The organism is Olsenella sp. An285 (assembly GCF_002159625.1).
In the GTDB taxonomy this organism is placed as follows: domain Bacteria; phylum Actinomycetota; class Coriobacteriia; order Coriobacteriales; family Atopobiaceae; genus Thermophilibacter; species Thermophilibacter avicola.
In genome coordinates, this window is sequence record NZ_NFIZ01000011.1 from 1 (window position 1) to 90,380 (window position 90,380).

At 68.9% G+C, this 90,380-nt stretch carries 84 protein-coding genes, 2 tRNA genes and 1 pseudogene; 68 read left to right on the forward strand and 19 right to left on the reverse strand.

Going from position 1 to position 90,380, the window contains the following annotated elements; genetic code table 11:
* The 25 genes and pseudogenes from infB to holA form a co-directional block, all read left to right on the forward strand.
* The coding region (gene infB, locus B5F79_RS07820; RefSeq protein WP_143786274.1) for a translation initiation factor IF-2 at positions 1 to 2,041 on the forward strand (2,041 nt) is incomplete at its 5' end.
* Positions 2,042 to 2,054: 13 nt separating this feature from the next.
* Positions 2,055 to 2,471 (forward strand): 30S ribosome-binding factor RbfA, encoded by a 417-nt coding sequence (gene rbfA / locus B5F79_RS07825; RefSeq protein WP_087219846.1) that lies wholly within the window; start codon positions 2,055 to 2,057, stop codon positions 2,469 to 2,471.
* An 8-nt stretch (positions 2,472 to 2,479) separates the two neighbouring features.
* Positions 2,480 to 3,547, forward strand: coding sequence for a DHH family phosphoesterase (locus tag B5F79_RS07830; protein WP_241147282.1), 1,068 nt, complete (start codon positions 2,480 to 2,482; stop codon positions 3,545 to 3,547).
* Between the two features lie 2 nt (positions 3,548 to 3,549).
* Entirely contained in the window at positions 3,550 to 5,721 is a 2,172-nt protein-coding gene (truB, locus tag B5F79_RS11300) for a tRNA pseudouridine(55) synthase TruB (RefSeq protein ID WP_342632982.1), read from the forward strand.
* Positions 5,718 to 7,637, forward strand: coding sequence for a DNA primase (gene dnaG, locus B5F79_RS07840; protein WP_206391083.1), 1,920 nt, complete (start codon positions 5,718 to 5,720; stop codon positions 7,635 to 7,637). Before truB ends, dnaG begins: the two co-directional genes overlap by 4 nt.
* Before the next feature lie 52 nt (positions 7,638 to 7,689).
* Positions 7,690 to 9,054, forward strand: coding sequence for an RNA polymerase sigma factor RpoD (gene rpoD / locus B5F79_RS07845; protein ID WP_087219852.1), 1,365 nt, complete (start codon positions 7,690 to 7,692; stop codon positions 9,052 to 9,054).
* A 421-nt stretch (positions 9,055 to 9,475) separates the two neighbouring features.
* A tRNA-Asn gene (locus B5F79_RS07850) sits at positions 9,476 to 9,550 on the forward strand.
* Positions 9,551 to 9,672: 122 nt separating this feature from the next.
* A complete protein-coding gene (locus B5F79_RS07855) occupies positions 9,673 to 10,497 on the forward strand; it encodes an ABC transporter permease (RefSeq protein WP_158094867.1) in 825 nt (274 codons plus the stop codon).
* A gap of 13 nt (positions 10,498 to 10,510) precedes the next feature.
* Positions 10,511 to 11,260 (forward strand): annotated as a pseudogene (locus tag B5F79_RS11230) (ABC transporter ATP-binding protein); the annotation flags it as partial.
* Positions 11,261 to 11,497: 237 nt separating this feature from the next.
* The gene (locus B5F79_RS11235; RefSeq protein WP_241147289.1) at positions 11,498 to 12,265 is read left to right on the forward strand and encodes an S-layer homology domain-containing protein; all 768 of its coding nucleotides are present in this window, start codon (positions 11,498 to 11,500) and stop codon (positions 12,263 to 12,265) included.
* A 173-nt stretch (positions 12,266 to 12,438) separates the two neighbouring features.
* Complete coding sequence (gene pyrR, locus B5F79_RS07865) at positions 12,439 to 13,008, forward strand: bifunctional pyr operon transcriptional regulator/uracil phosphoribosyltransferase PyrR (RefSeq protein ID WP_087219861.1); 570 nt, start codon at positions 12,439 to 12,441, stop codon at positions 13,006 to 13,008.
* 1 nt (position 13,009) lies between these two features.
* Positions 13,010 to 13,945 (forward strand): aspartate carbamoyltransferase catalytic subunit, encoded by a 936-nt coding sequence (locus tag B5F79_RS07870; RefSeq protein ID WP_087219864.1) that lies wholly within the window; start codon positions 13,010 to 13,012, stop codon positions 13,943 to 13,945.
* Positions 13,929 to 15,242, forward strand: a complete 1,314-nt coding sequence (locus B5F79_RS07875; RefSeq protein WP_087219867.1) for a dihydroorotase — start codon at positions 13,929 to 13,931, stop codon at positions 15,240 to 15,242. Before B5F79_RS07870 ends, B5F79_RS07875 begins: the two co-directional genes overlap by 17 nt.
* Positions 15,239 to 16,030 (forward strand): dihydroorotate dehydrogenase electron transfer subunit, encoded by a 792-nt coding sequence (locus B5F79_RS07880; RefSeq protein ID WP_087219869.1) that lies wholly within the window; start codon positions 15,239 to 15,241, stop codon positions 16,028 to 16,030. Before B5F79_RS07875 ends, B5F79_RS07880 begins: the two co-directional genes overlap by 4 nt.
* A complete protein-coding gene (locus B5F79_RS07885) occupies positions 16,030 to 16,959 on the forward strand; it encodes a dihydroorotate dehydrogenase (protein ID WP_087219872.1) in 930 nt (309 codons plus the stop codon). Before B5F79_RS07880 ends, B5F79_RS07885 begins: the two co-directional genes overlap by 1 nt.
* Entirely contained in the window at positions 16,953 to 17,675 is a 723-nt protein-coding gene (gene pyrF, locus B5F79_RS07890) for an orotidine-5'-phosphate decarboxylase (protein ID WP_206391085.1), read from the forward strand. The genes B5F79_RS07885 and pyrF overlap by 7 nt, the downstream gene beginning before the upstream one ends.
* Before the next feature lie 305 nt (positions 17,676 to 17,980).
* Complete coding sequence (gene mihF / locus B5F79_RS07895) at positions 17,981 to 18,289, forward strand: integration host factor, actinobacterial type (protein ID WP_087219875.1); 309 nt, start codon at positions 17,981 to 17,983, stop codon at positions 18,287 to 18,289.
* A gap of 1 nt (position 18,290) precedes the next feature.
* Positions 18,291 to 18,890 carry a guanylate kinase gene (gene gmk / locus B5F79_RS07900; RefSeq protein WP_087219878.1) on the forward strand — a complete coding sequence of 200 codons (600 nt, stop codon included), beginning with the start codon at positions 18,291 to 18,293 and terminating at the stop codon, positions 18,888 to 18,890.
* Positions 18,871 to 19,155 (forward strand): DNA-directed RNA polymerase subunit omega, encoded by a 285-nt coding sequence (locus B5F79_RS07905; RefSeq protein ID WP_087219881.1) that lies wholly within the window; start codon positions 18,871 to 18,873, stop codon positions 19,153 to 19,155. Before gmk ends, B5F79_RS07905 begins: the two co-directional genes overlap by 20 nt.
* 8 nt (positions 19,156 to 19,163) lie before the next feature.
* Complete coding sequence (thiI, locus tag B5F79_RS07910; RefSeq protein ID WP_087219884.1) at positions 19,164 to 20,411, forward strand: tRNA uracil 4-sulfurtransferase ThiI; 1,248 nt, start codon at positions 19,164 to 19,166, stop codon at positions 20,409 to 20,411.
* A 196-nt stretch (positions 20,412 to 20,607) separates the two neighbouring features.
* A complete protein-coding gene (locus B5F79_RS07915) occupies positions 20,608 to 21,351 on the forward strand; it encodes a helix-hairpin-helix domain-containing protein (protein ID WP_087219887.1) in 744 nt (247 codons plus the stop codon).
* A complete protein-coding gene (locus B5F79_RS07920; protein WP_087219890.1) occupies positions 21,341 to 23,683 on the forward strand; it encodes a ComEC/Rec2 family competence protein in 2,343 nt (780 codons plus the stop codon). The genes B5F79_RS07915 and B5F79_RS07920 overlap by 11 nt, the downstream gene beginning before the upstream one ends.
* A gap of 53 nt (positions 23,684 to 23,736) precedes the next feature.
* Positions 23,737 to 24,006 (forward strand): type II toxin-antitoxin system prevent-host-death family antitoxin, encoded by a 270-nt coding sequence (locus tag B5F79_RS07925; protein ID WP_158094868.1) that lies wholly within the window; start codon positions 23,737 to 23,739, stop codon positions 24,004 to 24,006.
* Entirely contained in the window at positions 23,996 to 24,301 is a 306-nt protein-coding gene (locus B5F79_RS07930) for a type II toxin-antitoxin system RelE/ParE family toxin (RefSeq protein WP_087219896.1), read from the forward strand. The genes B5F79_RS07925 and B5F79_RS07930 overlap by 11 nt, the downstream gene beginning before the upstream one ends.
* An 18-nt stretch (positions 24,302 to 24,319) precedes the next feature.
* The gene (gene holA / locus B5F79_RS07935; RefSeq protein ID WP_087219899.1) at positions 24,320 to 25,282 is read left to right on the forward strand and encodes a DNA polymerase III subunit delta; all 963 of its coding nucleotides are present in this window, start codon (positions 24,320 to 24,322) and stop codon (positions 25,280 to 25,282) included.
* A 342-nt stretch (positions 25,283 to 25,624) separates the two neighbouring features.
* Here holA and rpsT read toward each other — a convergent pair whose 3' ends face one another.
* A complete protein-coding gene (gene rpsT / locus B5F79_RS07940) occupies positions 25,625 to 25,888 on the reverse strand; it encodes a 30S ribosomal protein S20 (RefSeq protein WP_087219902.1) in 264 nt (87 codons plus the stop codon).
* Between the two features lie 109 nt (positions 25,889 to 25,997).
* On the opposite strand from rpsT, the gene lepA reads away from it, so the two are divergent.
* The 31 genes from lepA to hflX all read left to right on the forward strand — a co-directional run bounded on the left by lepA (position 25,998) and on the right by hflX (position 63,004).
* Positions 25,998 to 27,809, forward strand: a complete 1,812-nt coding sequence (gene lepA / locus B5F79_RS07945; protein ID WP_087219905.1) for a translation elongation factor 4 — start codon at positions 25,998 to 26,000, stop codon at positions 27,807 to 27,809.
* Positions 27,806 to 28,798 carry a tRNA dihydrouridine synthase gene (locus tag B5F79_RS07950; protein ID WP_241147283.1) on the forward strand — a complete coding sequence of 331 codons (993 nt, stop codon included), beginning with the start codon at positions 27,806 to 27,808 and terminating at the stop codon, positions 28,796 to 28,798. The genes lepA and B5F79_RS07950 overlap by 4 nt, the downstream gene beginning before the upstream one ends.
* Before the next feature lie 228 nt (positions 28,799 to 29,026).
* Entirely contained in the window at positions 29,027 to 30,205 is a 1,179-nt protein-coding gene (locus B5F79_RS07955; RefSeq protein ID WP_087219908.1) for a coproporphyrinogen-III oxidase family protein, read from the forward strand.
* 412 nt (positions 30,206 to 30,617) lie between these two features.
* Positions 30,618 to 32,627: a bilirubin reductase, long form gene (gene bilR, locus B5F79_RS07960; RefSeq protein ID WP_087219911.1), complete on the forward strand. Its 2,010-nt coding sequence runs from the start codon at positions 30,618 to 30,620 to the stop codon at positions 32,625 to 32,627.
* A gap of 132 nt (positions 32,628 to 32,759) precedes the next feature.
* Positions 32,760 to 33,230, forward strand: a complete 471-nt coding sequence (locus B5F79_RS07965) for a deoxycytidylate deaminase (RefSeq protein ID WP_087219914.1) — start codon at positions 32,760 to 32,762, stop codon at positions 33,228 to 33,230.
* 133 nt (positions 33,231 to 33,363) lie between these two features.
* Positions 33,364 to 34,470, forward strand: coding sequence for a DnaJ domain-containing protein (locus tag B5F79_RS07970; RefSeq protein ID WP_087219917.1), 1,107 nt, complete (start codon positions 33,364 to 33,366; stop codon positions 34,468 to 34,470).
* Between the two features lie 163 nt (positions 34,471 to 34,633).
* The gene (gene dnaJ / locus B5F79_RS07975) at positions 34,634 to 35,893 is read left to right on the forward strand and encodes a molecular chaperone DnaJ (protein WP_087220072.1); all 1,260 of its coding nucleotides are present in this window, start codon (positions 34,634 to 34,636) and stop codon (positions 35,891 to 35,893) included.
* Positions 35,890 to 37,173 (forward strand): MiaB/RimO family radical SAM methylthiotransferase, encoded by a 1,284-nt coding sequence (locus tag B5F79_RS07980; RefSeq protein ID WP_087219920.1) that lies wholly within the window; start codon positions 35,890 to 35,892, stop codon positions 37,171 to 37,173. Before dnaJ ends, B5F79_RS07980 begins: the two co-directional genes overlap by 4 nt.
* Positions 37,174 to 37,286: 113 nt before the next feature.
* A complete protein-coding gene (locus B5F79_RS07985) occupies positions 37,287 to 38,285 on the forward strand; it encodes a PhoH family protein (RefSeq protein WP_087219923.1) in 999 nt (332 codons plus the stop codon).
* Positions 38,275 to 38,802 carry an rRNA maturation RNase YbeY gene (gene ybeY, locus B5F79_RS07990; protein WP_342632984.1) on the forward strand — a complete coding sequence of 176 codons (528 nt, stop codon included), beginning with the start codon at positions 38,275 to 38,277 and terminating at the stop codon, positions 38,800 to 38,802. The genes B5F79_RS07985 and ybeY overlap by 11 nt, the downstream gene beginning before the upstream one ends.
* Positions 38,799 to 39,173, forward strand: coding sequence for a diacylglycerol kinase family protein (locus B5F79_RS07995; protein ID WP_087219929.1), 375 nt, complete (start codon positions 38,799 to 38,801; stop codon positions 39,171 to 39,173). Before ybeY ends, B5F79_RS07995 begins: the two co-directional genes overlap by 4 nt.
* Before the next feature lie 26 nt (positions 39,174 to 39,199).
* On the forward strand, positions 39,200 to 40,159 hold the full coding sequence (gene era / locus B5F79_RS08000; protein WP_087219931.1) for a GTPase Era: 960 nt from the start codon (positions 39,200 to 39,202) through the stop codon (positions 40,157 to 40,159).
* Positions 40,160 to 40,161: 2 nt separating this feature from the next.
* A complete protein-coding gene (recO, locus tag B5F79_RS08005) occupies positions 40,162 to 40,917 on the forward strand; it encodes a DNA repair protein RecO (RefSeq protein WP_087219934.1) in 756 nt (251 codons plus the stop codon).
* Between the two features lie 240 nt (positions 40,918 to 41,157).
* Complete coding sequence (locus tag B5F79_RS08010) at positions 41,158 to 41,877, forward strand: gamma-glutamyl-gamma-aminobutyrate hydrolase family protein (protein WP_087219937.1); 720 nt, start codon at positions 41,158 to 41,160, stop codon at positions 41,875 to 41,877.
* 344 nt (positions 41,878 to 42,221) lie between these two features.
* Positions 42,222 to 42,500: a 30S ribosomal protein S15 gene (gene rpsO, locus B5F79_RS08015; RefSeq protein ID WP_087219940.1), complete on the forward strand. Its 279-nt coding sequence runs from the start codon at positions 42,222 to 42,224 to the stop codon at positions 42,498 to 42,500.
* Positions 42,501 to 42,635: 135 nt separating this feature from the next.
* Complete coding sequence (locus B5F79_RS08020; RefSeq protein ID WP_087219943.1) at positions 42,636 to 44,888, forward strand: polyribonucleotide nucleotidyltransferase; 2,253 nt, start codon at positions 42,636 to 42,638, stop codon at positions 44,886 to 44,888.
* Positions 44,889 to 45,257: 369 nt separating this feature from the next.
* Positions 45,258 to 46,922, forward strand: a complete 1,665-nt coding sequence (locus tag B5F79_RS08025) for a ribonuclease J (RefSeq protein WP_087219946.1) — start codon at positions 45,258 to 45,260, stop codon at positions 46,920 to 46,922.
* Complete coding sequence (locus tag B5F79_RS08030; protein ID WP_087219949.1) at positions 46,922 to 49,483, forward strand: FtsK/SpoIIIE family DNA translocase; 2,562 nt, start codon at positions 46,922 to 46,924, stop codon at positions 49,481 to 49,483. The genes B5F79_RS08025 and B5F79_RS08030 overlap by 1 nt, the downstream gene beginning before the upstream one ends.
* Position 49,484: 1 nt before the next feature.
* Positions 49,485 to 51,086 carry a helix-turn-helix domain-containing protein gene (locus B5F79_RS08035; protein WP_087219951.1) on the forward strand — a complete coding sequence of 534 codons (1,602 nt, stop codon included), beginning with the start codon at positions 49,485 to 49,487 and terminating at the stop codon, positions 51,084 to 51,086.
* Positions 51,087 to 51,124: 38 nt separating this feature from the next.
* Positions 51,125 to 51,622 (forward strand): YajQ family cyclic di-GMP-binding protein, encoded by a 498-nt coding sequence (locus B5F79_RS08040; RefSeq protein WP_087219954.1) that lies wholly within the window; start codon positions 51,125 to 51,127, stop codon positions 51,620 to 51,622.
* Entirely contained in the window at positions 51,588 to 52,955 is a 1,368-nt protein-coding gene (gene rimO, locus B5F79_RS08045; protein ID WP_087219957.1) for a 30S ribosomal protein S12 methylthiotransferase RimO, read from the forward strand. Before B5F79_RS08040 ends, rimO begins: the two co-directional genes overlap by 35 nt.
* Position 52,956: 1 nt before the next feature.
* Entirely contained in the window at positions 52,957 to 53,553 is a 597-nt protein-coding gene (pgsA, locus tag B5F79_RS08050; protein WP_241147284.1) for a CDP-diacylglycerol--glycerol-3-phosphate 3-phosphatidyltransferase, read from the forward strand.
* A gap of 5 nt (positions 53,554 to 53,558) precedes the next feature.
* Positions 53,559 to 54,074: a CinA family protein gene (locus tag B5F79_RS08055; RefSeq protein ID WP_087219960.1), complete on the forward strand. Its 516-nt coding sequence runs from the start codon at positions 53,559 to 53,561 to the stop codon at positions 54,072 to 54,074.
* 211 nt (positions 54,075 to 54,285) lie between these two features.
* Positions 54,286 to 55,368: a recombinase RecA gene (gene recA / locus B5F79_RS08060; protein WP_087219963.1), complete on the forward strand. Its 1,083-nt coding sequence runs from the start codon at positions 54,286 to 54,288 to the stop codon at positions 55,366 to 55,368.
* Entirely contained in the window at positions 55,368 to 56,024 is a 657-nt protein-coding gene (locus B5F79_RS08065) for a regulatory protein RecX (protein ID WP_158094869.1), read from the forward strand. The genes recA and B5F79_RS08065 overlap by 1 nt, the downstream gene beginning before the upstream one ends.
* Positions 56,025 to 56,266: 242 nt before the next feature.
* Positions 56,267 to 57,817 (forward strand): ribonuclease Y, encoded by a 1,551-nt coding sequence (gene rny / locus B5F79_RS08070; RefSeq protein WP_087219969.1) that lies wholly within the window; start codon positions 56,267 to 56,269, stop codon positions 57,815 to 57,817.
* Positions 57,818 to 57,826: 9 nt separating this feature from the next.
* Positions 57,827 to 58,912 (forward strand): ATP-binding protein, encoded by a 1,086-nt coding sequence (locus B5F79_RS08075; RefSeq protein ID WP_087219972.1) that lies wholly within the window; start codon positions 57,827 to 57,829, stop codon positions 58,910 to 58,912.
* 112 nt (positions 58,913 to 59,024) lie between these two features.
* Entirely contained in the window at positions 59,025 to 59,336 is a 312-nt protein-coding gene (locus B5F79_RS08080) for a stage V sporulation protein S (RefSeq protein WP_087219975.1), read from the forward strand.
* Positions 59,333 to 60,703 (forward strand): tRNA (N6-isopentenyl adenosine(37)-C2)-methylthiotransferase MiaB, encoded by a 1,371-nt coding sequence (gene miaB / locus B5F79_RS08085; RefSeq protein WP_446723462.1) that lies wholly within the window; start codon positions 59,333 to 59,335, stop codon positions 60,701 to 60,703. Before B5F79_RS08080 ends, miaB begins: the two co-directional genes overlap by 4 nt.
* Positions 60,700 to 61,638, forward strand: a complete 939-nt coding sequence (miaA, locus tag B5F79_RS08090) for a tRNA (adenosine(37)-N6)-dimethylallyltransferase MiaA (RefSeq protein WP_087219977.1) — start codon at positions 60,700 to 60,702, stop codon at positions 61,636 to 61,638. Before miaB ends, miaA begins: the two co-directional genes overlap by 4 nt.
* Positions 61,625 to 63,004 (forward strand): GTPase HflX, encoded by a 1,380-nt coding sequence (gene hflX / locus B5F79_RS08095; protein WP_087219980.1) that lies wholly within the window; start codon positions 61,625 to 61,627, stop codon positions 63,002 to 63,004. Before miaA ends, hflX begins: the two co-directional genes overlap by 14 nt.
* Here the strand turns inward: hflX and B5F79_RS08100 are convergent.
* Both B5F79_RS08100 and lexA read right to left on the reverse strand, forming a co-directional pair.
* Positions 62,909 to 63,658 carry a heparan-alpha-glucosaminide N-acetyltransferase domain-containing protein gene (locus B5F79_RS08100; protein WP_241147285.1) on the reverse strand — a complete coding sequence of 250 codons (750 nt, stop codon included), beginning with the start codon at positions 63,656 to 63,658 and terminating at the stop codon, positions 62,909 to 62,911. The two genes, hflX and B5F79_RS08100, sit on opposite strands and share 96 nt — an antisense overlap.
* 50 nt (positions 63,659 to 63,708) lie before the next feature.
* Positions 63,709 to 64,362, reverse strand: coding sequence for a transcriptional repressor LexA (gene lexA, locus B5F79_RS08105; RefSeq protein WP_087219982.1), 654 nt, complete (start codon positions 64,360 to 64,362; stop codon positions 63,709 to 63,711).
* Between the two features lie 191 nt (positions 64,363 to 64,553).
* On the opposite strand from lexA, the gene B5F79_RS08110 reads away from it, so the two are divergent.
* The 6 genes from B5F79_RS08110 to B5F79_RS08135 all read left to right on the forward strand — a co-directional run bounded on the left by B5F79_RS08110 (position 64,554) and on the right by B5F79_RS08135 (position 69,727).
* Positions 64,554 to 64,997 (forward strand): LysM peptidoglycan-binding domain-containing protein, encoded by a 444-nt coding sequence (locus tag B5F79_RS08110; protein WP_087219984.1) that lies wholly within the window; start codon positions 64,554 to 64,556, stop codon positions 64,995 to 64,997.
* A 95-nt stretch (positions 64,998 to 65,092) separates the two neighbouring features.
* Complete coding sequence (nrdR, locus tag B5F79_RS08115) at positions 65,093 to 65,542, forward strand: transcriptional regulator NrdR (RefSeq protein ID WP_087219987.1); 450 nt, start codon at positions 65,093 to 65,095, stop codon at positions 65,540 to 65,542.
* Complete coding sequence (gene dut / locus B5F79_RS08120) at positions 65,535 to 65,981, forward strand: dUTP diphosphatase (RefSeq protein ID WP_087219990.1); 447 nt, start codon at positions 65,535 to 65,537, stop codon at positions 65,979 to 65,981. Before nrdR ends, dut begins: the two co-directional genes overlap by 8 nt.
* Before the next feature lie 46 nt (positions 65,982 to 66,027).
* The gene (locus tag B5F79_RS08125) at positions 66,028 to 67,338 is read left to right on the forward strand and encodes an NCS2 family permease (RefSeq protein WP_087219993.1); all 1,311 of its coding nucleotides are present in this window, start codon (positions 66,028 to 66,030) and stop codon (positions 67,336 to 67,338) included.
* A 68-nt stretch (positions 67,339 to 67,406) separates the two neighbouring features.
* Complete coding sequence (locus B5F79_RS08130) at positions 67,407 to 68,684, forward strand: uracil-xanthine permease family protein (RefSeq protein WP_087219996.1); 1,278 nt, start codon at positions 67,407 to 67,409, stop codon at positions 68,682 to 68,684.
* 95 nt (positions 68,685 to 68,779) lie between these two features.
* Entirely contained in the window at positions 68,780 to 69,727 is a 948-nt protein-coding gene (locus B5F79_RS08135; RefSeq protein WP_087219999.1) for an NAD(P)/FAD-dependent oxidoreductase, read from the forward strand.
* Between the two features lie 418 nt (positions 69,728 to 70,145).
* Here B5F79_RS08135 and B5F79_RS08140 read toward each other — a convergent pair whose 3' ends face one another.
* The 13 genes from B5F79_RS08140 to B5F79_RS08200 all read right to left on the reverse strand — a co-directional run bounded on the left by B5F79_RS08140 (position 70,146) and on the right by B5F79_RS08200 (position 81,630).
* Positions 70,146 to 71,753 (reverse strand): ClC family H(+)/Cl(-) exchange transporter, encoded by a 1,608-nt coding sequence (locus B5F79_RS08140; protein WP_087220002.1) that lies wholly within the window; start codon positions 71,751 to 71,753, stop codon positions 70,146 to 70,148.
* Between the two features lie 19 nt (positions 71,754 to 71,772).
* The gene (locus B5F79_RS08145; RefSeq protein WP_087220005.1) at positions 71,773 to 72,984 is read right to left on the reverse strand and encodes a C40 family peptidase; all 1,212 of its coding nucleotides are present in this window, start codon (positions 72,982 to 72,984) and stop codon (positions 71,773 to 71,775) included.
* A gap of 99 nt (positions 72,985 to 73,083) precedes the next feature.
* Positions 73,084 to 73,620: an adenine phosphoribosyltransferase gene (locus B5F79_RS08150; RefSeq protein WP_087220009.1), complete on the reverse strand. Its 537-nt coding sequence runs from the start codon at positions 73,618 to 73,620 to the stop codon at positions 73,084 to 73,086.
* A 20-nt stretch (positions 73,621 to 73,640) separates the two neighbouring features.
* Positions 73,641 to 74,402: a transcriptional regulator FtsR gene (gene ftsR, locus B5F79_RS08155; RefSeq protein WP_087220012.1), complete on the reverse strand. Its 762-nt coding sequence runs from the start codon at positions 74,400 to 74,402 to the stop codon at positions 73,641 to 73,643.
* Positions 74,403 to 74,408: 6 nt separating this feature from the next.
* A complete protein-coding gene (locus B5F79_RS08160) occupies positions 74,409 to 74,834 on the reverse strand; it encodes an FHA domain-containing protein (protein WP_087220015.1) in 426 nt (141 codons plus the stop codon).
* A 44-nt stretch (positions 74,835 to 74,878) separates the two neighbouring features.
* Positions 74,879 to 75,259, reverse strand: a complete 381-nt coding sequence (locus B5F79_RS08165; RefSeq protein ID WP_087220018.1) for a RidA family protein — start codon at positions 75,257 to 75,259, stop codon at positions 74,879 to 74,881.
* A gap of 37 nt (positions 75,260 to 75,296) precedes the next feature.
* Positions 75,297 to 76,148, reverse strand: a complete 852-nt coding sequence (locus B5F79_RS08170) for a hypothetical protein (protein ID WP_087220021.1) — start codon at positions 76,146 to 76,148, stop codon at positions 75,297 to 75,299.
* A complete protein-coding gene (locus B5F79_RS08175; RefSeq protein ID WP_087220024.1) occupies positions 76,138 to 76,875 on the reverse strand; it encodes a CDP-alcohol phosphatidyltransferase family protein in 738 nt (245 codons plus the stop codon). Before B5F79_RS08175 ends, B5F79_RS08170 begins: the two co-directional genes overlap by 11 nt.
* Positions 76,876 to 77,017: 142 nt before the next feature.
* Positions 77,018 to 78,190, reverse strand: coding sequence for a phosphoglycerate dehydrogenase (locus B5F79_RS08180; protein ID WP_087220027.1), 1,173 nt, complete (start codon positions 78,188 to 78,190; stop codon positions 77,018 to 77,020).
* Positions 78,191 to 78,266: 76 nt separating this feature from the next.
* Positions 78,267 to 79,349, reverse strand: coding sequence for a 3-phosphoserine/phosphohydroxythreonine transaminase (gene serC, locus B5F79_RS08185; protein WP_087220030.1), 1,083 nt, complete (start codon positions 79,347 to 79,349; stop codon positions 78,267 to 78,269).
* Positions 79,350 to 79,881: 532 nt separating this feature from the next.
* Positions 79,882 to 79,958, reverse strand: a tRNA-Pro gene (locus B5F79_RS08190).
* Between the two features lie 86 nt (positions 79,959 to 80,044).
* Positions 80,045 to 80,935, reverse strand: coding sequence for a DUF3737 family protein (locus B5F79_RS08195; protein ID WP_087220033.1), 891 nt, complete (start codon positions 80,933 to 80,935; stop codon positions 80,045 to 80,047).
* A gap of 134 nt (positions 80,936 to 81,069) precedes the next feature.
* Positions 81,070 to 81,630 (reverse strand): cysteine hydrolase family protein, encoded by a 561-nt coding sequence (locus tag B5F79_RS08200; protein WP_087220036.1) that lies wholly within the window; start codon positions 81,628 to 81,630, stop codon positions 81,070 to 81,072.
* Between the two features lie 72 nt (positions 81,631 to 81,702).
* Here B5F79_RS08200 and B5F79_RS08205 point away from each other — a divergent pair, with 72 nt between their 5' ends.
* Together B5F79_RS08205 and bilS are read left to right on the forward strand one after the other, a co-directional pair.
* A complete protein-coding gene (locus B5F79_RS08205; protein WP_087220039.1) occupies positions 81,703 to 82,017 on the forward strand; it encodes an MGMT family protein in 315 nt (104 codons plus the stop codon).
* Positions 82,018 to 82,067: 50 nt separating this feature from the next.
* Positions 82,068 to 82,541, forward strand: coding sequence for a flavodoxin family protein BilS (gene bilS / locus B5F79_RS08210; protein ID WP_087220042.1), 474 nt, complete (start codon positions 82,068 to 82,070; stop codon positions 82,539 to 82,541).
* A 37-nt stretch (positions 82,542 to 82,578) separates the two neighbouring features.
* On the opposite strand, the gene B5F79_RS08215 is transcribed toward bilS, so the two are convergent.
* Genes B5F79_RS08215 through B5F79_RS08225 form a run of 3 tightly spaced genes read right to left on the reverse strand, consistent with a single transcriptional unit; the run spans position 82,579 to position 85,732 of the window.
* Positions 82,579 to 82,968 (reverse strand): DUF1667 domain-containing protein, encoded by a 390-nt coding sequence (locus tag B5F79_RS08215; RefSeq protein ID WP_087220045.1) that lies wholly within the window; start codon positions 82,966 to 82,968, stop codon positions 82,579 to 82,581.
* The gene (locus tag B5F79_RS08220) at positions 82,968 to 84,233 is read right to left on the reverse strand and encodes an NAD(P)/FAD-dependent oxidoreductase (RefSeq protein WP_087220084.1); all 1,266 of its coding nucleotides are present in this window, start codon (positions 84,231 to 84,233) and stop codon (positions 82,968 to 82,970) included. Before B5F79_RS08220 ends, B5F79_RS08215 begins: the two co-directional genes overlap by 1 nt.
* Positions 84,230 to 85,732 carry an NAD(P)/FAD-dependent oxidoreductase gene (locus B5F79_RS08225; RefSeq protein ID WP_087220048.1) on the reverse strand — a complete coding sequence of 501 codons (1,503 nt, stop codon included), beginning with the start codon at positions 85,730 to 85,732 and terminating at the stop codon, positions 84,230 to 84,232. Before B5F79_RS08225 ends, B5F79_RS08220 begins: the two co-directional genes overlap by 4 nt.
* Positions 85,733 to 86,272: 540 nt before the next feature.
* Between B5F79_RS08225 and B5F79_RS08230 the strand changes: the two genes are divergently transcribed.
* The 4 genes from B5F79_RS08230 to B5F79_RS11240 all read left to right on the forward strand — a co-directional run.
* Positions 86,273 to 87,799, forward strand: a complete 1,527-nt coding sequence (locus B5F79_RS08230) for an NAD(P)/FAD-dependent oxidoreductase (protein ID WP_087220052.1) — start codon at positions 86,273 to 86,275, stop codon at positions 87,797 to 87,799.
* On the forward strand, positions 87,799 to 89,037 hold the full coding sequence (locus B5F79_RS08235) for an NAD(P)/FAD-dependent oxidoreductase (RefSeq protein ID WP_087220055.1): 1,239 nt from the start codon (positions 87,799 to 87,801) through the stop codon (positions 89,035 to 89,037). Before B5F79_RS08230 ends, B5F79_RS08235 begins: the two co-directional genes overlap by 1 nt.
* Positions 89,031 to 89,393, forward strand: a complete 363-nt coding sequence (locus B5F79_RS08240) for a DUF1667 domain-containing protein (RefSeq protein ID WP_087220058.1) — start codon at positions 89,031 to 89,033, stop codon at positions 89,391 to 89,393. Before B5F79_RS08235 ends, B5F79_RS08240 begins: the two co-directional genes overlap by 7 nt.
* Positions 89,394 to 89,864: 471 nt before the next feature.
* On the forward strand, positions 89,865 to 90,380 hold a 516-nt coding region (locus B5F79_RS11240; protein ID WP_241147286.1), incomplete at its 3' end, for a helix-turn-helix domain-containing protein.

Sequence of the window (90,380 nt, forward strand, 5' to 3'; positions counted from 1 at the left end):
GTCCCAGCCCGCCCCCGCCACCGACGGCGACTCCGCCGGCCGCGGGCGCCGCGGCAAGAAGGGCCGTCGCGGCGGAGAGGGCGGCGAGGACCGCTACAGCCGCATGGCGCGCGAGGCCGAGGCCTACAACAGGAGCCGTGTCCTCGAGGAGGCCCGCGTGGCCGTCGAGGAGGCGTCCCGCGAGTCCACCGGCCGCCGCAAGCGCCGCAAGGAGCGTCGCCAGAAGCAGGCCGCCGAGGCCGCGATGGAGCAGCGCATCGAGGAGGCCATTGCCAACGACCAGGACCTCTCCCAGCTCGACACCGTCAAGGTGCCGCAGGGCTCCACGGTCCAGGAGCTGGCCGAGCTCCTCGGCGTGCCAGCCAACGACATCATCAAGCGCCTCTTCCTCCTGGGCACCCCGCTCACGCTCACCGAGTCCATGTCCGACGAGCTCATCGAGCTCGTGGCCGACGACCTCGGGCGCGACGTCAAGGTCATGACCAAGGAGGAGGAGAACTCCTTCACCTTCTACGACGACCCCAAGGACCTCAAGCCCCGTCCGCCGGTGGTCACCGTCATGGGTCACGTCGACCACGGCAAGACGTCGCTGCTCGACGCCATCCGCCACACGGGCGTGGCCGAGGGCGAGGCCGGCGGCATCACCCAGGCCATCGGCGCCTCCCAGGTCCAGGTGGGCGACCGCACGATCACCTTCATCGACACCCCGGGCCACGAGACCTTCACGGCCATGCGCGCCCGCGGCGCCAAGGTGACCGACATCGTCATCCTCATCGTCGCGGCCGACGACGGCGTCATGCCGCAGACCATCGAGTCCATCAACCACGCCAAGGCCGCCGGCGTGCCCATCATCGTGGCCGTCAACAAGATCGACAAGCCAGGCGCCAACCCCGACAAGGTGCGCCAGGAGCTCACCGAGTACGGCATCATCCCCGAGGAGTGGGGCGGGCAGAACATGTTCGTCAACATCTCCGCCAAGCAGAAGATCGGCATCGAGGAGCTCCTCGACACCGTCCTGCTCCAGGCGGACGTCCTCGAGCTCAAGGCCAACCCGGACACCTTTGCCTCCGGCAACGTCCTCGAGGCCAAGCTCGACCGCGGCCGCGGATCGGTTGCCACCGTGCTCGTGACGCGCGGCACCCTGAGGATCGGCGACGCCCTCGTGGCCGGCCTCTCCTACGGCCGCGTCCGCGCCATGCTCGACCCCAAGGGCAACTCCGTCACCGAGGCCGGACCCTCCGACGCCGTCGAGATCCTGGGCCTGCAGAGCGTGCCCATGGCAGGCGACGAGTTCCGCGTCTTCCAGGACGACCGCGACGCCCGCGACCTCGCGGACCAGCGCGCCCTCAAGGCCCGCATCGAGGAGCAGAACCGCGTCAAGCACGTCACGCTGGAGAACCTCTTCGACACCATGGCCGACGCCGACGTCAAGGAGCTCAACCTCATCATCAAGGCGGACGTCCAGGGCTCCATCGAGGCGCTCCAGGACTCCCTCGACAAGATGGACCAGTCCGAGGTTCGCATCAACACGATCCACTCCGCCGTCGGTGCCATCACCGAGACCGACGTCGTCCTCGCGGACGCCTCCAACGCCATCATCATCGGCTTCGGCGTGCGCCCGGAGGCCAAGGCCCGTGCGGCCGCGGAGCGCGACGGCGTGGAGATCCGCACGTACAGCGTCATCTACAAGGCGATCGAGGAGATCGACGCCGCCCGCATCGGCATGCTCAAGCCCACCGAGATCGAGGTCCAGACCGGATCTGCCGAGGTCCGCGACACCTTCAAGGTGCCCAAGGTCGGCATCGCCGCGGGCTGCATGGTCCAGGAGGGCGAGATCTCCCGCGACGACCAGGTGCGCCTCGTGCGCGACGGCATCGTGGTCTACGACGGCAAGATCGCGTCCCTGCGCCGCTACAAGGATGACGTCAAGAGCGTCAAGGCCGGCTTCGAGTGCGGCATCGGCCTGGAGAACTTCCAGGACGTCAAGCCCGGCGACGTCATCGAGGGCTACCGCATCGACGAGGTCGCTCGCACGGAGTAGCGAAGGGGCGCAGATGAAGCAGAACCAGTACTCGAGGAGGACCAACGAGCTCGCGCGCGTGAAGCTCGCAAACATCCTGCTCTTCGAGGTCTCCGACCCCGACCTCGCGCTCGTGACCATCACGGGCGTGGAGGTCTCGGTGGACAAGTCCTACCTCAGGGCCTACGTGAGCTGCGACGCCGACCGCTACGAGGAGGTCAGCGCCGCGCTCGCGCGGGCCAAGGGCCGCATCCGGTCGCTCCTGGGCCGAGCGCTCAACTGGCGCGTCACCCCCGAGCTCGACTTTCGCATCGACACCACGACCGACGAGGCCGAGCGCATCGCCCGCGCCCTCGAGGTCGTGCCGCCCACGCTGGGCGTCGAGAAGGACGAGTTCGGCTACCCGGTGGAGTCCGAGGAGGACGAGCAGACGCCGGGGGACGAGGAGTAGGGGGGCTCATGTCGCTCAGGGCAGAGAAGCTCATGGCGCGGCAGCGGCCGAGCTTCGACGAGATCACGCGCCTGGTGGAGCGCGCCTCCACCATCGCCGTGTGCGCGCACACGTCCCCCGACGGGGACGCGCTGGGGTCCGAGCTCGCGCTGGTCGAGCTCATCGAGAGGACGTGGCCGGAGAAGCGGGTCTGCGCCCTGCTGGCGGACGACGACGTGGTGCCGAGGATCTACGAGTTCCTCCCCGGGGCCGAGCGCCTCGTGCGCCCCTCTGACTACCAGGAGGACCCCGACCTCTTCTTCTGCGTCGACCTCTCCGCCCCGGACCGGCTCGCCGGTGCCCGTGCCGTGCTCGAGCGCTCCTCGAGCGTGGCCGTGATCGACCACCACCCCTCCGCCGAGCGGTTCTGGGACGCCGGCGTGGTGCGCACGGAGGCCGCGGCCGCGGGCGTCATCGTGTCCGAGTACGCCCTCCACGTGGCGGGCGGGCTCACGCCCACGATGGCCCAGTGCCTGCTCTGCGCCCTCGTGACGGACACCGGACGCTTCCAGTACCAGAACGCCAACGGCGAGGCCTTCGAGGTGGCGAGCCTGCTCGTGGACTCCGGTGCCTCGCCCTCCGAGGTGGCGCTCCACGTCTACCAGAGCGACCGCGTGGCGTACCTGCACCTCTGCGCCACGGTGATGGGCCGCATCACCACGTTCGAGCAGGGCAAGATTGCCTACAGCTACGCCACGGGCGCGGACTTCGAGGCCACGGGCGTTCCCGTGGCGGAGTGCGACGGCCTCGTTGACATCGTGCGCCGCGTGGACGGCTGCGAGGTGGCGCTCTTCCTCAAGGAGGTGCCGGGCGGCAAGGTGCGCGGAAACCTCCGTGCCAAGTCCGACCGCGACATCTCCGCCATCGCGCGCGAGATGGGCGGCGGCGGTCACCCCGCAGCGGCCGGCTTCACCGTTGAGGGCGACATCGACCAGGCCCTCTCCGCCGTCCTGCCCAAGCTCCGCGACCTCTACGCACCTGACAAAGGGACAGTCCCTTTGTCATGTTATGTCGGCGACAAGCCGGCGGAGGGCTGACGTTGGCCCGCCGACCGAGCGCCTTCTCCGCGCTCATCGCCGTAGACAAGCCCGCTGGCATGACGAGCCACGACGTCGTCTCCCGCGTCCGTCGCGCGGTGGGGGAGCGGCGCGTGGGTCACGCCGGCACGCTCGACCCCGCTGCCACTGGCGTGCTCGTGGTGGGCATAGGCCAGGCGACCAAGCTCCTGGGCCTGCTCACCCTCGACCGCAAGGGCTACCGCGCCACGTTCCAGCTGGGTGCTGAGACCACCACCGACGACGCCGAGGGCGAGGTCACCCGCACCGCCGAGGTGCCCGACGAGCTCCTCGACGGTCGCGCCCACCCCATCATCGCCGGCCTCGTGGGCTGGCACGACCAGGTGCCGCCCCAGTACTCCGCCGTCTCCGTTAACGGTCGCCGCGCGTATGACGCGGCCCGCGCGGGCGAGGAGGTGGAGCTCGCCGCCCGGAGGATCCGCATCTACGACGCCAGCTGCTGCGGCGTGGACCCGGAGGCGCGCACCTGGGAGCTCGACCTCGACGTCTCCAAGGGCACCTACGTGCGCAGCATCGCGCGCGACCTGGGACGCGACCTCGGCTGCCTCGCGCATGTGAGCGAGCTCACCCGCACCTTTGCCGGGCCCGTCACGCTCGCGGACTGCGTGAGCCTCGCTGAACTCCAGGCCGGCGGCGCAGACCTCGTGCGCGAGCGCTGCCTCGACCCGGCAGCCGTGCTCGGGCTCGCCGCGCGCGAGCTTACGCTCGGCGAGATCTCCGACGTCACCAACGGACGGCGCATCCCGCTTGGCACCGTCCGGCAGGGCGTGGTCTCCCGCGAGCCCGCGCAGGGCGAGCGCGTGGCCCTCACGCTGGGTGGGGGCCTTGCGGGCATCTGGCGCCGCGACGGTCGCCACCTCGTGTGCGAGACCAACTTCCCGCAGGCCATCGAGGGCGTGCGCGACGTGCCGCTTCCCGCGGAGCTCTCTCCGGAGCGCCCGCTCGCGCCGCGGGCGGCGGTGGCGCTCCTCCGTGACGCCCCCGGCTGCTGCGGCGGGCCGCGCTCCCTTGGGGGCGGTGACGTCAGCCTCCTCGGGGGCGAGGTCACGGGCTGGGTGTCCCTCCAGGAGCACCTTGCGCTCGAGCCCCCCGCGCCCGGGAACGACCCGCGTCTCATGCGGCGCTTCTCGGCCGGCAGCGACCGCTTCGTCTGCGCCATCGGCGCCTTCGACGGCCTGCACCGCGGACACCGCGCCCTCATCGCACGCGCCCGCGCGGAGGCGGACGCCCGGGGCGCCCATCTCATGGTCGTGACCTTCACGCCGGACCCCGCCCGCGTCCTGGGCGGGGAGGGGGCGCCGCGCGACCTCCTTCCCGCCGGCGAGCGCCCGGCCCTCATCCAGGCCAGCTGGGACGTGGACGCCGTGCTCGTGGTCGACTTCACGCCGCAGGTGGCGGCGCTTCCCTACGAGCGCTTCGTCCGCGAGGTCCTGGGCGCCTACTGCACCGTGGTCTCCCTCGTGGTGGGGGAGGACTTCTGCCTGGGGGCCGGCGGCGCCGGCACGGTCGCCGCCCTGCGCGCCCTGGGCGAGAAGGACGGCTTTGACGTCACCGGCGTGCCCCTCATGCGAGACGGCGGCGCACCGATAACCGCCACGCGCATCCGGGGGCTCCTTGCCAAGGGCAGGGTCGAGGAGGCCGCGAGCCTGCTCGGGCGCTGCCACCGCGTCTTCGGCGTGGTAGAGCACGGTCGCGGCGAGGGCACGGGCTTTGGCTTCCCCACGGCAAACGTGCGCGTGCTCGACGGGCTCGCCCTGCCCGCCGAGGGCGTCTACGCCGGGTTCGTCGACGTGGACATGGCGCCCGGCGAGTCCGAGCGACGCGCGTACCCCGCCGCGATCAACGTGGGCAAGCCCAGGTCCTTCTCGCCCGGCGAGGAGGGGGAGCAGTTCCTCGAGGCCACGCTCCTGGGCTTTGAGGGCGACCTCTACGGCCGGGGCGTCCGCGTGACCTTCGTGCGGTGGCTGCGCGCGCCGCGGCGCTTCGACTCCGTCGAGGAGCTCGAGCGCACGGTGCTCTCCAACGTCGACTGGGTGCGCCGGACCCTTGGCGAGAAGGGCGTCGTGCTGCAGCGCGTGCCGGACTTCTCGCTCTGCGAGCTCGTGGCGCGCTCGAGGGGGGAGGTGGCCTCGTGATCTCGGACGAGGACAAGGAGAAGGTCCGTCAGGCCACTGACTTCGTGCAGCTGGTGGCAGAGACCGTGGAGCTGCGGCAGCGCGGCCAGGACTTCTGGGGCTGCTGTCCCTTCCACGACGAGAAGACGCCCTCCTTCAAGGTGAACCCCTCCACCGGCCTCTGGCACTGCTTTGGCTGCGGGGACGGAGGCGACGTCTTCTCCTACGTGCAGCGCCGCGAGAACCTGGACTTCCCTGATGCCATCCGCTACCTCGCGGACCGCGCCGGCATCGAGCTCTCCGAGGAGAAGAGCGCCCGCCGCGGCCCCAGGAAGACCCGCCTCATGGAGGCGCTGGGGGAAGCGGAGGCGTTCTACCACACCATGCTCATGCGCGGCAAGGGCGAGGGGCCTGACGCCGCCCGGCTCTACCTCGCGGGCCGCGGCTTTGGCTCGGCGGTCTGCAGGCGCTGGGGCCTGGGCTACGCCCCCGGGCGCGGCTCCCTCGTGGCGCAGCTGCGCTCGAAGGGCTTCTCCACCGCGGAGATGCTCGCGGCCGACCTTGCCGTGGACCGCTCCGGCCGCCCCACGGACCGCTTCTACGAGCGCGTGATGTTCCCCATCCACGACGAGATGGGGCGCACCATCGCCTTTGGCGGGCGCATTCTGGGGGCCAAGCGCGAGGGCGTGGCCAAGTACGTCAACACGCGCGACACGGCGGCCTTCAACAAGGGCAAGCACCTCTTTGCCTACGACCGCGCCAAGGAGTCGATGGCGGCCACGGGCGAGGCCATCGTCTGCGAGGGCTACACGGACGTCATCGCCATGCACGAGGCGGGCTACACCAACACGGTGGCCGCCCTGGGGACCGCCTTTCGCCTGGATCACGTGCGGCTCGTGGAGCGTCAGCGCGTGAGCCGCATCGTCTGCCTCTTCGACGGGGACGCCGCGGGCCAGCGCGCCGCCGAGCGGGCGATCCGCTACCTCGACAAGACCTCCGCGGCGCTGCTCTGCGTGGTGCTTCCGGGAGGTCAGGACCCGATGGAGTTCCTCGCCGACCACGGGGCCGCCGCCATGAGGCCCATCCTCGACGCCGCCCGCCCGCTCATGGACTTCGTCTTCGAGAAGCGCCTCGCCGGGCACGACCTCTCCGCGCCGGGACGCCGCGTCCGCGCCCTCGAGGACATGGCTCAGCTCCTCGCGCCCCTCAAGCACTCCGTCCTGCTGGACGAGTACGCGACGAGGCTCGCGGACACCCTGGGGATGGACGTGGAGGAGACCAAGCGCGCCATCCGCGAGGCGAAGGTCGTGGAGCTCGACGAGGAGCGCCCGCCCCGCCGGCAGGCCCAGCAGGCGCGCCCGTCCTTCTCGACATCCCCGGACGAGGGGGCCGCGCCCGACGACTATGTCCCGGCCGAGGCGTACGGGGAGGCGCCCTCCGCCCCTGCCTCGGACGACCAGCCCCTCAGGGCGCTCTCCGCCGACGAGCGCACGCAGGTCGCCGCCGAGCGCGAGCTCCTCGCCGCCCTGGCCGAGAGGCCGGACGCCGTGAGGGCGTACGAGGACAGGATCGCCGGGATCTCGTGGTCCGACGCCCGGCACGAGGCCATGGCGTGGGCCATGCTCTCCACGCCGGAGGGCTCGAGCCCGTCCGAGGTCGTTGCCGCGGCGAGCTCGGTCGTGCCCGAGGCGCCGCGCATCCTCTCCGGCGGCCGCGTCATGGGGGAGGGCGGGCTCTCGGAGTCGGAGCGCCTGGGCCTTGTCATGGACACGGTCGAGCTGTGCTCGTGCCGCAGGCGCGTGAGGCAGATCCGCGTTGCCCTGCGCGCGGCCGCGGCGGGCGACGGCGACTCCGAGCGGCTCTTCGAGGAGGCGACCTCGCTCCAGAAGCGGATCAACGAGCTCACGAGGAAGCTCTCCTCAACTTCATCTGCGTAAACTGCGGAGATTCGGGTACAATTTCGAACGTTCATGCGTCGATGGGAGATACGTGGCTGCTACCAAGAAGACCAAGGATGAGATCAAGCTCTCCGACGAGCTGACCAAGGTGGTCGCCGACCTGGTGAGCGGCGCCAAGGGCCGCTCGAGCGTCACCGAGGACGACATCCAGGTCGCGATTCGCGACATTGACGTGGACTCCGACGAGCTCTCCGACCTCTATGACGCGCTGCGCGCCAAGGGCGTCGAGGTGAGCGGCGGGGAGTCTGCCAGCGTCGACTTCTCCGTCGACGAGGACGACGTCGCCGATGACGACTTCGATGACGACGACGTCGAGGGCGACGCCTACGACGACGATGAGGACCAGTCCGAGAGCGCCGCCGAGGCCAAGGCCGTCAAGGAGGCCCTGCGCTCCGTGCCCAAGGCCAAGTCCTCCAAGCCCAAGCGCTCCAGCCGCGCCCGCGCGCGCCGCCAGGACACCTCCACCGTGATGCTCACGGGTGACCCCGTGCGCATGTACCTCAAGGAGATCGGCAAGGTGGACCTGCTCTCCGCCTCCGAGGAGGTCAACCTCGCCATGAAGATCGAGGCGGGCACGGACGCCACCGCCAAGCTCGAGGCGGCCGAGTCCGGCGAGCTCGAGCTCACCCGCGCCGAGCAGCGCCGCCTCATGCGCATCGAGCAGGTGGGCCTTGACGCCAAGCAGCAGCTCATCAGCGCGAACCTGCGCCTCGTGGTCTCCATCGCCAAGCGCTACGTGGGTCGCGGCATGCTCTTCCTCGACCTCATCCAGGAGGGCAACCTCGGCCTCATCCGCGCGGTCGAGAAGTTCGACTACACCAAGGGCTTCAAGTTCTCCACCTACGCCACGTGGTGGATCCGCCAGGCCATCACCCGCGCCATCGCGGACCAGGCCCGCACCATCCGCATCCCGGTTCACATGGTCGAGACCATCAACAAGCTCATCCGCGTGCAGCGCCAGCTCCTGCAGGATCTCGGGCGCGACCCCACCCCCGAGGAGATCGGCGCCGAGATGGGCATGAGCCCGGACCGCGTGCGCGAGATCCAGAAGATCAGCCAGGAGCCCGTCTCCCTGGAGACGCCCATCGGCGAGGAGGAGGACTCCCAGCTGGGCGACTTCATCGAGGACTCGAGCGCCGTGGCGCCGCCCGAGGCCGCTTCCGACTCCATGCTCCGCGAGCAGCTCGACCAGGTGCTCGACGGCCTGGCCGACCGCGAGCGCAAGGTCATCAAGTTCCGCTTTGGCCTCGAGGACGGGCACCCGCGCACCCTCGAGGAGGTCGGCCGCGAGTTTGGCGTGACCCGCGAGCGCATCCGTCAGATCGAGTCCAAGACCCTTGCCAAGCTGCGCCACCCGAGCCGCAGCGGCCGCCTCAAGGACTACATGGAGGACTAGACGATTTCGGCCCCGGCTCGTCCGGGGCCGTTTTCGTGCGCGGACGTGCGGTCGCACCTGCGCCATGGCTGCGGGAGCCCGCCCGCACTTCTCGGCCCCTCTCGTCAGGTGCGGGGCGAACGGCACCTGGCGCCCGCACCTGCGAGCAAACACCGAGAACCCGCCCGCACTTCTCCGGCCCCTCTCACCAGGTGCGGGGCGGACGGCACCTGTTGCCCGCACCTGCGAACAAACCCGGAGAGCCCGACCGCACCTGACACGTCGGAAGCCCAAAACAGCCCGCACTCACGGCCTGCGACGGAAGTGCGGCCGCACCCGTGCCCCCGGCGCTCTGCCGCTCCACGGGCAATTTTCAAATTCTCGCTTGCATCTCTGCTCGGCATCTGTATACTCTTCTCTTGTGCAAACGCACCCCACCAATTCCCCGGTGGCGCAGTGGTAGCGCAGCTGACTGTTAATCAGCGTGTCGTAGGTTCGAATCCTACCCGGGGAGCCAGATTATCCGAGCCGCCTCCTAGGCGGCTTTTTTATGCCCGAGGCTGCGGTTTTTATGGCCATCATTTCGCTGTGCTAGGATTTCAAGGTCAGAGAAGGTCGCTCGCGTGCCCGGGAGGTACCTTGAGTCACATATCCGCGGCAACAGAGAAGGTCTCGCACGTTCCCGACAACGTGTCGAAGGACCGCTTCATCCTCCAGCAGCTCGTCTCCAAGGACTTCAAGCTCCGGTACCGGCGCTCCGTGCTGGGCGTCGTCTGGAGCGTTCTCAACCCGCTGCTCATGATGATCATCATGAGCTTCGTCTTCTCGTACTTCCTCAGGAGCGCGAGCGTCCAGAACTACCCGCTCTACCTCATCGTGGGCAACATCACGTTCAGCCTCATGAACGAGGCGACCTCCGGCGGCCTGGGCTCGATCATCGGCGCCGCGCCCCTGCTCAAGAAGGTCAAGGTCGACCGCTGGGTGTTCCCCGTCCAGAAGGTCCTCTCGGCCATGATGAACTTTGGCTTCTCGCTCATCGCGGTCGTCATCGTCATGCTGTTCTTCCGCGTCATGCCCACGTGGCACCTCGTCTGGATGATTCCGGCCCTGCTCCTGCTGATGGTCTTCTGCATAGGCGTCAGCCTGCTCATCGGCGCAGCGGCAGTCTTCTTCCGCGACATGGTCCACCTCTGGAGCGTCTTCATCACCGCCTGGACCTACCTCACGCCCATCTTCTGGGACCTCTCCCTGCTCACCAACGCGGGAGCGCCGCAGATCGTCATCTGGGTGGTCAAGGCCAACCCCATGTACAACTACCTCGACATGATGCGCTGCGCCATCGTGTACCAGGCCAACCCCGGCACCACCGTGATCCTCCTCTCGGTGCTGTGGGCCGTCATCGCCCTTGCGCTGGGCGTCTGGGTCTTCCGCAAGACCGAGCACAAGTTCATCCTCTACGTCTAGAACGGGAGTCCCGATGGAAGACACCACCGCCTCCGAGTACGCCATCGAGGTCGACGACGTCTCGATGATCTTCAACATGGCGAGCGAGCAGCTCAACAACCTCAAGGAGTACTTCATCAAGATCATGAGGCACGAGCTGTTCTTCAAGGAGTTTCGCGCCCTCAACCATGTGAGCTTCAAGATCAAGCGCGGCGAGGTCGTGGGCCTGGTGGGCACCAACGGCTCCGGCAAGTCCACGATGCTCAAGTGCATCGCAGGCGTCCTCGAGCCCTCGGAGGGCGCCATCACCGTGCGCGGAAACATCGCCCCGCTCATCGAGCTCGGCGCGGGCTTCGACCAGGAGCTCACGGCGCGCGAGAACATCTATCTCAACGGCGCCCTTCTCGGCTACTCCCGCGAGTTCATCGACGATCACCTCCAGGACATCATCGACTTCGCCGAGCTCGAGGACTTCATGGACATGCCCCTCAAGAACTACTCCTCGGGCATGGTCGCGCGCATCGCCTTCGCCATCGCCACGGTCACCGAGCCGGACATCCTCATCGTCGACGAGACCCTCTCCGTGGGCGACGTCTTCTTCCAGCAGAAGTGCGAGGCCCGCATCAGGAGCTTCATCGAGTCCGGCGACGTCACCGTGCTCTTTGTCTCTCACTCCATGGCCCAGGTCGCCCGCATCTGCGACCGCGCCATCTGGATCGAGAAGGGCGAGATGCGCATGGACGGCCCCTCCAAGGAGGTCGTGGCGGAGTACGCCGCGCAGTTCGACCCCGCGCCTTCCGCGTCGGCGGGGGAGAAGGCCGTCATCGACCGGCTCATCGCCAACACCTCCTACTCGCTCCTCTCGGCTGACGACGAGACCGGCTTCGTCCCCGAGAAGGACGAGGAGGGCCGCGAGAACCGCTTCTACGTGGCCTACACGGGAGGTCCCGTGGCCGTGCCGGGCGCCCGCTACCAGGTCCAGAAGGGCAGCACCTACTTCTACGTGCCCCTGGACCCCTCCATGTACTCGGTCGTCTACCTCAAGAACGAGGAGGGCAAGGTCGTCCGGGAGGCCGTCGACGAGGGCACCTACACGATCGAGGTCGACCTCACCGAGGCCGCGCGCTCGCGCTACCGCCTCGTGGACACCTCCTACAGCTTCACCGTCAAGCGCTGCGGGCACTACGACGACGTCGCCTCCGCCGCCTGGTACTCGGAGGCGGTCGAGCGCGCCTACAACCTCTACTACCTCTCGGACAACCCCGAGAACCTCTTCCGTCCCTACGACCCGCTTCTCAGGTGCGAGGCCCTGGGGCTCCTCCGACGCATGACCGCGGGGCTTCTGGACGAGGGCGCAGACGCCGAGGGCGGGGATGCCGCGGCCCCCACGGGCTACGCCGACGTCAAGGGTGACGAGCCCTACTTCGACGACTTCGCCTGGGCGCAGCGCCACGGCATCGTGGGCCCGGGCGGAGAGGGCGCGCTCTTCCGCCCGGAGGACCCCACCACGCGCGAGGAGTTCGCGGTCATGCTCTCGCGCCTCGCGCGCGCCAGGGGCACCTACGTCGCCCCCGCGCTCGACGCCCTGTCCAAGGTCACGGACGTGGGCACCATCTCCGAGTCCGCGCTGACCGACGTCGCCTGGGCCGTTGCCAACGGGGTCATGGGCAACGGCGGCACGGTCAAGGGCTCCGCCGCGCTCACCCGCGCGGAGGCGGCTGCGATGGCGGTGAACTACCAGCCCGAGTCACCGGACGGCTGCAACAGGGTCACCAGGCCGCGCGGCTGACGCGCTCGCGGGCGCCGGGCCCCACGCCCCTCCCGATGGTGTAGACTGGGGATGATTTTTAAGCCGGTGCGAGACGCCAGCAAGGTCAGGTCCCCAGGGGGCGCTTCTCATAGCCTTATCTCGACGTCCGTGCCGGCTCGCCGGCAGGACGTCTTTTTTGAGAAGGGAGTCCCATGGACCAGCCTGTGCTCAAGGCCCAGATCATGGACGGCCAGGGCATGAGCCGCGCGCTCACCCGCATCGCCCATGAGATCATCGAGAGGAACGAGGGCGCCTCCAAGATCGCGCTCGTGGGCATCGTGCGCCGCGGCGCCGCCATCGCCCCGCTCCTCGCGAATGAGATCGAGAAGATCGAGGGCGTCCGACCGCCCGTGGGCACGCTCGACGTGAGCTTCTACCGCGACGACGTCAGCCGCAAGATCGCGCCCGTCGAGTTTGGGACGGACATCCCCTTTGGCGTGGACGACCGCGACATCGTGCTCGTGGACGACGTCCTCTACACCGGTCGCACCATCCGCGCCGCGCTCGACGCCCTCATCGACCTCGGGCGCCCCAAGACGGTGCAGCTCGCCGTCATGATCGACCGCGGGCACCGCGAGCTCCCCATCCGAGCGGACTACGTGGGCAAGAACGTCCCCTCCTCGCACGAGGAGGACGTCCGCGTGACCATCGCCCCCTACGACGAGGTCAACGCGGTCGAGATCTGGACGAGGCCCACCGAGAAGAACGGAGGCGACCGCTAACATGCTGTCAGTAAAGCACCTCATCGACACGACGAGCCTCACCGCGGACGACATCACGCAGATCCTCGACACCGCGCGCTCGTTCTCCGAGGTCAACAAGCGCGCCATCAAGAAGGTCCCCGCGCTTCGCGGCCGCACGATCGTGAACCTGTTCCTCGAGCCGTCCACGCGCACCAAGAGCTCCTTCGAGCTCGCCGAGAAGCGCCTCTCCGCGGACAGCCTCTCCATGGGCGGCGCCACGTCCTCCGTGGTCAAGGGCGAGAGCCTGGCCGACACCATCGAGACCATCGACGCCATGAACGTGGACATGTTCATCTGCCGCGCCAAGCTCGCCGGCACGCCGCAGAAGATCGCCGAGCACACGGACGCCATCGTCATCAACGCGGGCGACGGCAAGCACCAGCACCCCACGCAGGCGATGCTCGACCTCTACACCATCCGCGAGAACTTCGGCCACCTCGACGGCCTCAAGGTCGCCATCGTGGGCGACCTCTCCCACAGCCGCGTCTGCGGCAGCCTCGTGCCCGCGCTCAAGACCATGGGCGCCGACGTCACGCTCGTGGGACCGCCCACGTTCCAGGTGGACGACCCCGACTACTACGGTGTCCCCCAGACGGCCGACCTCGATGCCGTCATCCCCGAGATGGACGTCGTCTACATGCTGCGCGTCCAGCTCGAGCGCATGGAGGGCGCGGCCATCCCGTCCCGCCGCGAGTACAACCGCCTCTGGGGCCTGGACATGGCCCGTGTGAACCGCATGAAGCCCGAGGCCATCATCTGCCACCCCGGCCCCATGAACCGCGGCATGGAGATCAACGCGGACGTCGCGGACTGCGCCCGCTCGCGCATCCTCGACCAGGTGAACGCGGGCGTGCTCACCCGCATGGCCGAGATGTACCTGCTTCTGGGAGGAGAGAACAATGGCGTTTCTGCTTAGGGGGGCGCACGTCGTCGACCCGCAGGTGGGGCTCGACGACGTCCGCGACGTGCTCATCGTGGACGACAAGATCGCGGCCGTGGGGGAGGGCCTCGAGGCCCCCGAGGGGGCGTGCGTCATCGACGCCGCCGGCAAGTACCTCGTGCCCGGCCTCGTTGACATGCACGTGCACTTCCGTGACCCGGGCTTCGAGTACAAGGAGACCATCGAGACCGGCGCCCGCGCCGCCACGCACGGCGGGTTCACGGACGTCGCCACCATGCCCAACACCGACCCGGTGACCGACAACGGCGCCGAGGTCCGCTATCAGATCGACCGCTCGCGCCACGCGGGCCTCTGCCACGTGCGCCCGATCGGCGCCCTCACGGTGGGCGAGAAGGGCCAGACGCTCGCGGAGATCGGCGACATGGTGATGGAGGGCGCGGTCGCCTTCTCCGACGACGGCCACGGCGTCCAGAGCGCCGGTATGATGCGCACCTGCATGGAGTACGTCTCCCAGTTCGACAAGGTCGTCTCCGCCCACTGCGAGGTCGAGTCCCTCACCACGCACGGCGTCATCAACGAGGGCCGCGCCTCCACGCGCCTGGGCATGTTCGGCTGGCCTGCGCTCGGCGAGGAGCTCGAGATCTACCGCGACATCGAGCTCTGCCGCATGACCGGCTGCGCCCTGCACATCGCCCACATCTCCACCGAGAAGGGCCTCGAGCTCGTGCGCGCGGCAAAGGCCGAGGGCCTGCCCGTCACCTGCGAGGTCACCCCGCACCACCTGTTCCTGTGCGAGGACGATATCACGGACGCCTACGACACCAACCTCAAGATGAACCCGCCGCTGCGCCGCGCCTCCGACGCCGCGGCCCTGCGCGAGGGCATCCTCGACGGCTCGATCGACTGCATCGTGACCGACCACGCCCCGCACGCCCCGCACGAGAAGGACTGCGAGTGGGAGATCGCCTTCTTCGGCATCGTGGGCCTCGAGACGTCGCTGCCGCTCATGCTCACCAACCTCGTCCTGCCGGGCAAGATGAGCTGGTCTCGCCTCGTCGAGGTCATGGCCGTCAACCCGCGCCGCTGCCTGCGCCTGCCGGAGATTCGCGTCGAGGCCGGCTCCACCGCAGACCTCACCCTCATCGACCCGGCCGCCGAGGTCACGGTCTCCGCGGACTGGCTCCAGAGCCGCTCCAAGAACTCCGCGTGGCTGGGCCAGACGCTCACCGGCTGCGCGAGCCACGTCTTCGTTGCCGGTCGCCACACGCTGACCGACGGCGTGGTGACCCCCGTCAAGAGGGTCCTGCGATGACCGCGGACAAGACCGGGCTCTGCGAGTTCACCGTCGTCTCCAACGAGGCCGTCGCCGACGGCCTCATGAGAATCGTCCTCTCCGCGCCCGACGTGGCCTTCAGGATGCAGGCGGGACAGTTCCTCAACCTCGCGGTTCCCGGCGACGCGAGCCAGATCCTCAGGATCCCGCTGTCCTTCTCGCACGCCGACGCCAAGGCAGGGACGGTCGAGATCGTCTACGCCGTGGTGGGTGACGGCACGAGGAGGCTCTCCCGTATGGCCCCCGGCGACGCCTCCACCGTCGTTGCCCCCTGTGGAAACCCCTGGCCCCTCGTCGAGGGTGCCCGGCGCGCCTGCGTGGTCGCCGGCGGCGTGGGCATCACGCCCGTCGTGGCCTGCGCCCGCATGCTCGCGGAGGCCGACGTTGCCTTCGACGCCGTCGTGGGCGCCCAGACCTCGTCTCGCCTCTGGGGCACGGACGTGCTCGAGGAGCTTGGGGCCGGGCGCGTGGCGGTGACCACGGACGACGGCTCCGCCGGTCGGGCCGGCTTCACCACGGACGCCCTGGCGGAGCTTCTAGCCGAGGGCGGCTACGACGTCGTGTACACCTGCGGGCCCGAGGTCATGATGGCCGGCGTCGCGCGCATCTGCCGCGAGGCCGGCGTCGCCTGCCGCGTCTCCATGGAGCGCATGATGTGCTGCGGCTTTGGTGCGTGCGGCACCTGCAACGTGGCCATGGCAGACGGCACCTACAAGTCCTGCTGCAAGGACGGCCCGGTCTTCGACGCCGAGGAGGTGGCGTGGTAATGGGTCAGACGAACGTGAGCATGGCCGTCGACCTGGGCGGCGTGCGCATGCAGAACCCCGTGAACACGGCCTCCGGCACCTTCGCCTTTGGCTCGGTCTTCGAGGGCTTCTTCGACGTGGCGTGCCTGGGCGCGATCACGCTCAAGGGGTGCTCGGCCGAGCCCTGGCCCGGAAACCCCGCGCCGCGCATGTGCGAGGTGCCGAGCGGCATGATGAACACCGTGGGCCTCGCCAACCCGGGCGTGGCCGGCATGGTGGAGCAGTACGGCGAGTACCTCGCCGGGCTCGAGGGACGCGGATGCCGCGTCATCGTGCAGGCCGCCGGCCACTCCGTGGAGGAGTATGTCGCGGCAGTCGAGCTCATCGAGGAGCTCTGCCCCTGGGCGAGCGGCGTGGAGATGAACATCTCCTGCCCCAACATCGCCCGCGGCGGCGCCCTCGTGGGTGGCACGCCGGAGAGCGCGGCCGAGGTCGTGCGCGCGGTGCGCCCGCGCGTGCGCCGACCGCTCCTGGTGAAGATGGCCCCGGTGCGCGTGCCGGAGATCGCCCGCGCGTGCGAGGCCGAGGGCGCCGACGCCCTCTCGCTCATCAATACCATCAACGGCATGTCCATTGACGTCCGCACCCGCAGGAGCCGCCTCTCCAAGCCCACGGGCGGCGTGTCCGGCCCCGCCATCCACGCCATCGCCGTGCGCATGGTCTGGGAGGCCGCCCAGGCCGTCAAGATCCCGATCAACGGCATGGGCGGCATCGCCACCTGGCGCGACGCCGCCGAGATGATCCTCGCCGGCGCCACCTCGGTCACGGTGGGCACCGCCAACTTCTACGATCCCACCTGCGCGACCGACATCGTGGACGGCCTTGCCGCCTGGGCGGCCGAGCAGGGCGCATCCGACATCAACGAGCTGATTGGAGCCTTCGAATGCTGACGTACGAACAGGCAAGCGACAAGGTCATCATCGCGCTGGACTGCTCAAAGGAGCGCGCGTTCGAGCTTGCGGACATGCTCGCCGGCAAGGCCACGTGGGTCAAGGTGGGCATGACGCTCTTCTACGCGGAGGGCCCCGCCATCGTGGACGCCATGCGCGAGCGCGGGCTGCGCGTCTTTCTCGACCTCAAGGTCCACGACATCCCGTTCCAGGTGCAGGGCGCCGTTCGCGCCGCCTCGCTCACGGGCGCGGACATCCTCTCCATCCACGGCCTCGGCAGCTCCGCGATGATCGCCGCGGCGCGCAAGGGCGCCGAGGAGGCGGCTGAGCAGCGCGGCGGCGACCGCACGCGCCTCGTCGCCATCTCCGTGCTCACGAGCATGGACCAGGCGGCGCTCGCTGAGATCGGCGTGGAGTCGCCGATCGCCGAGGAGGTGGCGCGCCTCGCGAGCCTCAGCTACGGCTCCGGCGCCGACGGCATCGTCTGCTCCCCGCAGGAGGCCGCCGAGATGCGCGCGCTTCTCGGCCCGGACGCTCTGATCGTCACGCCGGGCGTGCGCCCCGCGGGCGCCGAGGTGGGCGACCAGAAGCGCATCGCCACGCCGGCGGCTGCCATCGAGGCCGGTGCGTCCAAGCTGGTCATCGGCCGTCCGATCACGGGCGCCGACGACCCCGTCGCCGCGTTCGACGCCATCTGCGCCGAGCTCATGGCCTAGGCGTCCTCTTGCGACCCGCGGGCCATCCCGTTGGGGAAAGGTGCGTCAAAGCGACGCCTCCTACTATGGGGGCGTCGTTTTTTCGCACGTCAGAGACGGTGTAGCTCCCAGGTGCGACACGGGCGCGGAATCTTGTGCGCGCGATGCCGCAGCTTCTCTACCTGCGCCGTTATGTGGAGGATTGCCTCTGAGCTGCACCTTTGGTGAAGAGGTATTGCAAAACATGAGCTAAATGGGCAAACTAGGTTCTTGCGAAGCCGCTCTGACAGGCTCAGACGGCTCAAGAGATTGAATTGGAGGATCACATGGCTCTACCTCAGCTTACCGACGAGCAGCGCAAGGCCGCCCTCGAGAAGGCCGCCCAGGCCCGCCACGAGCGTGCCGAGCTGCGCGAGAAGATCAAGAGCGGTAAGGTCACCCTCGAGGACGTCCTCGAGTCCGACGACCCCATCGCCAGCCGCATGAAGGTCTCCACCCTCATCGAGTCCCTTCCCGGCTACGGCAAGGCCAAGGCCGCCAAGATCATGGACGAGCTGGGCATTTCCGCCACCCGTCGCGTCAAGGGCCTGGGCGCCCGTCAGCGCGAGCAGCTCGTCGAGGCCCTCTCCAAGTAAGTTGACGAGAGAGGCACGGCTCTTCGTCGTATCGGGGCCGTCAGGCGTGGGCAAGGGCACGCTCGTCTCGCTTCTTCGCGAGCGGGTGCCCGGCCTTGGCCTGACGGTTTCTGCCACGACGAGGGAGCCCCGTCCTGGCGAGAAGGACGGAATCTCCTATTACTTCCTGGATGACGGGGAGTTCGACCGCAAGGTCGAGGCGGGGGAGTTCCTCGAGTGGGCATGGGTCCACGGCCATCGCTATGGGACGCTCAGGAGCGAGGCGGAGCGGCTGCTCGCGGACGGCTGCTCGGTCGTCCTGGAGATTGACGTCCAGGGCGGTCTCAACGTCCGCAAGGCCCATCCCGAGGCCGTGCTCGTCTTCATCGAGCCCCCCAGCGCCGAGGAGCTCGAGCGCAGGCTCCGCGGCCGCGGCACCGAGGACGAGGAGTCCGTGAGGCGCCGCCTTGCCAACGCGCGCACCGAGATGGGCTGCGCCGGCAGCTACGACGTGAGGATCGTCAACGACGACCTCGAGCGCGCCGTGAGCGAGCTGGCACACGTCATTGACATGTACGAGACTACCGGAGGTCCCACCAAAGATGTCTGTCATCAAGCCTGAGATTGACGCCCTGCTCGACAAGACCGAGCAAAACCCGTTCCTGCTCTGCTCCATCGCGTCCAAGCGCGCCTGCGACATCAACAACATGGTGCGCGGCCAGCACCTGCGCGTCACGGCGATCCAGGACTTCGACGACATCACCACCGTCGCCTCCGGCAAGGACCCCGTCTCCATTGCCATGCAGGAGATCGAGGAGGACACCCTGGGCTTTGTCAAGGAGGACTTTGACAGGGACATCCGGGGCGCCAACACCATCGAGATCTAGGCGGTTCGATGACTGAGAGACTCTGCCTCGTCCACTACCATGAGATAGGGCTCAAGGGAAAGAACCGCTCCACGTTCGAGAACCAGCTCGTCACCAACCTGCACCGCGCGCTGCGCGGCAGGGGCGTGGCGAGCATCTCGCGCATATCGGGGCACATTGCCGTCGAGGTCGAGGACAGGCGCGCCACCGAGGAGCTCGCCGCCGACATCAGGCGCGTTCCCGGCGTTGCTCGCGTGTCCCTCGCCTACAAGTGCGGTCTCGACGAGTCCGAGTACTGCGCCGCCGCCGTCCGGGCGCTTGGCGAGGCGGGGGAGTTCTCCACCTTCAAGGTCCACGCGCGGCGCTCCTCCACCAACTACGAGCGCCACAGCCTCGAGATGAACCAGATCGTGGGTGCGGCCCTCTGCGAGGCCTTCCCCCAGAAGAAGGTCGACGTGCACCACCCCGACGTCACTGTGATCGTCCACGTGGTGCAGGGCAACACCTTTGTCTACGCCGCCTCGGCACCTGGTGTGGGCGGCCTTCCCGTGGGCACCGCCGGCAAGGTGGTGACGCTGCTCTCGAGCGGCTTCGACTCTCCCGTCGCCACCTGGATGGTGGGGCGCAGGGGCGCCATCTGCGTGCCCGTGCACTTCTCGGGACGCCCCATGACCGCGGACACGAGCGAGTGGCTCTGTCAGGACGTCGTCGAGGCCCTCGCCCCCTCCGGCATCGTGGGGAGGCTCTACGTCGTTCCCTTTGGGGAGCGCCAGCGCGAGATCTCCCTCGCCGTGCCCCAGGGCCTGCGCATCATCATGTACCGCCGCGTCATGCTCCAGGTCTCCGAGCGCATCGCCCGGCTCGAGGGCGCCAAGGCGCTCGTCACCGGCGAGTCACTCGGCCAGGTGGCCTCCCAGACGCTGGAGAACATCGCCGCCGTCAACGAGGCCGTGGAGATGCCCGTGCTTCGTCCGCTCATCGGATCGGACAAGCAGGAGATCATCGCCCGCGCGCACGAGATCGGGACCTACGACATCTCCTGCCAGACCGCTCCGGACTGCTGCACGCTCTTCATGCCGCGCCGCCCGGAGACGCACGCGCGCATGAAGGAGGTCCTCGAGGCCTGGGAGAGCTTCGACCACGAGGCGATGGTCGAGGACCTCGTGAAGAACGTCGAGTGGCGCGACTTTGCCCAGTGCCCCTCCTATCACGCGCCGAGAGGCGGCCTCCGGGAGCACCACACCGAGCTCTCCCCCTGGAGGGGCGGCGAGCGGTAGCGCCACGTCCGCCGGCGGCACTCGAACGGCACCACCGCAAACTTGTTTCTGATCGGCCGCGCCCGAGCTACCTCGGGCGCGGCCTCGTTTTGCAAGCTCCGTGGAAGCTCCCGGTCCGCTCCGTGGAGCGGCATCCCGCAATTGCGCCCCGTGAACGCTTCTCGTCGCCCATGCTTTGGTAAGGGAGGCGATGCGGATGGCACAGCAGGGAACGCGCCCGCGGCGCGGGCGGCTCGCGCAGAGGTTTGGCGTCATGGGGAGGGCCGGCGTCGCCGCCGCGGTGGTGGCCCTTCTCTCGCTCGGCGTCGTGGCCGTGACGGCCCGGGACGCGCTGGGCGGGGGCGTCGTGATAGAGCGTGCGGCGGGGGAGGCGGACGAGGCGGAGGCCCCCGAGCACGAGGTGCTGGGAGCGGACGGAGAAGAGGGGGGCGACGTTGCGGAGGAGGGTCAATCTGGGGACCCAGGCTCGGCGTCGAGCGACGTGGCCTCGCCCGTCCCGATCGTGGTACACGTTGACGGGGCGGTGGCGTCGCCCGGGGTCTACGAGCTCCCCGCCTCGTCGCGCGTCAACGACGCCGTCCTCGCTGCGGGAGGGCTTGCTTCCGGGGCGGACACGAGCGGCCTCAACCTCGCCGCGCCCCTTGCGGACGGCGACAAGGTCCACGTGCCCCTCGAGGGGGAGGCCGCGCCAGCGGCGGCGGGCGCTGGCTCTGCCGGAGGGGTGGCGGGGGACGACGGATCCGCCGGTCCCGTGAACATCAACGTGGCGGGCATCGAGGAGCTCGACCAGCTGCCGGGCGTGGGCGAGGCGACCGCCCGCGCCATAGTCGAGGACCGCGAGCGCAACGGCCCCTTCTCAACGACGGAGGACCTCATGAGGGTGTCCGGCATCGGCGAGAAGAAGTTCGCCAAGCTGGAGGGGATGATCTGTGTCCGCTGAGGTCGAGCGCCCGCCCCGGCCCGCGCTGCCCGAGTCGCTCTGGGCGCTCGTAGCGGCGCTTGCCTGCGAGCGCGCGGTCCTGGGCTCAGGCCCCTCGGCGGACGACCTTGCGCGGGGCCTCGTCGCAGCAGCCGCGCTCGGCGCCGTGGCGTGCCTCGCCCTCCTCCGCTCGCGGCTCCGGGCGCTCGTTCCCGTGGTCGCCGTCGTCGCGGCGGCAGTCGTGGCGTCGGGAGCCTCTGCCGGGATGGAGCTCTCGCGACAGCGCTCGCTCGAGGCGGCGCTGGGGCAGAGCCCGGTGTCCTCGTGGTCGTTCGAGCTCTCGGGGGACATGAGCCAGGGCGCCTCGGGCTGGCGCGGGCGCGCCACGGCGACGACGGAGGGCCGTTCGCGGGGGACGGTATGGCTCGTCTCCGACGAACCGCTCGAATCCGGGTCTGTCGTTCGCTGCGTCGGACGCTACGAGCCCAACCCCGAGGGCGATTGGGGAGACTCCTCGCGTGCTCAGGGCGTCGCCGGAACCGTGCGCGTGGTCCGCGTCCTCTCGGCGCGCCCGCCCGAGGGCGCGCTCGGGGTGGTCCAGGGCGTCAGGTCCGCGGTCATGGAGACGTTCGACGCCTCGTCCTCGGACGCCCGCGCGCTTCTCGCCGGAAGCGTCTGCGGGTCCGTGGCGGCCATCTCCGAGCGCGGGCTCGACGATCGCTTCGCCGCCTGCGGCGTGTCCCACCTCGTTGCGGTCTCCGGCGGGCACCTCGTGCTCGTCTCAGCCTTCATGGGTGCCGCGCTGGCGGGCTCGCGGCTGGGGCACCTTGCCCGCGCGGTCGTTCTTCTCGGCGTCACGGCGCTCTTCGTCGCGTTCTGCGGGGCTCCCGTCTCCGCCGTGCGCTCGTGGGCCATGTCGCTCGTGGCGTCCGCCTCCGGGCCGCTGGGCCGCAGGGCGCACCCGCTCTCATCTGCCTGCGCCGTGGCCCTTGCGATGGCGCTTGCCGAGCCCGGCGTCACGGGGCAGCTCGGCTTCATGCTCTCCGTCATGTGCGTGTGCGGCATCTGCGGCCTCGGGGCGTACGCGCGGTATGCGGTGAGGGTCCTTGGTCCCGACGTTCGCATGCCCCGGCGGCTTCCCGGGCCCGCTCGTCGCGCGCTCTCCTCGCTTGTGAGCGACGCGCGCGAGGCCCTTGCGCTCACGCTCGTCTCCCAGGCGGTGACGCTTCCCCTCACCTGCTCGTCCTTCTCGACGCTCTCCCTGGTGGCGCCGCTTGCCAACGTCCTTCTCGGCACGCTCTTCTCGGCATTTCTCGCGTCGGGGCTCGTGGCGGCCTGTCTCTTCTGGGCGCCCGCCCTGCAGGTCGTCCCGCTTGCCGCGTGTGACGTCCTGGGCGGCGCCTTCGTGGCTGTTGTGGAGGGGCTCTCGCGCGTGCCGCTCGCCTCCGTCCCCGTCTCGGTCGAGGAGGGTCCCGCGATGCTGGCCCTGGCTGCCGTACTCGCGCTGCTTCTGGTGTGGTGGCCGCGGGTGAGCAGGCGCGCCGTCCTCGCCTCGGGGGCGCTCGCCGTCGCGTGCGGCGTCGCGTGGGTGGCGCGCTGGTCTCTCCTGGCACCAGCGCGGGTCTGCGTGCTCGACGTGGGACAGGGCGATGCCATCCTCGTGACGGACGGCGCCTCCTCCGTTCTCGTTGACACGGGGCCCGGGGATGCCGTCGTGAGCGCTCTTGCCAGGAACAACGTGTTCCTCCTCGACGCGGTCGTGCTCACGCACCTCCACGCGGACCACGCCGGGGGCCTTGAGGACGTCCGGGGGGCGGTGGCGGTGGGGCGCGTCATCGTGCCGGAGGGGACGGACGCATCCTCCCTCGGGGACGGGGTGGAGGTCGAGGAGGTGCGCTACGGAGACGTGCTGCGCGTGGGGCGCTTCTCGCTCAGGGCGGTGTCGCCCGTTGAGCCCGCGGGCGGGGAGGGCAACGAGGGATCGCTCGAGCTCGCGCTCGACTTCGACGACGGCGCGCGCACGCTCACGGGCCTTCTGGCGGCCGACGCCGAGCGCGACGAGACGGGTGCGGCGGTGGAGCGCGGCGACGTGGGCGACGTCGACTTCCTCAAGGTGGGCCACCACGGCTCGGCGGCCTCGCTGGACGAGGGGATAGCGGAGGCGCTGGCGCCCGAGGTCTCCGTGGCGAGCGCGGGGAAGGGCAACGGCTACGGGCACCCCACGCCCGAGTGCGTGGAGGTGCTCGAGGGGACGGGGTCGCTCTTTCTCTGCACGATCGACGCAGGTGACGTGACGGTCGAACCCGGGACGGAGGGTCCCGTGGTGAGCCGCCAGAAGGGAGGGGAGCCATGAGCGGCGCATCTGCTACACTGGGGGCCATGATTATGGCCCAAAGGGGGTGTGATATGCCAAGGTGCGTGCCCATCAAGGGAATCAAGAACACGACCGAGTTCGCGCGCATCGTCGAGGAGTCGCCCGAGCCCGTCATCGTGACGCGCAACGGGCAGGAGGTCTTCGCCGCCATGTCCATCGAGCTGCTCGACTCGCTTCGCATGGAGCGCGCCCGCGCCGAGCTCTACCGGCTCATCGAGGAGGCGGAGCAGGCCTCGCGTGAGGGCAGGGTCGTCGACGCCCGCGAGTCCAACAGAAGGACGCGTGAGCGCTATGGCCTATGACGTCACCTACACCGAGCCTGCCGAGCTCGACAAGGAGCGGATAGTCGCCTATCTTGTGCTCGAGAAGCAGAGTCGCCAGGCAGCGGAGCGCTTTCTCGCCGACGTCGACCACGTGGTCGAGAACCTCGCGAACATGCCCAAGACGTACTCTGCGGTTACGGACGGGCGCGCCGCCGAGGCTGGCTACCGCAAGGCGGGCTTCTCGTCCTACGTGGCGCTCTACCGGGTCCTCGACAAGACGGTCGAGATAGACCGCATCTTTCACGCCAAGCAGGACTACGCGCGGCTGCTCTAGCCGCAGGAGGGATCTCACATGGCAGAAAAGCCCGCGCTGCTGCCGGCCTATCTCATCGTGGGCCCGGACGAGCTCAAGCGCAAGCAGGCCGTGGCGCGCCTCAGGGCGCGCGTGGAGGGGCCCTTCTCGGCCTTCAACCTGGAGGAGCTCGTGGCAGGGGGGGACCTCGAGCCTGTGGCGGTGCTCGCCTCGCTCAACACCCTGCCCATGGGCGGGGACCGCAGGGTCGTGGTGATAGAGAACGCCGAGAAGCTCCCCAAGGCTGTCTCCGAGGCGATCGTCGACTACCTCAAGGACCCAAACCAGAGCTGCACGCTCGCCCTGGTGGCGACGACCCTGGCCAAGACCACCCGGCTCTACAAGGCCGTGGCCAAGGTGGGGCAGAGAAGCGTCGTCGAGTGTGCGGCCAAGAAGGGCCGTGACCTGCCTCCCTACGTCCAGAAGCTCGCCTCGGCACACGGGGTGGGCATGGCGCCGGACGCTGCGCGCGAGCTCGTGGCGCGCGTGGGCGACTCCACCACCATGCTTGACACCCAGGTGGCCACGCTCGCCGCGCTCCTTGGCGGCTCGGGTACCATTACGCTGCCCTTTGTGGAGAAGAACGTGGTCCGAGTGGCGGAGGTCAAGCCCTGGGAGTTCCTCGACCGCCTCTCAGAGCGCGACGCCCACCGGGCGCTCGCGCTCTACCGCCTGCTCGACGGCTCCGCGCTGGGGCTCCTCTCGCTAGTCACCGGTCGTCTGCGCGAGCTCGTGTGCGCCCGCGCGCTCTACGGCCGCGGGCAGGCCCAGAACCTCGCGACCGAGCTCAAGAAGCAGGAATGGCAGGTCAGAAACTACGTCCGATGGGCCCGGGCGTTCTCCGACGGAGAGCTCGAGCGCCTTCTGGGGGAGTGCGCCCGCACGGAGCGGGCCCTCAAGAGCGGGGCGGACGCAGACACGGAGATGGTGCGCCTCTTTGCCCTCGTGTGCGGTGCCGCGTAGCGCCGACCGTGTCCTTCTCGCCCCCGCGTGCGACAGCTGTCTTCGCAAAATGGGTGTTTGGAAAAGAGCGCATGAGGTCGCGCTCATGCATGAGGCCGCACTCATGAGTGCGGCCGTTATGACGCGTTACGTCATTTGAGTGCGGTGACGCTCCCGGGACTAGCTCACAGGTGCCCGTCGCAGGTGCGGTCCGGGTCGCACCTGCGAAGGGGTTCCGGGGGCGCGGGGGCGCTCTCTGGCTCTGGCGAGAAGTGCGGCCTCGCCTGACGCTGACGCCAAACAAAGAGCGGACCCGGGCAGCACCCCGGGTCCGCTCTCACGTGCTATGACGAAAAAGAGAAGCTACTTGATAGTGTTCACGAGCTTCTGGATGCCGCTCTTGCGCTGAGCGGCCTGGTTCTTGTGGATGATGCCCTTGGAGGCGGCCTTGTCCATCAGGCGGCTGGCCTTGTTGGCGAGCTCCTGGGCGCCCTCGGCGTCCTTGGCCTCGACGGCGGCGCGAACCTTCTTGACGGCGGTCTTGAGCTCGGAGCGGACCGCGCGGTTGCGCTGACGCGCCTTCTCAGCGGTGATGATGCGCTTCTTCTGAGACTTGATGTTAGCCACGTGCAGTTCCTTTCGGTTCCCAATCTATGTGAGGCCTCTGTGCTGAGACACGGCGAGGTCAACCCGACGAATATAGCATATCGAGCGCGAGTTCGCTATCATTCACCACATGGCTACCAACGATACCTCACATATCCGCAACTTCTCGATCGTTGCGCACATCGACCACGGCAAGTCGACCATCTCGGACCGCATTCTCGAGCTCACCCACACGGTGGAGGAGCGCGACATGGAGGCCCAGCTGCTCGACACGATGGACATCGAGCGAGAGCGCGGCATCACCATCAAGTCCAACGCCGTCCGCGTGACCTATGACGCGGACGACGGCGAGACCTACCAGTTCAACCTCATCGACACGCCGGGGCACGTGGACTTCACCTACGAGGTCTCCCGCAGCCTCGCCGCGTGCGAGGGCGCGGTCCTGGTGGTTGACGCCACGCAGGGCGTGGAGGCCCAGACGGTCTCCAACGCGAGCCTCGCGATGAACGCGAACCTCGACATCGTGCCGGCGATCAACAAGATCGACCTCCCGAGCGCGCACCCGGACGAGGTCAAGATGGAGATCGAGGAGGACCTGGCCATCCCCGCCGACGACGCCGTGTGCGTGTCCGGCAAGACGGGCGAGGGCATCCACGACCTCCTCGAGGCCATCGTCCTTCTCGTCTCCCCGCCCTCCGGGGACCGCGAGGCTCCGCTCAAGGCGCTCATCCTGGACTCCTACTTCGACGAGTACCGCGGCGTCGTGGCCACGGTGCGCGTCTTCGACGGGCGCATCCGCAAGGGCGACCAGCTCACGATGATGCAGTCCGGCGTGGACTTCCTCGTTGACGGCGTGGGCGTGCGCCGCCCGGCCGAGACCCCCATGGCGGAGCTCGGCGTGGGCGAGGTCGGCTACGTGGTCACGGGCCTCAAGGACCCCGCCGCCGTGCGCGTGGGCGACACGCTCACGTACCGCGACCGCCCCTGCGCCGAGGCGCTGCCCGGCTACCGCGAGGCCAAGCCCATGGTCTACACCGGCATCTTCCCGGTGGACAACAAGGACTACGAGAACCTGCGCGACGCGCTGGAGAAGCTGCGCGTGAACGACCCGTCGCTCACCTGGAGCCCGGAGACCTCCGTGGCCCTGGGCTTCGGGTTCCGCGTGGGCTTTCTCGGGCTCCTGCACATGGAGGTCGTGAAGGAGCGCCTGGAGCGCGAGTTCTCGCTCTCGCTCATAGCCACCTCGCCCTCGGTCGACTACCACGTCTACAAGACCGACGGGGAGATGCTCGAGGTGAGAAGCCCGCAGGACCTCCCGGACGTCACGCGCATAGACCACATCGAGGAGCCCTTCCTCAAGGCAAAGGTCATCGTGCCGCCCGAGTACACGGGCGCCGTGATGCAGCTCGCCATCGAGCACCGCGGCATCACGCAGGACATGATCTACCTCACCGAGAAGTCCGTGGAGATGCACTTCGACATTCCCCTGGCGGAGCTCATCCTTGACTTCTTCGACCAGCTCAAGAGCCGCACCAAGGGCTACGCGAGCCTGGACTACGAGTTCTCCGACTACCGCACGAGCGACCTCGTGAAGCTCGACATCCTGCTCTCAGGCGACGAGGTGGACGCGCTCAGCTTCATCGTGCACCGGGACAAGGCGTATGCCCTCGCCCGCGGCCTCTGCGACAAGCTCAAGGAGATCATCCCGCGCCAGCAGTTCGAGGTACCCATCCAGGGCGCCATCGGAAACAAGATCATCTCGCGCTCCACGGTCAAGGCCGTGCGCAAGGACGTGCTGGCCAAGTGCTACGGCGGAGACATCTCGCGCAAGCGCAAGCTCCTCGAGAAGCAGAAGGAGGGCAAGAAGCGCATGAAGCAGATCGGCTCCGTGGAGGTGCCGCAGGAGGCGTTCCTCGCCGTCCTCAAGGTGGACGACCAGTGACGGCCTCCGAGGTCCTCTCCGAGCTTGCCCCCGCCGCCGCGCTCTCGCCCGACCTGCCCGCCTGGGATCGCGAGCTCTCCGGCAAGCTCCTCATGGCGCCGATGGCAGGCGTCTCCGACGCGGCGTATCGCCTCATGGCGCGCTCGGGGGGCGCGGCGCTGGCCTACTCCGAGATGGTCTCCTGCGCCGGCCTCCACTACGGCGAGAAGAGCTGGGAGCTCGTGGACCCGGACCCGGCGGAGCCGGAGATCGCCGTGCAGCTCTTTGGCTCCAAGCCGGAGCTCTTCCGAGAGTCCGCGGAGCGCGTGGCGGCCCGCCTGGGAGATCGCCTGGCGCTTCTCGACATCAACATGGCCTGTCCCGTGCCCAAGGTCACGCGCAAGGGCGAGGGCTCGGCGCTGCTGGAGGACCCCGGGCTCGCGGCAGGGATCGTGCGCGCGTGCCGGGAGGGCGCTCCCGGCGTTCCCGTGACGGTGAAGATTCGTCGGGGCCGCTACATGGGACAGGAGGTCGCGCCGGAGTTCGCGCGCGCGATGGAGGCCGCGGGCGCCGCGGCGGTGGCGGTGCACGGCCGCTTTGCCACGCAGATGTACCACGGCGAGGCGGACTGGGGGGCCGTTGCGCGCGTCGTCGACGCGGTGGACATCCCGGTCATAGCCTCTGGGGACGTCCTCTCGCACGACGCGGCGAGGCGCGCTCTCTCCGAGACCGGTGCGGCTGCCGTGATGGTGGCGCGCGGCACGTACGGCAACCCGTGGGTGTTCTCGGGTCACGTCCCGACGCCGGTCGAGAAGATCGCGGCGTTCGAGTGCCACGTGCGCCTGCTCGAGGCCACGGGCGCCCATCTCAAGCGCGCCCGCAGTCTCGCTGGCTGGTACTTCAAGGGCATGCCCGACGCCGCAAGGTGGAGGAACGCGGCCATGAGCTGCGTGACGGCCGAGGAGTTCCTCGCGGTCGCGGCGGAGGTTCGCGCGGCGCTGGGGTCGTGAGCTCCGAGTGCGCGTCCTTCTCGACTGGGGTGTCGGTTTTGGAGGGTGTGTACACCGCCCCTTGAGGGTATGCGCACTTTCACGACTTGATTGGCTTGCGTTCCCGCTGGTAGAAGTGCTAACGAGAAGAGCGGGCAGCTTGGAAACGTGTACATACCCTGAGGGGGCGGTGTACATACCCTCTTGGGGACCGACGCACGGGAGCGTCGCCCACGAGAGGAGATGTCTATGATCTCCGCGCTCTACCTGCACATACCGTTTTGTCACGCCAAGTGCGCGTACTGCGACTTCGACTCGCGGCCCCTGTGCGGCGAGGCGCTCGAGAAGGCGGCCTCGCGCTATCTCGAGGGCCTGCTTGCTCGGATTGACGCCTTCGGCGAGGCTGGTGCGCTCTCCGAGGTCCGCACGGCCTACGTGGGTGGGGGCACGCCCACGGTGCTGGGCCCCGGCCTGCCCGAGCTCGTTCGCCGCGTTCGCAGCTGGTGCGCGCCGGACGAGCTCACGTGCGAGGCCAACCCGGAGTCCTTCGACGAATCCATGGCCGCGGCGCTTGCCGAGGCAGGAGCCACGCGCGTCTCGCTCGGCGTTCAGACGCTCGACCCCGCGGAGCTCCGCGCCATCGGGCGCATCCATACGGCGGAGCAGGCCCTGGCCGCGGTTGCGCGGGCCAGGGCGGCGGGTCTCTCCGTCTCCTGCGACCTCATGTGCGGGCTTCCCGGACAGTCACGGGAGAGCTGGCGGCGCACGCTGTCCCGCATCGTGGCGACGTCACCGGACCACGCCTCCGTGTACCCCCTCACGCTGGAGGAGGGGGCGCCGCTCGCGCACCGCGCCGAGACTGACCCCTCGCTCGAGCCGGACGCCGACCTCCAGGCCTGGTGCATGGAGGAGGCACGTCGCGTTCTGGGGGCGGCCGGCTACCATCCCTACGAGGTCGCGAGCTACGCGCTGCCCGGACGCGAGTGCGCCCACAACATTGCCTACTGGACGGGCGCGAGCTACCTCGGCCTCGGCCGTTCGGCCGCGGGAATGCTCGGTGCAGGGGAGTGGGACGCGCTGGCGGCGCTCCTCGGCGGCGAGCCCGCGGGGGAGGGCACGGGGCGCGTGCGCTACGTGCAGCGGGACGACGTCGGGATGGCATTCGACGTAGAGCGCCTCACCGCGCGCGAGGCCGTAGCGGAAGACCTCATGCTGGGCATGCGCATGACGCGTGGGGTTGGTCCCGAGCTCCTGTCCCGGGCGCGGAGCGTGGCGGGCGAGAAGAGCGTGGACTCCGCCGTGTCGACCGCGCTGTCACGGGGACTGGCCGCGTGGGACGCGGGCGGCAGGCTCGTTCCCACCGAGCGGGGCTGGCTCCTTGGAAACGAGCTCTACGGCCTCATGTGGGACCTCGCCGCGGACGACTAGCCGCCCGCGCTTCTCGTCCTGGTGGATCGAGTGCGGGCCGGAGCGCACTCGATGCTCGCACTTGGCGGCATATGCCGAGAAGGACCGCGCACTCAATGCATCCCGGACTCGAAACCGCCCGCACTTGATGCTCGCACTCACGAGTGCAGGCGAGAAGCGCCCCGGGTCCCGTGCTCAGAAGCGCATTTGTGTACGGGCCACGTCTGCCGCACCCAGAGACCCCGTCCACAGCTCGTCCACCTGCGAGCTTGAGGGCTACTTGAGGGTTCTTGACGACAACATTAAACCTCAGCATAAAGGTTCTTCTCGCCACAGGGCGAGAAGAACGGGCGTCCCGCCGAGCCGCTGCCTGCCGAGCTGCTTGCGGGGCCTATGCTGTTATGCATCGCAACGACCGAGGAGGGGACGCCCCATGGCATTCACCAAGCTGCTCGAGCCGATCAAGGTCGGCAACCTCACGCTCAAGAACCGCGTCATGTTCCCGCCGCTCACCACCGGCTACGAGGAGCGCGACGGCTCCATCGGCGCGCGAAGCCTCGCGTTCTACGAGCGCCTGGCCAAGGGCGGCGTCTCCTACATCGTCATCGGCGACGTGGCGCCCGTGAACACCGCGAGCCCCACGCCCAAGCTCTGCGACGACTCCCAGATCCCGAGCTTCGCGGCCCTCGCCGACGCCGTCCACGCTCACGGCGCCAAGCTCGCCCTGCAGCTCTTCCATCCCGAGTACGACGTTCCCGGCGTGGGCAGGCTCATCATGGCCTCTCGCATGGCGGCGATGGAGGGGCAGAAGGCCCAGGCCGCAGGCGACATGGAGACCTTCGCCGCCAAGATGGCCGAGTCCAAGGAGATCGCCAACCAGGCCTACGCCAAGCTCCACCACGACATGCAGCACTTCGTCTCCGAGGCCACCGTCGAGCAGCTCGGTGAGATCAGGGAGGCCATCGCGGCCTGCGCCGCCCGGGCGGAGAGGGCCGGCGTCGACGCCATCGAGGTGCACGGTGACCGCCTGGTGGGGTCTCTCTGCTCCACGGCGCTCAACCACCGCACGGACGAGTACGGCGGCTCCTTCGAGAACCGCGTGCGCTACGCCCTCGAGGTCGTGGCGGCGATCAAGGAGGCGGCGCCGGGCCTCATGGTGGAGTACAAGCTCCCCGTCATCATGACCAACCCGGACGGTTCCAAGCGCGGCAAGGGTGGCCTCGAGCCCGACGAGGCCTGCGAGCTCGCCGTCCTTCTCGCCCAGGCGGGAGTGGACATGATCCAGGTGGCCCAGGCCAACCACACGGGCAACATGGGCGACACCATCCCGCCCATGGGGACGATGCCCTACAACTGGACGCTCCCGGTGGCGGCACGCGTGAAGTCCCTCGTGGACGTCCCCGTTGCCACCGTCGGCCGCGTGGTCACGCCCGAGGCCGGCGAGAAGATCCTCGAGGAGGGCCAGGCGGACGTCATCGGCTACGGTCGCTCGCTGCTCGCGGATCCCGACATCGCCCTCAAGGCGGCATCCGGCGAGCCCGTGCGCCTGTGCCTCAACTGCAACAAGGGCTGCGTCGACGCCATCCAGGGCAGGCGCTACATCTCCTGCGTGCTCAACGCAGAGAACGGCGACGAGGCCACGACCTCCATCCGCCCCGGAGAGGGCGAGAAGCGCGTGGCCGTGGTGGGCGGCGGCATCGCCGGCTGCGAGGCCGCGCGCGTGGCGGCCAAGCGCGGCTACGACGTCACGCTCTTCGAGCGCGCCGAGCGCCTGGGCGGCCAGATCGAGCTCGCCGCCGCGCCGCCGCGCAAGGCCGAGATCATGCGCGCCGTCGAGTACTACGAGCGCGTCCTGCCGGCCCTGGGCGTCGACGTGCGCCTGGGCCACGAGGCCACAGCCACCGACCTCGCCGGCTTCGATGCAGTCATCGCGGCGGTGGGCGCCGAGAACGTCACGCTGCCGGTGCCCGGCGCCGACGGCCCCAACGTGGTCTCCGCGTGGGACGTGCTCGCCGGCAAGGTCGCGCCCGAGGGGCGCGTGGCCGTCATCGGCGGCGGCCTCGTGGGCACCGAGACCGCGGAGTACCTGCTCGCCCGCGGCTGCGACGTCACCATAGTGGAGATGCTCGACACGATCGCGGCGGGGGAGTCCGGGACCATCCTGCCCACGATCATGGCCGAGTTCGCCGAGAAGGGCGTGGAGCAGCTGGTGAACACGCGCGTGACCGCGATCACGGGGGCGGGCGTGGAGGCCGAGCGCGACGGCGAGGCCGTGAGCGTGCCGTGCGACTGCGTGGTCATGGCCGTGGGCTCGCGCGCCGTGCCCTTCGACGCGAGCGCCCTCGACGTGCCCGTGACGCTGGTGGGCGACTGCTCCGGCGAGCGCACCGCCGACATCGCGAGCGCCATCCGCACCGCCTACGCCGCCGCCAACAGTCTGTAAATTGGGGACAGTCCCCAATTTACAGAGGGGCCCGGTCGCACGCCGCGGCCGGGCCCCGTTCTTCCCGCCCCTTGCGCGCGATGGGCAAATGATGCATGCTAGCAGCAGAAACGCCGTTGAGAGGGGATCGTCATGCCGGGCAAGCGCACGGACGTCATCAGCTGGGACGAGTTCTTCATGAAGGCCGCCGTCGCCGCGAGCCTGCGCAGCAAGGACCCCAACACGCAGGTCGGCGCCTGCATCGCGGACACCAACCACCGCATCCTCTCCGTGGGCTACAACGGCACGCCCCACGGCCTCAACGACGACGAGTTCCCCTGGGGAGTCGCGGACGACCCGCTCTACGACAAGCACAACTACGTCATTCACGCCGAGGCCAACGCCATCCTCAACTACCGCGGCACCCTCAAGGACATGACGGGCGCCACGGCCTACGTCACGCTCTTCCCGTGCCACGAGTGCGCCAAGACGCTCGTGCAGGCGGGCATCGGCGAGGTGGTCTACCTCGATGACAAGTATGACGGCACCGAGGACAACCGCATCTCCAAGAACATCCTCGACCGCTGCGGGGTCTCCTACCGCCAGATGACGCTCGAGGACTAGCCGCTGCGCACGCGCTGGCGGCCGCCCCGCTCGCGCACCGACTGCGCTGATACCGTGGCGTTTCCCCAAAGCCCCTGAATGGCGGGTATACTCTCCCCATCTGTGACGTATCGCCAGCAGGGAGACATGCCACATGGCATCAATGAACGAGAAGGACTACTACGCCATCCTGGGCGTCGAGAAGGACGCCTCCACCGAGGACATACGCAAGGCGTTCCAGACGAAGGCAAGGAAGCTCCATCCGGACGTCAACAAGGAGCCGGACGCGGAGGAGCGTTTCAAGGAGGTCTCGGAGGCATACGCCGTCCTCTCCGACCCCGACAAGCGCAAGCGCTACGACGCCATGAGGTCCGGCAGCCCCTTTGCCGGCGGCGGCTACGGCTCGCCCGCGGGTGGCGGATACGGCGACCCCTTCGGCGGCAGCCCGTTTGGCTGGGGGCCCTTCGGCGGGGGCTTCGGCGGCGCCGCGCAGCGCCGCAAGTCGCGCGCCTACAATCCGCGCGCCGGCGCGGACGTGGTCTACGAGCTCGCCCTCGACGCCGAGACGGCGGCCGCGGGGGCGCGCCGCGGCGTGACCTACCAGCGCTACGCCGCCTGCGAGGCGTGCCACGGCTCGGGCTCCGTGGTCTCCGACCACCCCGAGACCTGCCCCACCTGCGGCGGCGCCGGCCACATCACCGTGGACACCGGCCTCTTTGGCGTGATGATGATGACGTGCCCGGAGTGCGAGGGCACGGGCAAGGTCGTCGCGGACCCGTGCCGCTCCTGCGGGGGCTCGGGTCGCACGCTCACGGCGAGCGAGGTCGTCGTCGACGTCCCCGCGGGCAGCCACGACGGCGACGTGGTGCGCGTGCCCGGCATGGGCAATGCCGGAACCAACGGGTCCTCCACGGGGGACTTCGTCTGCCGCGTCTGCGTGCCCGAGGAGCGCCTCACGCGCTCCCAGGTGAGCGGCTTCAACTCGATAGGCTTCGCGCTGCCGTTTCTCGTGCTGGGCCTTCTCACCGGGACGCTCGCCTCGCTCGCCCTCATCGTGATCGTCCCCGCGGTCATAGGCGTCTACCTCGTTGTCCGCGATGGCGTGAAGGTCAAGGCCCGCTGGTGGAGGAACGCCGGCGTGGCGGTTGCCAACGGCGCCTCCAACGGCTTCATGATCGCGCTCGTCTTCGCCCTCATGTTCTCGTGCACCTCCGGCCTAGGGCGCGGAGGGTTCATGGGCAGGGGGTACTACTACGGCTAGCCCCGCCGCCCGGGCCGCCGTGCCCGGGCAGACGGCTTTCAGAAAAGTGCTAGTTTTGTTCTCTGGCGGGGCTCGGCCCCGCCTTCCTAGGGTATAAGGCACATGGCCCCGGCGCCCTCCGCGCACGGGGCCCCTGGCACGCACGAGTCTCTGGAGTATGCACGTGGAACCGAAGAAGGACTACTACGAGGTGCTCGAGGTACCTCGTGACGCAGACGCGAAGACCATCAAGCGCGCGTTTCTCAAGAAGGCGCGCACGCTGCACCCGGACGTCAACAAGGCCCCGGACGCGGAGGAGCGCTTCAAGGAGGTCAACGAGGCCTACGCCGTCCTCTCGGACGACCAGAAGCGCGCCAACTACGACCGCTACGGCGACCCCAACGGCCCCATGGGCTTTGGCTCGGACTACGTCGACGTGTCCGACATCTTTGGCGGGAGCGGCTTCGGCTTCGGGGACATCTTCGACTCCTTCTTCGGCGGTGGGTCCCGGGGCGCGGGCGGAGCCGCGGCGCGCACGCGCGGCCGCGACATGGGAATCCGCCTCACCATCACCCTCGAGGAGGCCGCGGCCGGCTGCAAGAAGACCGTCGCCTACACGCGCCTCGCCCCGTGCGAGGACTGCGGCGGCACCGGCGCCGCCGAGGGCGGCCACATGCACACCTGCGAGCGCTGTCACGGGACCGGGCGCGTGGTGGAGGTGCAGCGCACCATCTTCGGCCAGATGCAGACCCAGACCACCTGCCCCGCCTGCCACGGCCAGGGTCAGGTCATAGACCACCCCTGCGAGACCTGCGAGGGCCAGGGCCGCGCCCCCTCGCGCGAGAAGGTCGAGGTCCAGGTGCCCGCGGGCGTCCACTCGGGCCAGACCATCACCGTCGACGGCAAGGGCGAGGCCGGCGTGCGCGGCGACGCCTCCGGAAACCTCGTCGTGAGCGTGGAGGTCGCCGAGTCCGAGCGCTTCGAGCGGCGCGGGGACGACCTCTACTGCACCGTGCAGGTGGACTCCCTCCAGGCCATTCTCGGCACGTCCGTCACCATCGACGGCATCATGGAGGGCGAGCGCGTGACCGTGGAGGTCCCGGCCGGCTGCCAGTTTGGCCAGCAGGTCGTGGTGGAGCGCAAGGGCATGCCGCGCATGGGCATGATCGCGCGCGGCAACCTCGTGGCGGTGGTCCAGGTGGTGACCCCGCGCGACCTCACCAAGAAGCAGCTGCTGGACGTGGCGGCCATCGTGGCCGAGCGCTCCCTCGACGATACCGGCGCCGCTGACGAGAAGGGCGCGAGGGCCGATAAGAACGCCGGCAGGCGCGCCGACAGGGCCGCCGAGCCCGAGGGCTTCTCCGCGGCGGCGGAGAACGCGGCCGAGCACTTTGCCAAGGAGCGCTGGCACGCGCCCAAGAACCCGTTCAGGAGCCGCAAGTGACGTCGTCCGGGGCGCCCGCCGTCGCCCTCGTCAACCTGGGCTGCCGCGTCAACCGCGTGGAGCTCGACCTCATGGCCTCCGAGCTCGAGCGCGCCGGCGCGCGCATCGCGCCAGAGGGTGAGGCGGACGTCGTGGTGGTGAACACCTGCGCCGTCACCGGCGAGGCCGAGGCCAAGGCCAGGAAGGCCGTGCGCCGCGCGGCGTCGCGCCAGGGAAGGCCGCTCGTGGTGGCGACGGGCTGCGTGGCGAGCCTCTTTGCGGACGAGCTCGAGGCGCTGGCGACCAACGTCGTGGTGGAGCGCGACAAGTCGCTCGTCGCCGGTCGTGTGATCGAGCACCTGGGCCTCGACTGCGCCCCCGAGCCCGACGCTGCCGGCGCCTGTGCCCAGACCCCCACGCCCACCGGCCGCACCCGCCCCGGCATCAAGGTCCAGGACGGCTGCGACAACCGCTGCACGTACTGCATCGTGTGGAAGGCGCGCGGGAAAGCGCGCTCCGTCGCCCCCGCCGAGGTCCTCCGCTCCGTGCGGGAGGCCCAGGCCCGCGGCGCGCGCGAGGTCGTGCTCACGGGCATCAACCTGGGCTGCTACCGCGCCGAGAGCGAGGGCGGGCGCGAGATGGGCCTGCCCGGTCTCCTTGACTACCTGCTTGAGCGCACGGACGTGGAGCGCATCCGGCTCTCGTCCATCGAGCCTCCCGACGCTACGCCCGAGCTCTGCGCCGTCATGGCGCGCGCTGGCGAGCGCGTGGCGCCCTTCCTGCACGTGTGCCTTCAGTCCGGCTGCGACGAGACCCTGCGCCGCATGGCGCGCGTCTACCGCACGGACCTCTTCCGCCGCGTGGTGGAGACCGCGCGCGAGGCGGTGCCCGGGCTCGCCCTGGGGACCGACCTCATCGTGGGCTTCCCCGGCGAGACGGACGAGGAGTTCGAGGCGTCGCTCGCGTTCTGCCGCGAGATGCGCTTTGCCAAGACGCACGTCTTCCGCTACTCGCGCCGGCCCGGGACGCCCGCCGCCGCCATGCCCGGACAGGTCGACCCGCGCGTTATGGCCGAGCGCAGCCGCCGCGCCCGCGAGCTCGCGGACGAGATGCGCCTCTCCGAGGCCCGAGGCCTCGTGGGCGCCCGGGACCTCGTGCTGGTGCAGTATCCGGGGCGCGGCGTCTCGGGCGGCCTCTTCGACGTGCTCGTGGACCCGGCGCTGCCGCTCGACTCGCTCGTGCGGGTGCGTCTTGCCTCCGTGCGCGACGATGCCACCCTCGTGGGCGAGGCGCTCGCGTAGCGCGGCTCTTCTCGCCATGCGGGTTCGGGGCGCCGCGCCCACGCAAGCGCGCCCGGCCCGCGCGCATGCGTTTCGGGTATCATCGGGGTAGACGCACCCGTCCCAGGAGGAGCATGGAGCCCACGCAGGTCAGACTCACCATCCCGGACTCGGTCGACCCCACGGCCCTCATGGGCCCGGCCGACTCCGTCCTGCGCCGCGTCGAGGCGAGCTTCGACGCCATGATCTCGGTCCGCGGCAACCAGGTGACGCTCTCCGGCCCGGTGGCGGTGGTGGACCAGCTGACCTCGGTCTTCTCCCGTCTCATCCGCCTGGTGGAGGCGGGCGAGGCACCCACCCCGGACGACGTGGACCTCGTGATCGACCAGGTTCGCCACGGGGCGGAGCGCGTGGACCTCTCGGGTGACGACATCCTGCTCACGTATCGCGGGCGCGCCATCCGCCCCAAGACGGCCGGGCAGAAGCGCTACGTGCAGTCCATCCGCTCCAACACCATCACCTTCGGCATCGGCCCCGCCGGCACCGGCAAGACCTACCTCGCCATGGCCATGGCCGTGGCCGCGCTCAAGCGCCGCGAGGTGGGCCGCATCGTGCTCACCCGCCCCGTGGTTGAGGCGGGGGAGTCCCTGGGCTACCTCCCCGGCACGCTGGAGGAGAAGCTCGACCCGTATGTGCGCCCGCTCTACGACGCGCTCTTCGACATGACCGACATCGGCAAGGGCAACGCCCTCATCGAGGACGGCGTTATCGAGATCGCGCCCCTCGCCTTCATGCGCGGGCGCACCTTCAACAACGCGTTCGTCATCCTGGACGAGGCGCAGAACACCACGCCCGAGCAGATGAAGATGTTCCTCACGCGCCTGGGCTTCTCGTCAAAGTTCGTGGTAACGGGCGACGCCTCGCAGCGCGACGTCACCGGCGTCGGCGGCCTCGAGTCCGCCCGCCGCGTGCTCGAGGGCATCGACGACGTCTCCTTCGTCGACCTGGACAGGAACGACATCGTCCGCCACACGCTTGTGGCGCGCATCGTGGACGCCTATGCCGCGGACGCCGCCGCGCGCGGGGGCGACGGGGAAGGCCGCCAGAAGAAGGAGGCAGGCCATGAGCGATGATCGGCCCATGTCCAACGACTACGACCTCTCGGCCGAGGGCGGCATCGTCGCCCCCATCTCCGAGGAGGAGCTCTTCTCCGACTGCGACGTGGTCCTCGAGCACGAGGGCGTGACGCGTCCGTGCATGGTCTCCGTCTCCCTGGTGGGCGAGGGGCGCATGCGCGAGATCAACCTCGAGTGGCGCGGCGTCGACCGCGCGACGGACGTGATCAGCCTCGAGTGCGAGCGCCCGGACGACCCCTCGCTCGCGCCGGGCGAGCCCTGCGAGCTCGGCGACATCGTGCTCGCTCCCTCCTACATCGCACGCCAGTCGGCTTCCTTCGGCACCACCGAGGCAGACGAGTTCCGCCTGCTGCTCGTGCACGGCCTGCTCCACCTCCTGGGCCACGACCACCTGGACGAGGCCGAGGCCGAGGCCATGGAGGCCCGCGAGGAGGAGCTCCTCGCGCTCCTGCCGTGCGACGAGCCCATCACGCACGTGACCCTCACGCGGCACAGGGAGGGGGTCGACGAGTGATCCCCGGGTCAAAGAGCGACCACCCCGGCTTTCGCAAGAGCTTTCTCTTTGCGATCCAGGGCTTCCGCACCGCCGTCACGACCGAGCGCAACATCAAGGTCATGCTGGCGGTGGGGGCCCTCGCGGTCGCGGCGGGCGTCGTCGTGGGGCTCGACCCCCTGAGCTGGGCCGTCGTCCTTCTCTGCTGTGCCGTGGTCATCATGGCCGAGCTCTTCAACACCGCCGTCGAGACGGTCGTTGACCTCGTCTCCCCCGAGTTCCACCCGCTCGCCGGGCGCGCCAAGGACATCGCAGCCGCCGCGGTGTGGTTCCTCTCGGCCGTCGTGGCCGTGGTGGGGCTCATCGTCTTTGCCAACGCCATCCTCAACTAGCCGGGGCGCCGCCCCAGGGAGGTCCCATGCCCAACAAGAACGCTGCCGATAAGAACCGTGCCGACAAGAACGTGGGCGCAGAGAGGGACGAGCCGTTCCGGAGCGGCTTCGTTGCCCTGGTGGGCCGCCCCAACGCCGGCAAGTCCACGCTGCTCAACGCCTGCATGGGCGAGAAGGTCGCCATCACGAGCCCCGTGGCGCAGACCACGCGCCGCCGCATGCGCGCCGTCATCAACACGCCCACGAGCCAGCTCGTGATCATCGACACCCCGGGCCTGCACAAGCCCAAGGACGCCCTGGGCTCCGAGCTCAACAAGGCCGCGCTCGCCGAGCTGGCCGACGCCGACGTCGTGGCCTTCCTCGTGGACGCCACCAAGCCCGTCGGGCGCGGGGACGAGTGGGTGGCGCGCCACGTGGACTCGGCGGACGCGGACTACAAGCTGCTCGTGCTCACCAAGGCCGACATCGCCGGCCCGGAGCAGGTGGCGTCGCAGCTCGAGGCCGCCCGCGCCCTCTGCCGCTTTGACGACGAGCTCGTGGTCTCCGCCACGGAGGACTTCAACGTGGACGCCTTCGTGCGCCTGGTATCCGAGCACCTCCCCGAGGGCCCGCGGTGGTTCCCCGAGGGCATGGACGTGGACGCCACGCCCGAGGACCTCGTGGCCGAGTTCGTGCGCGAGAAGCTCTTCCTGCACCTTCGCCAGGAGCTCCCGCACTCGGTGGGCGTCCTCTGCGACGAGATCGACTACGCCGACGACGGCCATGCCTCGATCGCGGCCACGATTCTCGTTGAGCGCGGCGGCCAGAAGGGCATCGTGCTGGGGCGCGGCGGCCAGATGATCAAGCGCGTGGGCATCGAGGCCAGGTGCGACATCGAGCGCCTCCTCGGCTGCAAGGTCTACCTCGACCTCACGGTGCGCGTGGCGCCGCAGTGGCGCCGCGACGAGCGCGAGATCCGCCGTCTGGGCTACGGCCTCGAGGAGTAGCCGTGGCCGGCGGGAGGCGCACGTATCGCACGCGGGCGATCGTCCTCGACCGCACCAAGCTGGGCGAGACCGACCTCATCCTCACATTGCTCGCCGCCGATGGGCGCCAGCTGCGCGCCGTGGCCAAGGGTGCGCGCAAGCCCGGGGGGCGCCTTGCCGCGCGCGTCGAGCTCTTCTCCGAGACGGACTTCCTCCTGGCAAAGGGCCGCTCGCTCGACGTGGTGTCCGAGGCCTCCCTCGTGGAGCCTCACGCCGCGCTGCGCGGAGACTTCGAGCGCGTGGCGGCAGCGAGCGCCGTGGCCGAGGTCGCGCGCCTCACCTGCTACGAGGACGCGCCCGACGGCTACCTGGCGCCCATCTGCTCGCGGGCGCTCGCCGCCTGCGAGGAGGCCGCTGACCGCGCGCACCTCGACCTCGTGGCCGCGGCCTTTGCCTGGAAGGTCCTGGCTCATGGCGGGTGGCGGCCGGAGCTCGAGGCGTGCTGCGCCTGCGGGGACGCGGACGTGACGTTCTTCTCGCCCCTGGCGGGCGGCATGCTGTGCGAGAGCTGCGCCCACGAGGTGGCGGGAGCCGAGCGCGTCTCCGCGAGCGGGCTCTCGTGGCTGAGGGCGCTCCTGGCGCTCACGTTCGACGAGCTCCTCGCCGCGCCGGTGGACGCCGAGACGGCAGTGTGGCTGCTCGGTCGCTCCCACACCTGGGCGGCCACTCACCTCGACGCCCGTCTGCGCGCCATGGAGTTCTACCTCGGCGCGCTGTGACGCCGGCGCCCTTCCGCGGTGAACTTTGACTTTTCTGTACACTGCGGGCCGCTCCCACCGGCTGAGAAGAGCTTGTGTCCCGATGACCTGCGCAAACGTGAGTCCTTCTTGACGACGGCGCGCCGAGCGCCGTCCCAGTGTACAGAAAACTCGGAGTTCCCTCCGCCCGGGCGCCCCGCCGCGCGGAGTTGCGGCATAATGGGCGGCCGTGCCCTGCCGCCCGCGAGAGGGGAGTGCCCCATGCCAGACAAGCCGCTGATCGGCTGCGTGCCGCTCGTCGACTACGCGCGCGAGAGCCTGTGGATGCTGCCGGGCTACTTCGACGCCGTGACGGAGGCCGGAGGCGTGCCCGTGATGCTGCCGCTCACGAGCGACCCCGCCGCGATCTCGCAGCTCGTCGGCACGCTCGACGGGCTCGTCGTGACCGGTGGCCAGGACGTCGACCCTGCCGCATACGACGTTGACGACCCAGCCGCCGCGGCCCTTTGCGGCGAGCTCTGCCGCGAGCGCGACGCCATGGAGGCGCTGCTCGTCCCGGCGGCACTTGAGCGCGACCTGCCGCTCCTCGGCATCTGCCGCGGCCTGCAGGCGCTCAACGTCGTCCTGGGCGGCACGCTCTGGCAGGACCTCCCCAGGCAGCTGGCCTCGGAGGTCGAGCACCACGGGAAGGCGCCCTACGAGAACCCCGTCCACGAGGTCGACGTGCTCCCGGGAACGCCGCTCGCCGCCTGCGTGGGCGCCGGCGCGCTGCCCGTCAACAGCTTCCACCACCAGGCCCTGCGCGACGTGGCGCCCGGCCTCGAGGTCATGGCGACGGCACCGGACGGCGTGGTCGAGGCCGTGTGGCGCCCGGCATCGCGCTTCTGCTGGGCGGTCCAGTGGCACCCCGAGTTCTCGCACGCCGTCGACGAGCCCAGTCGAAAGATCTTCTCGGCCCTCGTGGACGCGGCGCGGGGCTAGGGGAGTGCCGCCGCACCCGTCCCCTGAGGGTATGCACAGTGCGCATACCGGGTATGTACAGATTCCCAATCCGCCCGTTCTTCTCGGCAGCGCTCTGACCTGCCTGTTTGCAAGAAGCGACGTGTGGGGTGGTGTACATACCCTAACGAGGTGGTGCGCATACCCTCGCAAGGGACCCGCGCGGGACGTCGCGCCCGCGCCATCTCGTGGATTTTCTGCCGAGAAGGACCGGCGCTGCCGCATGTGCTACACTACCGCAGGTCAGTACCCCGTACCTGGAGGCCCGCCAACTGCCTGACGGCCATCCCAGTTCGGGGCGAATCTATGTGAAAGGTGGTTTTGACATGGCAGTCACCAAGGAGCGCAAGGCCGAGCTCATCGCCCAGTACGGCAAGGACGAGAAGGACTCCGGCTCCGCCGCCGTTCAGGTTGCCCTCCTCACCGAGAGGATCCGCGGCCTGACCGAGCACATGAAGTCCCACCAGAAGGACTTCCACACCCGCCGCGGCCTGCTCATGCTCGTCGGCAAGCGTCGTCGCCTGCTCTCCTACATCAAGGGCAACGACATCGAGGCCTACCGTACCCTCATCAAGAGCCTCGGCATCCGCGACAACATCCAGTAAGCGGTTCTTCGGAGGGGGCGCCCGCGGGTGCCCCCTTCTTTGGTATGTGCCCGCGGGACGCGGGCGGCGGCGCGGGAGGCCCGGCCGCCAAGACGGCCCGCCTGCAACGGGGCAGGCGGAGATAAGGGAAAAGACATGGCAAAGGTTACACACGAGTTCGACCTCTACGGCAAGCACTACGTCCTCGAGACCGGCGAGCTCGCCAAGCAGGCCACCGGCTCCTGCCTCGTCAAGTGCGGCGACTCCACGGTCCTTCTCACCGCGGTGGTCTCCAAGGAGCGCAAGGACTACGACTTCTTCCCGCTCACGGTCGACTTCATCGAGAAGATGTACGCCGTGGGCCGCATTCCCGGCGGCTACCTCAAGCGCGAGGCGCGCCCGTCCGAGAAGGCCACCCTCACGGCTCGCATGATCGACCGCCCGCTGCGCCCGAGCTTCCCGGCCGGCTTCCGCAACGAGGTCCAGGTCGTTGCCACCACGCTCGTGGCCGACCAGGTGAACCCGGTGGACACCATCTGCATCATGGCGGCCTCCGCGGCCCTCACCGTGGGCGGCGTGCCCTTCGAGGGCCCGCTCGCGTGCGTGCGCATCGGCCGCGACCGCGACACCCACGAGTTCATCGTGAACCCCACCTACGAGGAGCGCGACAACTCCGACCTCGACCTCGAGCTCGGCGGCGCCGAGGGCTTCATCTCCATGCTCGAGGCCGGCGCCGAGGAGATCTCCGAGGAGGACATGCTCGCCGCCATGGCCTTTGGCCAGGAGGCCATCGCCGCCTTCTGCGCCGAGCAGAAGAAGTTCTTCGCCAAGGTCGAGGAGGTCAACGGCCCCATTCAGCAGCGCGAGTACATCCTCGACGAGCCCATCCCCGAGGTCCACGACCGCATCTTCGCCCACTACGACGAGATGGAGGCCGCTCTCAAGGACGCCGACAAGCTCTCCCGCATCGGCAAGGTCGAGGCCCTCAAGGCCGCCATCAAGGCCGAGTTCACCGAGGAGGAGCAGGCCCAGTGGAGCCGCGCCATCCCCGTGGAGCTCAAGGCCCTCGAGAAGCACGCCATGCGCCTCATGGTCGTCGAGACCGGCGAGCGCGTCGACGGCCGCACGCCCACCGAGGTGCGCCCGCTCATGGTCAAGGGCGACTACCTCCCGCGCGTCCACGGCTCCGGCCTCTTCCAGCGCGGCCAGACCCAGGTGCTCTCCGTCTGCACCCTCGGCATGCTCAACGAGTGGCAGCGTCTTGACACCATCGAGCCCGTCGACGGCAAGCGCTACATCCACCACTACAACTTCCCGCCGTTCTGCACCGGCGAGACCGGCCGCATGGGCAGCCCCAAGCGCCGCGAGATCGGCCACGGCAACCTCGCCGAGCGGGCCCTGCTCCCGGTGATCCCCTCCGAGGAGGAGTTCCCCTACACCATCCGCGTGGTCTCCGAGGTCATGGAGTCCAACGGCTCGTCCTCGATGGGCTCCACCTGCGGCTCCACGCTGGCGCTCATGGACGCCGGCGTGCCCATCAAGCGCCCGGTCTCCGGCGTCGCCATGGGCCTCATCCAGGAGGAGGGCAAGACCGTCGTCCTCACGGACATCCAGGGCCTCGAGGACTTCCTCGGCGACATGGACTTCAAGGTGACCGGCACCACCAAGGGCATCACCGCCATGCAGATGGACAACAAGGCCACCGGCCTCACGCCCGAGATCTTGCGCTCCGCGCTCATGCAGGCGCACGAGGGCCGCATGTTCATCCTCGACGCCATGCTCGACGCGGTGCCCGGCGTGCGCACCGCCACCAAGGAGTCCGCGCCCCAGATCATCTCCCTCACCATCCCCACGGACAAGATCCGCGACGTCATCGGCTCCGGCGGCAAGGTCATCCGCGGCATCCAGGAGGACACCGGCGCCACCATCGACATCCAGGAGGACGGCACCGTCTTCATCGCGGGCGTCGGCGGCGCGGGCGACGCCGCTGCCGAGCGCATCAAGGCCATCGTCAAGGTTCCCGAGGTGGGCGAGGAGTACACCGGCCGCGTCGTGGGCATCCAGCCCTTCGGCGCCTTCGTCGAGCTCCTGCCCGGCAAGGACGGCCTGCTGCACATCTCCCGTGTGGCTCAGGGCCGCGTGGACAAGGTCGAGGACGTTCTCAACATCGGCGACGAGGTCAAGGTCCGCGTCCTCGAGGTCGACGAGAAGGGCAAGATCAGCCTCGACCGCATCGACAAGCCCGAGGCCCCGGCTGGCTCCGGTCGCGGCCACGGCGCCGAGCGCGGCGAGAAGGACGGCGATGCCGGGCGTCCGCGCCGCGAGCACCGCGGTCCGCGCCGCCGTCCCGGCGACAAGGGCGAGGGCGGCGACGACCGTCCGCGTCCGCGCCGCCACCACGGCGCGTAGGGCGTAGCCCCATACTCTGACGCAGCTTGGGCCGCTTCCGGAACGCCGGGGGCGGCCCTTGACAGTTTGCTCAGGTCAAACTGTCAAGGGCCAGCCCCGCCGGGCGCCGAATAAGAGCTTCTGCCAACAATCCGCCCGATTCGGGCCGGAGAAGTGGCAGAAGCTCTTTCTCGTTGTGACGGCACGTTGCGCCCGCGTCGTCCTTCTCGCCCGCACAATTCCTGCGTCGCTCGCGGCGCCGCGTGAAACCATCGTGGAGCGCGTTTTCCGCGGCGCCCTCTCGGGTAGAATGAACCGGTATGCGAATTGACGCGGCGCAGGCCGCTCACATAGAGAGACGTTCATCTGCACGAAAGGAACCACCAAGGAATGCCGAAGAAGGACACAGCCCTCAAGATCATCCCGCTCGGAGGCCTGGACGGTATCGGCAAGAACATGACGTGCTTCGAGTACGGCCAGGACATGGTCCTGGTTGACGCCGGCCTCATGTTCCCCGACGAGTCCCAGCCTGGCATCGACCTCATCCTCCCGGACTACACCTACGTCCTGGAGAACGAGGACAAGCTCCGCGGCGTCATCATCACCCACGGCCACGAGGACCACACGGGCGCCCTGCCGTACCTGCTGGCCGACCTCACCCGCAAGGTGCCCATCTACTCGAGCAAGCTCACGCTCGGCATCATCCAGGGCAAGCTCGCCGAGCACAACATCAAGAGCCCCAAGTTCCGCGAGGTGGAGGACGGCTCCACCATCACGCTGGGCGCCTTCAACATCACGTTCTTCTCGATGACGCACTCCATTCCGGCGGCCTTTGGCGTCTTCATGTCCACGCCCGCCGGCACGGTCATGCACACCGGCGACTTCAAGTTCGACCAGACGCCCATCGACGGGCGCCGACCCAACTTCCAGGCCATCAACAAGTTCGGCGCCTCGGGCGTTGACCTGCTGCTCTCGGACTCCACCAACGCCACGCGCCCGGGCTTCACGCCCTCCGAGGCAGCCGTGGGCCGCGACCTGCGCCACGTCATCAAGAACGCGCCCGGCCGCGTCTTCGTGGCGGCGTTCTCGAGCCACATCCACCGCCTCCAGCAGATCTGCGACGCCTCCGTGGCGGTTGGCCGCAAGGTGGTGGTCACGGGCCGCTCCATGCTCACCAACACCAAGGTCGCGCGCGAGCTGGGCTACCTCAACATAGACGAGGAGAACATCATCGACGCCTACGACGTCGACCGCATCCCGGACGAGAAGATCGTGGTCCTGTGCACCGGCTCCCAGGGAGAGCCGCTCTCGGCCCTGGCGCGCATGGCGACAGGAGAGCACAAGTCACTCTCCATCCACGAGACGGACACCGTGATCATCTCGGCCACGCCCATCCCAGGCAACGAGAAGAGCGTCCAGTCCATCATCAACTCGCTCTCCAAGATCGGGTGCGAGATCTACGACAAGTCCAAGGGCCTCGTGCACGTCTCCGGCCACGCCAGCCAGGAGGAGCTCAAGCTCATGCTCGCCATGGCCAAGCCGCGCGCCTTCATGCCCGTCCACGGCGAGGCGCAGCACCTGCGCGCCCACGCCGAGCTGGGCGTCCAGATGGGCGTGCCGGCGAGCCGCGTCTTCGTGCTCGACAACGGCGACTCGCTCGAGATGGTGCACCACAAGGTGCGCCGCGGCCGCGCCGTCGAGTCCGGCGTGGTCTACGTGGACGGCGGCACCGTCACCGAGGCCAACCCCATGGTTCTGCGCGACCGCCAGAAGCTCGGCGCGGACGGCGTCGTCACGTGCACGGTGGTCATCCCCAAGCGCGGCCGCTCCGCCGCCGCGGTGGAGGTCTCCGCGCGCGGCCTCTCCTCGTCCACCGACGAGCTCCTCGCCGAGGAGGCGCACGCGGTCGTGCGCGCGCAGGTGGACAAGGTCCTGGGCTCCGGTGACGCCACCATCGACGCCCTGAGGCGCGGGGTGAGGAACTCCCTCTCCAACCTGCTCTGGAACAAGACGCACACGCGGCCGATGATCATCCCGGTCGTGATGGAGGTCTGATGCCCGCCAATCGCAGCAAAAACGCAGCATCCCGCGGCAGGCAGTCAGGAAAGTCCAAGGGCGGCGCTCAGGCCAGGAGGCAGGCGCCCGCCCGCGGCGGCGCCGTCGCCATGAGCTCCACGCAGACGGACATCCTGGGCGTGGTCCTCGCCGTGGTGGCGGTGGCCATGCTCGTGGCCATCGTGGTCCCGTCCTCCGCCGTGGTGACGAGCGCCCTGCACGACTTCCTGGCGCTCTCCTTCGGCGCGGCCGCGCTCCTCGTGCCCGTGGCCCTCTTCCTCTTTGCCCTGACCTTCTTCATGGGGGAGGAGGGGCCCGTCTCCGGTCGTGTTGCCGTGGGCCTCTCGCTCATCGTGCTCTCCGTGATGGCCATGCTCTCGCTCAACCTTCCGGCCGTCTCCGCGGACCCCGCGGTGGTCTTCGACCCCGCCGTGGCTGAGGTCTCGGGCGGCTACGTGGGCGGCGGCGTGGCCTGGTGCCTGCTCGAGCTGGTGGGACAGGTCGTGGGCAACGTGGTGCTCGTGGGCGTTATCGTGGCGGGTGTCGTCGTCTGCGGCTTCTCCATCTCCGACGCCGTGGCGCGCGCCCGCGAGGGCATCGCCGGCATAGCCGAGGAGCGCCACGCCCGCGCGGAGGAGCGCCGCAGCCAGGCCATCATCGACGCCGCGGGGGACGAGGACCTCGTCGCAGGCGCGCCCGCCTCGCTCTTCGACGAGACGGGCGAGGGCGCCACCACCTTCATCGGCGACCGCAGGACCACCGTCCTCAAGCGGGGGAGGGGCCGCGCCGCCGAGCCCGCGCCCGTCGTCCCCGAGGCCGAGCCCCAGGCGCCCGCCGGCGCGCTCTTTGCCTCCGACCTCGAGGAGGGGCCCGTCGAGGACCATGCCCCGGAACCCGCCTCCCAAAAGGGCGACGTCCCCACCTTCCTCATGCCCGGGCGCAAGGGCCGCAAGGGCTCCGCCGCCCAGAGGAAGGCCGATAAGGACCAGAGGGGCGCCGCCGGGAAGACCCAGAGGCTCGAGAAGAACAAGAAGGCGCCCTCGCGCGCCTCCGAGCCCCCGGCCATCACGCGTCCCGGCGACGCCGACGAGTCCTACCAGCTGCCGCCCCTCTCCATCCTGCGGAAGAACGACTCCTTCGACGGCACCTACGCCAACGACGCCGAGCTCTCCGCCACGGCCGCCAAGCTCCAGGGCACGCTCGAGGAGTTCGGCCTCTCCTCCCGCGTGGAGGGCTGGATCGCCGGTCCCTCGGTCACCACGTTCAAGATCTCCATGGGCGAGGGCGAGCGCGTGAACAAGATCGTGAACCTCGAGGACGACATCGCCCTCTCGCTCGCCGCCAAGTCCGTGCGCATCTTCGCGCCCATCCCCGGGACCTCGCTCGTGGGCATCGAGACCCCCAACGAGAAGCCCCAGCCGGTCTTTCTCTCGGACGTGCTGCCCTATGCCAAGGGCGGCCCGCTCGACTGCGCCTTTGGCCGCGACTCCGAGGGCAACCCCATCGTCGTCGACCTCGCGGGCCTGCCTCACCTGCTCGTTGCCGGCACCACGGGCTCCGGCAAGTCCGTCCTCCTCAACGCCATCATCATGTCCATGCTCATGCGCGCCACGCCCGAGCAGGTGCGCCTCATCATGGTCGACCCCAAGCGCGTGGAGTTCACGGGCTACGCGGGGCTGCCGCACCTCTACGTCCCGGTGGTCACCGAGCCTCGCCAGGCGGCGAGCGCCCTGCAGTGGGGCGTGACCGAGATGGAGCGACGCCTCAAGGTGTTCGAGCACTACAAGGTGCGCGACATCAAGACCTTCAACGGCAACGTCGACGGCGGCAAGTACGAGGAGATGGAGAACCCTCCCAAGCACATGCCGTACTTCGTCATCGTGATCGACGAGCTCGCGGATCTCATGATGGTGGCCGGCAAGGACGTCGAGTCCTCGATCGTGCGCATCGCCCAGCTGGGCCGTGCCGCCGGCATCCACCTCATCGTGGCCACGCAGCGCCCGTCGGCCGACGTCGTCACCGGCCTCATCCGCGCCAACATCGACAACCGCGTGGCGCTCTCCGTCGACAACTCCATCAACTCCCGCATCATCCTCGACCAGAAGGGCGCCGAGCAGCTCCTGGGCAGGGGAGACATGCTCGTCAAGCTCCGCGGCAAGAAGCCGCGCCGCGCGCAGGGCTGCTGGGTCTCGGACGAGGAGATCGAGCAGACCGTCAAGTTCGTGCGCGAGCAGGTCACGGCCGACTACCACGAGGACATCCTCACCGCCGTGGTTCCCAACGCCCCCGGTGCCCCCGGGGACCCGGGTGCCGCCAAGGACGACGACCCCCTCGTGTGGGAGGCCGCCCGCATCGTGGTGGAGTCTCAGCTGGGCTCCACCTCTAGCCTCCAGCGCGCACTCTCCGTGGGCTACGCGCGTGCGGGCAGGATCATGGACATGCTCGAGGCCAAGGGCGTGGTGGGGCCCGCCAACGGGTCGAAGCCGCGCGAGGTCCTTCTCGACAAGGAAGGCCTCGAGGAGCTCAAGGTGGCAGACGCCGCCTACAGGGAGGTCGAGTAGCATGACGCGTCCGCGTTTCAGCGAGGCCCTTCTCGAGCGCCGCCGCGAGCTGGGGCTCTCCATCGGCCAGGCCTCCCGCATCCTCAAGCTGCGCGAGGACGTCCTGGTTGCCTTTGAGGAGGGCGACTACGAGCACATGCCCCAGAGCGGCTACGCCCAGGGCATGCTCTCCAGCTACGCCCGCTACCTCGGACTCAACGCCCGCGAGATCGTCGACCTCTTTCAGGAGGAGCTCTACGAGCACAGGCACGGCACCTCGTCGCACGAGCTGCGCCGCCGCACGCGCCAGACCCAGGCGGGGCGGGGCGTCTCCGGCTACGACCTCGTGAACGAGGCCGGCTCGCGCCCCAAGGCGTACGTGGAGTACCGCCCGCTCCTGCCCAGCTCGGGCGGACCCGCGGGCGACATGGGCTACTTCGCCACCACCTCGCCCGCCCGCTCCACCTCATCGGTGCCCCTGGGCGGCGCCGCGCCCATCGTCCCCGCGTCGCGCGGGTCCTACTCGTCCCAGGGCGCTCGCCCCTTCGACGCCGCGCCGCAGGGGCGTCACCCGTACAACCAGGCGCCCGCCCGCGAGCGCGCGCAGGGGAGCACCGCCCGCAGGAGGGCGGCGGGCTCGCGCAGGAGGTCGGGCGCCCGTGCGCCCGAGGACGTCGTCGAGCGCTCGCGCTACCGCAGGGACGACGTGAGCACGCGCCGCGTGCGGCCGAGCGAGTACACGGACGACATGCGACTCGACGATCGCGCGAACCCCTACGCGCCCGCCTCCACCATCTCCGGCCGACGCTCCTCCAGGAACATCGCCAGCATCGAGCGGCCCAACGTCCGCAGGAGGGGCTCCTCGGGCCCGCGCCGCGGCACGTCCGGCAGGGGGTCCCGGCGCCCGCCCGCCAGGGGCGGCGTCATGGGCGTGGTCGAGGAGTTCTTCTCCAGCCCCAGAAGGGCGCTCTTTGCCATCATCGTGCTCTGCGCCGCCGCGCTCACGGCAATCGTGGTGCTCTCCGTCGGGTCCTGCGTGAGCGGTCGCGCCCAGGGCGGCAGGAACGAGGGCCAGACCGTTGCCGTGAACAGCGCCACGCAGGACGGGTCGGGCACCGGCTCCTCCGCCGATGACGCGGGGGCGGACGATGCCGATTCCCCTGAGGGCGAAGCTTCGGACAGCGAGGAGGAGCCCCAGCCCACGGAGGACGCAGAGGCCGACGCCTCGGGCGACGCCGAGAGCCCCGAGGAGGGGGAGGAGGGCTCCGCCGCGAAGGAGCCCAAGGAGACCATAGTCGAGGTCTCCGTGGCAAACGGCGGCTACTCCTGGGTCGAGGTCCTCTGCGACGGCGTGAGCGAGGTCGCGGAGGGCGTGACGGGGCCCTGGTCCCAGACGTACAACGTGCACGACTCCATCACCGTGCAGGTGGCCGACACCAGCGTGGTCACCGTGACGGAGAACGGCGAGCCCGCCGACTTCACCTCGCACGCCGGCGGCGTCGCGAGCGTCACCATCAAGGGGACCCCGCTCCCCGAGCCCGCGGAGGGCGAGGCAGCGGACGGTGCGGACGGCCAGTCCGCCGGCGACGCCTCCTCCGCCGAGACCGACCAGACCTACTACTAGCCCCCAGGGACCAGCCCCCGGGCGAGAGAGGAGCCGCAATGGCAAAGGAATCTAGCTTCGACGTCGTGTCCGTCGTGGACATGCAGGAGGTCGACAACGCCTATCAGCAGGCCGCGCGCGAGCTCACGCAGCGCTACGACCTCAAGGGCACGGGCGCCACGCTCGAGCTCTCCAAGAAGGACGGAAGCTTCAAGATCGAGGCCCCGTCCGACTTCGTTGCCAGCCAGGTGCGCGACGTCCTGGGCTCCAAGCTCACGCGCCGCGGGATCGACCTCTCTGCCGTGCGCTGGGCCGACCCCCAGCCCGCGGCGGGCATGACCGTTCGCCAGGCCGGCACCATCGTGCAGGGCATCGACGCCGACACCGCCAAGAAGATCGCCAAGGACATCCGCGACCTCAAGCTCAAGTGCAAGCCCACGGTCGAGGGCGACAAGCTCCGCGTGAGCTCCGCCTCCAAGGACGTCCTCCAGTCCGTCATCTCTGCCCTCAAGGAGCGCGACTATGGCCAGCCCCTGCAGTTCGTCAACTACCGCTAGTTCCGCGCCGGGCGTCCTCTTCGTCACGCTCGGATGCGCCAAGAACGAGGTCGACACCGACCGAATGCGCGCCCTCGCCCTGCGTGCCGGCTTCGTGGAGGCGGCAGACGCCTCCGAGGCCGACGTCGCGGTGGTGAACACGTGCTCCTTCCTCGCGTCCGCGACCGAGGAGTCCGTTGAGGCCACCCTCCAGCTCGCCGAGGAGCGCGAGGGCGGCGTGCGGGAGCTTCCCATCGTCATGTGCGGGTGCGTTCCCTCCCGCTACGGCGAGGAGGCCCTCCGGGCGGAGCTCCCCGAGGTGGCCGCCTTCGTCCGCGCCGAGGACGAGGACGGCATCGTGGACGTGCTCGCGGGCGTGCTCGGGCTCCCCGCGGCACCGGGCTCGCCGCTCGCGGCGGGCACCCTGAGGACCGTGGAGGGCGCGAGCGCCTTCGTCAAGATCTCCGAGGGGTGCGACCGCTTCTGCACCTTCTGCGCCATCCCCTACATCCGCGGCCGCTACCACTCTCGCCCCGCCACGGAGATCGTTGCCGAGGTTGCCGACCTCATGGACGGCGGCGTGCGCGAGGTCGTGCTCATTGGACAGGACACCGGCGTGTGGGGCTCCGACCTCGGCGAGGGCGAGACCCTGGCCTCGCTCCTCAGGCGCGTTGCCGAGGCCGTGCGGCCCTTCGGCGGCTGGGTCCGCGTGCTCTACCTCCAGCCCGAGGGCATGACCGACGAGCTCATCGCCACGATCCGCGACGTCCCCGAGGTCCTGCCGTACATCGACATCCCCATCCAGCACTGCTCCGCGCGCGTGCTCAGGGCCATGGGTCGCTCGGGCTCGCCCCAGGAGCTGGCGGAGCTCTTCGACCGCCTGCGCGCCGAGATCCCGGGCATGGTGCTGCGCACCACCGGCATGGCGGGCTTCCCCGGCGAGACTGACGAGGAGGCCGACGAGCTCTACGACTTCATCGCCGACCAGGAGTTCGACTACTGCTCCGTCTTCGCCTACTCCCAGGAGGACGGCACCGCCGCCGCCCGCATGGAGGACCAGGTGGACGAGGCCGTCAAGCTCGAGCGCACGCAGCGGCTCGTTGACCTCACCGAGCAGCTGGGCTTTGCCGCCACGGCGTCCCACGTGGGCGAGCGCGTCCGCGTGATCGTGGACGGCGTAGAGGAGGGGGAGGACGGGCCCGAGCTCATCGGCCATGCCTGGTTCCAGGCCCCGGACTCCGACGGTGCGGTGCACATCGCCTGCGGCGAGGCCGCGGTGGGCGACATCGTGACCGTGGACCTCGTGGACTCGTTCTGCTACGAGATGGTCGGCGAGATCGTGGAGGGTGAGTGAGTTGGCTGGCGAGAAGGACGTCTGGACCCCGGCAAACATCGTGACGTGCGTGAGGATCGCGTTCATCCCGGTCTTCATGGTCGTGGCCACGGAGGCCGGCGTGTACGCCAATCCGCCTCTCGCCGTCGTCGCGTTCGTCATCTACGTCACGCTCTCGCTCACGGACAAGGTCGACGGCTACCTCGCGCGCTCCCGGAACGAGATCACTGACTTCGGCAAGTTTCTCGACCCCATCGCGGACAAGCTCCTGGTCTTCTCCGCTCTTCTGCTCCTCATGGCAGACGGCTTCGTCTCCGTCTGGGTTGTCTTCGTCATCCTCGTGCGCGAGTTCCTCGTGAGCGCCCTGCGCATGGTCGCCGCCTCGAGCGGCGAGGTCATCGCCGCAGACACGCTCGGCAAGGCCAAGACCGCCGTCACCATGGTCTCGCTCTGCGGGTACTACCTCTCGTTCGCGGTCGCGGCGCTCGGCATCAACGACTTCGGGGCGCTCTCGTTCGTGTCCTGGGCACTCATGGTGGCTGCCGTGGTGCTCACCGTGGTCTCGGGCGCCCAGTACTTCTGGAACGCCCGCCACGTCGTGTTTGGCAGGGGGGAGTGAGCGCGATGGCGGTCACGTGGGACGCCTGCGTGAGGCAGGCCGCCAGGGCGCTCGACGCCGCGCGCTCGGCGGACGTCACGCTGGGCTGCGCCGAGAGCTGCACGGGCGGCCTCGTCTCCGGAAGCCTCACCGCGGTGCCCGGCTCCTCGGACGTCGTCCGCGGTGGGGTGGTGAGCTATGCCGTCCCCGTGAAGCACGAGGTCCTGGGCGTGCCCTCCCGGGTGCTCGACGACCCCTCCCTGGGGGCGGTCTCGCGCGAGTGCGCCGAGGCCATGGCGCGGGGCGCCCGCGAGGCGCTCGGCTGCGACGTCGCGGTCTCCGTGACCGGCATCGCTGGCCCCGGCGGCGAGGAGCCGGGAAAGCCCGTGGGCACCGTGTGGTTCGGACTCTCCACGGCCGCGGGCACGCGCGCGGTCCTCTGCACCTTCTCGGGCGACAGGTCCGAGGTGAGGCTCCAGGCGGTGCTGGAGGCACTCGCCCTTCTCTGTGAGGGGTCCGTGGAGGCCCCCGGCGTCGCGTAGATCGCCTCAGCTGCGTCGATGTTCGGTTCCCAGGGGGCCGACCTTCTCGTTTCCCCCTAACGCCTGCCTGCGGGCATGACTCCGGGGAGCTTCTTGGGAGCGCGGCGAGAGACCGGCGTCCGCGCGGCCTGCTAGTCTCTCCCCAAGCTTGTTGACTTTGGAACGGATGTTCGTATACCATGTCTGCAGCAAACGAGCCGAGGGAGTGAGCATGGCCAAGAGCAAGGGCATCACCAAGGAGATACATCCCCGCACCACGGGCGAGGAGCGAGACAAGGTCCTCAAGTCCACCACGGACGAGATCGAGAAGCGCTTTGGCAAGGGGTCCATCATGAGGTTCGGGGACGGAGGTCCCAGCCTCGAGGTGGAGGCCATCCCCACCGGCTCCATCGCGCTCGACGCCGCGCTCGGCATCGGCGGCGTGCCCCGCGGCAGGATCGTGGAGATCTACGGTCCCGAGTCCTCGGGCAAGACCACGCTCTCTCTCGAGATCCTTGCCGAGGCGCAGGCCATGGGCGGCGTCGTCGCGTTCATCGACGCCGAGCACGCCCTCGACCCCGGCTACGCCGCGCGCATCGGCGTGGACATAGACGAGGTGCTCATCTCCCAGCCGGACTTCGGCGAGCAGGCGCTCGAGATATGCGACATGCTGGTGAGATCGGGCGCCATCGACGTCGTGGTCGTGGATTCGGTGGCCGCGCTCACCCCGCGCGCAGAGATCGAGGGCGAGATCGGAGACTCCACCGTCGGCCTGCAGGCGCGCCTCATGAGCCAGGCGCTGCGCAAGCTCGCCGGCTCCCTCGCCAAGTCAAACACCACCTGCATCTTCATCAACCAGCTTCGCGAGAAGATCGGCGTCATGTTCGGCAACCCCGAGACCACGCCCGGCGGCCGCGCCCTCAAGTTCTTCTCCTCCGTGCGCATGGACATCCGCCGCGTGGACTCCATCAAGGTCAACAACGAGGTCGTGGGCAACCGCGTCCGCGTCAAGGTGGTCAAGAACAAGGTGGCGCCGCCCTTCAAGCAGGCCGAGTTCGACATCATGTACGGCCAGGGCATCTCCAAGGAGGGCTCGATCCTGGACATGGCGGTCGACCACGACATCGTGACCAAGTCGGGTGCCTGGTTCACGTACGAGACGGAGAGGCTCGGCCAGGGCCGCGAGGCCGCCAAGGAGTTCCTCGCCTCCAACCCCGACCTCATGGACGAGATCGACCACAAGGTTCGCGTCGCGTGCGGCCTCGAGCTCGGGGACGAGCGCGTGGGCGAGGTCGTCGACCTCGTGGAGGAGTAGTGGGCACCCTCGCGCTCCCTCGCGTTGAGGTGTCCCTCCCGGAGCGCGGGCGCGCGGGGTCGCGGCGCCCTGCCGAGGTGCGCTCCCTCACCGAGGGGGGCGGCGAGGAGCGGGTCGAGGTGCCCGTCGAGGTGGGTCGCAGGCTCGTCTCTTCGCTCGGCGGAGACTCCGTCCCGTGCTCTCCCGAGCGCCTGCGCCAGCTTCTGGACGACGCCCTGGAGACCTGCGCCCGCGGTAGGGTTGAGACCCTCGTGGGCAGGAGGGACTACTGCGCGCGCGAGCTCTCAGAGAGGCTCCTCTCCCTCGGCTATCCCGCCCGCGTCGTGGACGAGCGGGTCGAGCGGGCCGTGGGCGCCGGAGTCGTCGATGATGCCCGCTATGCGCGCTCCTTCGTCCGCTCCAAGGTCGCGGCCGGGTGGGGGCGCGCCCGCATCGAGCGCGAGCTCGAGCGCAGGGGCGTCTCGCGCGAGGTCGCCTCGCTTGCCGCGGACGAGGAGATGGCAGAGACGGACGAGTGCGAGCGCGCCCTCTCGCTCGCCTCCCGCAGGCCCCTCACGGGGAGGAACGACGTCCAGAGGATCGCTCGCTTCCTCTGCGGGCGCGGGTTCCCCCCGGCCGTCGCCTTTGACGCCGCGCGGGAGGTCGTCGGGTCGTGACCCCGTGGATACGCCCGGGCGCATTTGACATAACCTAACACCCAACTTACGATTGAATGGCTATTGGAGCGCGCTCTCTCGCTGGACTGCCAGCTGCTTTGATATCTTGCACGTCACAAGCTAGCCTCCGCTCAGGCACGTTCTCAACGTGTGCCGGGACCGCACCTCCGATGGCGGGTTCCGCGGCCGAGCCGCGGTCTCCAGAACCACTACGAAGAAATCGCGTCATCTGAGGAGCACACATGGAAATCGTATTCGCGCTGATAGGGCTCGTGGTCGGGGCGGGCGTCGCCTACTTCCTGCTCTCCGGCCAGAGCAACTCCAAGGTCAAGGCGGCTGAGGCCCAGCTCGACTCCGCCCGTACCGAGTCCGAGCGCATCCGCTCTGAGGCCGCGCGCCAGGCGGAGAACGCAAAGAAGGAGGCCGTCCTCGAGGCCAAGGAGGAGATCCTCGCGCTCAAGCAGACCTCCGAGGCAGAGGAGAAGAAGCGCAAGCAGGACCTCCAGAACCTCGAGAACCGCATCATGCAGCGCGAGGAGTCCCTCGATCACAGGAACGACGCCCTCGACCGCCGCGAGCACCAGCTCTCCAGCCTCCAGGGTCAGCTCGACCGCAGGAAGAACGACCTCGACGAGATGGAGGCCAAGAAGACCGCCGAGCTTGAGCGCATCGCCGGGCTCTCCTCGGACGAGGCTCACGACGAGCTCATCGCACGCGTTCGCGCCGAGTCCGTGCGCGACGAGGCGCAGATCCTGCGCGAGTCCGAGCAGCGCGTCCGTGCCCAGGCGGACAAGACCGCCCGCGAGATCGTCTCCACGGCCATCCAGCGCTGCGCCGCGGACCAGGCGGGCGAGATCACGGTCACCTCGGTCCACATTCCCTCCGACGACCTCAAGGGCCGCATCATCGGTCGCGAGGGCCGCAACATCCGCACCTTCGAGCAGGTCTCCGGCGTCTCCCTGGTCATCGACGACACGCCCGAGACCGTCGTCCTCTCGAGCTTCGACCCCGTCCGCCGCGAGACCGCCCGCGTCGCGCTCGAGAACCTCATCGCGGACGGCCGCATCCACCCGGCCCGCATCGAGGAGCTCTACAAGAAGGCCGAGACCCTCGTTGCCGAGCGCGTGCGCGAGGCCGGCGAGCAGGCCGCCTTCGACGCCGGCATCCACGACCTGCACCCCGAGCTCGTGAAGACGCTCGGCGCGCTGCGCTACCGCACCTCCTTCGGACAGAACGTCCTCTCGCACTCCGTCCAGGTCTCCGCGCTCTGCGGCATCATGGCCTCCGAGCTCGGCCTCGACGAGGCGCCCGCCAAGCGCGCAGGCCTGCTCCACGACCTCGGCAAGGCCATCGACCACGAGGTCGAGGGCCCGCACGCCGTCATCGGCGCCGACCTCGCGCGTCGCTACGGGGAGCGCCCCGAGATCGTTCACGCCATCGAGGCGCACCACGCCGACGTCGACCCCGACACCGTCCTCGACGTTCTCGTGCAGGCCGCCGACGCCATCTCCGCCGCCCGTCCCGGCGCCCGCAGGGAGTCCGCGGAAAGCTACATCAAGAGGCTCGAGAAGCTCGAGGAGATCTCCAACGCCCACGACGGCGTCGAGCGCACCTATGCCATGCAGGCGGGCCGCGAGCTCCACGTCATGGTCGAGCCCGAGAAGATCTCTGACGCCCAGGCGACCGTCCTCGCCCACGACATCGCCAAGCAGATCGAGGACGAGATGGAGTATCCCGGCCAGGTCCGCGTGGTTGTCATCCGCGAGTCCCGCGCCGTGGACGTGGCCAAGTAAGCGGGGCAGATGGGCTCCGACGGCGCACAGGGGCTTGCCGGCTTCGTCTCGCTCATGGGAGGCGACCGGTCCCTCAGGGTTGAGGAGAGCCTCGGCGAGGGCTTCGTTCGCCTCAGGGTGGCCGAGGCCGAGCGCCGTCAGGCGAAGCATGACGTCCGCTGCGTCGAGGACGCCGTGATCGAGATGCTCCGCAACTCGCGCGACGCCGGGGCCACCCACGTCTACGTCGCCACCTCCCGCGAGGGGGACCTGCGCACCACCGTCGTTCTCGACGATGGCTCGGGCGTTCCGGATGATATGCGCGAGCGCGTCTTCGAGGCGCGCGTGACCTCCAAGCTCGAGAGCTTCCACATGGACCGCTGGGGCGTTCACGGGCGCGGCATGGCGCTCTACTCCATCAGGGAGAACGCCGTATCCGCCGAGGTCGTCTCCTCCGGGAGGGGCCTCGGCGCCTCCATACGGGTGGTGACGGACGCGAGGAGCCTCCCCGAGCGGGCCGACCAGTCGAGCTGGCCCGTCCTGGGGCGCGATGACGACGGCTCCCAGGCGTGCGTACGGGGTCCGCACAACATCGTCAGGACCTGCTGCGAGTTCGCGCTCGAGGAGCGCGGTCGCTGCGAGGTCTACCTTGGGTCCCCGGCTGAGATCGCCGCCACCGCGCGTGCTCGCGTCGCTCCCTCCGTGGGCCCCGCCGAGCTCGTCTTCATGGACGGCCTCTCGGGCCTTCCCGTCCTCGAGCGGCTCTCCGCTGCCGCGGACGCCGCCGAGCTCTGTGTGGTCGCCGCCTCCCTCGGGCTCGACATGTCCGAGCGGACGGCGCACCGCATCGTCTCGGGTCAGGTCCGTCCCGTGCCGAGCGTCCTCTCGCGTCTCACGAGCGCTGGTGACGCGCCCGGTCGCCGCGAGGTCGACCTCATGAGGGACAGGCGCAGCCTCAGGGTCTCCCGGGAGGACGTCGAGGAGTTCTCGCGCGTCATGGAGCGCGACTTCGCCCTTCTCGGCGAGAGGTACTACCTCGACCTTGCCTCCGAGCCCCGCGTGAGCGTGGGGAGAGGGAGGATCACCGTCACCTTCGACCTCTTGGACGGCGACTAGGCCCGCCGGTAAGAGCTTCACTATCTGACCCGTTACCAGTAGAATCTTCGAGCAGACGAACGTATCAGAGTCGCAGCAGACCGTAACAGCACCACGGCAGGAGTCACGCAACATGGAATACCTAAAGGTCTCGAGCAAGTCTTCGCCCGCGTCCGTCGCGGGGGCCATCGCCGGCCTCGTGAAGGACGGCGTGCCGGTGAACATGCAGTGCGTGGGCGCTGGCGCCGTGAACCAGGCCATCAAGGCCATCGCCATCGCTCGCGGCTTTCTCATCCCCACGGGCGTGGACATCTCCTGCGCCCCCACGTTCTCCGACATCGAGATCTCCGGCGAGAGCCGAACCGCCATCAGGATCGCCGTCTACGTCCACAGGATCTCCGGGCCCTCGGCTGCCTCGACCGACTCTCCGGAGGTGGTCGCGTGACCACGGGCGGAGCCTCCCTCGCCGGCAGGACCTACTGGGTCAAGACCTTCGGCTGCCAGATGAACCTCCATGATGCCGAGCGCGTGGCGGGCCTCCTCGAGTCCTGCGGCTGCATCTGCGTCCCCACCGCCGAGGAGGCGGACATCGTCGTCTTCATGACGTGCTGCGTCCGCGACAACGCCGACCAGCGCCTCTACGGACAGGCCTCCGCCATGGTGAGCGCCCCGACGCCCCCCTCGGGCCGTCGCGTGGTCTGCATCGGCGGCTGCATCGCGCAGCGCGACGGGGAGCGCGTCCGCGGGAACATCCCCTGCGCCGACGTCGTCTTTGGAACGAGCGCCCTCGCGAGCCTGCCCGGCCTCATCGAGGAGGCGCTCGCCTCCGACGGACGGCCCGTGGAGGTGGACACCGTCGAGGAGGGGAGGCCCTTCTCCACCGACCTCCCGAGCCACCGCGCCCAGCCCTTCCACGCCTGGGTGCCCATCATGACCGGGTGCGACAACTTCTGCACCTACTGCATCGTCCCGCACGTGCGCGGCCGCGAGCGCAGCCGCACCATGGAGAGCATCGTCTCCGAGGTCGAGGCGCTCGTCGCAGACGGCGTGCGCGAGGTCACGCTGCTCGGCCAGAACGTCAACTCCTACGGGCGCAACATCTACGGCTCGCCCCGCTTCGCCGAGCTCCTCCGAAGGGTGGGGGAGACCGGGGTCGAGCGCATCCGCTTCACCTCCTCCAACCCCAAGGACCTCTCCGACGAGGTCATCTCGGCCATGGCGGAGGTCCCGGCCGTCATGCCGCACCTCCACCTCGCCGTCCAGAGCGGCTCCACGCGCGTTCTGCGGGCGATGAACAGGCGCTACACGCGCGAGCAGTACCTCGACCTCGTGGGGCGCCTGCGCGCGGCCATCCCCGGCCTCGCCCTCTCCACGGACATCATCGTCGGCTTCCCGGGGGAGACCGAGGAGGACTTCGAGGAGACGCGCTCCCTCGTCCGCGAGGCCGCCTTCTCGTCCGCCTTCACCTTCATCTACTCCCCGCGCCCCGGGACGCCGGCGGCGGAGATGCCCGACGACACCCCCCATGAGGTCATCCAGGGGCGCTTCGACCGGCTCGCCGAGCTCGTGGCACAGCAGGCGCACGACGCCAACCAGGCGGACCTCGGAACCGTCTCCCGCGTGCTCGTCGAGGGCGCCTCAAAGCGGGACGACTCGGTCCTCGTTGGCCACAGCGAGAAGAACCAGACGGTCCACTTCGCCCTTCCCGAGGGGCGCTCGCCCGAGGAGTACGTCGGGAAGGTCGTCGACGTGCTCGTGGACGAGGCGCGCACGTGGTACCTGCGCGGGGCCGTGACGGGCGAGCCCAGATGAGCCTCGGTCGCGTCGTCTGCGTCGTAGGGCCAACGGCCTCCGGCAAGAGCGCCGTGGCCGACCTCCTTGCGCGTGCCCTGGGGACCTCCGTCGTCTCCGTCGACGCGATGCAGGTCTATCGCGGCATGGACATCGGCACCGCCAAGACCCCGCCCGCCGAGCGCCTCGCCCCGCTCCTCATGGTGGACGTGGCGGACCCGCTCGAGGACTACTCCGTCAGGCTCTTCCAGAGAGACGCCCGCGCCTGCGTCGACGCCCTTCTCGCCGAGGACCGCGTCCCCATCCTCTGCGGGGGAACGGGGCTCTACCTCGACGCCGTCATCGACGAGATGAGCTTTCCCGCCGGCGAGAAGGGCGGCGCGTCCAGGCGCGCCTACGAGGCGCTCCTGGGCGAGCGCGGCCCCGCGGCGCTCCACGCGCTCCTTTCCGAGCGAGACCCCGAGAGCGCGGCGATCATTCACCCCAACAACTCCCGCCGGGTGGTGAGGGCGCTCGAGATGCTCGACGAGGGGGAGTCCTACGCCCGGAAGCACCGCGGCCTCAGGGCCCACGTCCCCCACTATGACGCCGTCATCTGGGGGCTCACCATGGATAGGGGGCGCCTCTATGAGAGGATTGACGCCCGCGTGGACGCCATGGTCGCCTCAGGGCTCGTGGACGAGGTGCGGCAGCTTGCTGAGCGGGGCCTCACGACGGAGCTCACCGCCGGGCAGGCTATTGGCTACAAGGAGGTCCTGCAGGCGCTCGCCGGCGAGTGCACCCTCGAGGAGGCCATCGAGACCATCAAGCTCCGCTCGAGGCGCTACGCCAAGCGTCAGCTCTCCTGGCTCAGGCGCGACGGCAGGGTCCGCTGGCTCGACCTCGACGAGCTCGGTGTGGAGGGCGCCGTCGACACCGTTCTCGAGGGGCTGGGGGTTCGCCGTGGGTCGCTTTAAGCCGCACTCCACCGCGCCCGTGCCCGAGCGCGCCATCCTCGTGGGCGTGGACCTCGGGAACTCCGAGTGGTCCTGCGAGGAGTCCCTCGCCGAGCTCGCGCGCCTCGCCGAGACCGACGGCGCCGAGGTGGTCCTCACCATGACGCAGAGGCTCGACGCCCCCGTGCCCAAGACCTTCATCGGCAAGGGCAAGGTGGAGGAGCTCTGCTCCTATGTCCGCAGCCTCAACGCCGACGTCGTCATCTTTGACGACGAGCTCAGTCCCTCCCAGCAGGCGAACCTCGAGAGGATCGTTGGCGAGCCGGTGAAGATCATCGACCGCACGGCGCTCATCCTCGACATCTTTGGCGTGCACGCCAAGACCCACGAGGGTCGTCTTCAGGTCCAGCTCGCGCAGCTCCAGTACGTCCTCCCGCGCCTGCGCGGCATGTGGAGCCACCTCGTTGGCGAGCAGACCAGGGGTGGCATCGGCAGCCGCTTCGGCCAGGGCGAGAGCCAGCTCGAGGTGGACCGTCGCCTCATCCGCTCGCGCATCTCCACGCTGAGAAGGGAGCTCGAGCGGCTGGAGAGGCGACGCGGGGTGCAGAGCAAGGCGCGCTGGGACTCCGGGGTGTACCGCGTTGCCCTCGTGGGCTACACCAACGCCGGCAAGTCGACGCTGCTCAACCGCCTCACCGGCTCTGACGTCTACGTGCGAGACGAGCTGTTCGCCACGCTCGACCCCACCACGCGCGCGCTCGACCTCGACGAGGGAAGGAAGATCACCGTCACCGACACGGTGGGCTTCATCCAGAAGCTCCCCACCATGCTCGTGGAGTCGTTCAAGTCCACGCTCGCGGAGGTGCGCGCCGCCGACCTCGTCCTTCTGGTGGTGGACGCCTCGGACCCGCATCGCGAGCTTCAGATCGACGCCGTTCGATCCGTCCTGGCAGAGATCGGGGCGGACTCCATCCGCAGCGTGACCGTCCTCAACAAGTGTGACGCTCTGAGCCCGGAGGAGCTCCGCCAGTCGCTCGTCGCGCACCCGGACGCCCAGGCGGTCTCCGCCCTTGAGGGTACGGGCATGAGGGGGCTCCTCTACCGCATAGCCCAGGAGGCAGCGGCGGGAAGCGTCACCATGACCGTGCTCGTGCCCTACGAGAAGGGCCTCCTCATGAAGATGGTTCACGAGCGCTGTCAGGTCATTCGCGAGAGCTACGTGCAGGGCGGCCTCCTCGCCACCGTGAAGGCGGACGAGCGCATGGCGCGCACCCTGGCACCCTATGCGGCCTCAGAGGACGACGCCGGCGACGAGGGCGCTCACGGCCAGGAGGGCCGGCTGGTGGAGGACGTAGACCGCGAGGGCGTGGCGCCCGACGAGGGCTAGCGGCTCGAAGCGGGCCTCCCGCGCCCAGGCGGGGTACCCGTCCCCCGCCCATGCGGTGCCCATCGCGGCCCCGGCGAGGTAGAGCATGAGGTAGGGGAGGAGCGGGTAGTAGTCGCCCGAGGCGAAGCCGCCGCCTGGCAGGCCGAGCCAGGAGAGGAGCCCCGAGTCGTAGAGCGCTCGCGGGATCTCCGCGCGAAGGCCCGCGATTCCCACGTGTCCATCTGGCAGACCGAGGAGAAGGACGAACGCGGCTGCGAGAACGAGCGCGGCGACGCGCCCTCGTGGAAGGGCGTGTGCCCGCGAGAGCGCCCAGGCAACAAGCGTGCAGGCCGCCATGCAGTAGATGATTCCGAAGGAGATGGGGACGTCCACGGCTGCCACGGTCGTAACGACCCATATGGCGAGCGCAACGCCGCCGTACTGTACGGCGCGCCGAAGGTTCGACCTCGAGAGCGGGCACATGCAGCCGGCGACGAAGAGAAAGGTCCAGGATATCGAGCAGCGCCACACGTCCTGGAGGGGCGGCTCGAACCACGGCAGCGGCACCCCGGCTATGAATTTGAGGTCATAGCACAGGTGGAAGAGCACCATCGAGACGACGGCCGCGCCCCTCACGATGTCGAAGATCCCAATGCGCCCCGAAGGGACGGTCACGGGCTTGGCGCCGCTCTCGGCCCGATGGGGGCTCCCGGTGTCCGACATGCCTAGGAGATGGAGCGGACGAGCGCCGTGACCCTACCCAGGATGACGGGGTTCTCGACGTAGATGGGCTCCATCGAGTCGTTCTCCGGCTGGAGGCGCACGCGGTCGCGCTCGCGATAGAACGTCTTGACCGTGGCGGAGTCATCGATGAGGGCGACAACGATCTCCCCGTTGTGCGCGTCGTGCTGTTCCTTCACGACGATGTAGTCGCCGTCGAAGATTCCGGCGTTAACCATGGACTGCCCGCGCACCCGCAGGATGAACGAGCTCGAGTCCCCGACAATCGAGGTGGGCAGGGAGAGCGTCTCCTCGACGTTCTGCTCGGCGAGGATGGGCACGCCGGCGGCAACGCGCCCGACGAGCGGCAGGGATATGAGCCCGCGGTCGACGTCCTGGGCGGGGCTGGCGAGGGGCTCCGACTCCTCGACCTCCCCCTGCTTGCCCACGACCTCGATGGTGCGCGGCTTCTTGGAGTCCCGCCTGATGAGGCCCTGCTCCTCGAGGACCTTGAGGTGCATGTGGACGGTAGAGGGCGAGGCGAGCCCCACGGCGGCGCCGATCTCGCGCACCGAGGGCGGGTAGCCGTGCTCGTTGGAGTAGCTGCGGATGAACTCGTAGATCGCGAGCTGGCGCTTGCCGAGCTTTCCTCTTGCCATGTGAGCCTCCTTCTGCGTCTTGCCCCATGATACCGGACGCTTGGGCCAGTTTCAAACATTTGTTCGTTCTGACTTGACACGAACAATTGTACCACCATAATGAGGTACAGATGTTCGGGAATCCCAAATCGAATTGTTGTCCGGTCGGACCGGTATAACCAACCCGACAGGCAACCGAAAGGGGAGAGACCATGATGTTCAACGCGACGCAGACTTCCTACCAGTGCAACGGCAGCGCAGCCCTCGCCGTCCAGGAGAGCCGCCTTGTGCTTCTCGAGGGCGGCCTTGCCGGGGCGACGCCCGCCCGCCGGCAGAGGGGCGTCTCCGGGCTCCTGAGGCCCTCCCAGTCCCGTCTTGCCCTCGTCGCCGCAGCCGTCGTGGTCGCCCTCGCCCTCGCTGCGTCCGCGCTCTCGGACCATGTGGCCTCCGAGGCTCGCGCCCGCACCCTTGACTCCGCCCCAACCACCACCGTTACGGTGTGTGCCGGCGAGTCCCTGTGGTCCATCGCCGGCAGGCACGGGGTCGAGGGTGTTCCCACCCAGGACGTCGTCTCGTGGATCGAGGCGCGAAACTCAATCGAGGGCGGTCGCATCGACCCCGGTCAGAGGATCGTCGTTCCTTCGCAGGCGTCGTGAGGTTCCTTACGGTCGCGTTTCCTCTTTTCTGCCCGAGGCCAGATTTGTACGTTTTGTGATACCTTCTCTTGGTGCCGTTTTGCCAAGGAGGTCACATGCGCTGTCCCAAATGCGGGTGCGAGGAGTCCAAGGTCGTCGATTCCCGCCCCTCGGAGAGCAACGACGCCATCAGGAGGCGTCGCGAGTGCACCAAGTGTGGGTTCCGCTTCACGACCTATGAGCGCTGCGAGGAGATTCCCCTGGTCGTTGTCAAGCGCGACGGGCACAGGGAGCCCTTTGACAGACAGAAGCTCATGAGGGGGCTTGTCACGGCCACCGTCAAGAGGGACGTTCCCATGTCCGAGCTCACCTCCCTCATTGACAGCATAGAGTCGGAGCTTCGGGACGGGGGCTTCACGGAGGTCTCCTCGTCAGACCTCGGGGGCATGGTGCTCAAGCGCCTCGTCTCCATAGACAAGGTCGCCTACGTCCGCTTTGCCTCCGTCTATCGTGACTTCAAGGACGTTGACGAGTTCAGCGAGGAGCTGAGGAGCCTGAATGACTAAGGACACCATCAACCTGCCCATCAAGCGGCTCGATCCCACGGTCGAGCTCCCCACCTACGCCTACGAGGGCGACGCGGGCCTTGACCTGCGGGCGAACGAGGACGTGACCCTCGCCCCGCACGAGAGGCGGCTCGTCTCCACGGGCCTCGCGATTGCCATTCCCGAGGGGTACGCCGGCTTCGTCCAGCCCCGGAGCGGCCTTGCCCTGCGCGAGGGCCTCTCCATGGCCAACACCCCCGGCCTCATTGACTCCCACTATCGCGGCGAGCTCAAGGTCTGCGCCGTGAACCTCGATGACGAGCGCCCGATCACCATCTCCCGCGGGGAGAGAATCGCCCAGCTCGTCATCCAGAGGGTGCCCGTCGTAACGCTCGTCGAGGTCGAGGAGCTCGACGAGACGGACCGCGGGTCCGGGGGCTTCGGCTCGAGCGGCGCCTAGCCGCGCGAGCCGCATGTCGGAACCAAACAAGAAGGGGATGTTAGTAGTGGAACAGTTCTTCAAGATGCGAGAGAGGGGCTCGAGCGCGGGGCAGGAGCTTCGCGCCGGTCTCACCACGTTCCTCGCGATGGCCTACATCATCGCGGTGAACCCGCCCCTGCTCGTGCTCGCGGGAATATCTGAGACCGCCGCCGTCACGGCCACCTGCCTCGGCGCCGGCATTATGACGATTCTCATGGGCCTCTTCTCCAACCGCCCGCTCGCCTGCGCCTCGGGCATGGGCATCAACGCGCTCTTCGCAACCGTGCTCGTGCCCGCCGCCGGCGGCGACTGGCACGCCGCGAGCGCCGTCATCTTCGTCGAGGGCGTGGCCATCCTCATCCTCGTCCTCTGCGGCCTCCGCGAGGCCATCATGGACGCCATTCCGGTGTCGCTGCGCCACGCGATCTCCGTCGCGCTTGGTCTTTTCATCGCCATGATCGGCCTCAAGGACGGCGGCATCATCGTCGCCAACCCGGACACCATGGTCGCCATCGGCGAGATCAACCAGACCTTCATCGTGGGCCTCATCTCCATCGTGGCCACCATCGTCTTCTACGCGCTCAACGTCCGCGGCTCGCTTCTCCTGGGCATCGTCGTGGCGGTCGTGGCGGGCATCCCGCTGGGCGTCACCCAGATTCCCTCGGGCATCGTCTCCGGCCTCGACTTCTCGTCCTTCGGCGCTCCCTTCCAGGCGGATGAGTCCGGCGTCATGGGCATCGCCAAGGTGGTCACGAGCCCCACACTTCTCATCCTTGCCTTCTCGCTCATGATGTCCGACTTCTTCGACACAATGGGCACGGCCATGGCCGTGGCCAAGCAGGGCGAGTTCCTCACCGAGGACGGCAACGTCAAGGACATCAAGCAGATCCTCGTCGTCGACTCCGCTGCGGCGGCCGTGGGCGGCCTCATCGGCTCCTCGTCGCTGACTACGTTCGTCGAGTCCGCCTCCGGCGCCGCAGACGGCGGTCGCACCGGCCTCTCCTCGGTCTTTGCCGGCATCATCTTCATCGTCGCCGCGTTCTTCTCGCCCCTCATCTCCATCGTGAGCTCCGCAGCCACCTGCGGCGCCCTCGTCTTCGTGGGCTTCCTCATGATGAGCGAGGTCGCCGAGATCGACTGGTCCGATCTTCTTGAGGGCCTGCCCGCCTTCCTCATCGTCGCGGGCGTTCCCTTCACCTACTCGATCTCCAACGGCATCGGCTTCGGCTTCATCGCGTACGTGATCGTTGCCGCGGTCACGGGCCAGCTCAAGAAGGTCAAGCCGCTCATGTGGATAGCGGCGCTCGCCTTCGTCGTCTATTTCCTCGCAGCCTAAGCGAGCCCCTGGGCCCAGGCGAGAACGCCTGGGCCCTTTTCGTGTCAAGAGAGAGAAGGGAGTCTCCCATGAGCGCGCACGAGCGTGAGGTCATTGGCGTTGACGACCGAGTGTCCGTTGGCAGAGCTATCCCCCTGGGCATCCAGCACATGATGAGCATGTTCGGATCCACGGTCCTCGTGCCCGTCCTCACCGGGCTCGACCCCAACGTCGCCATCATGTGCTCCGGCATCGGCACCATCTGCTACCTGCTCGTCACCGGCAACAAGATCCCCAGCTACCTGGGCAGCTCCTTTGCCTTCATCAGCCCCATCCTCGCCGTTGGCGCCACCAAGGGCCTCGACGCAGCCATGTCCGGCGTGATCGTGGCAGGCCTCGTCTTCCTGGCGGTCGCGGGCATCATCCGGCTCGTCGGCACCGGTTGGCTGGACCGACTGCTTCCGCCCGTCCTCGTGGCATCGGTCATGGTGGTCATCGGCGTGGGCCTCGCGGCCACGGCGGCCGACATGGCCTTCATGACCACGGCCCAGGATGGCTCGAGCGTCTTCTTCGGGACCGGTGCCGCCGTGGCGGCGGTGACGCTTGCGGCCGCCGTGGTCTTCTCCGGCATGGGCGGCATCGTGGGCACCGTGCCCGTCCTTCTCGCCATCATCGTCGGCTACCTCGTGGCGCTTGCGCTCGGGCTCGTTGACTTCACTCCGGTCGCCGAGGCGGCCTGGGTCGGTCTCCCGCACGTCTCCGCGCCGCGCTTCGACCTGGGTGCCGTCGCACTCGTTGCGCCTGTTGCCGTGGTGGTCGTCATCGAGCACATAGGACACCTCCTCGCCGTTGGCGAGATCGTTGGCAAGGACTATCGAGAGATGCTTCCGCGCTCGCTCGCCGGTGACGGCATATCCACGATGATCTCCGGCTTCCTCGGAGGTCCTCCCACCACCACGTACGCCGAGAACATCGGCGTCATGAGCGTGACCCGCGTGTACTCCACGCAGATCTTCTGGTATGCGGCCGGCTTCGCGCTCGTCGTGGGCGGATTCTGCCCCAAGCTCGCCGCACTCATCCAGTCCATTCCGAGTCCCGTCATGGGCGGCGTGAGCCTCCTGCTCTTTGGTCTCATCGCTTCTAACGGCCTGCGCATGCTGGTCTCCAACCGCGTGGATTTTGACGTCAACCGCAACCTCATGATCGCTTCGGTCGTCATTATCCTGGGCGTGGGTATGGAGACCTCCGGCATCTCGATCCCCATCGGTGACTACACGCTTCCCGGCATGGCCACCTCCACGCTCGTGGGCATCCTGATGAACCTTGTGCTGCCCAGGCCCAAGGAGGACTCTGCCGCTCGCGAGTAACTAAGCGGGCTACAATGTTACTGACCGAGTAGCATTTAATGTCTGAGATGGGGGAGAAGCGGGTATCCCTTCTCAAGACAGAGAAAGGGGAGACCATGACCGAGCAGACCAAGGACCTCGTCATCATCGGAGGCGGCCCCGCGGGCCTCTCCGCCGCCATCTACGCGCGGCGCTCGCTCCTCGACGCCGTGACGCTCGAGCGCGAGGCGCTCGGCGGCCAGGTGATACTCACGAGCGAGATAGACAACTACCCGGGCCTTCCGCACACGGACGGCTTCACGCTCTCGGATGCCATGCGGGCGCAGGCCGAGGACCTCGGCGCCGTCATCCTCATGGACCCCGTGAGCGAGCTCGTGCGTGATGATGCCACCGGGAGGTTCGTCGTCACTACGTCCTCGACGCGCTACGACGCGGCCTCGGTCATCGTTGCCGCAGGAGCCCAGCCCAGGCGCGCCGGGTTCGAGGGCGAGGAGCGCTTTGCCGGACACGGCGTCTCGTACTGCGCCACGTGCGACGGGATGTTCTACAGAAACAAACAGGTGTTCGTAATCGGAGGCGGCAACTCGGCCGCCGAGGAGGCGCTTTTCCTGGCGAGACTGGCGAGCAAGGTGACGCTCGTCGTGCGCAAGGACCACCTGAGGGCCCAGACGGCGCTCGTGCGGGAGCTCGAGGACAACGAGAAGGTCGAGATCCGGCTGCTCACGAGCATCGTCTCCGTGGACGGCGGTGAGCTCCCGTCGACGATTGAGTTCCGTGACAATGCCACCGGAGAGACCCACGTGGAGACCTACGACGAGGGGTCGTTCGGAATCTTCGTGCTGGCGGGCCGCGTGCCAGAGACGGGCCTCCTGAGGGGGCTCGCTGAGCTCGACGAGTCTGGTTACGCCGTCACGGACGAGAGGATGGCGACGGGCGTGCCGGGGCTCTTTGCCGCCGGGGACGCTCGCAGAAAGCCCCTCAGGCAGATTGTCACCGCTGCCTCGGACGGTGCCGTGGCCGCGACGAGCGCCGCGGCCTATCTGGGACTCCCGGTTGAGGGATAGAGGTGGTGTCTCGCGGGCTCAGACTCCCCCAACTAGAATTCCTATCCGAAACCGTGATAATATATCTTATGTAAATTAGCTACTATCACGGATTTTAGCACGCAAGGCATCGGAAAGCTCGTGGCCCCCTGCTCCAAGGGGGCCTCTCTTTGCAAATTGATATCGTGCTTTGGAAAAAGCTTCGTGTACCGGGGTGCGGCCCAGATGGCACCTCTGCCGCGCACCTGGACGCATCGTCCAGGTGCTACGTCGCACCTGATGACCGCTGGGGCCCGTTTTGCCCGCACTTGATGCCCGCACTTATCAGTGCGGGACCGCTCTTGGGATTTCCCCTTGAGTGCGAGGGCGTTTGCGAGCGCAGGACGCTCTCCTATGCGGGGCCCGCCGGAGCGCGGCTCGCTCGACGGCGTTCGGGCGTCTAGCTGTCGCCTCGCACACGCTGCTCGGACATGAAGCTGAGCTTGAGGAGCGCGTCGTCGGCCGCCGTCTCGTCTGAGATCACGAGCAGCTCGTCGAGGGCCATGAGGCGCGTGTCCCCGGTGGGCAGTATCTGTGAGCCCGCACGCTCAATTGTGACCACGCGCACGCCATCCGGCCAGGGCACGTCACGCACGAGCATCCCCTCGAGCCTGCTCCCGGTGCCCACCCGCACGGTGTGGAGGCTCTTCTCGCCCCCGAGGCCGGACACGGCTGGGTCGTCCGTCGTGGTCCCCAGGAGCCTCGCGAGCAGATGCTCGTAGAAGGCGTCGGTGCGCGTGAGGCTCGACGTCACGTACGCCGCTATGGAGACGAGCGCCGCCGAGAGCAGCGCGTCGAAGGACCCGGTGAGCTCGAACACGAGTACGACGGCTGTCACGGGTGCGCGTACGACGCCCGAGAAGAGCCCCGCCACCCCAAGGGCCACGAAGTTGGGGAAGAACGCGGCATCAAGACCCACGGGCTCCCCCACCAGCCGCGCGAAGGCGCCTCCAACGAGCGCTCCCATCACGACCAGCGGAAACAGTGTTCCGCCGGGCGCTCCCGACCCAAAGCAGACGGTGGTGAAGATGTACTTGCCCGCCAGGAGCGCGAGGATGGTGGCAGTGGAGAGGCCCTCCGGAGAGAGGACGTGCTCGACTATGGCGTCGCCTCCGCACATGAGCGAGGGCCAGAGGAACGCTGCCGCCCACGCCAGGGCAAAGGGTGCCGCGAGGCGCGCGTACGGGAGATGGCTCCTCACGCGGGAGAAGAGGTCCTGGCAGATGAACATGCCGCGGTTGTGAAGCGCCCCGAGAAGGCCGCAGGCGATGCCGAGAAGACCCACGAGGAAGTAGCTCGCATGCGGGAGGTCCTGACCAAAGGCGAGCGCCAGCACGGGAGTGAGCCCGAGCACCTGAGAGGCTATGAGGTCGGAGACGATGGCGGAGCACATCACGGAGATGATGAGGGGCGCGGTGAACTCCTTGTGTATCTCCTCCAGCGTGAAGAGGACGCCGGTGAAGGGGGCGTGAAAGGCCGCGGACATGCCGGCCGCCGCGCCGCAGGTGACGAGCAGGCGCTCCTCTCCCCTGCCGCGACGTAGTGCCCGGGAGACCGCCTTGCCGGACATGCCACCCAGCTGGATGGAGGGGCCCTCGCGGCCGAGGGAGAGGCCGGAGAGCGCAAGCAGCGTCCCCTCGGCGAACTTCGCGGGCAGAACGCGGGCCCAGGGGGCGTCCATGCGCCCCGCGACCTCGGCGTCGACCTGTGGGATGCCGGAGCCTGACGTGGCGGGCTCCCAGAGGATGAGCCGGGACACGATCACGAGGACGAGCGCGAGGGCCGCAAGCCACAGGAGCGCGAGCAGGGGGCTGCCCGCGGCGGCACCGGTGAGCGACCTGAGGACGCGCTCGGCGCCGGAGAGGGCGGCCCGGTAGAGCGTGACCACGAGCCCACCTACGACGCCGACCAGGGCGCCCTCGAAGACAAGGCTCACCTGAAGGCTCCGGGAGAGCCTCCTCGTGACCTCTCCGCTCGACGCGCGCTGTTGGCGGGAGCTCTCTGCCATGGAAACCGCCTCTCGGGCCCTAGTAGTAGGACCCGCCGCCGATGAAGCTGTAGACGGAGGAGACCACCACGCCGACGCCGGGGCGAGAGGCGTGGACCATCGTCCCGCCGCCAAGGTAGATGCCAACGTGACCCGAGCTGGGGAACACGAGGTCGCCGTAGGAGAGCTCGTCCATGCTGGTCTTCCAGCGGCCTGCCCCCTGGAGCGACGAGATCATGGCGTAGGTGTCGCGGCCGAGCGCGTAGCCGTAGCTGTAGCACACGAGGCCCGAGCAGTCGAAGGCGTCAGGGCCGGCGGAGCCGTAGCCGTAGGGCTTTCCAACCTGGGCGAGCGCGGTGGAGACGCCGCCGCCCGCAGGCGCGGAGGGCTGGCTAGGCTCAGGTTCGGGCTCAGGTTGAGGTTCAGGCTGAGGCTCGGGCTCGGGTTGAGGGTCGGGCGCGGGCTCCGGAGCCTGCTCCACGGGCGGGGTAGGCTGGCCTCCGTCCTGCTCGTCCTGCGCTCCGTCATCGGACGGGGCTTGGTCGGGGGCCTGGTTTGACCCGGAAGCGTCCTGAGAGGGCTGCTGTCCGACGAGCGCGTCCTGCGCCTGGTCGGTCTCCACGGCCTCGACCGCGGCGATGACGTTTGCGCTTCCCTGCTCCGTCACGGCGGCGCGCGTCTCCTCGTCGAGGGACTCGTAGAGGCTGCGGGCCTCGCCGACCTGGGACTCGTAGGCGGAGACCCGCTCGCGCAGGGCGGCCACGAGCTCCTCCTGCGCGGCCTGGCGCTCCTCGAGCTCGGCCATCTCCCGTTCGAGCTGCTCGGCGAGCGCGCGGACGCCCTGGATGGCGTCGGCCTTCTGCTTGGCGATCTTGTCGAGGTAGTAGACGCGGCTGACGACCTCGTCAGCGCTCGTGGAGCCGAGCACGAACTCAAGGAGCGACGTGGAGCCGGACTTGTACGTGCTCCTCATCTCGGAGCCGAGCTGCGCCTGGCGCTCGCCGAGCTCCGCGCGCGTGTCGTCAATCTGGGCGCTCTTCTCGGAGACGCCGTAGTCGGTCTCCTCGAGCTCGGTGACCGCCTCGGCAAGCTGCTGCTGGGTCTCCCCCAGCTGGCCCCCGAGCTCGTCGAGCCGCTGGGAGGCGGCATCGAGATCGCTGGGCTCGGCGATCGCGGCGGCGGGGGCCAGGGCGAGCGGGCCGGCCAGAAGGGCGGCGAGGCCCGCGGATATGACTCTGTTCCTGAGCTTCATGAACGAGGTCCTTTCGAAGGCAAACGCCCCCATTCTAGGACAAAGCCGCGGGGAGGTGCCCGCGGCTTCGCGTTTCGGTCTGTCGAGCGGCACGATGGCCTAGCTCACCTTCACCAGGGTGTAGACCTCCTTGCCCGGGCACTCGCGCCCCATGATGTCCCTGGGCTTGAGGAACTCGAGCTCGAGGATGAACGAGAAGCCCTCGATGGAGGCGCCGGACTGCTCCACGAGGCGCGCGGTGGCAACGGCGGTGCCGCCGGTGGCGATGAGGTCGTCGACTATGAGGACGCGGTCGCCGGGCGTGAGCGCGTCCTGGTGGATCTGCAGCTCGTCTGTGCCGTACTCGAGCTCGTAGCTCTGCGAGTAGACGGCGCGAGGGAGCTTTCCCGGCTTCCTGGCGGGCACGAAGCCGCATCCCAGGCGGTACGCCACGGGCACGCCCACGAGAAAGCCCCTCGCCTCGGCGCCCACGACCTTGGTCACGCCGCGCCCGGCAAAGTGGTCGGCTATCGCGTCGATCACGGCCCTGAGTGCCTCGGCGTCGTCGAAGAGCGGGGTGATGTCCTTGAAGATGACCCCGGGCTCGGGATAGTCCGGGATGTCGATGATGCGGCTCTCGAAGTCAAAGCTCGGCACGACGTGCCCCTCTCTCTTGCTCAGCGGGCGTCCTGGCGGCGCTCGCCGTCCTTCTCGGCAAACGGCTCCTTGATCCTGCGGGCTATGAGCTCGTCGCGCACGGCGTTGGTGAGCCCCAGCATGCGGGAGAAGGCCCGGTTGAACTGTTGGCGCGTCTCCTCGGTGGGAGCCATCTCCACGCCGCCGCCCTTGCGCGCGTAGACCACGAGCGCCTGCTCGAACATCGCGGACTCCCTGTTGGCGGCGATGACGTACTGCCTCAGGTTCTTGGGGCCTATCCCAAAGTGCCTGAGCTCGTCGCAGACGCGGATGAGCGGGAAGTCGCGCCCGTCCACGAGGTCGCGCCCGTGCGGGGACCTGGTGAGCGTGATGACGCCGGCCTCGGAGAGCTGCCGCACGAAGCTCACGGTGGTGCCCACGAGCTCGGGCATGCGGTCGATGGGATGGAGCTTGCCGGCCGTCTCCTCGTCGTCCGCGGGAAGCGTCACGGTCTCGGCTCGCCCGAGCGTGGCCTCGACCTCCGGCGCCTGCCCCGAGTCTGCGCGGTCGAGCTCCTCCTTGATGACGGAGAGGGGCAGGAAGCGGTTCTTCTGCAGGTAGAGGATGGTCTCCAGGCGACGGACGTCACGCTGGGAGTAGAGGCGGTAGCCGCTCGGCGTGCGCGAGGGGTTGAGGAGCCCCTCGTCCTGAAGGTAGCGCACCTTGGAGACCGAGAGGTCGGGGTAGGTCTGCTGGAGCTTCTTTACGACCTTGCCGATGGTGAGGTAGCCAGCGTCGGTCATCGCGCCCTAGGCCTCCGCGTCGATCCTGCGGGGTCGGGAGTTGGCGTGGTAGACCATGCGGAAGGTTCCGATCTGGATGGTGGAGCCGTCGCGCAGGCTGGCCTTGCTCACGATGGCGCCGTCGACCCAGGTACCGTTGAGCGAGCTGAGGTCCTCAATCGTGGCGAGCCCGAGCGAAACGTTGGAGAGGTCCATCTTCGCGTGGTGGCGCGAGACGGTCATGTCGTTGAGGAAGACGCTGTTCTTGGGGTCGCGCCCGAGGGTGATCTCGGGGGCGTCGAGCTCGAAGGTCTGGCCGATCTGCGGGCCCTTGACGATGGTGAGCGTGGGGCGCGCGGGCTTAGCGGCGCCCATGAGGTCGGGCACGGTGGAGTCCGCGGCGGGCATGCGGAAGATCTCGGTGGCGCCGGCGCCGGTGGTGTTGTTGGGCATGTCTCTCCCCTTCGTCGCTGTCTCTCAGACTACATTCTAGCGCTTCACCGGCATGCGACGCAGTCCATCTCAACGAGCGCTCCCATCGGAAGCTCCGAGACGCCCACGACGGCCCGGGCGGGCGCGGGCGAGGGGAAGCGGCGGGCGTAGACCTCGTTCATGGCCTCCATGTCCGAGAGGCTGGAGAGGTAGACCGTGGTCTGGGCAACGTCCGCGAGCGTGCAGCCCACCTCCCCCAGGATGGCCTCGATGATGTCTATCACGCGCTCGGTCTGACTGGTGATGCCACCGTCCACGAGCCGCTCGCCGTCGTCGGGCGAGACGGGAAGCTGGCCGGAGGCAAAGACGAGGCGTCCCGCCGTTGTTCCCTGGGAGTAGGGCCCGATGGCGTCCGGAGCCCCCTGGGCGTTGATGGAGTACTTCATCTCACTCTCCCTCCCGGGGCGTGGCCCCAGCGCTGTGTCAGGTCTCGAGGAGCCTCGCTCCAACGAAGTCGCTCCCCTCGCGCAGGACGCCCCAGCGCTCGAGCTCGGCGCGCGGCACGGAGACAGGTCCCTCGGCGGGGAGCGAGCTCGCCCACGGGCGCCCCTCGGCGAGCATCCGCCGTGCGGCGCACGTCCCCGCCGGAGCGACCTCGGTGAACGAGAGGAGGCTCCGCCAGATCACGCGGGCTCGCTGAGCGGGCACGAGCAACAGCCACGTCTTGGGACCGGGTCCCGGGACGCGCGTCACGAGCGCGGGTATGGCGTCAAGGTGGACGGCGCTGACCTCCCCCTCGCGGGGCAGGGCCTCGCCCGCGGTGCGGACGTAGTCCGAGAGCACGTCGCGCGAGCGCTCCCCCGAAAGCAGCAGCGGCACGAGCATCTCGCTCGCGTCCTCGACGGAGGTCTGCGCATAGGGGGCGTAGCCGTCCTGCTCCATGCTCGAGAGGAAGCCGAGCCAGGCAGTCAGGGCGGACCCTCGGGGCGTGGGGTCCAGGAGCACGTGCTCGTGGTCGCCCGAGCGCAGGGCCAGCGGGACGGAGAGGAGCCGGCCCTCCCCCGTGAGGACGGCCTCGAACGCCGCCTCGCCCACCGCAAGGGGGCGCCCCGCCGTCGCGGCGGAGAAGAGCGCCTGCGAGCTCGCGCCGGAGACGAGGAGGTAGGCGGTGCCGGTGAGGTCCGCGACGACGGCGCCGGGGAGCAGCTCCTCGAGGTTCTTCTCGCCGGCGTAGGCTATGACGAGGGGTCCCCCGGTGACGGCGGACTCCTCGAAGGACGCGCCGAGAAGAACGTGCTCCTCGTAGAGGACGCCGGTGGCCATGCTACTTCCCATTCCCGGCACCCCGCTCCTCTACGGCCTGGCGGCGGAGCCTCATGCCCTCCACGGTGTAGATGACGGCCGCGGTCGCGGAGAGGGCGACGCCGAGGTAGACGAAGAGGATGCCGAGGGCGGCGGGCTGGGAGTTGAGCCCCGGGAGCCACGCGACGTCCACGAGGCCGAGACCCGCGAGCCGCGGCAGCCCCAGGAGGAGGTCGCAGAAGCCGAACATGAGGGAGGCGGTGGCGGCCTTGCCGACGTAGGAGACGTCGACGGGCCTCCTGCGGTAGTGCTGCAGGACCATGCTGCCCACGGCGAGGTAGGCGTCACGGCCTATGACGAAGACGGGCACCCACAGCGGCAGGTCGCCCACGATGAGAAGGCCGATGACGCCCGTGAAGAGCAGGACGCGGTCCATGATGGGGTCCATGATCTTGCCGAGCCAGCTCACGGTCTGGGTCCTGCGGGCAACCTGCCCGTCAAGGAAGTCCGTGGTCGCCGCCACCACGTAGAAGACGAGGGCGAGCGTGCGGTGCTCGCCGCCGGCAAAGAGCACGAGGAAGGCAATGGTGAGCGCGAGCCTGCAGAACGTGATCGCGTTGGCGACGGTGAAGATCTGGGTGGAGGGGTTGCCGGAGGTGCCCACCGGGACGTCAGTCCGACCGGCGCGCTGGCGCTCGGCGGCATCGGCGTCGGCGATGCTCTTGATCTCCGACTTGATGTGATCGGTTCTCTCTGACACTGAAAAGCCCCTCGAGTGCTGGACGACGTACCTTCAACAGGTTACCCATCTTAACGGAAATCGAAACCTCACCCCTCTCGCCTTCACAAGACGGGGCCCGAGCGGACGCCCGGGCCCCGACGGGAGGATCTGCGCGCCTGCGCTACGGACGCTCGATGACGCGCACGCGGCGCACGCTGGGTATGCCCTCCACCTGCGCGCGGATGTCCGGTGAGACGTCGCCGGAGACCTCGATCAGGGTGTAGGCGTTGGATCCGCGGCTCTTGTTGGTCATGTTCTCGATGTTGAGGGACGAGGCGGCGATGGCGGCCGAGATCTGGCCGATCACGCCTTGGACGTTCTCGTGGAAGATGGCGATGCGCTCGTTGCCGGGCGCGAGCTCCCCCAGGTCCACCTGCCCGTAGTTGACGGAGTTCTTGATGTTGCCGTTCTCGAGATAGTCCTTGAGCTCGTTGGCGGCCATGACGGCGCAGTTGTCCTCCGCCTCGCCCGTGGAGGCGCCCAGGTGCGGCAGGACGATGGCGTTTCTCATGTTGGCGCTCGCGGGGTTGGCGAAGTCCGTGACGTAGCGGGCCACGCGCCCGTCGTCGAGGGCCTCGGCCAGCGCCTGCTCGTCCACGAGCGCGTCGCGGGCGAAGTTGAGCAGCACGGCGCCGCGCGGCATGCGGGCGATGGCCTCGGCGGAGATCATCCCGCGGGTAGAGTCCGTGGCGGGGACGTGAAGGGTCACGAAATCGCAGCGCGAGAGGAGGTCGCCCAGGTCCGTCACGTGCTCGATCCTGCGGTCGAGGCTCCATGCCGCGTTGATGGAGAGGTAGGGGTCGTACCCCATGACCTCGCAGCCGAGGTCGATGAGGGCGTTGGCCACCGCCGCGCCGATGGCGCCCAGGCCCACCACGCCCACTCGCTTGCCGGCGAGCTCGCACCCGCCGAACTGCTTCTTGGCCTTCTCAGCGCGCTTGGCGATCTCCGGGTCGTCGCTGTTCTCGGCCACCCACTCGGCGCCGCCGATGACGTCCCTGCAGGCGAGGAGCATGCCGCAGACCACGAGCTCCTTCACGGCGTTGGCGTTTGCCCCGGGCGTGTTGAAGACGACGACGCCCTCCTCCGCGCAGCGATCCACCGGAATGTTGTTCACTCCGGCTCCGGCGCGGGCAATGGCCAGAAGGTCGCGGCCGAGCTCCATCTCGTGGAGGTTGGCGCTCCTCACGAGAAGGGCGTCGGCCCCTTCCGGCTCGGCGACGAACTCGTACCCGGCGCCCAGGTGGTCGGTCCCCACCTTGGCGATGTTGTTGAGGCAGCAGATCTTGTACATCCTAATCCCTCCCGCTTGACAGATTGCTCAGGTCAAACTGTCAAGATTGACAGTTTGACCTGAGCAAATCGTCAAGCTACGCGCGGTGCGCGAGCTCGAAGTCCTTCATGAACGCCACGAGCGCCTCCACGCCGGCACGTGGCATGGCGTTGTAGATCGAGGCGCGCATGCCGCCCACGGAGCGGTGGCCCTTGAGGCTCACGAGGCCCGCCTTGGCGGCCTCGGCCACGAACTCGGCGTCCAGATCCTTGTTGCCGGTCACGAACGGCACGTTCATGAGCGAGCGGTCGCGTCGCTCCACCGGGGACGAGAAGAGCTCGGACTCGTCGAGGAAGTCGTAGAGAACGGCCGCCTTCTCGGCGTTGCGCCCCCCCATTGCCGCGAGCCCGCCGTTCTTCTCGATCCACCTGAAGACCTTGCCGCAGACGTAGATGCCCCAGCAGTTGGGCGTGTTGTAGAGCGAGCCGGCGTCGGCCTGGGTCCTGAGGCGAAGCATCGTGGGCACGCCGGGAAGGTCCTCGGGAATGAGGTCCTCGCGCACGATCACGATCTGCACGCCCGCGGGGCCCACGTTCTTCTGCACGCCGGCGTGGATGAGGCCGTAGCGCGAGACGTCGACGGGCTCGGAGAGGAACATCGAGCTCTGGTCCGCCACGAGGACGTGTCCCTTGGTGTTGGGGAGTTCCGGGAACTTGGTCCCGTAGATGGTGTTGTTCTCGCAGATGTAGAGATAGCTCGCGTCCTCGCGGATGGGCAGGTCGGAACAGTCCGGGATGTAGGAGAAGTTCTTGTCGGCGGAGCTTGCCACCGCGACGGCGTCGCCAAGGATCTGCGCCTCCTGGAAGGCCTTCTTGGCCCAGTTGCCGGTGATGACGTAGTCTGCCTTGCCGTTGAGGGCGAGGTTCATGAAGACCGTGGAGAAGAGCAGCGAGTCTCCGCCCTGCGTGAAGATGACCTTGTAGTTGTCCGGGATGCCCATGAGGCTGCGGAGGGTGGCCTCGGCGTCGTCGAGGATCTTCTGGAAGACGGAAGATCGGTGGCTCATCTCCATGACGCTCATGCCGCAGCCGGCGTAGTCGAGCATCTCGTCCGCGCACTCCCCGAGGACCTCCTCGGGCAGCACTGCGGGACCTGCGGAGAAGTTGTACACGCGTGACATGTCTTCCTCCTGTGTCTCGGCGCCTTCACGTGCGGCTCTCATCTTATGACGGCCGTGCGGGACGCCGAGCACCTGGCCACACGGCGTTTGCCGTGCCGAAACGCGCCCGACACACGCGGCCGGACGTCCGGAGCGTGTTGGGTGGTTGGCACCCCGCGCGGCATATGACGTTGTGAGATATGCGGTCAGGGCACGATATTCCGGGAAGGCGTTGCTGAAATATGGGTGAGGGCACGCGTCGGAGAGCTTGCCTCCCGTCAACATTCCCTAAAGTTGCGAAATCGAGGGCAAGGGCACAGCGTAAGACTTCACTTTCGGGTGGAGGAAGCCGAGATTCATGGCGTCTCGCAACCGAGGCGTGCCCTGAGTGCGAATGTCGCAACGCCGATTCGCGCAACCGTGCCCTGGCTGCAAATTCGACAACTTCGCTGACTAACGTGCAGGTCAGAGGGCCGAGTTATGGGACGATGTGGAATAGGCGCATAAAAACACAAAAGAGGCCACGGGACGTAGCCCGTGACCTCGAAATCTCTGGTCGGGTGGACTGGATTCGAACCAGCGACCCCTTGACCCCCAGTCAAGTGCGCTACCAAACTGCGCCACCACCCGGTCGTTGTGCGAGGAAGAACTATAGCATCCTTCTCGAGACGTGGCAAGCGAGAATTTCAGGCGCGCACAAGCGGGTCGGCTTTCCGTCATGCGCAGGTGCGCACCCCCGCGTTCTTCTCGCCCGCGAGCATTTCGCCCGTGACCTGGACCACGCCCGTGGCGCCCTCGATGTCGCGGATGATCTCGCCCGCGGCGGGCAGCGTGATGCGACTGCCGGCGAGCGGGTTCTTGACGCTGTCCACCGGCGTCGTGATGCTTGCCTGGACGTGGCTGCGCTCGAAGGCGAGATCGCAGCCGACCATCTGGCAGTTCACGAGGCGCAGGTCCCTGCAGTAGCAGAGCGGCTGCGTCCCCTGGATGAGGCAGTTCTCGAAGGTGAGGCCCTCGCTGTACCAGCCAAGGTACTCGCCGCGCACGATCGAGTTGCGCACGACGACGTTCTTCGCATGCCAGAAGGCGTCCTTGGTGTCGAGCTCACTGTCCTCGATCACGGCATCCTCGACGTACTGGAACGAGTACTTGCCCCTGAAGCGCACGTCGCGCAGGGCGAGGTCGGTCGCTCGCATCAGGAAGTACTCGCTCTCGGCCGTGCACGACTCCATCTGGATGCCGCGCGTCGACCAGCCGAACTCCGGGGACACGACGTCGCAGCCGCCCATCCGCACGTCCGCACACTCGCGCAGCGCCTTGATGCCGTGCAGGCGACTGTCCTCGATGGTCACGTCTTCGCTGTACCAGAGCGCCGCGCGGCAGAGCTCGGTCATCTCGACGTCTCGCAGCACGAGCCCGCGGTCGTGCCAGAACGGATAGCGGAGGTTCATGTATGAGCCCTCCACGATGACGCGCTCGCACTCCTTGAAGGCGCTCTCGCCGTCGGCCGGCCCGTCGAAGCGGCAGTTGCGCACGGTCACGTCTCGCGCGCCGTACAGGGCGCGCTCCTCGTCAAAGGTCCGGTTCTCGATGATCTTCTCGCTCATGGCATCCTCTCTGCGCGGGCAGAGGCCCGCCTCGCTTTGAGGAAAGCATATCACTTGATTGAGTTATTGGTGACATTTCGTCAACAATTCCAGAATCGGGCACACAAACTATGGAGTTGCCGCCAATCGGGCGTCTATGCGCGGAGCACGGCCTCCAGCTCTGCGACGGTCACGAGCTCGGAGCCGTAGCACTTCTCGCAGTGCTCGAGCGCACCCTCCTGCGTGCCGCAGAGGAAGGTCATCGTGGCGTCGGTCACCACCACGGAGGCGTAGCCGTTGAAGTAGGCGTCGGCCAGCGTGTGCAGCACGCAGATGTTGGTGTCCGCCCCCACGGCGATGACGGTCGTGACGCCCAGCTCGCGCAGGGTGAGGTCGAGGTCGGTCTGGAAGAAGCCGGAGTAGCGGCGCTTGGGGATCGTGATGTCGCCCGCTGCCTGCTCGATCTCCGGGAAGACGCGCATCTCGCCGGCGATGCCGTGCTCGCCCCAGAGCTCGAGCTCGCGGTCCAGGCCGCGAACGTGCGCGTCGTTGCAGTAGATGACGGGAATCCCTGCGTCGTGACAAGCCGCCACGGAGCGTGCGACGGCGGCGCGATAGGCGGCGGTGGCGGTATCCGGGTCGTAGAGCGAGTCGGCGCCCACGGCCTCGATGGCGTCGATGACGAGCAGGGCTGTCGCGTTCCTGTTGATGTCCATGGGTCCCCTCTCGGTCGTGCGTCGGGAGATGCGTCGTGCGTGGTAGCCTGAGCATAGCGGATTGGAGGAGCTGTGGAGGAGTCGTTCTTCGAGCGCGCCTGGGACGTCGTTCGTCAGATTCCGGAGGGGCGCGTGGCCAGCTACGGGCAGGTGGCGCACCTCATGGGGGCGCCTCGGTGCGCGCGTCAGGTGGGCTACGCCATGCACGGAAGCCCCGGGGTCGCCGGCGGGGTGCCGTGCCACCGTGTGGTCTTCGCTGACGGATCGCTCGCTCCGGGCTTTGCCTTTGGCGGCCCTGGCGAGCAGCGGCGCATGCTCGAGGCCGAGGGCGTGGGCTTTCTCCCCGGCGGGCGCGTGGACATGAGGAACTTTGCCTGGGAGGTTTAGGCGGCGAAAGTGGGGTACATAAGCGTCAGCCAACCGAAGGGAGACCAACTATGTCGTACGCCGTGATCTTAAGTTCAAAGACGGGAAACACCCAGAGGCTCGCCGACCGCGCCCGCGCCGAGCTGGGCGAGAAGAACGAGGTCGCAGACGTCGCGTCCGCGGACCTCGTGCTGGTGGGGTCCTGGACCGACAAGGGCGGCATGGACCCCGCGCTGGAGCCCCAGCTCGCCGTGCTCTCCGGCAAGCGCGTCTTCCTCTTTGGGACGTGCGGCTTCGGCGGGAGCCAGGCGTACTACGACCGCGTGCTCGACCGCTTTGCGGCGGCACTGCCCCAGGACGCACGGGTGGTCGGCCGCTTCATGTGCCAGGGGCAGATGCCGCCCGCCGTGCGCGAGCGCTACGTCAAGATGTCCGCCCAGGACCCGGCACGCTTTGAGCCGATGATCGAGAACTTCGACCGCGCGGTCGGGCACCCAGACGAGAAGGACCTCGAGGCCCTGGCTGCCGCCCTCCGTGCCTGCTGAAAGAGGACGTGCAAAAGTGCCTGTCCCCTTTGCACGGTCACCGGGTGCGGCTGGTGGCGACGACGTCGACGCCGGTTCCGGCCACGCCGCGGGCAACCACGTCGCCCATCTCCACGGGCGCCCGGGCGGTCACGCCTGCGAGCGCACGCACCACGTCCAGTACGGATGACTTGGGGACCTCGCGCGCGGTCTTCACCGCAACGCGGGCGCCGTCGCCGGCCCCCAGCACGGGCACCGTGGTCGTGACCGTGCGCACGGGGGACGTTACCTCGGCGCGCGCGTAGGAGTCACCGCGGGGGCACGCGTTGCCGGACACGGACTCGACCCCGCCTTCCGCTCCTAGGGCAACGCTGACCCGACACCCCCGCGGGCAGCGGATGCACGTGAGCACGCGCTCGTTCTTCTCGCCCACACTGCTAACGCCCATCATGCCTCCAGCCCTATCGTTATGGTGCCGGGGTCGCCCTGGCCGAGAAGGACCTCGCGCCGCAGCGTCACCTGCTCCATCTCCCCCGGCACGAGGATGTCGCGTCGCCGGCGCGCCACGACCTCGCGACCCGCCCGTGCCACGAGCGACCGCCGCTCGTAGACGTCGTCCACGCGCAGGCGCACGACCAGCTCCTCGGGCATGCACGCGACGTCCAGCAGCTGCGGCACCACGTAGCGCACCCCGGTCCCAGGAAGCAGCGGCACGAGCTGCCGCTCCCCGCGCGCGCCGTCCGCCCAGGCGCCGGCACACTCCCCCGCACGCTCGGCCTCCTGGGTCACGTAGTCCACGAGGTCATGCACGTGCAGGACGTTCCCGCAGGCAAAGACGCCTGGGACGCTCGTCATGAGGGAGTCGTCCACCACGGGGCCGCGCGTGGCGGCGGAGAGCTCCGCGCCCGCAGCGCGCGAGAGCTCGTTCTCCGGCAGCAGGCCCACCGAGAGCAGCAGCGTGTCGCAGGGGTAGAGCACGCCGGACCCCGGGATCGGCAGCCCGGCGTCGTCCACGCGCGAGACCTCGACGGCCTCCACGCGCCGGCGCCCCTCCACGCGCGTCACCGTGTGCGAGAGCAGGAGCGGGATCCCAAAGTCGTCAAGGCACTGGACCACGTTGCGCTTGAGGCCGCTCGAGTAGGGCATGAGCTCGGCCACGCATGACACGTGCGCGCCCTCCAGCGTGAGCCGGCGCGCCATGATGAGCCCGATGTCGCCGGAGCCCAGGATCACGACCTCGCGCCCCGGCAGGAGACCCTCTCGGTTGACCATCCGCTGGGCGCAGCCGGCGGTGTAGACCCCAGCTGGGCGAAAGCCGGGAATCCCCAGCGCGCCCGCGGGCCGCTCCCGGCAGCCCATGGCAAGCACCACGGCGCCCGCCCCCGCGGACTCGACGCCGCGCGCGGGGCTCACCCAGGTGACGCGCGGCCCGTCCGAGCCGGATGAGACGTCCAGGACCATGCTGTCAAGGAGCACCTCGACGCCGGCCCCGCGCGCCGCGTCCACATAACGCGCCGCGTACTCCGGCCCCGTGAGCTCCTCACCAAAGGTGACAAGCCCAAAGCCGCTGTGCACGCACTGGTTGAGTATGCCGCCGAGCTCTCGGTCGCGCTCGAGGAGAAGGACGGAGCGCCGGCCTCCCCCACGCGCTGACGTAGCCGCCGCGAGCCCCGCCGGACCTCCGCCCACCACGATGACGTCATAGCGTCTCATCGTGCCACCTCCCCCGCGGCCGCGGCCCATGCGTCCTTCACGCGGCCTGCGGCGAGCTCGCTCCCCGGGCCTGCCAGCGTGACCGTGCGCAGGTCGACCCCCAGCTCGCGCGCGAGGATCTGCGCCACGCGCGGCGAGCAGAACCCGCCCTGGCAGCGGCCCATGCCGGCCTCCACGCGCCTCTTGACGCCGTCGAGCGAGCGTGCGCCCAGAGGTCGCCGGATGGCGTCCTCAACCTGGCCCTCCGTCACCGTGCGGCAGCGGCAGACCACGCGCCCATAGGCTGGGCGCTGGGCCACGAGGGCGGACCACTCCTCCGGCCCGAGGCGCGCGACGTCGGGGACGGGTCCGGGGCGCGGGAGCAGCCCGTCCTTCTCCGCGGGTCCGCCCAGGAGCTCGCAGACGATGCCCGCCACCATGCGACCGATCGCGGGCGCGACCGAGAGCCCAGGGGACTCGATGGCCGCGCAGTCCACGAAGCCCGGCGCGCCAGGGACCTCGCCTATGACGAAGTCGTGCCCCGGCTGGTGGGCGCGCAGCCCCGCGAAGGTACGGATGCGCTCGGAGAAGGGCACGCCGCGCACCGTGAGCGCCGCCTTGTGCACGACCTCCGCGAGGCCGTCCGCCGTGGTGTCGACGCCGAGCTTGTCGTCGATGTCCTCGGCCGTGGGCCCCACGAGCAGGTTGCCGCCGGTGGTGGGCGTGACGAGCACGCCCTTTCCAAGTCGCGTGGGCAGCGCGAAGACCGTGTGCCGCACGTGAGCGCCCGCGGTGACGTCAAGCACGTGGTACTGGCCGCGGCGCGGCGCTACCTCCAGGCGGTCGTCGGGCGCGCAGACGAGGTTGTGCAACTCGTCCGCGTGCACGCCCGCGGCGTTGACCACCACGCGGGCGTGCACGGGGCCGGCCGCGGTCGCAAGCTCCCAGAGCCCGTCCGGCACGCGTGTGACGCCGCTCACGGGCGAGAGGAACCTGAACTCGACGCCGTTCACGGCGGCCGTCTCCGCCAGAGCAAGGGTGAGCTGGAAGGGGTTCACGATCGCGCCGGTTGGCGCCCAGAGCGCGGCCACGGCGGCTTCGGACACGTTGGGCTCGAGCGCCCGCAGCTCGTCTCGCTCGACGATGCGCAGGTCGGTGACGCCGTTCGCGCGGCCGCGGGCGAGAAGGGCCTCGAGCCCGTCCCGCTCCGCCTCGTCCGTGCACACCACGAGCGACCCTATGCGCTCGTAGTCCACGGAGAGCTCCTCGCAGAGCGTCCCCATGAGGTTTGACCCCTCCACGTTGAGGCGTGCCATGAGCGTGCCGGTGGCGGCGTCGAACCCGGCGTGCACGATCGCGGAGTTTGCCTTGGACGTGCCGCAGCAGACGTCCTCCTCGGCCTCGAGCACGCATGCGCTCATGTGGTATCGCGAGAGCTCGCGCGCGATTGCGCAGCCCGAGACCCCCGCGCCAACGATGACGACGTCGTAGCAGTTTTCGCCCGCGGCCGCCCGAGTCATGCCTCTCCCCTTTCGCCGTTACGGACATCGTTCCCGCCCGCGGGCGGCCTCAGACACGCGTGGCGGCAAAAGGTCACGTGGTTTCTGTCCGGGAGCAGTGGACTGCAAGGAGGGAAATTATCTAGGACTATAACTAAATAACCCGGGAGCACGCTTCGATTTCCGCGCCTCATTTGTAGGGTACTTTCTGAGCTTCGGTCGAGGTACACCGAAAATGAGACACTTCGTCTAGCTGGGAAAATTCGACAATTCGTTTTCGGTGTATCGGGGGAGCTCCCCAGGAAATACCCTACAAATGACAACGCGCGAGACGCGCCAGGATAGCCGTGCGGCTTGTAGCGGCTCAGACTCTGACAACATCTATATCTCGCCAAATTAGGCTGACGCTGCGCCCGACAGAAGACGGCCGCTGCTTCCCGACAAACTATCCTGGCACCTCCGTCAGATGCAAAAGACTGTCCCGGGTACCAGATACAGCGCATGCCCCGCTACGTAGCATGTGATTCAACGGTTTCCCGGAACACAGGAGGAGGGATTGGCATGGAGAGGGAGCAGTGGGACGTCGTCGTCATTGGCGCGGGCGTCGTGGGCTCGGCCGTTGCCCGCGAGCTAACCCGCTACCAGCTGCGCGTTGCCGTCCTTGAGAAGGAGCTGGACGTGGCGTGCGGCAACAGCAGTCGCAACACCGGCATGCTGCATGCGGGCTTCACGTACAAGCCCGGCTCGCTCAAGGCGGAGTGCGCCGTCGAGGGCAACAGGGAGTTCGACCAGGTGGCCGCCGAGCTTGGGGTGCCCTTCAAGCGCACCGGCAAGCTCGTGGTGGGCTTCACCGAGCACGACCGAGAGAACATCCTCAAGTTCAAGGCCATCGGCGAGAAGAACGGCGTCGAGGGCATGCGCATGATCGACAAGGAGGAGATCGAGCGCATCGAGCCGCACGCCGGCGGCGAGTTCGCCATGTACGTGCCGTCCTCGGGCATCCTCGACCCCATGGCCTATACCATCGCGCTCGCGGACAACGCGGCGCAGAACGGGGCGACCTTCCTCTTTGACCACCGCGTGACCGGTATCGCGCGCGACGCGGAGAGCGACGCCTACGTCATCTCCACCTCGCAGGGCGAGGTCCGCACCAAGTGGGTCGTCAACTGCGCCGGCGCCTACGCGAGCGAGGTCTCCGAGATGCTGGGCTACCCCAACTACCCGGTGCGCGGCTTCAAGGGCGAGTACTTCGTGCTGGACAAGAAGGCCGGCGCCTACCTCAAGACGCCCGTCTACCCCGCACCCAACGACAAGGGCGGCTTCTCCACCCACGCCACGCCCACCGTTGACGGCAACATCCTCGTGGGCCCGGACTCCTACGTTACGGAGGGCTGGGAGGACTACAAGTGCACCAAGGAGCACCTCGACGGCCTCATCCGCGACGGCTCCAAGATGTTCGAGCAGATGCGTCGCGAGTTCTTCATCCGCAACTTCGCCGGCATCCGCTGGAAGCGCGTTGACGAGGAGGGCAACGTCCTCGACTTCAAGCTCGAGAGCGACCAGCAGGGCCACCCCAACACCGTGAACCTCGTGGGCATCGAGTCCCCGGGCGTGACCTGCGCGCTCCCGCTCGCCCGTCGCGCCGTGGCGCTCCTCGTGGCCGTGGAGGCACCCCAGAAGAACGCGGACTTCGACCCCGTGCGCCCCGCGCCCAAGCGCTTCTACGACATGACGCGCGAGGAGCAGGCCGCAGCCATCGCCGCCGACCCCGAGTACGGCGAGATCGTCTGCCGCTGCGAGACCGTGACGCGCGCGGAGATCCGCCGCGCCATCCACAACCCCCTGGGCGTTCACACCGTGACCGGCATCAAGAACCGCACGCGCGCCACGATGGGTCGCTGCCAGGGCGGCTACTGCGAGACCCGCATCACCGAGATGATCGAGCAGGAGCTGGGCGTGAGGCCCGAGGACGTGCGCTTCAACCGTGCGGGCTCCTACATGTTCACCGGCCCCGTCAGGGGCGACGCCGCGACCGCCGGCGCCACGAAGGCGCCCGCCGAGGCACCCGAAGGGAGCGTGAGCGCGTAATGAAGCACGTAGACGCCATAATCGTGGGCGGCGGCCCCGCCGGCCTGGCCGCGGCGATCGAGCTCCGCAAGAAAGGCGTGGAGGACATACTCGTCCTCGAGCGCGAGAAGCGCCCCGGCGGCATCCTGCGCCAGTGCATCCACGACGGCTTTGGCCTCACCCGCTTTGGCGAGACGCTCTCCGGTCCCGAGTACGCCGCGCGCTTCGTCCGCGAGGCCGAGGAGCTGGGCATCCCCTGCCTCTGCGACACAACGGTCCTCGAGGTCACGCCGGACCGCCACGTCTTTGCCTCCTCCTCCGAGCACGGCATGATGGAGTTCGAGGCGGGCGCCGTCATCCTGGCCATGGGATGCCGCGAGCGCACCCGCGGCGCCATCTCCATCCCCGGCACGCGCCCGGCGGGCGTCTACACCGCCGGCGTGGCGCAGTCCTACATCAACCTCAAGAACAAGATGGTCGGCCGCCGCGTGATCATCCTCGGCTCCGGCGACATCGGCATGATCATGGCGCGCCGCATGACGCTCGAGGGCGCGGAGGTGCTCGGCGTCTTCGAGGTGCAGCCCTACGCGAGCGGCCTTCCCCGCAACGTGGAGCAGTGCCTGAACGACTACAACATCCCGCTCTCCCTCTCCCACACCGTGACGGACATCCGCGGCACGGACCGCCTGGAGAGCGTCGTGATCTCCCAGGTGGACGACCACATGCAGCCCATCCCCGGCACCGAGGTCGAGTACGAGTGCGACACGCTCATCCTCTCCGTGGGCCTCATCCCCGAGAACGAGCTCACCTGGATGGCGGGCGCCGAGAAGGACCCCGGCACGAGCGGCCCCGCCGTTGACGAGAGCTACCAGACCACGGTCCCCGGCGTCTTCGCGGCCGGCAACGTCCTTCACGTGCACGACCTCGTCGACTTCGTCTCCCTCGAGGCCGAGGCGCTGGCTGACGGCGCGCCGCGCTTCCTCGCCGAGGGCGGCCTCCCCGAGTGCCCGCTCGCCGTGCGCGGCAACGAGCTCGTGGGCGGCCTCACGCCGGCCCGCGTGAGCGGCACCTCGGACGTCACGGTGAGCTTCCGCGTGCGCAGACCGCTGCGCGACTGCACCGTGGAGGTACGCCAGGGCGACACCGTCATCAGGCGCCGCCGCATGGCCAAGGCCCTCCCCGCGGAGATGGTCCAGATCAAAATCGCGGCCGACAAGCTCAACACCACCGACGACCTGGAGGTGACGGTGACATGCTAAGGGAGTTCACCTGCATCATGTGCCCGCAGGGGTGCGACATCAAGGTCGAGCTGGAGGACGGCGTCATCAAGAGCGTCACCGGCAACACCTGCCTCAAGGGCGAGGCCTACGTCACCCAGGAGATCCAAAACCCCATGCGCAACATCGCGTCCTCGATCCTCGTGGACGGCGGCGAGCTGCCGCTCGCGAGCGTGCGCCTCTCCGGGGTCATCCCCAAGGACCGCATCTTCGACGTCATGGCGGAGATCCGCAAGGTTGAGCTCCCCGCTCCCGTGCACGAGGGTGACGTCGCGATCGCCGACGTGCTCGGTCTCGGCGTCGACGTGATCGTCACCAAGGACGTCGAGGCCGCGTAGCGAGGTCATTCTCGCCCGACGGCGGAAGGTCCGCCCCTGTCGCTGTCTCGGGACCGCGGGACCCCCGCCGCAGAGCGCGTCTTCCTGTCCGGCCCCCGCCCCAACGGTTCAGATACCGTCGGGGCGGGGGCCGCGGTTTTGACGTTGCGCTTTCGGGGGCCAGGGCACGAGGACGCCTAGGAGCGTTTCGGAATGTGGAGGGAGGGCAGCTCCTCCGGCGATTCGTGATGAGCGGCTGTCCGGGCTGGACGGCGCGACCAGCGGTTTCTTCGTAGCCAAGCTTCGCCTTTCCTCACAGGACCCCGCTCGATGGCCCGAATGCGTGCCCTATCCCTAGATTTCGCAACTCGAATTCCCCGAATCGTGCCCTAGCCAGCAAAGGCACAACGCGGCTGCTTGCCGCCGGCGGAAGTGTTCGCCTTCCCGAAACGCTCCTCTGGTAAGCTGCTCCCATCGAATGAGGAGGTCGTCGTGGAGTTCATCACCGTGGGAGAGGCCGCGCGCCGCTGGGGCGTCACCGAGCGCCGCGTCCAGACCTACTGTGCGGAGGGCCGCGTCCCGGGCGCGGAGCGCTTCGGGCGCGCGTGGCGCATCCCCGCGGGATCCGTCAAGCCCGATGACCCGCGGCGCCTCCGGAGGGACCCGCGCAACGACGTCGCCCCCTCACTCCCCCGCGGCGGGTGCGGCGCCCTCATGCCGCTCATGGGCTCGCCCTTCCCGCCCGGCCATGCGCGCGAGTACGCCGCGTCCCTGGACCCCGGCCTCCGCCGCGACGTCGCCCTCGCCGAGCTCGCTTACTTTACCGGCGACGCCGCCGAGGCCGCGCGCCTCGCGCGCCCGCTGCTCCAGGCCACGGACGGCGCCGCGCGACTTTCCGCCTGTCTGATCTTCTCGTACGCGAGCCTCGCCCTCGGCCGCATCAACGACGCCCGGGCCACGCTCGCCCGAGCACGTGGCGCCCTCGACGAAAAAACCGTCGGGGGGGGG

Bases quoted from the DNA above. Each gene is read 5' to 3' on its own strand.
- miaA (WP_087219977.1), top strand. From the start codon at position 60,700: ATGAGCCTCGGTCGCGTCGTCTGCGTCGTAGGGCCAACGGCCTCCGGC.
- lepA (WP_087219905.1), top strand. From the start codon at position 25,998: ATGGCTACCAACGATACCTCACATATCCGCAACTTCTCGATCGTTGCG.
- B5F79_RS07880 (WP_087219869.1), top strand. From the start codon at position 15,239: ATGACCGCGGACAAGACCGGGCTCTGCGAGTTCACCGTCGTCTCCAAC.
- B5F79_RS08220 (WP_087220084.1), bottom strand. From the start codon at position 84,233: ATGAGACGCTATGACGTCATCGTGGTGGGCGGAGGTCCGGCGGGGCTC.
- B5F79_RS08030 (WP_087219949.1), top strand. From the start codon at position 46,922: ATGCCCGCCAATCGCAGCAAAAACGCAGCATCCCGCGGCAGGCAGTCA.
- B5F79_RS08230 (WP_087220052.1), top strand. From the start codon at position 86,273: ATGGAGAGGGAGCAGTGGGACGTCGTCGTCATTGGCGCGGGCGTCGTG.
- B5F79_RS07905 (WP_087219881.1), top strand. From the start codon at position 18,871: ATGTCTGTCATCAAGCCTGAGATTGACGCCCTGCTCGACAAGACCGAG.
- B5F79_RS07985 (WP_087219923.1), top strand. From the start codon at position 37,287: ATGGAGCCCACGCAGGTCAGACTCACCATCCCGGACTCGGTCGACCCC.
- B5F79_RS08075 (WP_087219972.1), top strand. From the start codon at position 57,827: ATGGGCTCCGACGGCGCACAGGGGCTTGCCGGCTTCGTCTCGCTCATG.
- mihF (WP_087219875.1), top strand. From the start codon at position 17,981: ATGGCTCTACCTCAGCTTACCGACGAGCAGCGCAAGGCCGCCCTCGAG.
- B5F79_RS07965 (WP_087219914.1), top strand. From the start codon at position 32,760: ATGCCGGGCAAGCGCACGGACGTCATCAGCTGGGACGAGTTCTTCATG.
- B5F79_RS08235 (WP_087220055.1), top strand. From the start codon at position 87,799: ATGAAGCACGTAGACGCCATAATCGTGGGCGGCGGCCCCGCCGGCCTG.
- lexA (WP_087219982.1), bottom strand. From the start codon at position 64,362: ATGGCAAGAGGAAAGCTCGGCAAGCGCCAGCTCGCGATCTACGAGTTC.
- B5F79_RS08080 (WP_087219975.1), top strand. From the start codon at position 59,025: ATGGAATACCTAAAGGTCTCGAGCAAGTCTTCGCCCGCGTCCGTCGCG.
- thiI (WP_087219884.1), top strand. From the start codon at position 19,164: ATGACTGAGAGACTCTGCCTCGTCCACTACCATGAGATAGGGCTCAAG.
- bilR (WP_087219911.1), top strand. From the start codon at position 30,618: ATGGCATTCACCAAGCTGCTCGAGCCGATCAAGGTCGGCAACCTCACG.
- B5F79_RS07885 (WP_087219872.1), top strand. From the start codon at position 16,030: ATGGGTCAGACGAACGTGAGCATGGCCGTCGACCTGGGCGGCGTGCGC.
- B5F79_RS07875 (WP_087219867.1), top strand. From the start codon at position 13,929: ATGGCGTTTCTGCTTAGGGGGGCGCACGTCGTCGACCCGCAGGTGGGG.
- B5F79_RS08140 (WP_087220002.1), bottom strand. From the start codon at position 71,753: ATGGCAGAGAGCTCCCGCCAACAGCGCGCGTCGAGCGGAGAGGTCACG.
- B5F79_RS07870 (WP_087219864.1), top strand. From the start codon at position 13,010: ATGCTGTCAGTAAAGCACCTCATCGACACGACGAGCCTCACCGCGGAC.
- B5F79_RS08110 (WP_087219984.1), top strand. From the start codon at position 64,554: ATGATGTTCAACGCGACGCAGACTTCCTACCAGTGCAACGGCAGCGCA.
- bilS (WP_087220042.1), top strand. From the start codon at position 82,068: ATGTCGTACGCCGTGATCTTAAGTTCAAAGACGGGAAACACCCAGAGG.
- B5F79_RS07915 (WP_087219887.1), top strand. From the start codon at position 20,608: ATGGCACAGCAGGGAACGCGCCCGCGGCGCGGGCGGCTCGCGCAGAGG.
- ybeY (WP_342632984.1), top strand. From the start codon at position 38,275: ATGAGCGATGATCGGCCCATGTCCAACGACTACGACCTCTCGGCCGAG.
- rimO (WP_087219957.1), top strand. From the start codon at position 51,588: ATGGCCAGCCCCTGCAGTTCGTCAACTACCGCTAGTTCCGCGCCGGGC.
- pyrR (WP_087219861.1), top strand. From the start codon at position 12,439: ATGGACCAGCCTGTGCTCAAGGCCCAGATCATGGACGGCCAGGGCATG.
- B5F79_RS07970 (WP_087219917.1), top strand. From the start codon at position 33,364: ATGGCATCAATGAACGAGAAGGACTACTACGCCATCCTGGGCGTCGAG.
- B5F79_RS08215 (WP_087220045.1), bottom strand. From the start codon at position 82,968: ATGGGCGTTAGCAGTGTGGGCGAGAAGAACGAGCGCGTGCTCACGTGC.
- B5F79_RS08130 (WP_087219996.1), top strand. From the start codon at position 67,407: ATGAGCGCGCACGAGCGTGAGGTCATTGGCGTTGACGACCGAGTGTCC.
- nrdR (WP_087219987.1), top strand. From the start codon at position 65,093: ATGCGCTGTCCCAAATGCGGGTGCGAGGAGTCCAAGGTCGTCGATTCC.
- B5F79_RS08165 (WP_087220018.1), bottom strand. From the start codon at position 75,259: ATGAAGTACTCCATCAACGCCCAGGGGGCTCCGGACGCCATCGGGCCC.
- B5F79_RS08035 (WP_087219951.1), top strand. From the start codon at position 49,485: ATGACGCGTCCGCGTTTCAGCGAGGCCCTTCTCGAGCGCCGCCGCGAG.
- rpsO (WP_087219940.1), top strand. From the start codon at position 42,222: ATGGCAGTCACCAAGGAGCGCAAGGCCGAGCTCATCGCCCAGTACGGC.
- B5F79_RS07955 (WP_087219908.1), top strand. From the start codon at position 29,027: ATGATCTCCGCGCTCTACCTGCACATACCGTTTTGTCACGCCAAGTGC.
- B5F79_RS08195 (WP_087220033.1), bottom strand. From the start codon at position 80,935: ATGAGCGAGAAGATCATCGAGAACCGGACCTTTGACGAGGAGCGCGCC.
- recA (WP_087219963.1), top strand. From the start codon at position 54,286: ATGGCCAAGAGCAAGGGCATCACCAAGGAGATACATCCCCGCACCACG.
- rny (WP_087219969.1), top strand. From the start codon at position 56,267: ATGGAAATCGTATTCGCGCTGATAGGGCTCGTGGTCGGGGCGGGCGTC.
- holA (WP_087219899.1), top strand. From the start codon at position 24,320: ATGGCAGAAAAGCCCGCGCTGCTGCCGGCCTATCTCATCGTGGGCCCG.
- ftsR (WP_087220012.1), bottom strand. From the start codon at position 74,402: ATGACCGACGCTGGCTACCTCACCATCGGCAAGGTCGTAAAGAAGCTC.
- B5F79_RS07925 (WP_158094868.1), top strand. From the start codon at position 23,737: ATGCCAAGGTGCGTGCCCATCAAGGGAATCAAGAACACGACCGAGTTC.
- pyrF (WP_206391085.1), top strand. From the start codon at position 16,953: ATGCTGACGTACGAACAGGCAAGCGACAAGGTCATCATCGCGCTGGAC.
- B5F79_RS08200 (WP_087220036.1), bottom strand. From the start codon at position 81,630: ATGGACATCAACAGGAACGCGACAGCCCTGCTCGTCATCGACGCCATC.
- B5F79_RS08240 (WP_087220058.1), top strand. From the start codon at position 89,031: ATGCTAAGGGAGTTCACCTGCATCATGTGCCCGCAGGGGTGCGACATC.
- B5F79_RS08135 (WP_087219999.1), top strand. From the start codon at position 68,780: ATGACCGAGCAGACCAAGGACCTCGTCATCATCGGAGGCGGCCCCGCG.
- B5F79_RS08025 (WP_087219946.1), top strand. From the start codon at position 45,258: ATGCCGAAGAAGGACACAGCCCTCAAGATCATCCCGCTCGGAGGCCTG.
- B5F79_RS08040 (WP_087219954.1), top strand. From the start codon at position 51,125: ATGGCAAAGGAATCTAGCTTCGACGTCGTGTCCGTCGTGGACATGCAG.
- dut (WP_087219990.1), top strand. From the start codon at position 65,535: ATGACTAAGGACACCATCAACCTGCCCATCAAGCGGCTCGATCCCACG.
- B5F79_RS08180 (WP_087220027.1), bottom strand. From the start codon at position 78,190: ATGTACAAGATCTGCTGCCTCAACAACATCGCCAAGGTGGGGACCGAC.
- serC (WP_087220030.1), bottom strand. From the start codon at position 79,349: ATGTCACGCGTGTACAACTTCTCCGCAGGTCCCGCAGTGCTGCCCGAG.
- B5F79_RS08160 (WP_087220015.1), bottom strand. From the start codon at position 74,834: ATGCCCAACAACACCACCGGCGCCGGCGCCACCGAGATCTTCCGCATG.
- rbfA (WP_087219846.1), top strand. From the start codon at position 2,055: ATGAAGCAGAACCAGTACTCGAGGAGGACCAACGAGCTCGCGCGCGTG.
- B5F79_RS07930 (WP_087219896.1), top strand. From the start codon at position 23,996: ATGGCCTATGACGTCACCTACACCGAGCCTGCCGAGCTCGACAAGGAG.
- B5F79_RS08145 (WP_087220005.1), bottom strand. From the start codon at position 72,984: ATGAAGCTCAGGAACAGAGTCATATCCGCGGGCCTCGCCGCCCTTCTG.
- B5F79_RS08010 (WP_087219937.1), top strand. From the start codon at position 41,158: ATGCCAGACAAGCCGCTGATCGGCTGCGTGCCGCTCGTCGACTACGCG.
- B5F79_RS08170 (WP_087220021.1), bottom strand. From the start codon at position 76,148: ATGGGAAGTAGCATGGCCACCGGCGTCCTCTACGAGGAGCACGTTCTT.
- B5F79_RS08020 (WP_087219943.1), top strand. From the start codon at position 42,636: ATGGCAAAGGTTACACACGAGTTCGACCTCTACGGCAAGCACTACGTC.
- B5F79_RS11235 (WP_241147289.1), top strand. From the start codon at position 11,498: ATGTACTCGGTCGTCTACCTCAAGAACGAGGAGGGCAAGGTCGTCCGG.
- B5F79_RS07830 (WP_241147282.1), top strand. From the start codon at position 2,480: ATGTCGCTCAGGGCAGAGAAGCTCATGGCGCGGCAGCGGCCGAGCTTC.
- B5F79_RS08225 (WP_087220048.1), bottom strand. From the start codon at position 85,732: ATGACTCGGGCGGCCGCGGGCGAAAACTGCTACGACGTCGTCATCGTT.
- B5F79_RS08055 (WP_087219960.1), top strand. From the start codon at position 53,559: ATGGCGGTCACGTGGGACGCCTGCGTGAGGCAGGCCGCCAGGGCGCTC.
- era (WP_087219931.1), top strand. From the start codon at position 39,200: ATGCCCAACAAGAACGCTGCCGATAAGAACCGTGCCGACAAGAACGTG.